Origin of the sequence: Citrobacter sp. Cpo030, assembly GCF_030333005.1 — a bacterium.
GTDB classification, from domain to species: Bacteria; Pseudomonadota; Gammaproteobacteria; order Enterobacterales; family Enterobacteriaceae; genus Citrobacter; species Citrobacter portucalensis.
The window spans coordinates 41,312-125,713 of record NZ_JAOWGT010000073.1 but is presented as its reverse complement, the minus strand read 5'-3'; the positions used below and the strand labels follow the sequence as shown (position 1 = coordinate 125,713).

Below are 84,402 nucleotides of genomic sequence, written 5' to 3'. Positions count from 1 at the left end.
GAAAAAAATCGGCCCAGATCCGCGAAATTTTAATCAGCGAGTCAGCTTGGGAAGAAATGACCTGCTTATTCGCACCTTCCTTAGGGGACTGAGTCAGACCGTTATTGCGGCCTGCCGCGCGGGTAGTTGCATCATCAACATTTTTGCGTCCGGCCTCGGCATTTAAATTCAGGGATGGCAAATAACCACCTTGAGCCGCCCGCAGATCTTGCTCTGAGGAAAAACGGCTATTAATTGCAGCATTAACTTCAGGATGATTGGCTAATGCATCTTTAACGGTATTTTGTAAGTCTTCTGCATTTACTGCATTTATTGAAAAACATGAAAGCAGAAAAACTAAAAGCTTCTTCATGACATGAATGCCCTATATCTCACGGTTATGACATCCAGTTGTCATCGCTATCATCCATTTTTACAAACACGTTATATTAATTAACAAATGTGAATTATCTTAATTGAAGCCTGTAATCAGCTATTCAGCGACATGTTTTGTCACATCGTGTTTTATTTTTGGTTATTTTTTATTATATTCATTTGCCAGTCAAGTCTCATGTAATTGCATTCTATAAAATGTGTTTTTTTCTACATTGAGATATTAATGTTTACATTAATTGAATGTGATATTTGTTCGTTAATATATTAACGAGTTTATAAAAATAATGATGGTAATTAAGTGAGGTTACGGTGAGCAAATTACTCGGTGTGATCAAAGCAATTATTGGACAGGTTTACGTAGTTGATGCCAATGGTGCACAACGACTGGTTCATGAAGGCGACAGGGTATATAGCGGTGAAGAAATTGTGACCGGTGCCAGCGGCGCGGTAAGTATCTCTTTACCAGACGGAAAAACGCTGGATATAGGCCGTAATAGCCATTGGGGTGAGCACGGTCTACAGGCCAGCCATCATCCGGAAAGTAGTGCTCAGGATATTGCCGCCGCACAAAAGGCCATTGCCGATGGCGCTGACCCGACGCAGGTGCTGGAAGCCACCGCGGCGGGTAATGAAGCACCGGTAACATTAGAAGGTGGCGGCGGGGGGCACACTCTGGTTCAGCTTGAATTGACCGGGCAGGTGGTTGATCCGACAGCAGGTTTTAACACCAAAGGTCTGGGAAGCCCGAACTGGGATATCAATCTGCCGATAGGGGGAGTTACCGCAGGTTCCGCGAGTGTTTTCCCGCCTGAGGTACAAATTACCGAGTTTGCCGGCAACGACGGTTTCATTAACAAAAGCGAATTCCATCAGACCCATTTAAGCGGCACCAGTAATCAAAATCACATCACACTCACCTTCACCGATAGCCAAAAAAACACATTCACCGTTACTGTTCCGGTGAGCAACGGGCACTGGAATATTGATACCGATCTGGGGGGACTGGTCCCGGGAAATGTAACAGTGGTGGCAATAGCCACCGATGTGACGGGACGAACGGCAGAAAGTTTTGATCATGCGCTGATTGATATTACCGGGCCAAACATCGACATTACCGTTGATAACGTCACGCCGGATAACCTCATTAACTACGAAGAGTCACGTCAACCGCAAACCCTGATCCACGGGGCGGTCAGCGGCGATGCTAAACCCGGCGATATCGTCACTTTATTGGTTGATGGTAACGAATATACCGGCGTTGTTACCGACCCAGGTAATGGGACTCTGACTTATACCATCCCGGTCCTGACCCAGGGGTTACTGAATGACCCGAACATTCACGCTACATTAACCTCTACTGACGACGCAGGAAACACCACCATTGTTTCCACGGATCATCATGTCGATAACGACCTGTATGCGCAAAATGCCGTGACTATTGAAACGGTGGCGAATGATGATGTCGTCAACGCTAATGAGTCTCGTATGCCGACCACTATTTCTGGCGTTGCCAGCGGTGATGCGAAAGTGGGTGATCCGGTCACGTTGACCATTCAGGGCAAAGCGTTTCAAGGCACGGTTTTCGATGATCATGGCCAGCTACGCTATGAAATCGTTGTGCCTTCCGCAACTCTCAAAGAGGGGGCTAACGATGTGCAGGTGACGCTGGTAAGCCATGACGCAGTAGGTAATGAAGCCACTGCTGTGACGCACCGCACCGTGGTGCTGGACACCCAGGCACATAACGCCCTCACGATTGATGATGTCACGACAGATAACACCCTGAATCGTGCTGAGCTGTATATGCGTAACCAGGTGATTTCCGGAACCGTCAGCGGAGAAGACGCGAAAGCGGGCGACCCGGTACTGGTAGAGATCAATGGCCACCAGTATAACGGTCAGATCATCGATCTCGGCAATAGCACGCTGGGCTATCGTATTGCGGTGAACGCAGCCGATTTTGCCAACAACGTTGCAAAAGTCGATGGTTATATGGACGTGAAGGTAACGGTCACCTCTCACGATGCGGTGGGCAATCTGGCGATTGCCACCGACACCCACAGCGTGCATGTCGACAACTTCGCGGAAAACACGGTACATATCGATACCGTCGCGGGTGATGACCTTATTAATATTAAGGAATTTTTAGCCGACGGCGGGATCATGCAAATTACCGGTACCGTGACCGGCGTGGATGCGAAGGTGGGGGATGCGGTTACCCTGGCGCTGAAGGGCGGCGAGGTGATTCACAGTGTGGTTATCGCGCTGGCGGGCGGTGGACTGGGCTATAGCATCCCGGTAAATAGCCATAAGCTGGTAACTCATCCGGAATTTACGGTTTCTGTTACCTCTACGGATCCGGCAGGGAACAGCGTCACGCATTCTGAAACTAAAACCATCAGCGCCGATCTGTATACACAGTCGTATATCACCATTGATGACGTGACGGCTGATAACTTTATCAACATCAAGGAATCGACGGACAATCACGGCAAGACCACCATCAGTGGCACGGTGAGCGGAGATGCAAAAGAGCATGACACCGTTCAGCTGGTGATTAATGGTCAACACTATTCGGGGGAAGTGGAGAAGCTGGCGAACGGCAATCTGGTCTACCATATCCCGGTGGATACCCAGAACCTGGTCAACAACCCGGTGATTCATGCCAGCATCCATACCACGGACGAGCATGGCAACGAAATGACGGCGGTGACGAAACACCACGTTGGGCTGGATCTGGACGCCAGCGCCATTATCGAGATCGATACCGTTGCAGGCGATGACATTATCAGTAAGGCAGAGTCCGATCTGCATACCACCACCATCACCGGGCCGGTCGGCGGCGACGCGCATAAAGGCAATGACGTCACCTTAACCTTCAATGGCCAAACCTATCATGGCACGGTATTTGAACGGCCTGATGGCTCTCTGGGCTATAGCATTCCTGTCAGCACCGACAACCTGCAGGATGGCAGCGACCAGAAGGTTTATGTCTCCATCTCAACCGTTGACAAACACGGCAACCCAGCAACGGCAACAGCCGAGCATGCGGTGCATATCGATCTGCACGCTGAGGCAACCATTACGGTTGATGATGTGACTGCCGATAACACCCTGAACCATAGCGAACTGAATATGGCTCAGCAAATCATCTCCGGCACCGTCGGCGGGGATGCGAAAGTTCACGATGTTGTCAGGCTTGAGATCAATGGCCGCACGTTTACGGGTGAAGTCATTACGCTGAATAACGGCAAACTGGGATACCAAATCCCGGTCGACCCGTCGGCGTTCAGCGACAACCAGGGCGACCAGGATAAATATGTCAACATCAGGGCGACGGTTGTCTCGTATGATGCGGTAGGCAACGAAGTGACGGCGATCAGCGACCACGACGTGCATATCGACAACTTTGCGGTAAACCAGGTGCATATTGATACCGTCGCGGGTGATGACCTTATTAATATTAAGGAGTTTTCCGCGAACGGCGGCTTTACGCAGATTGCCGGTACCGTAACCGGCGTGGATGCGGCGGCCGGGGATGTGGTGACGTTGCAGCTGGATGGCGTCCCGGTGATGGAAGGCGTTGTTATCACGCTGGCAGGCGGCAAGCTGGGCTATAGCTTCCCGATGAAAACCCATATGCTGATGAGTCATCCGGAAATTGCCATTTCGGTCACCTCCAGCGATGCGGCGGGGAACTGCGTCACACATTCTGTGACGAAAACCATCAGTAGCGATATGTACACGCAATCGCATATCACCATTGATGGTGTGACGGATGATAACTTCATCAACATCAAGGAATCGACGGACAATCACGGCAAGACCACCATCAGCGGCTCGGTGAGCGGCGATGCAAAAGAGCACGATATCGTTGAGCTGGTGATTAATGGTCAACATTATTCGGGGGAAGTGGAGAAGCTGGCAAACGGTGGCCTCGGCTACCATATCCCGGTGGATACCCAGAACCTGGTCAACGACCCGGTGATTCATGCCAGCATTCATACCACGGACGATCATGATAACGAAACCACGGCAACTGCGGAGCGTACCGTGGGGCTGGATCTGAACGCCAGCGCCTCTATCGGCATCGATACCGTCGCAAGTGATGACATTATCAGCAAAGCTGAGTCTCAGTTGCACAAGACGACGATTACAGGGGCAGTCGGCGGCGATGCGCAGAAAGATGATATCGTCACTTTAACCTTCAACGGTAAAACCTATACGGGCAAGGTCTTTGAACTGCCTGACCACTCGCTGGGCTACAGTATTGAAGTCAGCACCGATAACCTGAAAGATGGCAGTGACCAGAAGGTCCATGTCTCTATTTCAACCGTCGACGAACACGGTAACCCGTCAACGGTAACGCACGACCATATGGTGCATATCGATCTGCACGCGGAAGCGACGATTACGATTGATCCGGTGACTGATGACAACGTAATCAACCATTTCGAGTTAGACAAGAGCTGGCAGTTGGTTAGCGGCGTTGTGGGTAAAGATGCACAAATTAATGATGATGTGCGCGTTGAGATTAACGGTCACACGTATACCGGCAAGGTTCTCGTTCTGGGCAACGGCCAGTTGGGGTATCAAATCCCGGTCCCTTCCTCTGAATTTAGCAACAACCAGGGCAACCAGGACAAAGATGTCACCTTCAACGCTACCGTAACGTCACATGATGCGGTGGGGAACGAAGTTGTCGAGTCCACGACGCAGCAAGTACATATTGATAACCACGCTCGGGCTGGGATAACCATTGATACCGTGGCGGGCGACAATATGATTAACGGCACCGAGTCCACAAAACACACCACTGAGGTAATGGGTACCGTTTCTGGCGATGTGCACGTGGGCGATAAAGTGATCGTTACCATCAATGGTCACCACTACGACACAACTGTCCAGAAACTCCCGGAGCACAATAATGCGCTGGGCTATAAGCTGGATGTGCTGACGGGCGATCTGGTGAAAGATCCGCATATTTTTGCGCAGGTAGTTGGAGTAGACCGTGCTGGCAACCAGCAGAGAGCTGAAACCACGCATGATTTGTCGGTGGATTTGCACGCGAAAGCGCTGCTGACTATCGATCCGATTACTGGCGACAATATGATTAACGGTGCGGAGTCGCATGATCAGTTTACGATGGTCACCGGCAAAGTCGGCGGTGATGTGCATGTGAACGACATCGTGTATCTGACCGTCAATGGTCACACTCTGACCGGGAAAGTCATCGATCAGGGTGGGCATCTCGGGTATAGCATCAAAGTCAGTACTGCCGATCTGCTGTCCGACCCGCATTTAACGGCGACTGTTAGCACCACCGATGTTGCGGGTAACCCGGCAACGGCCAATGCTCAGACCACGGTGGTGATCGATACCCTCATCGACGCGACAATTACGATTGATTCCGTTACGCCAGACAACACGCTGAATTATGACGAGCAGCATCAGACCACCACCGTCGTGACCGGCACCGTGACCGGTGAAGTTCACAAGGGTGACCCGCTGGTCATGACGATCAACGGCGTCACTTATAAGGGGTCGGTGGACGATATCGGTGGTCATCTGGGCTACCGTATTATCGTCAATACCGCCGATCTGGTCGCCAGCCCGCATATTGAAGTTTCCATGGACGTTACCGATGCAGCGAAGAACCATGCGCATGTGGTGGCGCACCATGACGTTAATCTGGATGACCGGGCCGTTGCCGCAATCACCATCGATCGCGTGACGGGTGATGACGTTCTGAACGGTACTGAACTGCAGGCGCCGAAAACGATCATCAGCGGTACGGTGGGCGGCGATGCGCAAAAGGGGAATATCGTTCATCTGGTGATTGGCGGCCATGCAGTCGATGCGACGGTTGTTGAACTGCCGAAGCTGGGGGCGCTGGGCTATAGCATCGAGGTTGATACCCAGTGGTTGAAAAACGATCCAAATATTACTGCGACGATTACCACCCATGATGCCGCAGGAAATACCGCGACGACGGATGCGACAAGCACGGTGAAAATTGACGATCGCGCCGAGGCTATCGTCCATATTGACCCGCTGGTGACGGATCATAATGATGATGTTATCAGCTACAAAGATGCGCATAACCCGCTGACCACCGTGACCGGTAGCGTGGGTGGCGATGTACGAGTGGGGGATCTGGTTGAACTGACCATCAACCATCAGACCTACTATGCCCCGGTGCAGGATGGCAGCAACGGTCAGCACGTGTTTAGCACTCAGGTTTCAACGCTCGATCTGCTGATGGATCCGAATATCCATGCCGAGGTGACGGCAAAGGATGCGGCTGGCAACGTTGCGTACGGGCATGATGATAGGCCGGTGGAGATTGATACCGTTGCTCAGATTGGCATCACTATTGACTCAGCTAAAAACTGGGTTCCGCAAGACCTTGCTGCTGGAGCCAGACCTGATTATGTGACGGTTGTGGGACATGTTGATCATGATGCGCAATTCGGCGATCTTATCCATATTGACGTAGGTCATGGAAACAGATTGGACACCACCGTTATCACCTTACCGGATGGGAAGCTGGGATACACACTGAACATTAGCACTGATTATTGGGATGATGACGGCAATATTACTGTAACTGTCATTGGCCACGACAATCATGGCAATGTCGCTATGGCGGTGGCACATCAATATTATGACCTACCTTGGGTAGCACAAATTCCTGTTGCTGGCGGTAGCAGTTTTAATACCAATTTGACGCCAATCACTACATCTACAACCGGCACGGGAACCTCGCTGCCACAGAAACCGCATGTCCACCTCACCGTCGATCCGGTGACGGGCGATGATGTAATCAACCAAGTTGAAGAGGGTAAATCCACTACGCCGATTCGTGGTCTGATAACTGGGGATGTAAGCGTCAATGATACGGTTATTGTCACCATTAACGGCAATCAATACCCTGGCAAAATGATCGCGATTCCTGGCCTGCCGGGTGAATTAGGCTATCAGGTTGATGTTCCTACCGACGTACTTAAGGCGCACCCGACATTTGAGGTATCAATTACCGTCAGTAACTCCGTGGGTAGCGACACCTCGAGCGTGCTGAAAACCATTCAGATCGATATCGATAACCCAGTCCACATCACCATGGACAATGTCGCCGGTGATGACGTTATCAATGGTTCGGAAGCGAAAAGCGGCACAACAACGATCAGCGGTACGGTCAGCGGCGAAGGCATCCATGACGGTAGCGTAGTCTCGCTGCAGGTGAATGGTAATACTTTAACCGCTGTGGTACATGCAGGCACCACGGGATGGGTCTGGTCGCAGGATGTCAGCATCAACGATCTGCGTAATAACCCGGACATTACCGCGTCGGTAAGCGCTACCGATGCTGCCGGAAACACTGGTACTGACTCGACGTCGAAGCACGTTGAGGTCGATCTCAACGCTGATGCGGGCGTTACGATTGATAACATCACAACTGATAACGTACTGAACTCGCAAGAAGTTGGACAAGCAAAGACCACGGTGAGTGGTTCCGTTTCCGGCGATGTTAAACCCGGTGAAAACGTGACCTTGACGGTCAATGGTCATGATTACAATGCCGTTATTAATGCAAGTAATCACTACACAGTTGATGTAAATACGTCAGACCTGGTAGCTGACCATACCATCGACGCTAAAGTGACCGGCCACGACAAGGCTGGCAACGTTCAGGACACCAGTATCATCAAAGCGTTTTCTGTCGATACCACGGCATCGGCAGCGGTAACGGTTAATACCGTGGGCGGTGACGACGTTATCAATGCCGCTGAGATTCAGGCTGGCAAGGTTGAAGTCAGCGGTACCGTGGATGGTGACGTACACAAAAACGACAAGGTCTATATCACCGTTAATGGCAACCAGGTTGAGGCCACTGTCATTGAGCTGCCGCATATGAACGGGCAGTTGGGGTATAAAGCATTCGTGAGTACCACGGATCTTCAGACTGATCCGACTATTCATGTCAGCGTGACGGGTCATGATACGGCAGGCAATATCCAGACTGCGACGTATGACAAAATCGTGATAATTGACGAGCGCGTGGATGCGACAATTGTCCTGGACCCAGTGTCCAATGATGACGTGCTGAATAACGTTGAAGCCGGGAAACCGACCACCATCATCACCGGTTCTGTGACCGGCGACGTTGAGGTCGGCGATCAGGTTACCGTCACCGTCAATGGCAAAGAGCTGCCGGCGATAGTCTCCGACAGCGGCGGTAAGAAGGTGTTCCGCGTTGAAGTCAGTACGGTTGATTTGGTTCATGACCAGCATATTACTGCCCATGTCGTCGCCCATGACGATGCCGGTAACCGCCAGCAGATTGATACCGATAAGACGATCCTCATCGACCGCGTGGCTTCAGGTACCGTCGACATTGACAGCGTCACGGCGGATAACGTCCTCAACCACCAGGAGCTGTCGGGGCAGAAGGTGACCATCACCGGCCATGTCGGCGGTGACGCGCAGCTTTATGATCCGGTTACCTTGACCATCGGCGGGCATAAGTATCAAGGGAGCGTCATCACCCTGAGCGGCGGCGGTCTGGGCTATCAGATTGACGTGGATTCGGCGGTTCTACGTAGTGATGCGCACAAAGTTATTGACGTTGAGCTTACCGGCCATGACGCGCCGGGGAACCCGTTCACCGCAAAATCGACACATACCTATTCCGTTGATGAGCAGGCCAACGGTGCAATTACCATTAATGACCACATCGCAGGCGACAACGTCGTTAACCTGAATGAATCGAAGTCAGACACGGTGATTAAATTTACGGTTTCCGGCGACACTCACCCGACCGATGTCGTTGATGTTAGCGTCAATGGCAACAACATGAAGGCTTCGTTGGTACCTGGCTCCTCGACGGTTTATCAGGTTGCGGTTCCGGGAACGTATCTGAATGAGGGCGATAATAAGATTGAGGTGAAAACGACGTTACACGATGACGCAGGGAATACGTTAGACGTGCACGATCAGAAAAACGTGGTGCTGGATACTCATGCCGATGGTGCGATTACTATCAATGACGGCATCGCAGCAGATAACGTCGTTAACCTGAAAGAATCGCAGTCAGACACAGTGATTCGCTTTACGGTCTCTGGGGATACCCATTCTACCGATGTTGTTGAAGTGAATATCAACGGTCACCTTATGAAGGCTACGCTGGCACCTGGATCATCAACGGTTTATCAGGTTGCTGTCCAGAGCGCATATCTGAAGGAAGGTATCAATGATATTGATGTGAAAACGACGTTACACGACGACGCGGGTAATACAATCGATGTGAGCGATCACAAAACCATCGTCCTTGATACACACGCTGACGCCAGTATCGTGGTAGATAAGATCGCCGGTGATAACCACATCTCGCGTGCCGAATCACACGATACCGTCACGCATATTACCGGCAGCGTAAGCGGTGATGTAAATGATGGCGATCATATTAAAGCGCTGGTAAATGGTCATCAGTACGATGCTATTCTTCATCAGGGCATTAATGGGTTGACCTATGACATTGAGGCCGATACCTCCGCATTCCGTGCCGGTCATAACCGTGTGAACGTATTGGTCGAGGCGCATGATAACCACGGTAATATTACGCCTTATAGCCAAACGTTGAACGTGACGATGGACGAGCCTGCACCAGTGAAAGGGCATACGGTGGATAAAGGGAATCATGCTGCGATGCAGCATGCGCTGCATAACCTGTTCGACGACAACGCATTATCTCTGTCTTATGCGCCAGCAGCGACCGGACACGGCCAGGCGACAGCGGTGCTCAGCGCTGACGATAAAGCGAAGGGCGTACTTGAAAAAGTCGATCTTAGCGATCTGGCGCGTGAACTGCATGAAGGTGTGGATATTGCGAAGTACATTCAAAGCGGCGGCGATCATCACCTGATCGCCAGCCCGGCGAAGGTGGCGCATGGGATTGATACCGCGCTGTCTACTCCGGCAAGCAGCGATCTGCATTCTCCGAGCTACTCGCTGGATCACCTGATTGCTAAACCCGATCAAAACCACACTCACTAACGATTGCCTGCTGCCCTGTGTAAACAGGGCAGCAGCATCGCGCAAAATGAAAAGGCACTGATATGAATTCTGATTCATCTGCTGCAAACGTGCAGGCAGAAGGCGTGGCAAAAAGTCCTGAAAATGACAACCAGCAGGCTTTAGCGATGCTGCAAAAAAGCGACCTGGAGATGGTTCGCGTGCTCGACGATTTGATTTACCTGTTGATCCGTAAAGGCGTGATTGCCATTACCGATCTTCCGCCGATGGCGCAGGTTAAATTAATGAATCGCGCGAACGCGCGCCAGGAACTTGGCGGGTTAGAACAACTGCTTGGCAACGATGATCGTATATTTTAGCTGATGCAGGCAATTTGTAGGCCGGATAAGCGCAGCGCTATCCGGCTATACAAAGGCGTATCAAGACGCCAGTTTTATCACAATGGCGCGGGCTCACCTAATAATTGCCCCATTGCTCCATCAATCCCTAATTCTTGCAGCACCATAAGCTCACCTTCCGTTTCAACACGTTCGGCAATGAGCGGCAAATCAATACTGCGCGTGGCACTGCACAATACTTCAATAAACAAACGCTTATCATTTTCCTCATCAATTTTGCGGATATAGCTGCTGTCGATTTTCAGATAGGCAAGACCCCATTGCGACAGATGACCGATCATATCGAAACGGCTACCGAAGTGTTGCAGTCCCAGCGCGCAGCGATGCTGACCTACGGCTTTAACAAATGCCGCCATCTGATGGGGGCCTGGTAACTGATTTTCATCCAGTTCCAGAATCAGCTTGCTGGCTAATTTCGGTGAGTACCGTAACGGATTGAGCAGGTCTGCAATGGCGGTCGCGCTGGCGACAGAACTGCCAGAAATACTCAACGCTAGTTTTCCAGGCGCGGTTTTCAACTGGTTCAATGTGAGCTTCAACATGACTTTATCGAGTCGATGACTCCAGCCAAAGCGGTGGATCCAGGGCAAGAACCGCCCCGCGGTAATAGCGTTACCCTGCTCATCAATAATGCGCGACAGCACCTTGTAATGCAGGATTTTATCCGGCTGGCGGCAATCGACCACCGGCTGATAAACCAGCTGGAACTGTTGATTTGCCAGCGCATGCTCCAGACGAACAAACCACAAATGCTGATCTTCTGTAGCCGCAGGTATTTCAGTGGTGGGAACGACCTGATGGTTGGTGTGTGTTTCCGCTTCAACCAGCAGGCGATCGGCCTGGATCAGCAATGACTGAGCATTTTCTCCGGCGCTGAATGGCACCATGCTGGTATAGGCAACCGGCTGTTGGTCTGACATTCCGGTGGCGTAAAAGGCCGTGAGTTTTTGGCACAGCGAATTGCATAAATCCAACATCTCACCATGTGTGACGCCAGGGCAGAGTAGGGCGAACTCACCGCCACGAATGCGGGCGAGCGTGCTGTCGAGAGGGGCATACTTTTCTCTGTGCGCGTTCAGCAGGTTGGCGATGTTGAGCAACAGCTTATCAGTATGCGGTCCGCCAAAGCGCTGATTCAGGCCACCTAAATCCTGAACGCGAACCAGCATCAGATATCCTGGTGCCGTATCGGTATCACTCAGTCGCGCCTGGAGCTGCATATCGAATGCCCGGCGGTTGGCAACCCCGGTCTGGCTGTCGAGATAAGCTTCATTGTGCAAGCGTTCGCTGTAGATAGCTTGTTCTTCAAATAACGATTTAAGCTTAGCTGCCATTAAATTCATGGCGCCTACAACGCGGCGTAATTCCGGCGTTTTGGGTAACTCGTGGAGTGTCAGAAACTCGCGACGGGTAATAGCTTCGGATTGTTTTGCCATGTAATTGAGCGGGCGCAGCAGTTTGCGTAGCAGCAAACTGCCGGCGATTAAGCAGGCGAGGCTACAGGACAGCATCCACAGCAGATTACCTAAGGTATTGTCCCACAGACGCTGCACGGCAAAGATAGGATCGCTGGTCACTTCCACGCGAGCAGCCTGCTGCCAACCGCGCATAATCGTTGCTTCACCAGTTTGCGGGGTGACATCCACCAGATCGACGAACCAAGCGGGGACGTTGGGAATTGTCGCTACCGCGCTACGCTCAAGCATTATTTTGCCGTTTGCCAGATCGACGATGCGGATTTTTTTGTAGTAACCACTATCGAAAATGGAGCTGACCATCAGCTCGATCATTGCCGGGTCGTTGACGTTGGGCGTTAGCGAAACGCCTAGCGCCGTTGCGGCATCCTGGGCATGTGAAAGGAGCTGGTTATTGGACTGATTGCGAGAACTCTCCAGCGTCACAATAAAATTGCCGCTGAACACAATCATCATAAAGAGAGAGATTGCCAGAAGTAACTGTTTAAAAAGAGACACGGGCGATTCCTATTTATCCATCGGGAAGCCTTCTTCCCGCATTTTGGTGAAAACTTGCTGCCAGCGAGAAAGCCTCTTGCTGTCCCCAACGCGTTTATTGTTTTGATTGCCGGGGAGCCAAAGGCCGGTGTTGTTAAAGGAGTAGACGGGTAATAAATCCATGCGCTGCGTCGCAGGAGAAATTGTGCTGGTCAGACTGTCGAGAACCAAAGGAATCGCCTCAGGGGTGGCGTACCAGGTCAGCACCATGTGTGCGCGGTTTAAACGCAGGGCTTTAACATAGGTGATGCGAAGTTTGTCTTCGGATACGCCCAACTGGCGGAGGGTGAAATATTTGGCGATCGCGTAGTCTTCACAATCTGCCTCACCTTTGCGCAGCGACTCGATAGGGGTTGCCCAGTAATCGACGTTATGCCAGACATCAATGTCTTCGGTATAGCGGATCTTCTCATTAAAAAATTGATTTACAGCGCGTAATTGCGTTTGCTCGTCAGCATTACGTAACTGGAGCAGAAGCTGTTGCCAGGCGCGGATTCGTTGCTGCGCTTCTGGTGTAGCCGGGCCATAAAGCGCATCGGACTTTTGTTGAATATTGGCAAAATCCCAGGCCGCGCGTAGCGAATGGACTGACAGCAATAGCAGCAGCGCCCCGGGGATTTTCCACAGGCGCAGCAGGCGATGGCGTAAGCAGCGGCGGATAATGTTCAATGGCTATGCTGACAACTGCCCGGAGACGGGTTTTTCAGCTTTTCGCAGGACCAGGGGGACAACCACTTTTTACGTAATTGCACGTTGGCCGGCGAGGCAAAAAAATCTTTCAGCGTACTGTTAACAAACGTCACAAACTGCGGATCGTTTTTCCTCATCATAATGGCATAGTGCATATCATTGCCGATGCTCTCAGAAGAGACGCTGAACAGTTCAGGTTGCTCGCTATGATTAATTAGCGGCCAGGCCAGAATATCATCAACAAAGAAAGCAGCAGATTCATTATGCGCCATCTTCTCAAATGCGCCCTTTATGGTGGTGCTGGTAATCGTTGAAATATTAAGGTGTTGCTCTCTGTTTGCTTTATTAAATTCCAGCAAATCTTTTGAGCTTCCGGTCAGACTCACCGTGCGACCTTTAAGATCGGCAATTGACTGTATATTATTTTTACGTAATGAGATGATGCGCATTTTCGCGGTGTAGTAGTTGAGCGAAAATGAAACGCTGGAGGTCCGCTCCGGTGCGTTAGTATTTACACCACAGTCCATATCTATTTTCCGTGTGTTTAATGCGGAGAAGCGTTCTGCAAAATTCACGGGAATATAATGAATGGTTAAGCTGTTGAGCTTCAAATACTGGCGCAACTTATCGGCAATCATGTTACATACCGCGATGGTATAACCCGTGACTTTGCCATTGTGGTCAGTAAAAGAAAACGGTGGCAGCTGGCGATAACCCACGTTGAGCACGCTGCTGTTCTGAATATGATCGAGCGTCGCAGCGTTCTGTTGCGCCATCAGTGCGGGGGAGATGACGAGGCCTGCCAGTAAAAACAGCCATTGCGCCGTACGCTTCACCCTTGTCATCTCACGATTAATTATATTTTTCATAATCAAAACTGATCTTCTTTTTAGCAGACGTTAATGCTTTCAGGTTCTCTGACATGGGAATGTTTAAATTAATGGCTTTCGGCGGAATCGGTGACTGAAACCATTTTTTGTACAGCGCAGTAAATTCGTTGCTGATCATCAGGGAAGAGAGCGTGTCATCAACAAATTCTTTAAATTCTTTATCGTGTAACGGTAGTAACAAGCCCGCCGGTAGCGGGGTGCTGAGCGCAATATCGGAAAGTTCATAGTCATCAGGATTAGGCGTTTGCGCGATCATCCCTTTGAGTAAAACCGTACTGGAGATCAGTGCAGAATACTCACCATTCTTCAGTTCATTGAAGGCGGTAATGTTGTTGGTATCGAGTTGAATATTAATATCCAGGTCATTGGCGGCATTCACTTTTTGCAGTTGCTCAACGTAAATCGTGCCGCTTTTTACCAGTACGCTATGTCCGGAAAGCTCTGCCAGATTGTCGTTGCTTTCATTTTTACGCATGACGAAGCGGGTGCTTGAAAAATAAAACGGCAGCGAGAAATCGCTAATGCTGTGGCGACTTTTTGAATAAAAGGCCGGGATACACATGATGTCTGCCATGTGATTTTTAATCAGGACAAACTGCGATGCCGAGTTAGCTTTTATCCACTCGACCTTCAGCATTTTAAGCTGAAGTTTTGTCTTGAGCGCGCTGACGATACTGTTGCAAATATCAATGGAATAGCCGGCAGGTACGTTGCCATTCTGCCAGGAGAAAGGAAACGCATCATCCTGATAACCAAGGGTAATGCTTTTCTTGCTGGCGATCTGCTCCAGCGTGTGTATCGGCAGGGGAGAGCCTGCTAAGCATGGCGTTGCTAACGCTATTAACAGGGCAAAAACCGTCAACATGCGCTTTACCGGGTGAAAGAAGTCAGACATTGCACAGTCCTTCTTCAATGACCTCTTTGGCAAATGCGGAAAGCACTTCACGCTCGCGCAGCGGATAGCTAAAGAAATATCCCTGCACATTCTGGCACTCAATGTCGCGCAGAATGTCACGCTGCTGCGCGGTTTCTACTCCTTCAGCGGTGACCGACATATTGTACTTATGGGCAAACTGAATCAGCATCACAATCAAATACTGACTGGCATTATCTTGCTGAAGCTTGTCGACCAGCGTGCGCGCAATCTTGATGCGGGTAAAAGGATAGATCAGCAGATAATCCAGTGCCGCGTAGCCGGTGCCTAAATCATCCATCGCGATTTCAATGCCCAGAGAGCGGATCTCTTGCAGCACGGGTAAGGCAATCGACTTATCCAGCTTTTCGGATTCGGTAATTTCTATTTCAAGGCGCTGGGCTGAAAGTTGACTAATGCGTAACGCATCTTTGATAACGTCAACCAGCCCCGGACTGTGCAGCTGGTAGGCCGAGATATTGACGGCTACCCTGATACGTTCCGGCCATTTGGCAGCGGCTTCACAGGACTGACGAATAATCCATTCGCCCAAACGGACAATCAGACCGGAGTTCTCGGCGATGTTGATAAAATAATCAGGATAAATCAGACCCTTGGTGGGATGATTCCAGCGTATCAGCGATTCGTAGCCATACACGCTTTCATCTTCCAGATTGATGATTGGCTGGTAATGAAGCTCGAATTCCTTGTTATCAATACCATCGATGATTTCCTGATTAATAAACAGGCTGTGGGTATGCTTCATCACCATGCCGTCTTCGAAGAAATGGAAGCAACCGCGGCCATGATGTTTTGAGGCGTACATGGCAAGGTCGGCATTGATCATCAACGTCGAGGTATTATTGCCCTGATACGGCGCGGTGGTGATACCGATACTGCAGCTGATGGAAAAAGTATGCGTGCTCCAGGTAAATGGGGTGCTCAGCGCACGAATAATCCGCTTCGCCAGCCGATTCGCTTCTTTGATGGCGTTATCGCTGACATGTTGCAGAATGGCGAATTCATCACCGCCCAGACGCGCTGTGATATCGTTAGGTCCCAGCAAGAGCTGCAGGCGCTGGGCAACGCTGATTAACAGCTCATCGCCCGCTTTATGACCAAAGGTGTCGTTTACTGGTTTGAAGTTGTCGAGGTCAATCAACAGCAGGTTAAATGGTTTTTCGTCCTGATGGATTTCACTGACGCGTTTATCTAACGCCTGGCCAAACGAAACGCGGTTGGGCAATCCGGTCAGTGAATCATGATGGGCCATATGCTCCATCTTTTGCGACATTTCATGCATTCGTTGCAGATAGCCGCGTTCTTTCATGGCGACGCGCAATTTTTCAATCGCCCCGGCCAGATGTCCAATCTCATCGTCCTGATCAAGATAGGGCGTTATACAGTCCGTCTCTTCATGGGCGATGCGGGTAAGGGAGTTAATCAGCAGCGGAACCGGACGGAATAAACGGCGCATAAACATCGTGACCAGTGCCAGCGTTACCAGCAAAATCAGGACAAAAATGATACTGCTTTTTTTCAGCATCGCATCGTAGGTGGCGTAGAGATCGCTTTTTTTTCCAATGCTGCTAATCAGGCTACCGAGGATCTCACCTGAAGGCGTCAGAATAGGAACGGCGCTGATAAAGCACTCTTCGCCATTAATTTGGGCGAAGCCAACATAGTAGTTACCCAGCACATCGCGCGGCAGACGACCGGGGAAAGAAATGATCCCATCACCCTCTTCTGACTTGTTGTTGATGCCAACAAACCCTTTCTCCGGCGTATACAGAAACAACCAGGTGGGGCTATGGGTCTGTACTGATGCCAGTGCCAGAACGTCAACCGGGTTATAACCGGTTTGCATAATAGAGTCGGTGTCACCAATCTGTCTGTCGGAGACAATGCGGGATATCTGCCCTGCATCGCTAGTTTCGACCGAAACGGTGGTATACACGTTGCGGATGATGTAGGTCATAATCTGTGCATTCGCCTCAGCCCGTTGCACCCACTGCTGATAAGAAAAGTTATCTATCAGGCTCCAGTTGGTAAACGCGCCAGCACTAAACGCAATAACGATACCCGCCAGCAAGAATTGCGTTATTTTGCCAGTGATTGAATGTTGCCACCCTTTTATTGCTTTAAGGGAAAACAGAGACTTTGCCACGGATTATGTTAATTCCTGAAAAGATTATTCGGTGCTAAAATTAATTTCTGTTATTACTTGATGGAATATTATTGTTGCAAATAAGTAGATGAAAGATGTGAAACGTAATGACGTAACAAATAACTAACATTGAACCATGGCGAGTAATGACAAAAATAACGGTATGCGAATATAGATAACGCTGCTCTTTTCGTCAATAGGAAAAAATGTACATAAAAATACATTTTCAGAATGCCCCTTTCAGGATATTAATGTTGACATTCATGGTGCTTGAGAAGATTTTTTATACGTACTGGTTGGATGTGTTGGGAAACTGACAAAGGTTTTTTTGTTTTTTACGAAACATCAATGAATTAGCGGTTTTTTGGATAGGCGTTTTAGTGATTTTATCCCCACAGGATGTCCATTTTTGTCTATAAATGGGTATTTATTTCCTGATTTGATATGAATAATATGCTCTCTTCATTATAGAACCTTATTTTATTTTCTCAGTGCGCGGTCAATGTTGACAATTTTGCTATGGTTTATCGGCTGACCCAAAAGGATTTGTTTGTGACATTCGAGTCTGGATTAAAGTCCTATTGGTATAGTGCATAGCGGATAAATTGATTTGGACGCAATAATAAATTCAAACACGATAAAAAACATTCGGGAATGGTGCCTGCCACTTGTCTTACCTGGCCTTTTTTACCCGCTGGCACAATATCTTAACGGTTACAGCGTTCTCAATAATACTATTTTAACAGTTTACGATCTCAAGCTAGCCGTATTTTCTGCCGCATTGGTCTTGTTTGGTTTTCGGGTGTTGCCGGGATTTCTTCTGTTCCTGACGGTCATGTTTGTGGTCGGTCCGCAAAATGAACGGGTAGATGCGTTGTGCCTGATCATCGCGTCGACCTTAAGTTATGCAGCGTACCGCAAATTCACCGGCAGACGCAGCTGCGTTAGCTTTGGTCGCATCAAAATTAGCTTTAATCGCCTGGTTTGGCTTTGTGGCTACAACGTCCTGCTGTATCTGGTGTTCAGCAAACTCTTTGCAATGTTTGTCGCCCACGGACAACGCCCCGATGTGGATAACATTCCGGCGTTGAGTCTGGGCATGCTGGTACGTATTCAGGGGATCATCAACGGTTGCCTGACGGGGATCCCTTTATTTTACAAGATTTACCGCATCATTCGTCGACCGTCTTTCCTGTTGACCTTTCTGCGGGCCATTGCCGAACAGTGTAAAGGCAATATCGGCGTCTACGGCGTTGCGTCCTGGTGCATCTTGCTGTTTTTTCTGATGTTTTTCTTAACATCACCGGATAATTTGGATGTTTTTTTCTCTATCTATAGCCTGATCCTGTTATTCCCGTTGATGTTATGGGGAGCAATCAAGATTGGCCACTTGTTCACAATGCTGGTGTGGACGATCGTATTAATCATCTTAGGCAAACATAACGACAGCTATATCGCCAGCGATGTTAACTTCATGCTGCATCAGGCGCTGGTTTCGACGTTGATCTTTGTCTTTTCACTCACCATTGTGATCATGGGGGTACTGGCAAAATTTACCCGTCAGCGCTTTAACCAGGCGCTGCTGCTGGGGCTGACTGACCCGATGACAGGCATGGCAAATTTACGGGCGCTGAAGACGGAGCTATTTACCACTGAACGCGCGACCGTATGTCTGATACAGATCCCTGAGCTGGAGCTTTTTTCGCGTCGCTATGGTTTTCATTTCCGCGCCCGCTACCAGAAGATCCTTGCTGAGCATTTGCGCAGACATCTGGTGAAAAGCGAGAAAGTCTATTACCACGCGGGTTATGATCTGCTCATCCGGCTGGAAAATGGCACCTGGGAGCGGCTATGCGATCTGTATCAGGCCGCCAACAGTTTTCGTCTCTTTTACAACAACCATCGATTGGGTTTTCGCAGTGGTTTGGGCTATTGCCTGATTAACGATCTGAGTGATGACATTTATCAGCTGGTGGGGAAACTGGGCATGGTGGCGGGTTTATCACTCACCAACGGCAGGCCGGAAAACCTTGAGGCGCAGCATAGCCGGATCCTTGGCAACCACATTGTTGATAAAACAGAAATTCGCACTGCGCTGCAAAATGCGCTGGATAACAATGCGTTTGTCCTGATGGCACAGCCAATAGTTAGTACCCACGGTGAAGCGCCGTATCATGAAATATTGATCCGTATGCTTAATGAACGGGGTGAATTTATTCCACCGAACAGTTTCCTGCCGGTTGCTCATGATGCGGGGCTGGCACCGGATATCGATCTCTGGGTTATCGAAAATACCCTCAAATTTATGCGTAACCACCCGCAGCATTGTTTTTCTATTAACCTGGCACCGGTGACGGTATGTCGTTCAAATATTGTCATGAAGATCACCCAACTCCTGCACGACTACGCGGTGGAGCCACAGCGGATTATTTTTGAAATAACGGAAGCAGATACGTTATCAGACAAAGAACAAACCGTGGAAACGCTACGTTTAATACGTCAGCTGGGATGTCGGGTGGCAATTGATGACTTTGGCACCGGGTTTGCGAGTCATGCGCGCTTGATGAACATCGAAGCAGATATCCTGAAAATAGATGGCTCGTTTATTCGACGGATCACCGAAAGTGAAATTAGTTACTACATCGTTGAGTCATTTTGCCGCGTTGCTGAAATGAAAAAAATGCAGGTGGTCGCTGAATTTGTCGAGAACGCCACTATTCAGGCCTGTCTGGAAAAAATGAATGTGGGCTGGTTACAGGGATATCACATTGGCAAACCTACGCCGCTGTTCACGCTCGAATCACAGGGCGCTAGCTCCTGATGACCAAAAAAAGAGTAATTTCTTCTCAGGTAGAGAATAAAAATCATGAGTGACATTATTAAAGTAAAAAATCGAACGGCGAATACCACTAGTGAGGGACCGCGCGCTCGACTATTGTCCTGGCTACACAACATCCATCCCGGTGTGGCGATGAAGCTCGGTATGATTTTGGTTGTTTGTATCGCAACGTTGCTGATTGGCGCCTCTTTTATATTATCGTCTTATCTTTCCAGAGAATTGCAGGTCAATGCGCTGGAGATGATTAAAACCAACACGCGGATATTCCACAACAGTATTTCTAACGAGTTTCAGCGTGTGACTCGCGATGCGGAACATTACAGCAATGTTTATATTAATAATTATCAAAACGTTGCCAATAAACCGCTGCGTTATATGGACTCTACTGAATTAAAAGCGGTGCTGAGCAACCCGAATACCAACTCACATTTCACCGAATTAACCAGCGTATTTGCCAGTACGTTTATTCTGCAAGGCGAGCAATTTGTACGTGTCAGCAGTACGTTACTGGCGAGTTCAGGCAATACGGCAACGGCAACAGCACTAGGGCATGATAATCCGGCGTTGCCGCTGCTTTTGAAAAATAAACCCTTTTCCGGTGTGGTCACACTGTTCGGTAAACAGTTTATTAGTCACTACGAACCGATTGCTGACAAATATGGTCAGGTGGTGGGGGCCGTCGCGGTGGGTTTCGACGTCAAACAGAGTTTGCAACCGATCATTCAGCGTTTGTTGAATGTGCATATTGGTAAAGATGGCTACGCCTACGTGCTGGATGCCGGATTTGAACCCGGTCGTATGTTGGTCCATCCCTCGTTGAGCAACCAGCAGGCAATTAATATTACCGATGCCAATGGTTTTAAGCTGTTTGCCGACATGCTCGAACACAAGAATGGCATCACTTACTACAACTGGGTGAGCGGTTATGGCGCATTGCCGAAGACCAAAGTTGCCGTTTATGAATACGTTGAAGGGATTAACTGGATAATCGCCACCACCAACTATGTTGATGATGTCGCCAAGAGCAGCAATCTGGTGCGTAACGGTCTGCTGCTGTTCACCGCGCTGCTGCTGCCCATCATTTTACTGCTGATTGCTGTGGCCAGTCGTTTCCTGATCTCGCGGCGATTAAACCGTGTCCTGGGGATTGCACAAACCATTGCCGAAGGTGACTTAACGGTAGATGTTCAGGTCGATCACCACGATGAGATAGGCGAACTGCTGAGCGCGGTGGAGATGATGCGTCAGCGTCTGCACTCGTTGGTAGGCGGTATGGTTTCTCATGCAAATTCGGTACATCAGGCATCTTTGCATATTACCGAAGCGGTCGATGGGCAGGCATCAACCAGCGTGGAAACCTCATCTTCAGTAGCTGAAATTACCTCCACCATGGAAGAGCTGTCTGCCTCATCGACACAGATAGCCGAACACTCACGGGCGGTTGTGGATATTGCCAACCAGACGCTCGAGGACTGCAATAAAGGCTCCGAGTCGATGTCGCAATTGCTGATGCGTATGACGGATATTGATACCGACAATCAGCAAAACATGCGTGAAATCATGATGCTCGGTAATAAGTCGACGGAAATCAGTCGCGTGATGGTGATCATTAACAGCGTCGCGGATCAGACGAAACTTATCGCCTTTAACGCAGCGCTCGAAGCTGCCAGCGCCGGGGAAGCCGGTAAGCGTTTCTCGGTTGTGGCGGCTGAAATCCGTCGTCTGGCGGATTCGGTGACGGAATCGACGGTTGAAATTGAAAATAAGATCAGCGAGATCCAAAACGCGATTAATCGTCTGGTGCTGAACGCGGAAAAAGGTGGCGAGAGCATTAAAGCGGGCGCAATTGCCTGTAAAGTCAGCGCCGAACACCTGAACGATATTGTTGTGACTGCCGAGCAAACCTCGACGGCAGCGCTGCAAATATCGCTATCAACACAGCAACAGAAAACGGCGAGTAATCAGGTGGTGATGGCGCTGCGTGAGATCGTTGTTGCCAGTAACTATACCTCGCAATCTATCAAAGACATTCTGGTTGTCAGTCAGGATATGACACAACTGTCGAAAGCGCTGAAAGAGGCTTCGTCCTCATTCACACTGACGGAAACAGATGCATGAATAGCAGCAACATTCGGGTGCTGATCCTCGACCTGGGCAGCGCATCGCGTAATGAGCTGGTCAGGCAACTGGAGGATCACCCGCACATTAAGGTGGTGGGGCAAGTAGCCCATCGCAGGCAGGCGATCCGACTGTTGCAACAGCTGATGCCTGACCTGCTGATTCTGACGCTGGATATTTCGAGCGTCGATAACGTCGAGATCGTGGAAACGATCATGGCAACCAGCGCAATCCCGATCCTTGTCATGAGATTTTGTCCAGAGAATCAATGGGATGATGACTACATTTCCCGTGGTGCGTTGGCGGTGTTGCACCATAGCAGTGATTCACCACTCTCAACGGATGCTTTGCATCGTAAAGTAGAATTATTGGTCGGTGTGAAAGTTATTCGACATATCAAGGGATTACGCTATCCAGGCGAACCGGTAATCCCCACTGCACGACCGATGATAGACGTTGTAAAAACGCCACAGGACTGGCCCTTTGTGCTGGCGATTGCCTGTTCGACGGGCGGGCCGCAGGCGCTCAGTAAGCTGTTGCAGGATCTACCCGGTACGTTCCCGTGCCCGGTACTTATTGCCCAACATATTGCCGATGGCTTCGCGAAAAATATGGTGCATTGGCTGGATAGCGTGACCGATCTGAAGGTGCGACTGGCGCAGGAGGACGATCGGGTGGAAGCGGGGTATGTGTATATATTGCCGCCGGAGCAGCACCTGATCGTCAAAAGCAACCAGCGTTTAGCGGCGATCCCAAGACAGGAAAGCGACGTTTACCATCCCAGTTGCAACCTGTTGCTGGAGTCGGTGGCTGAGGTGTTTCGCGAAAAAGCCGTCGGACTGATTATGACCGGCATGGGCAGCGATGGCTGCCGCGGCATTGAGCTTATTGTCCGCCGTGGCGGAACAACGCTGGCGCAGGACGAAGAAAGTTCGGTGGTATTCGGTATGAATAAGAACGCGATCGACAAGCAACTAATACACCGCACGATCCCTCTGGATGGTCTTGCTGCGGTACTGCTTTCGATGGCTTGCCACGGGCATGTTGAGAGTAAATTGCCATGATCCCTAATCTTCCTGACTATGCGCGCCTGATCAAAGAGCGGGTCGGTTTGCATTTCGATAACGCCATGGAAGCATTGCTGAAAACGGCGCTGGGTCGGCGAATGGCCGAGCGAAAAATCAATGATTACTATGAATACTATGAACAACTGCGTAGCTCGCAGAATGAGTTTGATAGTTTCATCACGCTGATTACGATTAACGAAACCTATTTTTTCCGTGAAAGCGATACGCTGGATTTAATCTGCGATAAATGGATCCCGCGTCTGTTGCAACAGCGCAGCGGCCCGGTGCGTATTCTGAGTGCCGGATGCTCTTCCGGAGAGGAAGCCTACTCGTTGGCGATCAAGCTGCATGAGAAATACCTCGGCGGGATGGCCCAGCGCATCGAAATTTACGGCTGTGATATTGACCCGGCAATCCTGGCAAAAGCCCGCAACGCCTGCTATTCAAGCTACTCGTTTCGTGGCGTCGACCCGAGTATTCAGCAACGCTACTTCACCCGCTCGGGAAACCTCTACCGGCTGCATGATGAGATCCGTGAGAAGGTCTCCTTCCATCGCACCAACATTATAAAAGAACAGTTACTGCCGGAAGTGGACATCATTTTGCTGCGCAATGTATCCATCTATTTTGATACGCCAACGCGTCGCGAGCTGCACAGTAATTTGCTGAAGATGTTGCAACCGCAGGGAGCCTTATTTTTTGGCAATGCGGAAACGCTGGCTAACAATTTCGACATTCTGAAGCTGGAGCAGGAAGAGGGGATTTTCTATTTTTGCCACCATAGTGAAGCGGCAAGGGTTGTGCCTGTACCCAGAGTTGCGGTGCGCATTCCGCAGCCGAGAACGGTGGTTGAACAGGTTCCTCTGGTGCCCACGGCGCAGCAGAGTAATGACTGGCTGAAGAAAGCACGCGCCAGCCTCGATGAAAAATGTTTTTCTGAAGCTGAAAAGTGTATCGCCTGTGTATTACGTGACGATCCCCGTAATCAGGATGCGCTGCTGATCCAGGGGGTTATTGCCCTCGAGCAGCGTGAATTTTCTCAAACAGCCGGAAACGCACAGCAGATCCTCGCCCAGGATGAGTGGTCGGCAGAGGCCAAAATGCTGCTCGGCCTGGCGATGATGTGGCAACACCAGACCCAGCAGGCCATCGCCTGGTTCAAGCAGGTGGTTTATCAGGAACCCGGCTACTGGCCTGCACACTATTATCTGGCTGAAATGTACCGGCAAAGCGAGTTATACCAGCCTGCTCAACGGACTTATCGTGTGGTGATGCAGTTACTGAACGACGAGATAAACAATCCGTCATCGGTTTGTCGTCTGCGTTTGCCAATGGTATTTCCTGGCAATACGTTTCGTTTCCTGTGTGAACATCAACTGGCGCAATTCGCCCATCAAAGTGGCTAATAAGAGCGATTATGGCTATCGATCTGAAAAAATTCGTTCTGCGCTTTATTGATGAAGGGAGAGGTCATTTGCAGACGATCAGCGAAGGGGCGTTTCTCCTCTCCGCTGATGAACATACCGACGCCTGGATAGGTGAGATGTTTCGCGCTGCGCATACCCTGAAAGGGGGCGCGCGGATGCTGAAGCTGCAAAGCATTGCCGATGTCACGCATCATCTTGAAGATGTATTGAGTGAACTACGTGATAACAAACTGACGCCGGACAGGGCGCTGGGCAATCTGATCCATGAGTCTGTGGAGTACCTTTCTGGTCAGCTTACCCAGCTTTTTGTCAGCGAAGGGGATAATCAGTTGCCACCGGCGGATGCCGGGCTGTGCGAACGCCTTGCCCGCGCCAGTCGGGGAGAGGATATCACGCTGACTGTCGAAACTGCCGGGGCAACAGAAAAACCGGTAGTCCCAGCGCCTGCAACACCTTCCAGCATGGATGCCGGTATTAAGCAGGCGGATTTCGTTCGGGTAAAGCTGAATAAGCTCGATGGCCTGATCGACATTCTGGGGGAGGTGCTCGCCGGACATGATCGCCTGGAACAGCAAATACAAAACCTGAGCCAACTGGTACCACGGTTACCGGGATTAAGCGCTGAACAGCTTCGCCAGCAGATCCACGACTTTAGCGCCCAGTTAAAAGAAAGCGTTCAGCTCCAGCATTTGCAGATGTTTGAACTATACGATGTGGCGGCGCGGATCCGTATGCTGCCACTTTCAACGTTGTTTGAACCCATTTCACTGCAGGTCAGCGAACTGGCTTCCACACTGAACAAGCAGGTGGTGTGCCGCTTTGTTGGCGGAGAAGTGGAAATCGACCGCCAGCTCATTGATCGGCTTTCGGAGTCGCTGACGCATCTACTGCGTAATGCCGTCGATCACGGGATTGGTGAGATCGACGAACGTCTGGCGCTCGGTAAATCCACTCGCGGCACGATTACCATCACTACTCAGCAGGACGGCAGCGGGATATTACTGCGTATCGAAGATGATGGCCGTGGTCTGAACTATGAGGCCATCAGCGCGAAGGCGGTCAGTAAAGGTCTGGTTCCTGCTTCAATGGCCGGGCAGCTCTCCGAGCAGGAATGTAATGAGCTGATTTTTCATCCCGGCTTTTCGACCAGCAAGATAGTCTCCGAGCTTTCTGGTCGCGGCGTTGGTCTTGATGTGGTGCGCAAAACGGTGGTGACCGACCTGCAAGGCGATTTGCAGGTTTATAGCCGTCCGGGAGTCGGAACCAGCTTTAACCTGCGGTTGCCTGTTTCGTTAACCATGATGCGGATTTTGCAATTTGAAGAGCAGGGGCACCTTTTTGGACTGGCTGCGCAGTATGTGGTTGAGGTGGTGGAATGCACGCCACAGGGGATCAGCGATATCGCCGGACGTCCTGCCATTATCTTGCATAACGAGTTTATCCCGGTGGTTTGCGTAGGCAGCTTACTGGGCATTCATGAACGCCAGAGCAGCTTTTCAACGCCCGGACAGCGATTAATCGTGGTGCAGAACCAGTACAGCAAAATGGCGCTGCAAGTGGATAAGCTCCTCGATGAACGCAAGATGATGATTAAACCGTTACCGAAGCATATGCAACAGCAGTCGCTGGTCTCCGGGATGGTACAAACACCGGATAACCAACTGGTCAGCATCCTGCACGTTCCCGCGCTGATGGCGATGGCGCAACAATCACGGCAAACCAGTACACCAGCGCCCGCCACGAATGTAACGCAGGATGCCTGGCATGTGCTGGTGGTTGATGACTCACTGAATACCCGTGAGATAGAAAAGAACGTGCTGGAAGCGCACGGCTATCAGGTGACTCTGGCAGAAGACGGGCTGTCGGGGCTGCAAAAAGCGAAACTGACCCAGTTTGATGCCGTACTGACGGATGTCGAAATGCCGTTTATGGATGGTTTCACCTTCACCAAATCGTTGCGTGGGGAGAAAAACTACCAGCATACGCCAATCATCATCGTGACGTCCCGCGCGAAGGAAGAGGACCGGCGACGGGGGATTCAGGTGGGCGCGGATGCCTACATCGCCAAGGGCGATTTCGAGCAGGACAGTTTGATAAAAACATTAAAAATGCTTTTGTGCTGATGGCGCAAAATCGAGAGAGAAAATGCGAATTTTATTAGTTGATGATGATCTTTTTGCGGCTGAACTGGCATCCATATTTTTGCAAATGGACGGCTACGATGTGGTGATTGTGGAAAGCGCGATTTCCGCCCTGGCGTGCCTGGACTCGGATAACAACATCGACCTGGTGATTAGCGATCTGCATATGCCAGAGATCAGTGGGTTGGATTTGCTGGCGCTGTTACGCGCTCAGGATTGGGCTAAGCCTTTTATTTTACTGAGTGCCAATGAAGTAACGGGCAGCGACGCTCTGTACGACCGTTGGGTGAAAAAAGATGAAAACCTCGCGGAAAATCTGGGGGCTGCTGTCAATGCGCTACTGCAACCATCTGCGATTAACTGAATAAGCCTACGTGTTTGATGAAACAAGAAAATAAGCATATAGCGATGGCGGCAGCGCAGGAAAAAATAGCGCGTTTACGGCAGGGGTTTCTACGCCGAATTCCCGACATGCTGGCACAAGCGGAAAGATTACTCGTTCAACTGGTCGCAGAGCCTAGCGAAGCCTGTCGCAAACAGCTACATATCCTGCTGCACAGTATTCACGGTTCGGCAGGGTCCTTTGGCTTTAGCCCGCTGGCGAATGCCTCAGCAGAAGGTGAGCGTTTACTAACAGAGCCGGAAACAGAGCAAAGCACATTGCATTACGATGAGCTGCGTCGAATCATCAGGTGGCTGTACACCCTGACCCAGGAGCAGCTCAATCTTGAACATCGTATCAGCGATACGGAGTTCACATTACCGATCGCCGCACAGCGCCCGGAAGAGGGATATGTTCGGCGGGCCAGTAAGCCTATCTACCTGTGTGATGATGATATTGACCAGGTCGAGCTGCTCGCGACCCAACTGCGCTGTTTCGGCTTTACCTGCCATGTGTTCGCGAACACGCAGGATTTTACTCAGGCCGTATTGTCGCAACCGCCTGCCGTGGTGATTATGGATGTCAGCTTTCCGGACAATGCCTACGGTGGGCCGCTGGCGATGTCGGATCTGAAACGAAAAGTTGGCAAACCTTTCCCGGTGCTGTTCCTCTCGTGCCATAGCGATTTCAATGCCCGCGTCAACGCCATCAAATCCGGCTGTGATGGCTACTACGTAAAACCTGCGTCTATCACCGATTTAGTCCAGGAACTTCATCGCCTGACTCAACCGTCGCTGAAAAAGCCTTACCAGGTATTGTTGATCGATGACGAACCCGCGGTGGCGGAATACAACGCGGAGATGCTGCGCTTGGCGGGTATGGAAGTGCATGTGCTGGAAAAACCTCACTATCTACTGCATGTACTGAATGCGCAGCCGATCGATCTGGTGTTGATGGATTATCACATGCCAGAGTTCAGCGGTGAGGAACTGACAAAACTGATTCGCCAAATACCGCAGCATATTGGCCTGCCTATCGCCTATCTCTCCAGCGAGACCAACAAGCATGCGCAGTTGGGAGCAATGAGCATCGGCGCGGAGGATTTTATCCTCAAACAGAGCGACCCTGAGGAGCTGATCCGCGCCGTATCGATTCGCGCGGAAAGAATGCGCGTCCTGCGTGCCCGCATGTCGCAGGACAGTCTGAGCGGGTTATATAACCACTCAACGACCACCCATTTTCTCAAAAGCGCGATTGCCGAGTCGAACTACAGCGGCAACCCGTTTTGTATGGTGATGGTGGACCTGGATCGCTTTAAAAGTATTAACGATACCTACGGCCATGCGGTCGGTGACCAGGTAATTGTCGGTATTTCGCAGTTGTTCTCCCATCGATTACGCAGCACCGATATCGTTGGCCGTTACGGTGGTGAAGAGTTTGTCATCATTATGCCCAACACCAGCAGTGACAAGGCTGCGCGCGTGGTCGAACGATTGCGCAGGGATTACGAGCAGGTCACGTTTTCCGTTAACGACGCCAGTTTTCACAGTACCTTCAGCGCGGGCATTGCCCAGTGGCAATTTGGCGATCGGATTGAAACGCTGCGCGAGCGTGCCGATCAGGCGCTGTATGCCGCGAAGCAAAATGGCCGTAACACTTTCTGCATTGCCGAGTAAAAGGAGTCAATATGAGCCAACAGCTGGAGCAGATGCTTGCGCTGAACCATGGTGAAAAACCGGAGTGTGAAAACGTTGATGAACCCCAGCGCACGCTGGTGTTATTTCAACTGGCGGGTAAAAATTTTGCCTTCTATGGGGCGCAAATTAAAGAGATCCTTGCTGAGCGCCCGATCTCCTGGGTTCCCTGTTGCGCGCCAATGCTTGAAGGGGTCATCAACTATCGTGGACGGGTGGAATCGGTGATGAGACTGGACAGCCTGATCGATAAACCTACCGTTAATTCGGCAGGTAAGCGCACTATTCTGATTGGATGCGCCGAGAAAATGCAAAGTGGGATCCTGATAGATAAATTGATTGATGTGTTGGAAGTCGCCGAAAGCCAAATTCATTTGCCAGGAGATTCGTTGCCCCCGGCGTTACAAAGCATCGCTGTGGGGGTGGTTAACGTGATGGAAACCTGGTACACGCTGCTCGATCTGAATCTGGTCTTTGAGCGTTATCAGGAGACCAGCGGTTATGACGGCTCCCACTAATTTGGCGGCGGTACGTATTACTTTGGGAGCGCTAACGTTGTATATACCGGCAAACCAGGTTGGTGTGTGCTCGTTAGTGACTCAGGTTGTGCCTGAAATCCCCCGATTTAGCCAATGGCTGGGGATTGCGGATGAGCCGCAGGAGGGATGGCATTTGCATTTGCGCGTCCCTGACAGTGGCGTTGAAACCGGCTGGTACCTATGGGGACAACTTGAGAATGTGATGCTCTCCGGCGACATTATTTTTGCCGTACCTCCGCTTCTGGCGCGTAACTGTCATCTACCTGCGCTTCGTGCCCTGGTGGGCCGCGAGGCGTTTAGCCCGCTATTAAGCTGGCGCTGACACGCTGCGGGAGCTTTAACGGTCCCGCAGCATGAGAAGGCTGGAGTGCTATATCCCGTTACTGGATATAAGCATCAACAGCCCGACTGACCAGCTTAGTCATAAAGTTGTCAATCTTATCAATGGTCTGCTTGTCCTGAAGATCGTAGGTTTTTGCTACGTCATCCAGGTTTTCATAACCGACCCAAACTCGCCCGATCTTATCCTGCCATACGGAGACACGTAACGGCAGATCCAGCGCGACACCCTGTTTATCCTGCATCAGTTTTGTGCCGACTTTAGGGTTACCAAATACCAGGACTTTCGTTGGCCTCAGGTTCATTCCCGCGCCCTCGGCATTTTTCTCGTGATCAATTTCAGTGAATACCGGAACGCCTTCGCTTTTCAGAATGGCTTTCAGTCGGGAGACCGTTTCATCGACAGAGAATTTACTTTCCTGGTTTTTGATCTTCTCTGAATTTAACCCAGAACCCAGCCCGATTTTATAGGCTTCAGCGATATCACGAGCCACCTGAGTCATGTCTACGCCTTCTTTGTTGGTCAGCATTGTCACGCAAACCAGTTCATCACCGGCGGTAAAACGACTCAGATAGGCACTAAATCCACCTGTGGTTCCTTTGATTTCCAGAAAACCAGGATGGCGGGTAAATTCCCAGCCGGCCATGGCAGGCACGACTTTGCCATTTTTCAGTTTTGCCGGGCTATAGATAATGTCGCGCAGCTTTTTGTCTTTAACCAGCGTGCTGCCGGCAAGACCGATATCCCACTTACTGATGTCTTCCGCTGACGACCACAGACCACCATAGGCGTACAGATTATCAGTGGCGATCGCACTGACAGGCGCCAGTTTGTCACCCGCTGCGACGTAACCTGTTGCAGGCTCAACAGGGTTGATCCAGTCAATTTCTGACTTAAATTTCGAATGCTGATTATGTTGCTTATCAGGCGTCGGGCGATCAAGGAATGCTTTCGTTGGCATGTCTTTTGCGAACATGGTGCTTTGCAGACCTAACGGCGCAATTTGGTATTTGTTGACGAAGTCTACGTAACTCATTCCGCTGACTTTCTCGATAGCCATACCTAGCAGGATAAAGTCAGTTGCGCTGGAGTTGATATCCGTGCCGTTTTTAAATTCGAGCGGTTTATCTTTAACAAGATCAACCAGCTGCGCAGGTGTATATTTTTGCTCTTGTTTATAGCCGAAAGATCTGAAATCAGGGATCCCGGATGAGTGCTGCATTAATTCCAGAATCGTAATGTTATGCCAGCTTTCCGGTAGGCCAGGCAAATAAACACTCACAGGAGTATTCAGATCCAATTTGCCTTGCTCTACAAGTTGCATTACTGCGACTGCAGTAAAAGCTTGCGTGATAGGGCCAATTCCCCACATGGTTTTGGTGGAAGCAAGCTCATCATTGGCTGCTGTTGCCAGACCGTATCCCGCTGAGCGCGGAATATAAGGCGCCTGAACAATCGCCATGGATAAACCCGGCAGATTATTTTTCGCCATTACCTCGGCAATGATCTGATCGATATATTTGCCGTTGACCTTTAATTGTGGATCACCACGGTTAACTAAGTAAGTTGTCTCATTTGTATTGGCAGCGGCCAATACCTGAGTAGCTGAAACTGACATGGAAAGTAAAATACATGCCGAAATAACCTTTAACTTAAGATTCATGGAAAAGCTCCGCGCTTAATGAAATTTATTTTGATGGCTAATGGATAAGCGATGTTGTACATACAATTACCCTCGGTAACCGTACTCATAGCTATTACTTAGCTGCTGCCTTTACCTTTTCAACCGTGGTATCGGTGTCCCATAAATCATTGGCAATGATGCGGTAGTTGGTTAGAGCGGCGAGATAACCGTCACCTTCCGGAATGCGCGGACCCGCTGTCGCATCTTTAACGACGACAACTTCAAAACCTTGCTCAATCAATTCACGCATATGGGATTCAATACACAGATTGGCAGCCATACCGGCGAGAATAACCTGTGAGACACCGCGTTTTCTTAATTGCAGTACCAGGTCGTTGGTTTCTGGTCCGAAAATCTTATGCGGTGAGGCAATGACCGTTTCGCCATCATAAATATATGGCTTAAACTGCGGTAAAAAGTCTGCGCCGGAATTTTCAAAATTTTCCATTGTCAGTGGACCTTTACGATTGAACATTCCAGTGCCGTGCATAAATGTTTCTCCCGGTGCGGTAGATTGCCATTTATGGTCGTGCGGAAAGTAATAATGCGGAGAGATAAAAACAGGCATTTGTGCTTCTTTTGCCATTTTGAACAACGTCTCGAGATTTTCTACGGTATTATTTTCAATAATGCTGTCTTTGAAAACCTCCCAGCCAATACCCTGAGGGCTTAAAAAATCGATCTGTGGATCGACTACCACCAACGCAGCTTCCTTATTATTAAGTGTTATACCTTTGCGTGGTAAGCCATAGGCCTCTGGTTCAGAATAGATTTCTGACATGCTCATCTTGCTCATAAAATTTACCTGTATTTTTATCTAATGTGATAGTGACTATCTGATTATTAAATAGCGCTGGTAAATATGGCATGGTTTCAGAACGGGGCATTTGTTCAGGACGCTGGGAATATTGTCATTACGTATTCTAAAAACGATAGCGGGCATATCACTGCCCACTCCATCAGAGGTCGTATTGCTGGCGTCGCCGTTCTAAACGACGATCGCGCAGGGTGGAATAAATAAAGGTCATCACAAACAGTAGCGAAAATAGTACGACGATGGTGGGGGCCGGTGCACTGTCGATGAAAAAAGACAGGTACACGCCCATAAACGAGGTAACGACCGACATAATCACCGCCAGCCACAAGGCGTGGGAAAATTTCCGCGTCATTAAAATCGCAATGGCGCCAGGCGCAATCAGTAAGGAGATCGACAAAATAATCCCTACTGATTTTAGCGTGGCGACAATCGTCAGGGCGATCATGCACAGCAGGCCGTAATGTAGCAGCGCAGTATTAAGCCCACTGGCCTTTGCCTGATGCGGGTCGAACGCATGCAGCAGCAGATCTTTCCACTTAAGCCCAATAATAAGCGCTATCCCAAGCGTAATAACCGCGGTTTGTATGATGTCGCTGAACGATACGCCCAGCATGTCGCCGAACAGAATATGATCGAGATGGACCTCTGACTGGATAGAGACGTAGAGCACCAGTCCTGCACCAAACATGCCGGAAAAGACGATTCCCATCAGGGTATCGCGTTTGATGCGGCTGTTATCGTCGAGATAACCCGTCGCCACCGCACAGAACAGCCCGGCGATAAATGCGCCAATTGCCAGTGGGATGCCCGCAATCCACGCCAGTACAATTCCCGGGAAAACCGCGTGGCTCATTGCATCGCCCATCAGAGCCCAGCCTTTGAGTACTAAAAATACAGACAGCAGCGCGCAGGGCACGGCGACAATGGTGGAGATGACCAGCGCATTGACCATAAAACCAAACTGAAAGGGTTCCAGCAGCGTTGTTAAGATCATACTGACTCCTTGTTCACCAGACGGGTGCGGCGGCGATTCGCCAGCAGACCGTGTTTTGGCGCGAAGACAAATGCCAGCAGGAACAGCAGCGTTTGCAGAACGACAATAATTCCGCCGGTTGCACCGTCCAGCCAGTAGCTCAGCCAGGCGCCGAAAAAGCTGGTCAGGCTGCCAATAGCTACGGCGATAGTGAGCAGGCGTGGAAAACGATCGGTCAGCAGCCAGGCCGTTGCACCTGGCGTAACCACCAGGCAAATCACCAGAAACGCGCCGACGGTTTGCAGCGCGGCGACTGTGGAAACGGAGAGCAGCGTAAAAAATAACAGCTTCAACCGGCCCGGATTCAGACCGATAGAGCGCGCGTGGTTTTCATCAAAAAAAACCACCATCAGATCTTTCCACTTCAAAAACAGGATGGTTAGCGAAATAACCCCGATGATGGCCAGTTGTAGAATATCTTCTGGCGCAATCGCCAGCACGTTGCCGAGAATAATGGTCTGAATGTTCACCGACATCGGATTGAGCGACACCATAAACAGCCCGATACCGAAAAAAGACGAAAAAATCAGTCCGATAATCGCATCTTCCTTCAGGCGCGAACGTTGATTAAGAAACAGCATACTGCCCGCCGCCAGTCCGCCGGAAAGGAATGCGCCAAGCGCGAAGGGAAGCCCTAACATATAAGCGCCTGCCACGCCCGGAACGATAGAATGCGACAGCGCATCGCCAATCAGCGACCAGCCTTTGAGCATCAGATAGCAGGAGAGAAACGCGCACAGGCCGCCGACCATCGCCGAGACCCACATGGCGTTGAGCATGTACTGGTAGCCAAACGGCTCCGTTAGCCAGTTCATGGTTATTCCCCCTCGTTTGCCGTGCGTCGAGAAATAAACGGGCGTTCATCATCGGTAATCACGTGCTGTTCACCGCCGCTCAGCGCAACGTGACGCAGTACGCCGCTGAATGCCAGTTCAAGATTCTCGGGGGTAAAGGTGGTTTCGGTGGGGCCACTTGCCAGCACCGTGCCCTTAATCATCACCGTGTAATCACAAAACTCAGTGACGGATCCCAAATTATGGGTAGAGACCAGCATGGTTCGACCCTCATCACGCAGTTCACGCAGCAGGTCGATGATCCGGGCCTCGGTTTTTACATCCACACCGGTAAAGGGTTCATCCAGTAAAATAACCTGTCCGTCCTGTGCGATGGCCCTTGCCAGAAAAACACGCTTTTTCTGCCCACCGGACAGTTCACCTATCTGACGATGGCGATAATCCAGCATATCAACCCGCGCCAGCGCCGCATCCACGCAGGCGTGGTCAATTTGTTTTGGTCGACGCAGCCAGCCCATATGGCCAAAGCGTCCCATCATCACCACATCTTCCACCAGTACCGGAAACGACCAGTCCACCTCTTCTGACTGGGGGACATAGGCGATCAGATTCTGTTTGAGCGCCTTATTTACCGGCTGTTGCAGAATTGAGATTTCCCCCTGCGCCAGGCGGACAAAACCCATCAGCGCTTTAAAAAGCGTTGATTTTCCTGAACCGTTTACGCCGACCAGAGCGGCAATTGAGCCGCCCGGAACCTGAAAAGTGGCGTCCCGCAATGCGGTATGACCATTGCGATACGTCACCGTAACCTGATTTACGGTAATCGCAGAGTGACTCATGGTTGGCTCTCCAGACCCTTGTTGATGCCGTTAACAATGGTTTGCGTGGTGACGCGCAGTAAATCCAGATAGGTCGGTACCGGACCGTCGGCTGCACTGAGCGAATCGACATACAGCACGCCGCCGTAATGTGCGCCAGACTCACGGGCAACCTGACGCGCAGGTTTGTCGGACACGGTGCTTTCGCTAAATACCGTTGGGATATGATGCGCTCTGATGGCATCGATAACCTTGCGTACCTGCTTGGGCGTACCTTGCTGATCGGCGTTGATCGGCCACAGATACAGCTCCTTGAGATTGTTATCACGAGCTAAATAAGAGAATGCGCCTTCGCTGGTGACCAGCCAGCGTTTATCAGCAGGGAGCTTTGCCAGTTCTGTGTGCAGTGGCGCCAGGGTCTGCTGGATTTTCGCTTTATAATTCTGCGCATTATTCTTGTAGGTTGCGGCATTGTCCGGATCGTATTTGATCAGCGCATCACGAATGTTATCCACGTAGATAAGCGCGTTCTCCGCTGACATCCAGGCGTGCGGGTTTGGTTTACCGTTGTACGGCCCTTCGCTGATGCCCATTGGTTGCACGCCGTGTGAGACCATCACTTCCGGTACGCCGGACAAATTTTGGTAGAAGCGGGCAAACCATAGTTCGAGGTTAAGACCGTTGGAGAGAATAAGCTGCGCGCCTTGTGCCCGTTTAATATCGCCTGGGGTTGGTTGATATTCGTGAATTTCAGCACCCGGTTTGGTGATAGAACTAACGTCCGCCACGTCGCCTGCCACATTGCTTGCCATATCGGCAATCACCGTAAAGGTGGTTACCACTTTGAATTTTTCTTTCGCCCAGGCGGGTGACAGCGTCAGCGCTGTTAACACGCTGGCAAGGAGAAATGACTTCAGATGGGGCAGATGCGGCATAGTATCCCTCGCAACAAAATGGTTAATTTATCATCGAATATAGCCTTTGCTATGTTATATAGCACATGGCATAAATAAATGAAAATAATTCTTATTTGCGTAGGTTGCTAAGGAATAGACGGGGGATAATGTATTTTACGCCGGCACGATTGCCGGCGTGTTGGGGATGAATAACCCGGTGATTATGACTTTTGGAACTCAGTAACGGTTTCCCATGCTACCTGTTGTAACGCTTTGGCGGTGGCAGGGGTCATGTCCGTATCAACAGGAAGCGCGCCGCCGACTGGAGACTGGTTATACAGGGTAGCGAAGAATACACAGGCAGCGAGATACGTACCAGAAATAGAAGGGTGGACACCATCATGATAATACAGGTTGATTTCCGGATGGGTCTTGCGCGCTTTCTCGAAAGCCAGACCTACCGGAGCCACATATCCCCCCGTTTTTTGCGCAATCGAGATATAAGCGTCCGCCAGTTTTTGGCTGTCTTCGGGTTTAGCTTTCTTCGGCCAGGTCATGAAATAGACAACTTTTGCACCTGCTTTATGCGCCATTTCAGCCATTTGGATGGCAGAGTCAATGAAGTTTTGTCGGGTACTTTCTTTCTTTGAAATCGTTTCTGTGGAGTTTCCCTGTAGCACCACCACATCCCATTTCTGTAGTGTGTTCTGGTAGCGCATATTCTCAATTTGCCAGCCTAAATGACCGCTGGAAATCGTGATCCCCCGATATTTATAGCCTTTGGCATGATCAGGCAGTAAAGACTGCGTCAAATCCCGTAATCGGGTATTGATATTATTGTTATAGAACGTGAACGAGTTACCATAAAGCGCGACGATTTTATTCTCGCCATCCATTTTTGCATGTGCGGAAGGCGCTAACAACGTATCCGCGTGAGCGCAGATACTGCTCAGTGCCAGGGCCGTTGCTGTGGCAAGCAAAGTTATCTTTTTCATCGGTTATCTCTTAGAAATCATAACGAAGTCCAACGATGAGCGCATCATCATTGGTTTTTTTGTTCTTACTGGCGAATTCTTTATCGTAAGTAAATGATAACCACGTATCTTCAGCCAATGTTAATTGTGCTTCAGCACGCCAGTCTTCTTTTTCCGCAATATCTTTACCATCTTCATTTAAAAAACTATATCCGGTGAGAACTTTGACGGTGCCAAAATTGTAGGAAATAAGTGAATCCATCCCTTTATAATTATTATCGCTTTTGTTATCGCGAGAAATAGAAGTACGCAATGCGGTTACCGCGACTTCATAGGCTTTATAGCTGAGTTGTAATCCTCCCATAATTTGATCGTTTTGATTACGCCCATCGGTGGTCACTACGCCATCCTGTCGTTTGTAGCGACTGGCCGCGAGTGCTGGTGTAATTCTAAAATCACCAAATTTGAAAGACTTGCGATAGCTGGCCATCGCGCCGTAATCCAGGGCTTCGTTATCGCTGTTGCCATTACCGGAAACCCATGCCAACTGAATTTCATTGCCAGCAAATTTGGCGTTCCACTGTACGGTGCCGTCCTGTCGGTTGAACTGGTACGAATCATCAATGGTTGTAATGCCATAGCTGTAGATATTAGGGGTGAAATTTTTGTACTTATCGGTCATTTTCATTACCTGATACAACGGGTTTTTGGTTCTCCCGGTGATCAGTTCACCCCATGTTTTATTTGACAGACCGACATAGGAATAGCGGGCCTCCATATCGCTTTCACCGGTATTGTTATCATTTTTTTCGGTACGCACCTGCCATTCCAGGCGACCCACGATTTTGGTATCTGGCAAAAGATCCAGATCTCGGGTGAGGTAAATACCTACACGACCACCCAGATCGCTTCGGCTTTCACTGCCAGCAAATGAATTCTGGCCACTCGCAATTTTACCCTCAACGCGGCCATAGATATCCAGCGTATTTCCATCCTTATTATAGACGTTTAAGGCGAACGCCGAGGAACTCATACCCATTAGTAATATTAGTGAATAGTTTTTTAGCTTCATGTCATCCCTCAAACCAGCATTAGTTTCCTGACCATAAAATAAAGTTCACAGCGGGGTGATTGTTTGTGAAAAAGGAATGACAGCGGTATGGGAATTATTTTTTCTCGTAGTGAAATGTGATTATTCACGCATAAATATCACTAATTTTATTATTGTATTAATGGTTCTTATATTTAATGCGCGTTTTTGTTGAAATATTACACCTGTTTGGAATGTAATTCGCAAATTACTGTGAAGTACATCGCATTTCTACTTGATGGAAAAAATGAAAATGGGAATATTGTATTCTCATAGCCGTTTTTGGGGTGGGAATACTATTTTCCCCTATAATCTGGAAAACAGATCCTGCAAAATTGATTAATCACATTTCGATTATGACGCATTCATTGGCCGGAGAGGCGCTGTATGTTCGGTAAGCAAACAACGGTATTTGATTCTGATCTTTATTCTTCATTGTTCACCCAGGGGCGGATGCGGGAAATATGGTCTGACGACAATCTGCTGCGGTGTTGGTTGCGGTTTGAGGCAACAGTCGCTCGCGTGCAAGGCGAGCTGGGCATTATCCCTGAGCAAGCCGCCGTCGAAATTGAAAAAACGTGCAGGGAAATACAGATAGATTGGCCGGCCCTTGCACAGGAAACACAGACGGTTGGTATGGCGATAAAACCGCTGATCGATCAGATTTCTGCTTGCGGTACACCGTTAGTAAGTCAGTTTCTGCACTGGGGATGTACTACCCAGGACCTGCTGGACTCTGGCATGGCGATGAGACTGCAACAAACGTTGCAGCTGCTGCGCGAGCAATTGCTCGATGTTGGCGAAGCGATGAAAGCGATGGCAATACGTCATACCAGAACGGTGATGGTTGCGCGCACCAATTCGGTGGATGCCTCTGCGACAACATGGGGGCTGCATGTTTGCAGTTATCTGGCAGAGATTAACCGCCATCTGATAAGACTTCAGCAGCTGTACCCGCGTGCGGTCACCGGGCTTTTTGGCGGCGCGGTAGGTAATCTGGCCTCCGTAGGCGAGCAGGGAATGGAAACGCGTGAACGGCTGATGCGAGCGCTGGGTCTGAACGTACCCTGCGGTATTAATAATGCCAGCCAGGATGCGGTTGTTGAAGTTGTGCAGTTTTTTGCCCTTGTTCACGGCACGCTATGTCGTCTGGCCAACGATGTCGAAACAATGGGACGCACGCCGATTGCTGAAGTGCTTGAGGGCGAAGGTGGTGGAGGGTCGAGCACGATGCCGCACAAAGTTAATCCGCGTGCCAGTAACATGATGCAAACACTGGCAAGGATGGGATGGATGTATGCGTCTGGCGCCCCGGCAATGCTGGATCAACAGGATGTGCGAGCCGCCTCAATGAGGGTTTTAAACTGGACAATCCTCCCGGAGGCCTCAAATGCTTTATCGACCAGCCTGACACGCGCAAAGAATCTGCTTTCGCATCTCATCATTAATGAAGAGAAGATGCGTGCTAATTTCGATTGCTCAAAGCACTTTATTATGTCGGAATCACTGACGATGAAACTTGCCGCCAAAATTGGCAGAGAGTCCGCCTATAACGTAGTGAAAAACCTGCTAAAGCATGCAACTGGAGAGCACAGCTTCATGGAGATCGTGCAGGCTAGCCCGGAAATCCGCGCATCATTGTCTGTAGAGGAAATTACCGCTGCCTGCGAGCCGCTGTCATATATCGGGGCTAACGACGCGCTAATCGCTGAAACTATAGCTGAGTTCGATCGCGTGAAAACCGCAGAGATAGCTTGATTCGTCATGTTGCCAGGAGTGAGAATACTTCTGGCGGCTGGCGGAGCTAAGTGTTGTGTGCTGATGCAGAAAACGTTTCGAAAAAGACAAATAATTCCTCCAGTTGGGCAAAATTCCCCTCGTTATCTCCTTTCTCGTAAGCCAAATGCAATATGAGTTCGATAAAAAAGAAGCCGAGTATACGGCTTTGAAAAATGGACTGTACGTCGCTGGGAAGAACAAACTGCAGATCGCAGAACTTGCCGTAAGGGTTCGCTTCTGAATTGGTAACCAGTACCACGACGGCATTCTTTTTTCTGAACCACTTTGCAATATTGAGGGCAACCCGATTAAATCGATAGTAGGAGAACACAATCAGGACATCCTCTTCCTCAATATTGATGAGACATTTGGGGAGTTCGCTGATGTCCGTCGGTAACAGGGTGATGTCACTGCGAAAGTACTTTAGCAGTGTACAAAAATGCGTTGCCATTGCATGAGATGATGACGGGCCGACGACATAAATATGACGTTGATTGTTCAGTACCAGATCGATAAACGCATTAAGGCTTTCAATATCGATATTATTTTTAAATTGATTAAATAATTCTGATACTTTATGGGTGAAATCAGTAACGATACTTTCAGTGGTAATGCTGGGATTGTTACGTAGTTTGATGTTTTTCTCAAAAGGTGCGGATATTTTATTTTTTGACAGCGTAATGTCTAATGCTTTGCGAAAAGCGGCGTAACCCGTAAACCCAATCTTATTTAAAAATCGGCCAATGGTTGCTTTGCTTACCATCGCATTTTGCGAGAGGTCAACAATGCCATGATAGGGAAGTTCATTGAAGTGTTTATTAATGTACTCATTGAGTCGGCACTCAGATTCAGTTAGATCACCCATATTAAGAGTAAGTAAGTTATACTCATCCAGACTTAACGTGTTTTTTTTGTACATGGATAACACCCGATGACTATTGTATATCAACGTTGTTATAGGGTAATACACTTTCGACGTCAATCATAGAATGAATATGTTGGAAACCCGCACCCAGCCTTTTCTGAGGTCTGCGACTACATTCAGATGTAGTTGCGATCTTACTCACAAAAAGAGGTGGGAAAACACCTTTCCCGTATTTTACAACCACACAACCCATTACAATTAAATCTCAATATTTGAGTATGTAATACGATAGATTTACGTACATATTATAGCTGCTTATATATGGGGGTGATTTTTTACTATCCTATATAAGCTATGATGATATGACAGGTAACCCTACCCGATTTGTATGGCATAGGAATTGTTATTATGACGGCGTTTATTATAGCAATAGTGATAACAGTTATTGCTGCATGGTTAATTGTGAAAAATTATCAGCCGCAAACTGTTTTATTACTCGCAGGACTGGCATTATTGACCATTACCGTACTGTTTTATCCTGAAAACAGCATTCTCTACGATAAAGCAAAATCCACGGGGTCAACCTGGTTGGATATCTTTAGCTTTGCAAAAGAATCGCTCACCACACAAATTGCAGGTATTGGTCTTATCATCATGGCTGCGGGTGGATTTGCCAGCTATATGGATCACATTAAAGCGTCGAATGCGATGGTCAATATGTGCATTCGACCGCTGCAGGTGATTAAAGCGCCTTACCTGATCCTTGCGCTGGGGTATATCTGCGCACAGCTTCTGCATGTGGCAATTTCAAGTGCGGCGGGGCTGGCGATGTTGCTGTTGGTGACATTCTTCCCGGTTCTGGTTCGTCTGGGGGTCAGTAAAGCCTCTGCGGCCGCGATGATTGGTCTGTGCGCGTTTATGGATCTAGGGCCCGCGGTAGGTACTGCGAATCTGGCGGCTAAACATGCTGGCATGGAAAGCGCGATCTACTTTGCGCATTACCAGATGCCGGTGGCGGTGGTGGTGATGCTGGCCGTTGCGGTGGTGATTTACTTTACCGCGAAGTATTTCGACAAAAAAGATGGCTTCGTACCGGGAGCGCAAAGCGTGGCGCAAGCGGAAGAAGAAGGCCGAAAGGTACCCGCTATTTACGCGCTGTTACCCGTCCTGCCTGTCGTACTGGTGCTGGTCTTTAGCCCTTTGGTTATCAAGTCCATCAAAATAGACGTGGTCACGGCGATGATCCTTGGCGCTGTCGTCGCATTTTTCTTTGAACTGGTGGCTACTCGGGATTTCAAAAGCTGTTGCAAAGGAATACAGGTCTTTTTCAAAGGGATGGGCAGCATGTTTACCAGCATCGTTTCCTTGCTGGTGTGTGCGGATATCTATGCCCAGGGGCTGCAGAAAATTGGCGCGGTGGACTACCTGTTACAGTCAGTGCAAAACGCAGGACTGGGCTTTACCAGTATGACGCTGGTGATGACCGCGCTGGTGGGCGTCACCGCCGTCCTGACAGGCTCTGGTGTTGCCGCCTTTTTCTCCTTCTCCGGCCTGGCCCCCTCCATTGCGGCAAAATTTGGTGAGAGCGCCGTTAATATGATCCTGCCTATGCAGTTAATGGCGGGAATGGGGCGCTCAATGTCTCCGGTGGCTGGAATCATTATTGCGGTGAGTAAAGCAGGAGAATGTTCGCCGTTTATGATCGTCAGAAGAACGCTGCTTCCAGCGCTGGCCGGTATCGCGGCGATGCTGGTTGCCAACTATGTCCTGATTTGAATCCCGGGAGCCTGCTAATGCAGGCTCTTATTTTTTATCTGGTTGTAATTTATGGATGGCAACGTGACAAACGATGTTTTATACGTCCCGTTTACGGGGAAGTTACTGCTTGAATCTCCGTTATTAAACAAGGGAAGCAGCTTCACGCAGCAAGAAAGGCATGACTTTAACCTGAGTGGGCTACTGCCTTGTGCCATTGAGAATATTGATGAACAAGCCGAACGGGCGTATCAACAATATCTTGAGGCTGAATCCCACAACGCTCGACATATTTACCTGCGTAATATCCAGGATACTAACGAAACGTTATTTTATTACCTGTTGAAAAAGCATCTTCCAGAGATGCTACCCATCGTTTATACCCCGGTAGTCGGGGCCGCCTGTGAAAAATTCTCGTGGATATATCGTCGTGCACGCGGTGTCTTTATCTCCTGGCCCGATCGTGATCGTATTGACGATATTTTGCATGATATTCCACGGCACGATATCAAGGTCATCGTCGTCACCGATGGTGAGCGCATTCTGGGGCTAGGTGACCAGGGCGTTGGCGGTATGGGGATTCCTATCGGGAAACTGTCGCTCTATACCGTCTGTGGCGGGGTAAATCCGGCGAATACGCTACCTATTCTACTGGATGTCGGTACGAACAATACGCGACTGCTTGACGATCCGCGCTATATCGGCTGGCGACATCCGCGCATAACTGGTGAAGACTACTTCGCATTTATAGGAATGTTTATTGCTGCCGTAAAACGGCGCTGGCCTAACGTTCTGCTGCAGTTTGAAGATTTTGCCCAGCATACTGCGGTGCCGCTGCTGGACCGTTATCGCGATGAGATGTGCTGTTTTAACGATGACATTCAGGGCACGGCGTCGGTGGCTCTGGCGACTCTGGTTGCGGCCTGCCGAGGCAGCGGTCGTGACTTCCGTCAGCAATCAATCGTAATTGTGGGGGCGGGTGCTGCGGGATGCGGGATTGCCCGGCATATTATTGCCTGTCGCATCAGTGAAGGAATGAGCGAGGCCGAAGCCAGACGGACCATTTTTATGGTGGATCGCGACGGTCTGGTGATGACCACCAATAATGCCTTAGCTGATTTCCAGCAACCGCTGGCGCAGTCTCCCGAGGCTGTATCTGACTGGCAGTATGAGGGGCTGGCACCGTCGCTACTGGAGGTTATCCACAATGCCAAGCCCACGGTGATGCTGGGGGTGTCGGGTCAGGCTGGATTGTTCTCGCAGGAAGTCATTAGCACGATGTACCAATACTGCGGCCGCCCGATCGTTATGCCGTTGTCGAATCCCACTTCGAGAATGGAAGCGCGACCAGAAGATATCATTCGCTGGACCGAAGGGCAGGCCATCATCGCGACCGGCAGTCCCTGCGATGCGGTTGAATTTAATGGACGCTCCATTCCGGTGGCGCAGTGCAATAACGTGTATGTTTTCCCGGCCATCGGTCTGGGGGCCATCGCCAGTGGCGCGACACGCGTAACAGAGGCTATGCTGATGGCGGCAAGCCGTGCGCTGGCCGATGCTTCCCCGTTAGTGCGTATCGGGGAAGGCGCTCTGTTGCCGGAGATTGGGACAATCGGTGAGGTGACCCGCAGCATTGCCTTTGAGGTCGGTAAGGCGGCACAGCAGTCGGGCGTGGCAGAGAAGATGAGCGACGACGCGCTGTTGCAAAGCATCAAAGATAACTTTTGGTTACCACACTACCGTCCTTATAAACGTAGGGCAATTTAGCCGCTGTGACGAGTAAGCGGTACTCGGGTCTTGGTTGCCTTCATGATTAAGGTGTATTATTTATGCAACTTAACTATGGAGGCATCATGTCCGGCAAACGTATTGCACGTGAAAAAATGACGATCCAGAGAATGATTTCGCTCTACGAGAGCCAGTGCCCGCAGGCTTCAGACGAACCGGGGCATTATGATGCGTTGTTTGCCTATGCGCAAAAGCGCCTCGACAAGTGCGTATTTGGTGAGGAAAAACCAGCCTGCAAACAGTGTCCGGTACACTGTTATCAGCCTGCTAAACGCGAAGAGATGAAGCAAATTATGCGTTGGGCTGGACCTAGAATGCTCTGGCGTCACCCGATCCTGACAGTGCGTCATCTGATTGATGACAAACGTCCGGTTCCGGAATTACCTGAGAAATATCAGCGCAAGAAGTAATCTGGTAATTTTGTGCCGGATGGCGGCGATGCCTTATCCGGCCTACAAGAGCAAGTGCATTGTCGCGTAGGCCCGATAAGCGTAGCGCCATCGGGCATTAACTATCCGGTACCGAATGGCGATTACGCTTTGGTGGCAATCAGAATAGCTGAGGCTTTGATCAGCGCAACAACGCGGCTTCCCTGGCTCAGTTTCATCTCTTGCTGACTTTCGTTGGTGACGACAGCAACAATTTCAAAGCCTGCGTCAGTTTTGATATGTACCGTGGCGTTGACTGCGCCTTCGGTGACCTGGGAAACACTGCCAGCAAACTGGTTGCGGGCAGAGAACTTCAGACCGCAGTCTTCAGTTGCCAGCGTCACCCATGGCGCTTTAATCAGGGCAATAGCTTCTTTCCCTTTCGCCAGACCCAGCGCCTGCTGGCTGCTATGGGTTACAATCGCGACCAGTTTCGCGCCGCCATCCAGCGTCAGTTCAACTTCATCATTCACTGCGCCTGTAGCGACTGCGCTCACCGTACCGGTTAATTGATTACGTGCTGATACCGCCATACTGCCTCCTTTCGTTGAGATATCACCCAGTATAGCCACACTAGCTAAACCAGTGCATCCTTATCAATACCCAATCTCTTCATGCGTGAGAGTAACGTGGTACGTTTCAGCCCCAGCCTTTGTGCCGCGCCTTTGGGACCGGCAACCACCCCGTTGGTTTCTTTCAGTACGCGCATAATCAACTGGTATTCATCTTCACCGTCCTGTGCAACTTCGGTTGCCACCGGAGGCGTAGACGGCGTCAAAGGGGCAATATCCGGAAGGGACAGTTGCAGTACGTTGCCCCGGGTAAGCAGAACCGCACGTTCCACCACGTTTTCCAGCTCACGCACGTTACCCGGCCATTCCATACAGCTCAGCGTGCGCAGAGCCTCGGCGGGAATACTGTCGATATTGCGTCCCATCCGACGAGCAATTTTAAAGGTGAAGGCTTTTACCAGCAGCGGAATATCTTCCGGGCGCTCACGCAGCGGCGGCAGATGGATCGGGAAGACGTTCAGTCGGTAATACAGATCGTTACGAAATTCGCGATCGGCAACCATCTTCTTCAGATCGCGGTTGGTCGCGGCGATCAAGCGCACGTCGGTCTGGATCAGCTTATTACTGCCCAGGCGTTCAAATTCCTGCTCTTGCAGAACCCGCAGTAGCTTAGGTTGAAGCTCCAGCGGCATATCGCCAACTTCATCGAGGAACAGCGAACTTTTATCTGCCAGCTCGAAACGACCAATCCGCTGCGTGCTGGCACCGGTAAACGCGCCACGCTCGTGACCAAACAGATCGCTTTCCAGTAATCCGGCAGGCATTGCCGCGCAGTTCATCTTCACCATCCGACGGGCGTTACGTCCGCTCAGGTTGTGAATGGCTCGTGCGATCAGCTCTTTACCCGTTCCGGTCTCACCCAGAATCAAGACGGTGCTGTCGCTTTGCGCCACCATTTCGACCTGCTTGAGTACGCTGTACATCGCTTCGCTGCGACCAATGATTTCGCCGAACTCACTCTCTACGTTGTTGAGTTGTTCAGTCAACGCCAGGTTTTCATCGACCAGACGTTCCTTCAGGCGGTGGATCTCCTGATAGGCGAGGGCGTTATCCACGGCAATTGCCACACGCTCGGCAATCTGGCGCAATAGCTTGAGGTTGGCGGTAGTGAAAACTTTCTCTTCGCACTGTGCCAGTTTGAGTACGCCGAGCATAGTATTGCCGGACATCAGCGGTAGCAGACACAGGGTTTGTAGCTGGTTGCCCCAGGTTTCGAACAGCATCCGTTCGTAAGGGGCAAGGATGTCACGTTCGCTCAGGTTAATCAGCAGCATCTCTTTGCTTTTGAAGACCCGTTCAGAGAGCGTGCCCGCTTCGTCCACTTCACTCTGTTCGTGTGCCGGATGATGTTCATCCAGATAGTGGGTGGAATAGATACTGAGTTTATTTTTGCGATCGCTGCGTAACACGATGCTGATGGCATCGATGTCGAAGTAGTGGTGGATCTCTTTGGCGACTTCGCTGACCAGCTCATCAATATCCAGTCGGGAGAGCACGGCATTGGTGATGGCGACCAGGATGCGAAAGTTGTCACGCTCACGACACAGCAGATCGTAATCGACGTTGTTGCTGACTCTGCTTTGAATTTGTTCAGCAACGACGCCGACTATCTGAGTGAAGGTCTGTAGACGGTTATATTCTTTTTCACTCCACGGACGGTCTTCGTTACGGATGAATTCGCAACCGCCAAAGATGCGCCCATCTGCCGCCAGCGGCAGCAGGCAGTAGTGGCCAAATTCAGAATACAGTCCACCTGAAGCCAATTGTGGCCATGTTTCCGTAAACTCATGATAGTTGCAGTGCAACGCATCAGGGCGAGACAAAATACGGCGTACCGGACCATGTGCCAGCACCGTTTCGTCTTCATAATCGATGGGTTTACCATTTTCACGCGTTGCAAAATAACGCGCACGTTGCGTTTGTGCCTGCCATAAGACAATAGCCGCGCAGTCGGCCAGCGCTGAACGCTTGACCAGCTGCGAAAGCGCCTCGCTAAGAGACGGGAGATCGGGCTGCTGTAATAATGTACGAGTAATATCGAACAGGCCTTGCTGTCCGAGGTCACTCATCGGTGTATACGACATATTGCTTTTCCAGGGAAAGCACCGCAGAACGGTGCGAAAACGGTAAATGAATTATAGGTATAAGTCGTAAATTATTGCCGGATGGCCTGCCACTGAACTGGCCAGGATATACAATCCGTTGGCCCGATCAGCAAAGCGGTATCAGGCATAATGCAGCATTAACGCCGGATGTTGACGCTAATGCGTCTTATCCGGCCTACAGCATGCTGCCAACCGGCTGCTAGCATATACGAGGTAATGGTTCGGCGTGTGGTAAATCGAGGGTTCGTTTCACGCCGTAGAGTCCGGCAAGACGAACACCTTTGCGTTCGACCACTTCACCAATCATTGCAGCATCGCACCCTAAAGGATGCGCGCGCAGCGCGGCAAGTACGGTTTCAGCAGCCTGGCGTTCAACGGCAATCACCAGTTTGCCTTCGTTAGCAAAGTTGAGCGCATCCAGACCCAGCAGCTCGCAAACGCCACGCACCGCAGGCTTCACGGGCAGGGCAGCTTCAGACAGCTCAATACCAAATCCGCATGCAGCGGCAAATTCATGCGTGACCGCATTCACGCCGCCACGGGTGGCGTCACGTAGCGCCTTCACGCCAGGAATATCACGCAGCGTCTGGATAAGCGGCGTTAATACCGCGCAATCGCTGACCAGTTCGCCATCCAGACCTAGCTGTTCACGTAGGTTAAGGATAGTTGCGCCGTGATCGCCAAGAGAGCCACTTACCAGCAGCACATCACCCACGCTGAGAGTCTGTGCACCCCAGTGAATGTTGGCGGGAATTGCCCCCATTCCGGCAGTGTTAATGAACAGCTTGTCTGCTGCACCACGCTGCACGACTTTGGTATCGCCAGTCACGATGGCGATACCTGCTTCGCGTGCGGTTGCTGCCATGCTGTTAACAACGGTTTTCAGTGTCTCCATCGGCAGGCCCTCTTCGAGGATAAAACCGCAGGAGAGGTAGCGTGGAATAGCTCCGCTGACCGCCACGTCGTTAGCCGTACCGCAGATGGCCAGCTTGCCGATATTGCCGCCGGGGAAGAACAATGGATCGATAACGTAGCTGTCAGTTGAAAACGCCAGACGGTCGCCTTCTGCCACCAGTTGTGCCAGTTCCAGACGCGCTTGATCTTCTTGTTCCGCCAGCCACGGATTCGCGAAAGCCTCCATAAACAGACTGTTGATCAACTGCTGCATAGCCTGACCGCCGCTACCGTGGGCGAGTTGTACGCTGTTCATGCTTCACACTCCTGCTGACGATACTGATACCAGGCGGCACATGCGCCTTCTGAGGAGACCATCAGGGCGCCAAACGCGGTCTCCGGGTTACACGTTTTGCCAAATAACGGGCACTGATGTGGTTTACATCTGCCCGTCAGCACTTCCCCACAACGCGCGCGCGGATCGTCATACACCTGCTGCGGCGCTGGCTGGAAATGTGCTTCGGCATCAAAGCGCTGATAGTCCGGCGTCAGGTGAACGCCAGAGGATTCGATAACGCCCAGACCGCGCCATTCGCTGTCACCATTGACGCAGAACACCTCGGCAATGGCCTGTTGCGCTAACGCGTTACCGGCATCCGGTACCACGCGGCGGTACTGGTTTTCTACTTGGCTTTGGGCTGCAATTTTCTGCTCAATTAACATCACTACGCCTTGCAGGAGATCAAGCGGTTCGAAACCGGCGACCACCAGCGGGCGATGGAAATCTGAAGCAATGAAGTTGTAGGCGTCGGTGCCAATCACCATGCTGACGTGGCCCGGTGCTAAAAAGGCGTCGATACCGTTGTCCGGCTGTTCCAGCAGGCTACGCAGCGTAGGGATAAGCGTGATGTGCTGGCAGAAAAAGTAAAAGTTCTGCACGTCACGCTGCTTTGCCTGTTGCAGGGTGATAGCGGTCGTTGGCATTGTGGTTTCAAAACCCAGGCCAAAGAACACCACTTTACGCGTTGGGTTTTCCTGCGCCAGCTTCAGTGCATCCATCGGTGAATAGACAATACGGATATCCGCACCGCGCGCCTTGGCTTGCAGCAGAGAGCCTTGCTTACCCGGGACGCGCATAGCGTCGCCAAAGGTGCAGAAAATCACTTCTGGATGGCTGGCAATTTCTACACAGCTGTCGATTCTGCCCATCGGCAGAACGCAAACCGGGCAACCCGGACCATGAATAAACTCCACGTTTTCCGGTAACAACTGGTCGAGCCCGAATTTGAAGATAGCGTGGGTATGACCACCACAAACTTCCATGATTCGCAGCGGGCGTTCAGCCGTGTAGGAGAGGTGGGCGGCACGTTCACACAGGTGCTCTATCAACTGCATCACCTGCTCTGGTGCGCGGTATTCGTCAACAAAACGCATTTATTTTTCCTCGCCGTACAGCAACGCGCCGACATCCGGCTCAACGTCAAACATGTTTTGCAGCGCGTCGAGCGTATCGCGCGCTTCAGCTTCATTAATGATGCTCATGGCAAAACCGACGTGGACCAGCACCCACTGGCCGAGGCGCGGTTGGCCATGTTCATCACAGCTACCGACCAGCGTCAGGTCAACGTCGCGCTGAATACCGCAAACGTCGACTTTGGCCTGGTTGCCATCAATGGTGCGGATTTGACCCGGAACACCTATGCACATCGCTGCGTCTCCAGCCAGGAGAGCCATTGATCCATCCCTTCACCACTGGTGGCGGAAATTAGGATAATCTCAATCCCCGGGTTCACTTCCCGGGCGCTGGCGATGCATTTTTCAACGTCAAAATTGAGGTACGGCAGTAGATCCACTTTGTTGAGCAGCATCAGCGATGCGGCGGCAAACATATGCGGGTATTTCAGCGGTTTGTCTTCACCTTCGGTTACTGAAAGCACGGCCACTTTATGGCGCTCGCCGAGGTCGAAGCTGGCCGGGCAGACCAGGTTGCCGACGTTTTCAATGAACAGAATACCGTTATCGTCAAGCGGCAAACGCGGCGCGGCGTCGGCAATCATTTGTGCGTCAAGGTGGCAACCTTTACCGGTGTTGACCTGAATGGCGGGTGTGCCAGTGGCGCGAATACGGGCGGCATCGTTCACCGTCTGCTGGTCACCTTCAATAACGGCGCACGGCACGCTATCTTTCAGCTTCATCAGCGTTTCGGTCAGCAGGGTGGTTTTACCAGAGCCCGGGCTTGAAACAAGGTTCAGTACCAGATGCTGACGGGCCGCAAAGCGGGCACGGTTGCGCTCGGCGAGGCGGTTGTTTTTGTCCAGTACGTCAATTTCCACTTCCAGCATACGGCGTTGGCTCATACCTGGTGCGTGGGTTCCTGCCTCACCGTGACCGTAGTGCAAATCGCCTTCTTCGGTCTGGCTCGGTGTGAAATTTGAGGTCTTCACACCGGTAATATTCAGCGCCGGACGAGCCGCTGGGGCAAATGGCGCGCTGCGAAACGCCGAGTGGGGATTATGCTCATCACCCTCTATATACAGGTTGCCTTCAGCGCAACCACATGTCGTACACATCGCTCACTCCTGATCTTTTTACTTGCGATACATCTGTTGCCGGATGGCTGCGTTGCCTTATCCGGCCTACAAACGAGCTCTTTCTGTAGGCTGGATAAGACGCTTAGGCGTCGCCATCCGGCGCTGGAGTTTCATCTATTTCAATACGTCGAATCTGTAAGCCGTCATCGGCCACAATTCTCAGCATATCGCTGTTGCATTGCGGACATCGGCGCACGCGTTGCGTCAGTAACGTGACGTATTGCTGACAAGATTCGCACCAACATTCGGCTTCTTGTTCTTCGAGGTGGAGTTTACAACCTTCTGCAAGGGTCCCGCGGCATACCAGATCAAAACAAAAGGAGAGAGCGCTGGTTTCTACGCAAGAAAATGCGCCAATTTTGAGCCAGACCCCAGTTACTCGCTGAGCACCGTGTTGCGTGGCCTGTTGTTCAATCAATTCCAGTGCCCGTTGGCAGAGGGTTATTTCGTGCATACCGCCTCCTGTGAAGTTGCCGTATTAAAAGCAATAAGCATGCCAGGTTGATTTTTTTCATTTGTGACAATGACGACGATGACGAAATGACATGTCGTCACCCGCCTTTGATTTTTTATCTATATGAAAATTAATTGATTTAATTTTGGCATGAAATGTGCTTAAGGCTGTTCATCTCTGCTAAACGGGTAACCTGACATGACTATTTGGGAAATAAGCGAAAAAGCCGATTACATCGCTGAACGGCATCGTCGCCTACAGGACCAGTGGCGTATTTACTGCAACTCGCTGGTTCAGGGGATCACCCTGTCAAAAGCGCGTTTGCATCATGCGATGAGCTGCGCGCCGGACAAGGATCTCTGCTTCGTCCTTTTTGAACACTTCACTATCTACGTCACGCTGGCGGACGGCTTTAACAGCCATACCATCGAATACTACGTCGAAACGAAAGACGGTGATGATAAACAGCTGATTGCACAGGCAGAATTGACTATCGACGGTAAGGTCGATGAGCGTATTAGCAACCGCGATCGCGAGCAGGTGCTGGATCACTATCTCGAAAAAATCGCCACCGTCTACGACAGCCTGTACACCGCGGTTGAGAACAATATGCCGGTGAATTTAAGCCAGCTGGTTGAGGGACATAGCCCGGCTTAAGCCTCGGGTGCTGCCCACTTTGTCATGGTGCGGTCTACATACTGCATCACGACGTTTTAGGGAATGGGCATGTCGAAAAATGTCGAAATGACATTTGGTAGACATGTTTTCGTCAAAAATGACTATCACCTGAGGAATGCCTGGTGAATCGTTTTGTAATTGCTGACTCCACTCTTTGTATTGGCTGCCACACCTGTGAAGCCGCCTGCTCAGAGACACATCGCCAGCATGGCCTGCAGTCAATGCCGCGCCTGAAAGTGATGTTAAATGAAAAAGAATCCGCGCCGCAGCTTTGCCACCAGTGTGAAGATGCGCCTTGCGCCACCGTGTGTCCGGTTAATGCCATTAACCGCGTTGATGGCGCCGTACAGCTGAATGAAAGCCTGTGCGTAAGCTGCAAACTGTGCGGGATCGCTTGTCCGTTTGGCGCGATAGAGTTTTCCGGTAGCCGTCCGCTACACATTCCGGCAAACGCCAATACGCCAAAAGCGCCTCCGGCTCCGCCAGCGCCTGCTCGCGTGAGTTCGCTGTTGGACTGGGTTCCCGGCATTCGTGCCATCGCGGTGAAATGCGATCTGTGTAGTTTTGACGAGCAAGGTCCGGCCTGCGTGCGCATGTGTCCGACCAAAGCCCTGCACCTGGTGAGCAACATGGATATCGCCCGCGCCAGCAAACGTAAGCGTGAGCTGACTTTCAATACCGATTTCGGCGATCTCACCTTGTTTCAGCAGGCTCAGAGTGGGGATGCAAAATGAGCGCAATTTCACTGATTAACAGCGGCGTGGCCTGGTTTACAGCGGCTGCGGTTCTGGCATTTCTGTTTTCATTTCATAAATCGCTGAGCGGCTGGATTGCTGGCGTTGGCGGTGCGGTCGGCAGCCTGTGTACGGCAGCCGCTGGTTTTACCGTTCTGACTAATGTGCTGGCGGTGAGCGGCGTGATGCCGTTTATCGGCCACAGTCTGCAAGTGACGCCGCTGAATGCTATCTGGCTGATTACGCTGGGCCTGTGTGGCCTGTTTGTCAGCCTGTACAACATTGACTGGCATCGTCATCCGCAGGTGAAAGCTAACGGCCTGCTGGTGAATCTGCTGATGGCCGCGGCGGTATGTGCGGTGGTCGCCAGCAACCTCGGTACGCTGGTGGTGATGGCGGAAATCATGGCGCTATGTGCCGTGTTCCTCACCGGATGCAGTAAAGAAGGCAAACTGTGGTTTGCACTGGGGCGTATTGGTACGCTACTGCTGGCGGTCGCCTGCTACCTGGTGTGGCAACGTTACGGCACTCTGGAGCTGCGTCTTCTTGACCTGCGCACCCAGGAGCTGCCGCTCCGGTCTGACATCTGGCTGCTGGGCGTGGCAGGTTTTGGCCTGCTGGCCGGCATTATTCCGCTGCACGGTTGGGTGCCACAGGCACACGCCAATGCCAGCGCACCGGCTGCGGCGCTGTTCTCTACCGTCGTCATGAAGGTTGGTCTGCTGGGTATTCTCTCCCTGTCGCTGCTGGGCGGTAATGCGCCGCTGTGGTGGGGTGTTACGCTGCTGGTGCTGGGCATGATCACCGCGTTTGTTGGCGGTCTGTATGCGCTGATGGAGCACAACATCCAGCGTTTGCTGGCGTACCACACGCTGGAAAACATCGGCATTATTCTGCTGGGTCTGGGTGCTGGCGTGACCGGAATTTCCCTGAATCAACCGGCGCTGATTGCGCTGGGTTTGACCGGCGGTCTGTATCATCTGGTTAACCACAGCCTGTTCAAAAGCGTTCTGTTCCTGGGTGCTGGTAGTATCTGGTTCCGTACCGGTCATCGTGATATCGAAAAACTGGGCGGTATCGGTAAACGTATGCCGGTTATCTCGCTGGCGATGCTGGTTGGTCTGATGGCGATGGCCGCGCTGCCGCCGCTGAACGGTTTTGCCGGTGAGTGGGTTATCTACCAATCCTTCTTTAAGCTCGGCAATAGCGGCGCATTTGTCGGTAGCCTGTTAGGACCGTTGCTGGCGGTAGGGCTGGCAATTACCGGCGCGCTGGCGGTGATGTGTATGGCGAAAGTCTATGGCGTTACGTTCCTTGGCGCACCGCGCACGAAGGAAGCTGAAAATGCCTGCTGCGCGCCAATCCTGATGGGGGGGAGCGTCGTCGCGCTGGCTATCTGCTGCGTGATTGGCGGCGTTGCTGCGCCGTGGCTGCTGCCGATGATCTCCTCTGCCGTTCCGCTGCCGTTGGAAACCGCGAACACCACCGTTTCTCAGCCAATGATCACGCTGCTGCTGATCGCGTGTCCGCTGCTGCCGTTCATCATCATGGCCATTTTCAAAGGCAACCGTCTGCCGTCGCGTTCACGCGGTGCGGCGTGGGTGTGTGGTTACGATCACGAGCAGTCAATGGTGATTACCGCGCACGGTTTTGCCATGCCGGTGAAAGAAGCCTTTGCCCCGGTACTCAAACTGCGTAAATGGCTGAACCCGGTATCACTGGTTCCGGGCTGGCAGAATGCGGCTGCACCGGTGCTGTTCCGTCGCCTGGCGCTGATTGAGCTGGCGGTGCTGGTGGTGATTGTGGTTTCACGAGGAGCCTGAGAATGAGTGTTTTATATCCGTTAATTCAGGCGCTGGTGCTGTTTGCCGTTGCGCCGCTGCTGTCCGGTGTTACCCGCGTGGCGCGTGCGCGTTTGCACAATCGCCGCGGTCCGGGCGTTTTGCAGGAATACCGCGACATTATCAAACTGCTGGGCCGTCAGAGCATTGCGCCTGCGGATTCCAGCTGGGTTTTCCGCCTGACGCCGTTTGTGATGGTGGGCGTGATGCTGACTATCGCCACTGCGTTGCCGGTAGTGACCGTTGGCTCGCCGCTGCCACAACTGGGCGATCTGATCACCTTAATTTACCTGTTCGCCATCGCCCGTTTCTTCTTCTCTATCGCGGGACTGGATACCGGTAGCCCGTTTACCGCCATTGGCGCCAGCCGTGAAGCGATGCTCGGCGTGCTGGTTGAACCTATTTTGCTGCTGGGACTGTGGGTAGCGGCACAGGTTGCGGGTTCAACCCATATCAGCAATATCGCCGATACCATTTACCACTGGCCTGCTGCGCGCAGCATCCCGCTGATTCTGGCACTGTGCGCCTGTGCTTTCGCCACCTTTATCGAAATGGGCAAACTGCCGTTCGATCTGGCGGAAGCAGAGCAGGAGTTGCAGGAAGGTCCATTGACTGAATACAGCGGCAGCGGTTTTGCCGTGCTGAAATGGGGCATTAGCCTCAAACAGCTGGTCGTTCTGCAAATGTTCGTTGGCGTGTTCCTGCCGTGGGGACAGATGGAAACCTTCACCGCCGGTGGGCTGCTGCTGGCGCTGGTGATTGCCGTCGTCAAGCTGGTCCTCGGCGTGCTAGTCATCGCCCTGTTCGAAAACAGCATGGCGCGTCTGCGTTTTTGCGCCACTTCACGCGTGACCTGGGCCGGTTTTGGGTTTGCGTTTTTAGCGTTCGTCTCCTTGCTGGTGGCGTGATTTAAGAGAGTTTGAGCATGTCTGAAGAAAAATTAGGTCAACAATATCTCGCTGCGCTGCACCAGGCCTTTCCGGGCGTGGTGCTGGATGAAGCCTGGCAGACCAAAGATCAGCTGACGATCACCGTCAAGGTGAACTACCTGCCGGAAGTGGTTGAGTTCCTGTACTACAAACAGGGCGGCTGGTTATCCGTGCTGTTTGGTAACGACGAACGTCAGCTGTGCGGTCATTACGCCGTTTATTACGTGATGTCGATGGAGCAAGGCACCAAGTGCTGGATAACCGTCCGCGTTGAAGTCGATGCCAATAAACTGGAGTTCCCGTCCGTCACGCCGCGCGTTCCAGCAGCGGTCTGGGGCGAGCGTGAAGTGCGCGACATGTACGGTTTGATCCCGGTTGGTTTACCGGATGAGCGCCGTCTGGTGTTACCGGATGACTGGCCGGATGAACTCTATCCGCTGCGTAAAGACAGTATGGATTATCGTCAGCGCCCGGCGCCGACTACCGATGCTGAAACTTACGAGTTCATCAACGAACTGGGCGACAAGAAAAACAACGTGGTGCCGATTGGTCCGTTGCACGTCACCTCCGATGAACCCGGTCACTTCCGCCTGTTCGTTGACGGCGAGAACATTATCGACGCCGATTACCGTCTGTTCTATGTCCACCGCGGCATGGAGAAACTGGCGGAAACCCGTATGGGTTATAACGAAGTGACGTTCCTGTCGGATCGCGTGTGCGGCATCTGCGGCTTTGCGCATAGCACCGCTTATACCACCTCCGTTGAGAATGCGATGGGCATCGTGGTGCCGGAACGTGCGCAGATGATACGCGCCATTCTGCTGGAAGTTGAGCGTCTGCACTCGCACCTGCTCAACCTCGGCCTGGCCTGTCACTTCACCGGTTTTGACTCCGGCTTTATGCAGTTCTTCCGCGTGCGTGAAACGTCGATGAAGATGGCGGAGATCCTCACTGGGGCACGTAAAACCTACGGTTTGAACCTGATCGGCGGTATTCGTCGTGACCTGCTGAAAGAAGATATGATCCAGACCCGTCAACTAGCGCAGCAGATGCGTCGTGACGTGCAGGAACTGGTCGATATGCTGCTCAGCACGCCGAACATGGAACAGCGTACGGTTGGTATTGGTCGTCTGGATCCGGAAATTGCCCGTGACTTCAGTAACGTCGGCCCGATGGTTCGCGCCAGCGGCCACGCACGTGACACCCGCGCCGATCACCCGTTTGTCGGTTATGGTCTGCTGCCGATGGAAGTTCACAGCGAGCAGGGCTGCGACGTTATTTCTCGCCTGAAAGTCCGTATCAATGAAGTCTACACCGCGCTGAATATGATCGACTTTGGTCTGGATAACCTGCCGGGCGGCCCGCTGATGGTGGAAGGCTTTACCTATATTCCTCACCGTTTCGCACTGGGCTTTGCTGAAGCGCCGCGTGGAGATGACATCCACTGGAGCATGACCGGCGACAACCAGAAACTGTATCGCTGGCGCTGCCGTGCGGCGACTTACGCCAACTGGCCGACGCTGCGCTACATGCTGCGTGGCAATACCGTTTCCGATGCCCCGCTGATTATCGGTAGCCTCGATCCTTGCTACTCCTGTACTGACCGTATGACTGTGGTCGATGTGCGTAAGAAGAAGAGCAAAGTCGTGCCGTACAAAGAACTTGAGCGCTACAGCATCGAGCGTAAAAACTCGCCGCTGAAATAAGGAATCGCCATGTTTACCTTTATCAAAAAAGTCATCAAAACCGGGGCGCCGACGTCGTCGTATCCGCTGGAGCCGATTGCGGTCGATAAAAACTTCCGTGGCAAACCGGAACATAATCCGCAGCAGTGCATCGGCTGTGCGGCCTGTGTGAATGCGTGCCCGTCGAACGCGCTGACGGTAGAAACCGATCTGGTCACCAATGAGCTGGCGTGGCAGTTCAACCTTGGGCGCTGCATTTTCTGCGCCCGCTGCGAAGAAGTCTGCCCGACAGCGGCAATCAAGCTGTCGCAGGAGTATGAGCTGGCGGTGTGGAAGAAAGATGATTTCCTGCAGCAGTCTCGTTTTGGGCTGTGCAATTGCCGCGTATGTAACCGTCCGTTTGCGGTGCAAAAAGAGATTGATTACGCCATTGCGCTGCTTAAGCACAACGGTGATACCCGCGCGGAAAATCACCGTGAGAGCTTTGAGACCTGCCCGGACTGTAAGCGCCAGAAATGTCTGGTGCCGTCTGACCGTATTGAACTGACTCGCCATATGAAAGAGGCCAGCTGATGAGCAATTTATTAGGCCCACGTGACGCCAACGGTATTCCGGTACCGATGACGGTGGATGAATCCATTGCCAGCATGAAAGCGTCGCTGCTGAAAAGCATTAAGCGTTCAGCGTATGTTTACCGCGTGGACTGCGGCGGCTGCAACGGTTGCGAAATCGAAATCTTTGCCACGCTTTCTCCGCTGTTTGATGCCGAACGTTTTGGCATCAAAGTCGTACCGTCACCGCGCCATGCGGATATTCTGCTGTTTACCGGCGCGGTAACTCGTGCCATGCGCTCTCCGGCGCTGCGTGCCTGGCAGTCTGCGCCAGATCCGAAAATTTGTATCTCTTACGGTGCCTGCGGTAACAGCGGCGGTATCTTCCACGACTTATACTGCGTATGGGGCGGCACGGACAAAATCGTACCGGTGGACGTGTATATTCCTGGCTGTCCGCCGACGCCTGCGGCAACGCTGTACGGTTTTGCCATGGCGCTGGGTCTGCTGGAGCAAAAAATTCACGCGCGTGCGCCGGGTGAACTGGACGAACAGCCGGCGGAAATTCTGCATCCGGACATGGTTCAGCCGCTGCGCGTGAAAGTGGATCGCGAGGCTCGCCGTCTGGCGGGATACCGCTATGGTCGCCAGATTGCTGATGACTATATGACGCAGTTAGGGCAGGGCGAGCATCAGGTGGCGCGTTGGCTGGAAGCGGAAAACGATCCGCGTCTGACCGAGATCGTCACGCATCTTAACCATGTTGTCGAAGAGGCGCGTATCCGATGAGTGAAACGGTGGTGTTCAGTCAACTGAGCCGTAAGTTTATTGATGAGAACGATGCGACGCCCGCTGAGGCGCAGCAGGTTGTCTATTACAGCCTGGCGATTGGTCACCACCTTGGGATCATCGATTGCCTGGAAGCGGCGTTAACTTGTCCATGGGACGAATATCTGGCATGGATTGCTACCCTTGCTGAGGGAAGCGAAGCCCGCCGGAAAATGGAAGGCGTGCCAAAATACGGCGAGATCGTTATCGATTTCAACCATGTGCAAATGCTGGCGCGTGCGTTCGATGATGCGCGTGCCGTGCAGACCCCGCAGCAGCAGGAGTGGAGCAAGCTGATGCTTAGCATGCTGCACGACATACACCAGGAAAGCGCCATCTATTTGATGGTGAGGAGACACCGTGACTGACGTTTTATTATGTGTGGGTAACAGCATGATGGGCGATGACGGCGCGGGCCCGCTACTGGCTGAAATGTGTGCTGCAAATCCTCAAGGCAACTGGGTTGTCATCGACGGCGGTAGCGCGCCGGAGAACGATATTGTCGCCATCCGCGAGCTGCGCCCGCAACGTTTGTTGATTGTTGATGCCACCGATATGGGGCTGAACCCAGGCGAAATCCGCATTATCGATCCCGATGATATTGCCGAGATGTTCATGATGACCACCCACAACATGCCGCTGAACTACCTGGTAGATCAGCTGAAAGACGATGTTGGTGAGGTAATTTTCCTCGGCATTCAACCGGACATCGTCGGTTTTTACTACCCGATGACACAGCCGATCAAAGATGCGGTTGATACCGTCTATCAGCGATTAGCCGGTTGGGAAGGACACGGTGGATTCTCCGAGCTGGAAGCGCCAGAAGAGTAAGCTGTATCAGTGCCGGATGTGAACGACATCCGGCCTGTTTCCCCTGCGTTCCTCGTCATTCAATTGCCTGCTCAATAATTAATTTCCCCTGCATCACTGATACATTCACTGCCGTACCGGTCGGAAATCCAGCTTGTTCCAGCCAGTCGCCGTTCAGCGTGAGCGAGGCGTGGCGACTGATTCGTCGCGTGTAACCCGTTTTTGGATCTTCATGGCGTTTCCTGACATAGCTGACTTTCAAGCGACGTACCGGTTTGGTGATTACCTCTGCTGATTTGCCCTTTTTATCAAACATGCACGCTTCCTTGTGGTGAACGGCCAGGATTAAAAACTACTGAATAAAATGCCAGTAAAAAAGGATGAGGGCAAACCTGAAACTGGAAGGACGATTCCACATCTGGAATGTAATAAATGAAATGAAAAAATGTACTTCTGCCGGAAGGCTGTAACCCCCTCCGGCAGAGCTTTCATGCCAGATCTGCGCCGTTGCTGGCGATGACTTTTTTGTACCACCAGAATGATTTCTTACGGGTGCGCGCCAGCGTGCCGTTGCCCGCGTCATCGCGGTCCACATACACAAAACCGTAGCGTTTGCTCATCTCACCGGTTGAGGCAGAAACCAGATCGATACAGCCCCAGGTGGTGTAACCCATCAGCGGCACGCCATCTTCAATCGCGTCTGCCATGGCGCGAATATGTTCGCGTAAATAGCTGATGCGATAGTCGTCATTGATCTCACCGTTAGCGTCAATTTCATCCTTCGCCCCCAGCCCGTTTTCAACCAGAAACAGCGGCTTCTGGTAGCGGTCATACATCATATTCATGGTGATGCGCAGGCCGAGCGGATCGATTCCCCAGCCCCATTCGCTGGCGGCAATGTACGGATTCCGCAGCGACTTCACCACGTTGGCAGCACTGGTATTGCCCGTGTTCATTTCAGCGGAGGCGCAGCGCGATGCGTAATAACTGAACGAGACGAAATCGACGGTGTTTTTCAGGATGTCGTCGTCTTCCGGGGCTTTTTCGATTACCACGCCTTTTTCGCGAAACACGCGGGCAGAGTAAGCCGGGTAGGCCCCGCGCGCCTGCACATCAATAAAGAACAGGTTTTCGCGGTCTTTTTCCAGCGCGGTCCACACATCTTCCGGCTTACATGAATAAGGATAAAAATTACCGCCAGCCAGCATACAACCGACCTGGTTTTGCGGATTAATTTCATGGGCTATTTTAGTCGCCAGGGCGCTGGCTATCAGTTCGTGGTGAGCGGCCTGATATTTCACCTGATCCTGATTTTCTCCTTCTTCAAATACCAGCCCGGCGCCTGAAAAGGGGCTGTGCAGCATAATGTTGATTTCGTTGAACGTCAGCCAGTACTTCACCAGACCGTCAAAGGCCTCGAAGCAGGTACGGGCGTAGCGGGTAAAGAACTCCACCATTTTGCGGTTACGCCAGGAGCCGTACTCGGTGACCAGATGCATAGGCACATCGAAGTGACACAGCGTGACTAATGGCTCAATACCGTATTTTTTACACTCGGCAAACACGGCTCGATAAAACGCTATGCCCTCTTCATTCGGCGTCAGCTCATCGCCGTTAGGGTAGAGGCGACTCCAGGCAATGGAAGTACGAAAAACCGTAAACCCCATTTCCGCCATCAGCGCAATATCTTCTTTATAGCGATGATAAAAGTCGATCGCCTGATGGCTGGGATAAAATTCGTCATCCCGCAGTGCAAAGCGCTTTTCCTGACCCAGCTTGACGGGCATGCGGTGTGTGCCGTGGGGGATCATATCGACGGTAGTCAGCCCTTTGCCGCCTTCCCGGTATGCCCCTTCAGACTGGTTGGCGGCCAGTGCGCCGCCCCATAAAAATCCTTGCGGAAAAACAGACATAATTAACCTCAGTTCATACCAGTCAAATGCTGGCTCCATTGATATTGCCCGGCTGTGCGGCCTGGTTTTTTCTGGCCTGCGCGGCTGCATCTTCGACAGGAATATCTTCAAAGCCGAGAATCAGTGTTAATACAAAGGAAAGCACTACCGCCAGCGCCATCACGCCAAATACCCAAACGATGGTCATCGGATTGGCCGGATCGAAAAACTGGACGCTGGTGAACAGGCCTGGAGCCGCCATGGAGTGGCTTGCAAGCCCGGCCATTCCGGCAACGGCACCGCAGATAAAACCGCTGATAAGGCTCGCAATCAGCGGACGTTTCAGGCGGATTGCCACGCCATACAGCGCGGGTTCGGAAATGCCCGCCATGATGGCTGAGGCGGCTGCCGCTAACGCAGTCTGGCGCAGCTCCGGGTTTTTGGTTTTCCATGCCACTGCCAACGATGAACCACCTAACGACAAATTGGCGCCGATTTCCGACGGCATCACCATGCCTTCTTTTCCGGTTTCTGCAATGGTCTGAATAATGGTTGGCGTAAAGACGCGGTGCATACCGGTCATTACCAGCAGCGGCCACAGCGCGCCCATAATGGCCACCGACAGCCAGCCGAGATAGCCGTGAATGGTATAGACCAGCGCTGAAATCGCGCTACCGATCCAGATACCGATCGGGCCAATGATGACGATGGCTAGCGGGGCGGCGATCAGCACGATCAGCATCGGTTTGAGGAAGTTTTTGGTCACCGCCGGAGTTATACGATCGACCCAACGTTCGATGTATGACAAGCACCAGGTCATGACCAGCGCCGGGATCACCGTGTAGGTGTATTTCACCGCCGTCACCGGGATCAGGGCAAACTCAACGTGCTCACCCTGCGCGGCCTTCGCCATCAGGTCGATAAAGCTGGGATGCACCAGTACGCCCGCGATGGCGATAGCCAGCGACATGTTGGTTTTGAATTTGATAGCGGCCGACGCGGCGACCATCAGCGGCAGGAAGAAGAATGCGCCGTCACCGATAACGGTCAGAATGGTGAGCGTGGACGATCCTTTCACCAGCACGCCAGTCATTTCCAGAACCATCGCCAGCAGCTTGAGCATTGATCCGCCGATAATCGCCGGGATCAACGGCGACATAGTGCCGATCAGCGCATCAAGGATCCCCGCGCCAATCCGCTTCAGCGTCAGTTGGGGTTTGATTTGCGGCTCAGCAGGCTGCATGTTGGCAGGCAACAGGCTGACCACTTCACGATACGCCTGCGAAACGGTGTTGCCGATAATCACCTGACACTGGTTCTCGTTACGCACCACGCCGAGCACGCCAGTGAGGGTTTTCAGCGTAGCACTGTCGACCAGCGAGTCATCTTTGAGAACGAAACGCAAACGGGTCATACAGTGGGTCACTGCTGTGATGTTGTCAACGCCTCCCAGAGCCGTCACAACGGAGCGCGCCAGCGCTGCATAATTCTTGGACATCGGATTTAATCCTGTTTTATCAGTAGAGTACGTTATGTTTTATCCGTTTACGTGGGTCGCTTTTCTGAGTTGATGAAACGCAGATAGGAAACCGGTTCCACAAAATCATGTTTAAATTGAATTAAATGATCAAGATTTAATCTTGATCATTTTTTGTAATTGTGACTCCGATCACCAGATGTCAGCGTCTGCGATTTAGCAGCAAGGACAGCGGCAAAACGGTGAAGTACACTGCGTCACATTGAGAGAAAAGGGATGAGTAATATGACCACGATGCTGGAGGTGGCGAAGCGTGCTGGGGTGTCGAAAGCGACGGTTTCCCGGGTGCTTTCCGGGAACGGCTATGTCAGCCAGGAAACCAAAGACCGCGTGTTTCAGGCCATTGAAGAGAGTGGTTACCGCCCAAATTTGCTGGCGCGCAGTCTGGCGGCGAAAACCACGCAGACGCTGGGTCTGGTGGTAACGAATACCCTTTATCACGGCGTCTATTTCAGCGAGCTGCTGTTTCATACCGCGCGGATGGCGGAAGATAAAGGACGCCAGCTGTTACTGGCTGACGGTAAGCACAGCGCAGAGGAAGAGCGCCAGGCGATCCAGTACCTGCTCGACCTGCGCTGTGACGCGATTATGATTTATCCGCGTTTTCTCAGCGTGGATGAGATAGACGATATCATCGATGCCCACAGCCAGCCGATTATGGTGCTTAATCGACGCCTGCGGAAAAACAGTAGCCACAGCGTATGGTGCGATCAAAAGCAGACCAGCTTCAACGCCGTTACTCAGCTCATTGCCGCCGGGCATAAAGAGATTGGTTTTATTACCGGCTCGATGGATTCTCCAACCGGCGTGGAGCGACTTTCAGGCTATAAAGACGCGCTGGCACACCATGGTCTCGCGCTAAATAATGATCTGATTGTTAAAGGGAAATGGACGCCAGCCTGCGGCGCCGCGGGTGTGGATACTTTGCTTTCGCGCAAGGTCAATTTTACCGCATTGGTGGCCAGCAATGACGATATGGCGATCGGCGCGATGAAGCAGTTGCATGAGCATGGCGTGAGCGTTCCCGCACAGGTGTCGGTGATTGGCTTTGATGATATCGCCCTCGCGCCATACACTATTCCGGCGCTTTCCAGCGTTAAAATTCCGGTAACCGAAATGATTCAGGAAACGATTGGGCGCCTGATCTTTATGTTAGGTGACGGGGCGTTTACGCCGCCAAAGACCTTCACCGGTGAACTCATTGCGCGCGACTCAGTTGCGCCGCCCGTTTCGCGCTGACGGCTGTCATGTGTCATCGTCACTAGTGACGATGACACGCTCTTCTTGCGTTCTTCAAAATAAAACTCTTTTAATAACAATAAATTAAATTCTGGCACGATTTGTGTATGTTTCGGCAGATATTCTGTCATTGCTGGAGAAATTGATGAACCGTTTCATCATTGCAGACGCCAATAAATGCATTGGTTGCCGTACCTGTGAAGTGGCCTGCGTGGTATCCCATCAGGATAACCAGGACTGCGCATCGCTGACCCCTGAAACCTTTTTACCCCGCATTCACGTCATCAAAGGCGTTAATGTCTCCACGGCGACGCTGTGCCGCCAGTGTGAAGACGCGCCGTGCGCTAACGTCTGCCCGAACGGTGCGATCAGCCGTGATAAAGGCTTTGTCCACGTAATGCAGGAACGCTGCATTGGCTGTAAAACCTGCGTTGTGGCTTGCCCTTATGGTGCAATGGAAGTGGTTGTGCGTCCGGTTGTGCGTAACAGCGGCGCGGGTCTGAACGTCCGTGCTGAAAAAGCTGAAGCCAATAAGTGCGACCTGTGCCACCATCGTGAGGCCGGTCCTGCCTGTATGGAAGTGTGCCCGACTCACGCGCTGATATATGTGGATCGCAATAAGCTTGAGCAACTTAGCGCGGAAAAACGCCGTCGCGCCGCGCTGGATTCCACCGCATCTTTGCTGTTCTGATATCTGAAAATCCGCGTAAAATACGGTAGTACTTATGCCGGATGGCGACTTCGCCTTATCCGGCCTACTGTTCGCATCCACGTAGGCCTGATAAGCGTAGCGCCATCAGGCAAACCGGGATAAATGACTGCGGGAACGACTTAATGACAATAAACAACCACTCCGGCGTACAGCTGCGTATTCGCGGCAAGGTACAGGGCGTCGGATTTCGCCCCTACGTCTGGCAACTGGCGCAGCGGTTACAACTGCATGGCGATGTGTGTAACGACGGTGACGGTGTGGTTGTGCGCTTACAGGAAGATCCAGCGGAATTTATTGCGCAGTTGCATCAACACTGCCCCCCGCTGGCGCGCATTGACAGCGTTGAGAGCGAACCATTCGCCTGGACGCAGCAGCCTGCCGATTTCTCGATTCGTCAAAGTGCTGGCGGCACGATGAATACGCAAATTGTTCCGGACGCCGCGACCTGTCCCGAATGCCTTGTTGAAATGAACACCCCCGGCGAACGTCGTTACCGATACCCCTTTATCAACTGCACCCACTGTGGTCCGCGTTTTACGATTATCCGCGCCATGCCCTACGATCGTCCGTTTACCGTAATGGCCTCATTCCCTCTCTGCGCGCAATGTGACAAAGAGTATCGCGATCCGTACGACCGTCGCTTCCACGCCCAGCCAGTGGCTTGTCCGGCATGCGGCCCTCATCTGGAGTGGTTCTGTGCGGGTGAGCGGGCGGAGAAAGAAGAGGCGCTGCAGGCGGCGGTATCGCGGCTGAAAGCTGGCGGTATTGTGGCGGTTAAAGGCATTGGTGGGTTTCATCTGGTGTGCGATGCGCGAAATGATAACGCCGTAGCGCTACTCAGACTGCGCAAACATCGTCCGGCGAAACCTCTGGCAGTGATGCTGCCTGGCGATGACGGACTACCTGAACCCGCTCGTTGTTTGCTGACTACCCCTGCTGCGCCGATCGTGCTGGTGCAGAAACGCTATGTCGCTGCATTGAGCGAGAGCATTGCGCCGGGGTTAACGGAGGTTGGCGTCATGCTGCCAGCGAATCCGTTACAGCATTTACTCTTACAAGAGATGAATTGTCCGCTGGTGATGACCTCTGGCAACCTCAGCGGCAGGCCTCCGGCCATTACCAACGCCCAGGCGCTGGAAGATTTACACGACATTGCCGACGGTTTCCTGCTGCATAATCGCGAAATTGTGCAGCGGATGGATGACTCCGTGGTGCGCGACAGTGGGGAAATGCTGCGTCGTTCCCGGGGTTATGTGCCGGATGCGGTTGCACTACCACCAGGATTTCGCGACGTGCCGCCGATGCTGTGCTTAGGGGCGGATCTGAAAAATACTTTCTGTCTGGTCCGTGGTGAACAGGCGGTTATCAGCCAGCATTTGGGCGATCTCAGCGATGACGGCATTCAGCAACAGTGGCGTGATGCGCTACGCCTGATCCAGAACATTTATGACTTTACGCCGCAGCGTATCGTACATGACGCGCATCCTGGCTATGTTTCCAGCCAGTGGGCCAGTGAAATGGAGCTGCCAACTGAAACGGTGCTGCATCACCATGCGCATGCCGCTGCGTGTCTTGCGGAGCACGGCTGGCCGCTCAATGGCGGTGATGTGATTGCTCTGACGCTAGACGGTATCGGTATGGGGGAAAACGGTGCGCTGTGGGGTGGGGAGTGTTTGCGGGTTAACTATCGTGAATGTGAACACCTTGGCGGCTTACCGGCGGTAGCGCTGGCGGGCGGCGATCTGGCGGCAAAACAGCCGTGGCGTAACCTGCTCGCGCAGTGCCTGCGTTTTGTTCCTGACTGGCAGCGTTATCCGGAAACATCAGCGCTGCAACATCAAAACTGGAACGTGCTGGCGCGCGCTATTGAACGGGGAATTAACGCTCCGTTGGCTTCATCGTGCGGACGACTGTTTGATGCCGTTGCCGCCGCGTTGCAATGTGCACCGGAATCGTTGAGTTATGAGGGTGAAGCGGCCTGCGCGCTTGAGGCGATGGCATCGCAATGTGATGGTGTTGATCACCCAGTCACGGTGCCGCTTGATGACACTCAGCTGGACTTAGCGGTTTTTTGGCAACAATGGCTGAACTGGCAGGCCAAACCAGCAGAAAGGGCATGGGCGTTTCACGACGCGCTGGCGTGTGGGTTTGCCACTCTGATGCGAAAGCAGGCCGAAGCGCGCGGGATTAAGACGCTAGTATTCAGTGGTGGCGTGATGCATAACCGCTTATTGTCGGCCCGTCTGGCGTTTTATCTGCGTGATTTTACCTTACTGTTCCCGCAGCGTTTACCGGCGGGCGACGGCGGGTTGTCATTGGGGCAGGGCGTGATTGCCGCGGCGCGAGCGTTGGCGCAAAAATAAAAAAAGCCCCGGGACTGGCGGGGCAAGAAAAACATGTCGGGGCATACCGACAAGTGGCAACGCACATCCATGTACGTGAGGTTAATAAATCAGTAGCAGCGTTGCCGGGCAGGTCGTAGGCCGGATAAAACGCGAAGCGGCGCCATCCGGCATCACAGACTTACACGGGCAACGTTTTCAGTAGTGCAAAGGCCTCTTTCATGCGGTCTTCACTGACGACAAACGCACACAGCTGGCCTTCGTCGTTCATCCCTCTGGCGACCATTCCCTGCGCTTCGGCGGCGATGTGCCAGTTCAGATCGCGGCGCTGGGTTTCCCCGGCCAAATGCAAAGGCAGTTCTGGCGTTTTGACTTTTACCAGCATGGCTGGCAGTTTCAATGGTGCATTGCCGCCGAGCAGATTTTTCGCCAGATACATGGCGCTCAGCTGAATCGGCTGCAGGAACGGGAGCACCTGACCGTTAATCTCCGCACAGTCGCCGAGAGCATAAATGTCCGGGTGGCTGGTTTGCAGGTAGCTATCGACGCAGACACCACGATTGATGTTCAATCCGGCGCGACGCGCCAGCGCGGTCTCCGGGCGTAAGCCGGTTGCAGCGATCACCGCATCGACTTCTACGCTGCGGCTACGATCGAGCGTGGCACGAATACCTGACGCCGTTTTCTCCAGCCCCTGAAGCTGTGATTTCAGCAGCAGGTGTACGCCCATATCGGTCAGACGATGCTGTAAGCGACTGCTGACTTCCGGCGGCATCAGCGAAGCCAGAATGCTGGCGGCGTTGTCGATAAGCGTTACCGCTTTACCGGCACGACAAAAATCCATCGCTAATTCACTGCCAATCAAGCCGCCGCCGACAATCAGCACCCGCTGGGCGTCACGCAGCTGCGTTTCACAAGCGCGATACTCTTGTTGGCTGTTCAACGTGAGCATTAACTCACGTCCGGTAACCGGCGGTACAAAGGCTGAAGCGCCCGTCGCCAGCACCAGCTTGTCGTACTGCCACTGCTGATCCTGGCTTTTCACTACGTGGGCATCAGCATCGATGTCGGTTACCCAGGTGTGCGGGAACAGGCGCAAATTAAACTGTTCGGCAAACTCCCCCGCCGACTGGCGGGTGAGGTCGTCTGCACGCTGTGACTGACTGATAACATGGCTGAGATCGGGCTTGTTGTACTCATCCATGCTGTCCGCAGCAATCAAGGTCAGCGGGACATTTGCATCCTGCTTACGGATATTTTTGACTAACTGGCGGGCGGCGAAGCCCGAACCAATAATGACAATTCCGCGGCTCATTTTGCCTCCGTTGCCAGTACGTCGAAGACGTCTTTACCTAATGAACATTCTGGACACAGGAAGTTATCCGGCACGTCGCTCCACGGTGTACCCGGCGCGACATCCTGCAGCGGTTCACCTTTTGCCGGGTCGTAAATCCACTGGCACACGCTGCACTGCATGCTAGGGCCAAGATCGGCGGCAGCCGCAGCGGCGCAAGCGCACTCTTCTTCTTTGGATGCGGCTTTCACGGTTGTTTCCGGCAGTGGAGCAAGCGCCCACTGACGCGCGATTTCACGGCCGTGCTGGCGGCACAGTTCCAGTGCATCCAGGTCCGGACGCCATTTCGCCTTCAGGCTCAGTGACATTTCGAAACCAGCATCTTGCAAACGCGTGGACAAACGGTCTACTGCACCGCCGCTCCAGCCGTGTGAGCCAAAGGCGCTGGCGCGTTTGTTACGAAAACGCAGGCCGGTCATCTCTTCCACCAAACCGGCGATTTTTGGCATCATCACGTTGTTCATCGTCGAAGTACCGACCAGCACGCCTTTAGAGCGGAATACGTTAGTCAGAACTTCGTTCTTATCGCTACGGGCGACGTTAAAGATTTTCACCGCCACGTTCGGGTCAACTTCGTTGATGCCCTGGGCAATGGCGTCGGCCATCATGCGAGTGTTGTTGGACATGGTGTCGTAGAAAATGGTGATGCGGTCTTCCTGGTAATCCGCTGCCCATTTCAGGTACATTTCCACGATTTGCGTCGGGTTGTCGCGCCATACCACGCCGTGGGAAGTCGCAATCATATCGACAGGCAGGTTAAAGCCGAGGATCTCAGTAATTTTCGGTGTAACCAGACGGCTGAACGGCGTCAGAATATTGGCGTAGTAACGCTGGCACTGTTCGAACAGTTCGGTTTGGTCAACTTCATCGTTAAACAGACGTTCGTCGCAGTAGTGCTGACCGAAGGCGTCGTTACTGAACAGTACCGCGTCGCCGGTCATGTAGGTCATCATGCTGTCAGGCCAGTGCAGCATTGGCGTTTCAACGAAGATCAGCTGTTTGCCGTTACCAATGTCCAGTGAATCACCGGTTTTCACCACGTTGAAATTCCACTCCGGGTGATGGTGATGCCCGTTGATAGAGTCAATGGCGTTGGCTGTGCAGTAAATCGGCGTATCCGGGATGCAGGACATCAGCTCGGTCAGCGCCCCGGCATGGTCTTCTTCCGCGTGGTTAATGATGATGTAGTCGATATCCGCGAGGTCAATTTCACTGCGCAGGTTCTGTACGAATTCACGGCTAAACTTGTGGTCTACTGTATCGATCAGGACATTTTTTTCTTCACGGATGAGATAGCTGTTGTAGCTGCTGCCGCGCAGCGTTTTGTATTCAGTCCCGTGGAAATCACGAACTTCCCAGTCACGTTGGCCAACCCAATGAATGTTATTTTTAACCAGAATAGACATAGCAACCTCAGTAATTAATTCAGAGTTTTTCTAAAAAAGATGTTTTGCTTATTGCAGGTTGCGTGCCAACTTTTTATTTTATTGATTTTAATTGGTTTATTGTTTTCTGCTTATAAAGTGGTAGTCAAAATGACTATTCATTTTATTGTCAATATGACAATATGAATTGTCAAAATGACAATGAGGTAGTCATGAGCTTTTCCGTAGACGTGCTGGCGGGCATCGCCATTGAATTACAAAGCGGTATTGGGCATCAGGACCGTTTTCAACGCCTGATAACCACCTTGCGTCAGGTGCTGGAGTGCGATGCGTCGGCATTGCTGCGCTATGAGTCGCGACAGTTTATTCCGCTGGCGATCGATGGGCTGGCGCAGGATGTTCTCGGCAGGCGCTTTACTCTGGAAGGGCATCCGCGTCTGGAGGCGATTGCCCGCGCCGGAGACGTGGTTCGTTTCCCTGCCGACAGCGATTTGCCAGACCCGTATGATGGTCTGATTCCGGGGCAGGAGAGTCTGAAGGTGCATGCCTGTATTGGGCTACCGTTGTTCGCCGGTCAAAATTTGATTGGTGCGTTAACTCTGGATGGCATGGAGCCCGATCAGTTCGATGTTTTCAGCGATGAGGAGCTTAGGCTGATTGCCGCGCTGGCGGCGGGCGCGCTGAGCAATGCGCTGCTGATTGAACAACTGGAAAGCCAGAATATGCTGCCAGGCTCATCAACGGCTTTTGAGCAGGTGACGGAAGCCCAGATGATTGGCCTGTCGCCCAATATGATGCAGTTGAAAAAAGAAATTGAGATTGTGGCGGGGTCCGATCTCAACGTGCTGATTAGCGGCGAAACAGGGACCGGGAAGGAGCTGGTGGCTAAAGCTATCCATGAAGGTTCGCCGCGCGCGGTGAATCCACTGGTGTATCTGAACTGTGCGGCGTTGCCGGAAACCGTAGCCGAAAGTGAGCTGTTTGGTCACGTAAAAGGCGCATTTACCGGGGCTATCAGCAATCGTAGCGGTAAGTTTGAAATGGCCGACAATGGGACGCTGTTTCTCGACGAGATAGGCGAACTCTCGCTGGCGCTACAGGCTAAGCTGCTGCGCGTATTGCAGTACGGCGATATTCAGCGCGTGGGTGACGATCGCAGCCTGCGCGTGGATGTGCGGGTGCTGGCGGCGACGAACCGTGATTTACGCGAAGAGGTGCTGGCCGGGAATTTCCGCGCGGATTTGTTCCACCGTCTGAGCGTCTTCCCCCTTTCTGTACCGCCTCTTCGCGAGCGCGGCGAAGATGTGGTGCTGCTGGCCGGCTATTTTTGCGAGCAATGCCGACTGCGGCTGGGTCTTTCCCGCGTGGTGCTAAGCCCCGGCGCGCGTAGTCATCTGCTGAATTACGGCTGGCCCGGAAATGTGCGCGAGCTGGAACATGCCATTCACCGGGCGGTTGTTCTGGCAAGGGCTACCAGGGCAGGTGATGAAGTGGTGCTGGAGACGCAGCATTTTGCCCTGCAGGACGAAGGTCCGGCTTCGCAGGCGGCGGAAGTTGTTGCGGAGATCCCGCAACATCACAATCTGCGTGAAGCAACAGAGTCGTTCCAGCGGGAGATGATCCGCCGGGCATTGGTGCAAAATAATCACAGTTGGGCGGCAAGTGCGCGGGCGCTGGAAACAGACGTCGCCAACCTGCACCGGCTGGCGAAACGTCTGGGTCTGAAGGATTAGATAATACCGGCCTGATAAAAATCCTGCAGGTTGATAGCACCGGTGAGTTTACCGTTTTCATCGACCACCGGTGCGGCAGTGATTTTACGCTTCATCAGGATCTCTTTGGCGTCAATCGCGCGGCTCTGCGCCTGTAGCGTAATGCCATTCTGAGTCATAGCTTCGCTAACCTGGGTGGTAAGCGCTCCGCCGCCAACCAGCCAGCGGCGCAGGTCGCCGTCGGTAAAGACCCCTTTCACCAGTGACTGATCGTCGCAGACCGCGACCAGGCCAAGACCCGTGCGGCTGAGTTCCAGCATCGCGTCCATCACGCTGGTGGTGAGCTTCACCTGAGGTATGGCATCGTCACGGCGCATCAGATGATGCACTTTATTCAACAGACGAGCGCCCAGCGCACCTGCCGGATGTGAGCGGGCAAAATCTTCTTCGTTAAAGCCGCGCGCCTGCATTACGGCGATCGCCAGCGCGTCGCCCATCATCAACGTATTTACGGTGCTGGACGTCGGTGCCAGGCGCATCGGACAGGCTTCGCGCTCAACGGAAATATCCAGCACGGCTTTGGCTGCCAGACCCAACGGTGAGGTCGGTTTTCCGGTCATTGCCAGCAGTGCGACGGATTTGTCTTCCAGGCGTGGGATGATGAGGTCCAGCTCTTTCGCACCGCCGGAGTAGGAGATAAACAGCATGACATCACGGCTTTCGATCATCCCTAAGTCGCCGTGCAGCGCTTCCGCCGGATGCACAAAAAAGGCGGGTGTGCCGGTACTGGCGAGGGTCGCCGCAATTTTTTTGCCAATATGACCTGATTTACCAATACCGGAGACAATGACTTTGCCTTCACAGTGGATAATCGTATTGGCGGCGCGGACAAAATCATCGCCCAGGCGTTCTGGCAGTCGGCTGGCTTCCTGTAGTTCCAGCATTAACGTCTGACGGCCCGCGTTCAGTAGTGCATCACTCATTGGTTTCTCCGGTTATGATCACTTCAATCCCTTTTGCTTCCAGCGCCTGACGAAACGCAGGGTCGATGCCCGCATCGGTAATCAGCTTGTCGACGCTTTCCAGACTGCATACAACATTAGGGCTTTTGCGCCCAAATTTTGACGAGTCAGCCATCAGAATCACTTCGCGAGCGGCATTGCACATCGCTTTACTGACGCTAAACACCTCATTAAAGGTGGTCACGCCGGCATTGAGGTCAATGCCGTCGGTGCCCATGAAGAGTTTATCAAAGCTGAACTGCTCAAAGGCGTTTTCTGCCAGCTGACCGTGAAATGACGCAGATTTTTTGCGAAAGGTCCCGCCGGGCATCAGGATAGTTTGCTCGTTGTCCAGCTCCGAAAGGGCGTTAACAATGTGCAGACTGTTGGTCATGACGGTGATGTTGCTAAAGCGCGTGAGCATCGGCACCATCTGCAGTACGGTGCTACCCGCATCCAGAATAATAGAGTCGCCATCGTGTATAAAACGGACGGCGGCTTCGGCAATCTGCTCTTTTTTATGCGTATTGATTAGCGTTTTGTGATCGATTGGCGGGTCGGATTCGTCTTTATTTAATACTACGCCGCCATAGGTACGAATGACGGTTCCGGCATTTTCCAGAATGACCAGGTCTTTGCGAATGGTCGTGCCGGTCGTGTCAAAGTAGTGGGCCAGTTCTTCAACCGAGCATTTTCCCTGCTTTTGCAGATGCTCCAGTATGGCAGCCTGACGCTGACGAGGTTTCATAGGCGTGATTACCCTGACTTAATAAGTTGCAAAATGATAATTTCGCAAGCTATTAGCATTCACAACGAAATTACCCATGTTTCAGTTTAAGCGCCAATGATAGTGCATTCTGCGCTAACGGATCATGGGGAAAGATCACATCAGGCTGTAAATCATCAAGATGTTTGCCGGTTATCGTGGCAATTTTGCCGGGTCTGGCGAATACCGTAACACCTTTCATAAACAACGTATCGGTCACCCGCTGCTGCTCATCCAGCGCGATAGCTACCACCACGCGCGGTTTAAAACGCCCACCGGAGCGACCAACACCAACCCGACCTTGCTGGCAGAGTTGATCAAATGCCCGGTTAAAGCGGGATATTTGCCAGCCACCAAGCGCCAGTTGCAGGCACCAGGCGATAGCGGCGACGGTAATCAGTGCGGAAACCATTATGTACTCCTTTGATTTTGCCGGATAAGCGCAGCCGCCATCCGGCAATTCAACATTAAAACATCACCTGACCGCCGGTCACGTTGATGGACTGCCCGGTGCAGTAAGAGGCTTTTGGACTGGCGTAAAACAGCAGCATGTTCAGTACGTCCTGATAATCGCAGCCGCGCTTGAGCGGAACCTTATCAATGTAATACTGCTCAACTTCGTCTGGCTTAAGGCCAAGCTTGGTCGCATATTGCGGCAATAACGACTGAAACATCGGTGATTTCAGCAGATTACCGAGCATCAGAGAATGTACGGTGATCCCGTATTCCGCCAGATCCAGCGCCAGCGACTGGGTTAGGCCCACGCCGCCAAATTTTGCCGCGCTATAACCTGAGTTGTGTTTACTGCCCACTTTCCCTGATTTGGAGTTGATCTGGATAATGCGTCCCTGCACGCCATCGCGGATCATCAGGCGTGAAAATTCACGTGCACAGAGGAAGTAGCCGACCAGATTGACCTGCAGCGAGCGGTCGAAATCCCCAAGCTGAAAGTCGCTGATAAACGCGGCTTTAGCGATACCCGCGCTGTAAACCAGAAGATCGACACGACCGAATATTTCATCCACTCCGCGCGACAGCGCCAGCACGCTCTGTTCGCTGGTGGCATCTGCGCCAAAACCGTACGCGGTACCTTCGCCAAACTCGGCGTTAATTTCTTGCGCGACGTTGGCAGCTTTATCGCTTTGAATATCCACTACCGCGACGCGGTATCCTTCTGTCGCAAGCCCACGGCAAAGGAATGCCCCCAGGGTCTGGCCTCCACCAATGACAACGGCAACCTGATTCATTTTTATCTCCTTCAATCTTAAGCAACAAACTTCAAAATACAGCCCGGGGCGATACCGTCCGGGACGGGGCCCGCAACGTGTACAGTGCCGGGGAATTCCGCTTCGCTCTGCCCGTCAAAGCGCAGGGTTATATGCCCGAGTTCACGTAAGTTTTGTTCCGCAACGCTGCCAACGGCGGTGACCGGGTAGTGGTGCTGGCCCAGTTCAAACTGGATCCCGGCTTGCAAAGAGCCGTTCAGCTCCCCGTGGCAATGGATGAAACAAAACTCTTCGATATCCGCTGGTGCACCTTCACGAAAGGTAATCAGCATCTGGTCGCACAGTGCATCCGGGGCGCTCTGGCCGATACGGGTAATGGTGGTTTGATAAATTACGGTCATTTTTGAGTGCCCCTTATTGGTAAATAAAGCCAGAAACAAACCAGGCGATGAGAACGGTAGGCGCGCCGGTCAGAAAACGGCTCACCAGTACGGATGGCACGCCGACGCGGACCGTGTCCTGACGCGCTTCGGCCAGCGACAACCCAACCGGAATAAAGTCACATGCAGCCTGGGCGTTAATGGCGAACAGGGCAGGTAGCGCCAGATGCGGAGGAATGTTCCCCAGACCAATCTGTACACCGATCAGCACGCCGATAACCTGGGCGATAACCGCACCGGGGCCGAGGAAAGGCGACAGCAGCGGGAAAGAGCAGATCAGCGCCAGAGTAACCAGTCCCAACGGATGGCTGGCCAGCGGCGCGAGTCCATGGGCAATCCAGTCTCCCAGACCCGAAGCCATAATGATGCCGATCAGTGCCGAGACGAACGCCATAAATGGCAGAATAGTTTTCAGGACGGTATCGATGGTGTCGCGCCCGGACTGGAACAGAACCGCAACGGCTGAACCCATGCCCATTCCCACTTTTGCCAACAGGCCGTCGCTTTGTTCGGTAATCTTTTTACTGGTGTCGTAATCGCGACCGATAGTGCTGCTTGCAGGTTGCGGCGCAGCGGATGCCTCGCCGACAACGGTAATGTTTTCTTCTTTCACGCCAGAGACATAGATATCTTCGACAATGTACTGAGCCAGCGGGCCGGATTTACCAGTAGCGTGAATATTCACCGTCGGTATACGGCGTTTGGGATAGATCCCACAGCGCAGCGTGCCGCCGCAGTCGATGATCGCCACACCAATTTCGTTCTCCGGCGGCTCGCCTTCTTTGAAGCCATCAATAGCCTGCCAACCGGTCAGGCTTGCTATCCTGTCGACTATTGCGGGGCGAGTTCCGGCGGTGATATAGACAATGTTCTTGCCCGGTTCGGCATCTAGTTCAAGCGGGCCGCCCCAGCCGCCGGTGCCTTTTTCAATACGAATACGCGTCATGATGTTGCTCCCGCCAGATGCACTTTCTGCTCAAGTTGAATGCCCATTTTTTTCTCAAAGATGGCGGTGGTGAAATCAGTCACCCAGCCGCGGAAGAAGTTGGTCACCAGACCGACCAGCAAATAGCTCACCGCTAGCGGGCCAAGCGGAAGCCCCAGCGTGGTCAGTCCGCTGGCGATCCCCAGATAGACGAACAGTTCACCAGGGTTGATGTGTGGGAATAAGCCGTTCATGGAATGGCAACTGTATGAGGCGGCGGCGTAGTAGCTGGGCTTGTACTTTTCTGGCATAAAGCGGCCCAGGCTCAGCGTCATTGGGTTACAAAACACAAATGTGCCGATGCACGGCAGCAGCAGATAGCGGGACAGCGGGTTTCCGGCGCAGCGCTGGGCAAAACGTTCAATGCGCTGCTGACCGATAAAGTTAATTAGCGCATTCATGATGACCAGCAGACTGATCAGCAGAGGCAGAATACCGGTTACCATGCCGGTAAAGACCTCTCCGCCTTTCTGGAACAACCCGATAAACCACTCAGCACCGAGTGTGATGGTGTCGATCATTATTCTCTCCTGTAGGGTTTTTAGTTATCTTGCCAAACGGTAACTAATTTTAATCAGATCGAAAGATTTAAAAGTGTTATTTTGATCTCAAAATGAAAGATAAATATTTTAATTTGAAAGATTGTGCGTAAGAGATCGCAAATGTGCCGGCCGGGGGGGCAAGAGGGGGGAAATTCTGTGAAGGAGAGTGACTACTACTTCCTTGTATGGAGGAGGATGCTTTACCATACTTCTCCCAGGCTGAATTTGTTTAATGGATGTCTCATGTTCAAGCGTCGTTATGTAGCGTTACTCCCCCTTTTCGTACTGCTCGCTGCCTGTAGCAGCAAACCTAAACCTTCAGAGACTCAAACGACTACGGGGGCGCCATCCGGCGGCTTCCTGCTTGAGCCACAGCACAACGTCATGCAAACGGGCGGTGATTTTGCCAATAATCCGAACGCGCAGCAGTTCATCGAGAAAATGGTGAACAAGCACGGCTTTGACCGCCAGCAGTTGCAGGAGATCCTGTCGCAGGCCAAGCGTCTGGACTCGGTATTGCGTTTGATGGACCGCCAGGCACCGACGACTCAACCGCCAGCCGGTCCTAACGGCGCATGGCTGCGCTACCGCAAACAGTTCATCACGCCTGACAACGTGCAAAATGGCGTAGCCTTCTGGAATCAATATGAAGATGCGCTGAACCGTGCGTGGCAGGTATATGGTGTTCCGCCGGAAATTATCGTTGGCATTATCGGCGTTGAAACGCGTTGGGGCCGCGTGATGGGCAAAACCCGTATTCTGGATGCGCTGGCGACGCTGTCGTTTAACTATCCTCGTCGTGCGGAATACTTCTCTGGTGAACTGGAAACCTTCCTGCTGATGGCGCGAGATGAAAGCGACGATCCGCTCGATTTGAAAGGTTCTTTTGCCGGCGCGATGGGTTACGGCCAGTTTATGCCGTCTTCCTATAAACAATATGCCGTTGATTTTAATGGTGATGGCCACATTAACCTGTGGGATCCGGTTGATGCCATCGGTAGCGTGGCGAACTATTTCAAGGGCCACGGCTGGGTGAAAGGCGATACGGTCGCGGTTCCGGCAAATGGTCAGGCACCAGGGCTGGCGAACGGCTTTAAAACCCAGTACAGCATTTCTCAGCTTGCTGCCGCGGGTCTGACGCCACAGCAGTCGTTGGGTAATCATCAGCAGGCCAGCCTGCTGCGCCTGGATATTGGTACCGGCTATCAGTACTGGTATGGATTGCCGAACTTCTACACCATCACCCGCTACAACCACAGTACCCACTACGCGATGGCCGTGTGGCAACTGGGTCAGGCGGTCGCGCTGGCGCGCGTGCAGTAACCGCTCCACCGGCCTACAGGACGATATCGCTTGTAGGCCGGATAAGATGCCCTGACATCGTCATCCGGCAGGTCTTATTTCTGCAACGGAGCAATTTTTGGAATCCCCCTCGTAAAACGTTCTCTCCATCCCCACATTGGTTATGAAAGTGCTATCTTGTCCGGCATATTTTTTAACTGACAGAGGCTGAAATGACTGACAGTGAACTGATGCAGTTAAGCGAGCAGGTTGGCCTGGCGCTGAAAGCGCGTGGGGCGACCGTTACGACGGCGGAATCCTGCACCGGCGGCTGGGTGGCTAAAGCGATTACGGATATTGCCGGAAGCTCCGCCTGGTTTGAACGTGGGTTTGTGACCTACAGCAACGAAGCTAAAGCACAGATGATTGGCGTGCGCGAAGAGACGCTGGCCCAGCATGGGGCGGTGAGCGAGCCTGTAGTGGTGGAGATGGCGATTGGCGCGCTAAAAGCTGCCCGCGCGCATTTCGCTGTTTCGATAAGCGGTATTGCGGGACCGGATGGTGGCAGTGAAGAAAAGCCCGTGGGTACCGTATGGTTCGCCTTTGCCAGCGCGAACGGCGAGGGGATTACGCGTCGGGAATGCTTCAGCGGCGATCGCGACGCGGTACGTCGGCAGGCGACCGTCTACGCGTTACAAACCCTGTGGCAACAATTTCTACAAAATACTTGATACTGTATGAGCATACAGTATAATTGCCTCAACAGAACATTATCTATCACGTTTCGCGGTTTAACCCGAAAGCGGCATGACAGGAGTAATTAATGGCTATCGACGAAAACAAACAGAAAGCGTTGGCGGCAGCGCTGGGTCAGATCGAAAAGCAATTCGGTAAAGGCTCCATCATGCGCCTGGGTGAAGACCGTTCCATGGATGTGGAAACTATCTCCACCGGTTCGCTTTCTCTGGATATCGCATTGGGCGCGGGCGGTTTGCCAATGGGCCGTATCGTCGAAATCTACGGGCCTGAATCCTCCGGTAAAACAACGCTGACCCTGCAGGTTATTGCCGCTGCGCAGCGTGAAGGTAAAACCTGTGCATTTATCGATGCGGAACACGCGCTGGATCCGGTCTATGCCCGTAAGCTTGGCGTTGATATCGACAACCTGCTGTGTTCTCAGCCGGATACCGGTGAACAAGCGCTGGAAATCTGTGATGCGCTGGCGCGCTCCGGTGCGGTTGACGTTATCGTTGTCGACTCCGTTGCCGCATTGACGCCGAAGGCAGAAATCGAAGGCGAGATTGGCGACTCTCACATGGGCCTTGCGGCGCGTATGATGAGCCAGGCGATGCGTAAGCTGGCCGGTAACCTGAAGCAGTCCAACACGCTGCTGATTTTCATCAACCAGATCCGTATGAAGATTGGCGTTATGTTCGGTAACCCGGAAACCACCACCGGTGGTAACGCCCTGAAATTCTATGCGTCTGTTCGTCTGGATATCCGTCGTATTGGCGCGGTGAAAGAAGGCGACAACGTGGTCGGCAGCGAAACTCGCGTTAAGGTTGTGAAAAACAAAATTGCAGCGCCGTTCAAACAGGCTGAATTCCAGATCCTTTACGGTGAAGGCATCAACTTCTACGGCGAACTGGTTGACCTGGGCGTGAAAGAGAAGCTGATTGAAAAAGCCGGTGCATGGTACAGCTATAACGGTGAGAAAATCGGTCAGGGTAAAGCGAATGCGACCAACTGGCTGAAAGAGAACCCGGCAACTGCGAAAGAAATTGAGAAGAAATTACGTGAGTTACTGCTCAATAACCAGGATTCAACGCCTGATTTCTCCGTTGATGACAGCGGCGAAGACGTAAAAGAAACGAACGAAGATTTCTGATAATCTGTTTTGAATCGCATGTTGTGAATCACATATAGTAAAGGGCTGCATATCATGCAGCCCTTTTTCATTTCTGAAGGCTTACTATGACAGAAGCAACTTCCCGCCGTTCTGCTTATTCCCGACTGCTTGACCGCGCCGTACGTATTCTGGCGATGCGCGACCACAGCGAGCAGGAACTGCGGCGCAAGCTGGCCGCTCCGGTGATGGGGAAAAATGGACCAGAAGAAATTGATGCCACGCCGGAGGATTACGACAAGGTCATCGCCTGGTGTATTGAAAGCCGTTATCTGGATGATGATCGTTTCGTGCGGCAGTTTATCGCCAGCCGTAGCCGCAAAGGTTATGGACCAGCCCGAGTGCGCCAGGAATTAAACCAAAAAGGGATCGCACGTGAAGCTATCGAGCGGGCCATGCGTGAGTGCGAAGTTGACTGGGCAGTGCTTGCACGCGAGCAGGCCATTCGGAAGTACGGTGAACCTTTACCTGTCGATTTTTCAGATAAGATAAAGGTCCAGCGTTTTTTGCTCTATCGCGGCTATCTGATGGAAGATATTCAGGCAATATGGCGAAATTTTGACGATTGACCGCATACGGGATTTTACTTCCCAGTAAAGAAAACTTATCTTATTCCCACTTTTCGATTGCCAGAGGCGCAGTTTGCGTGCCGATGCTGGTAATGACATTTCGTTAGCTTGATTTCTTCAGGATAATTATGAGCAAGAGCACCGCTGAGATCCGTCAGGCGTTTCTCGATTTTTTCCATAGTAAAGGACACCAGGTAGTTGCCAGCAGCTCCCTGGTACCGAACAATGACCCTACTTTGTTGTTTACCAACGCCGGGATGAACCAGTTCAAGGATGTTTTCCTTGGCCTCGACAAGCGTAATTATTCCCGCGCAACCACCTCGCAGCGTTGTGTACGTGCGGGCGGTAAGCACAATGACCTGGAAAACGTCGGTTACACTGCACGTCACCACACTTTCTTCGAAATGCTGGGCAACTTCAGCTTCGGCGATTACTTCAAACACGACGCTATTCAATATGCATGGGAACTACTGACCGGTGAAAACTGGTTTGCCCTGCCAAAAGAGCGTCTGTGGGTAACCGTCTATGAAACTGACGATGAAGCCTATGAAATCTGGGAAAAAGAAGTCGGTATTCCGCGCGAACGTATCATCCGTATCGGTGATAACAAAGGTGCGGCTTATGCTTCAGACAACTTCTGGCAGATGGGTGATACCGGTCCTTGCGGTCCATGCACAGAAATTTTCTACGACCACGGCGACCATATCTGGGGTGGACCTCCGGGAAGCGCAGAAGAAGATGGGGATCGCTACATTGAGATCTGGAACATCGTCTTCATGCAGTTCAACCGTCAGGCTGACGGCACCATGGAACCGCTGCCGAAACCGTCCGTGGATACCGGTATGGGTCTGGAGCGTATTGCGGCCGTGCTGCAACACGTTAACTCCAACTATGAAATCGACCTGTTCCGCTCATTGATCGAATCCGTGGCGAAAGTCACTGGCGCAACCGATCTGAGCAACAAGTCTCTGCGTGTTATCGCCGACCATATCCGTTCTTGTGCATTCCTGATTGCCGATGGCGTTGTGCCGTCGAATGAAAACCGTGGCTATGTGCTGCGCCGTATCATTCGTCGCGCGGTACGTCATGGCAACATGCTGGGCGCGAAGGATACCTTCTTCTACAAGCTGGTTGGTCCGTTGGTGGACGTCATGGGCTCTGCAGGTGAAGAACTGAAGCGTCAGCAGGCTATGGTTGAACAGGTTCTGAAAACCGAAGAAGAGCAGTTTGCGCGTACTCTGGAGCGTGGTCTGGCGCTGCTGGACGAAGAACTGGCAAAACTGTCTGGCGATACGCTGGATGGCGAAACCGCATTCCGTTTGTATGACACCTACGGTTTCCCGGTTGACCTGACGGCAGACGTTTGCCGCGAGCGTAACATCAAGGTTGACGAAGCGGGCTTTGAAGCTGCAATGGAAGAACAGCGCCGTCGTGCGCGTGAAGCCAGCGGTTTTGGCGCAGACTACAATGCAATGATTCGCGTTGATGGCGCCTCAGAATTTAAAGGCTACGAGCACCTGGAACTGAACGGCAAAGTGACCGCGCTGTTTGTTGATGGTAAAGCGGTAGACGCAATTAACGCAGGTCAGGATGCCGTTGTCGTACTGGATCAGACTCCGTTCTATGCGGAATCTGGTGGTCAGGTTGGCGACAAGGGTGAGCTGAAAGGCGCAGGCTTCGCGTTTGCCGTTAGCGACACGCAGAAATATGGCCAGGCCATTGGTCACATCGGCAAGTTGTCTGCGGGTTCTCTGAAAATTGGTGATGCGGTACAGGCTGATGTGGATGAAGCCCGTCGTGCGCGTATTCGTTTGAACCACTCCGCAACGCACCTGATGCACGCGGCGCTGCGCCAGGTTCTGGGCACACATGTGGCACAGAAAGGTTCGTTGGTTAACGATAAACTGCTGCGCTTCGACTTCTCTCATACCGAAGCAATGAAGCCTGCTGAAATCCGTGCCGTTGAAGATCTGGTGAACGCGCAAATCCGTCGCAACTTGCCGATTGAAACGAACATCATGGATCTCGAAGCGGCAAAAGCCAAAGGCGCAATGGCACTGTTTGGCGAGAAATATGACGACCATGTGCGCGTTCTGAGCATGGGTGATTTCTCTACCGAACTGTGTGGCGGTACTCACGCCAGCCGTACAGGTGATATCGGTCTGTTCCGCATTGTGTCCGAGTCAGGTACTGCGGCAGGCGTTCGTCGTATTGAAGCCGTAACCGGTGAAGGTGCTATCCAAACCGTGCATGCTGAGAGCGATCGCTTAAGCGATATTGCGCAGCTGCTGAAAGGCGATAGCCAGAATATCGGTGACAAAGTTCGTTCCGTGCTGGAGCGTACACGTCAACTGGAAAAAGAATTGCAGCAATTGAAGGAACAGGCTGCGGCGCAGGAGAGTGCAAATCTTTCCAGCAAAGCGGTTGATATCAACGGCGTGAAGCTGCTGGTCAGCGAACTCGCGGACGTTGAGCCGAAAATGTTGCGTACCATGGTTGATGATCTGAAAAATCAGCTGGGGTCTACCGTTATCGTTCTGGCAACGGTAGTGGAAGGTAAGGTTTCTCTGATTGCGGGGGTGTCTAAGGACGTGACAGATCGCGTGAAAGCAGGGGAACTGGTTGGAATGGTCGCTCAGCAGGTCGGCGGCAAGGGTGGCGGTCGTCCGGACATGGCGCAAGCCGGTGGTACGGATGCAGCGGCTCTGCCTGCAGCGTTAGCCAGTGTGAAAGGCTGGGTCAGCGCAAAACTGTAATAATTATAAGCGTAAGTCGACGCTGCGGACTTCAATCCGCAGCGTTTGTATCAACGCTATCGACAACGATAAAGTCAGGTTGAAGTTGTGTATATCGGCTAAACTTAGGTTTAACAGAATGTGATGCCGTGACTGCTTACACTTAGGTGTTTGTCATCGCTTACTTTTTGGCGTTATATGATGGATAATGCCGGGATACAGAGAGACCCGACTCTTTTAATCTTTCAAGGAGCAAAGAATGCTGATTCTGACTCGTCGAGTTGGTGAGACCCTCATGATAGGCGATGAGGTCACCGTGACAGTTTTAGGGGTGAAGGGCAACCAGGTGCGCATTGGCGTAAACGCCCCGAAAGAAGTATCTGTCCATCGTGAAGAGATCTACCAGCGTATCCAGGCTGAAAAATCCCAGCAGTCCAGTTACTAAGGTTTTCGCGTCTCACCTTTCTGGTGAGGCGCAACCTGATTGAGTGACCCTTTTTCTTCTCTTTTCTTCTTCGTCTTCCCCATTTTTTCGATTCCACTGCGCGTAATGCCTTTTCCTGCGAAGTTTCCGTTTGTTCACTGCTCCAGGAAATTGCCAATTTATCTGTTGATAAAACACTCTTTTTGCCGTTTTTGCAGACTAATTGCGCGTGAAATGTGCAAACGATAAAAGCTCTGGAAAAATTGTTTGACTTATAAGTCCCAGAAAGTAATATGTGCGCCACGCAGCGACGATGAGCAGAAACAAGTTCTTCGAAGCACTCGCAAGAGGCGTGTTGGTGAGGTGGCCGAGAGGCTGAAGGCGCTCCCCTGCTAAGGGAGTATGCGGTCAAAAGCTGCATCCGGGGTTCGAATCCCCGCCTCACCGCCATTTGCATCCGTAGCTCAGCTGGATAGAGTACTCGGCTACGAACCGAGCGGTCGGAGGTTCGAATCCTCCCGGATGCACCATATTAATTGATAGCGCTTTAGCAGCGACATCAAATCTGCAGTAAAGTAAGTTTCCCTGATGCATCCGTAGCTCAGCTGGATAGAGTACTCGGCTACGAACCGAGCGGTCGGAGGTTCGAATCCTCCCGGATGCACCATCTTCTCCGAGATAACAGCAAAACTGTTGTTTCATGGTCTGCGAGATAATCGCGAGCACCAGGGAGGATAACGTTGCTTTAGCAACGGCCCGCAGGGCGAGGCGCAGCCGAGTAATCCTCCCGGATGCACCATCTCTTACTTGATATCGCTTGTCATGATATCAATATCGGCAGTAAAGCAAGTTTTCCGATGCATCCGTAGCTCAGCTGGATAGAGTACTCGGCTACGAACCGAGCGGTCGGAGGTTCGAATCCTCCCGGATGCAC

The 84,402-nt window shown here is 52.0% G+C and carries 67 protein-coding genes, 4 tRNA genes and 1 pseudogene; 38 read left to right on the top strand and 34 right to left on the bottom strand.

Features of this window, described 5'->3' with window-relative positions; translation table 11 throughout:
• Nucleotides 1–352, bottom strand: a pseudogene (locus tag OGY37_RS23525) (TolC family protein); the annotation flags it as partial.
• 332 nt (nt 353–684) lie between these two features.
• Between OGY37_RS23525 and OGY37_RS19335 the strand changes: the two are divergent.
• Together OGY37_RS19335 and OGY37_RS19330 are read left to right on the top strand one after the other, a co-directional pair.
• On the top strand, nt 685–10,431 hold the full coding sequence (locus OGY37_RS19335; protein WP_286621596.1) for a retention module-containing protein: 9,747 nt from the start codon (nt 685–687) through the stop codon (nt 10,429–10,431).
• 62 nt (nt 10,432–10,493) lie between these two features.
• Complete coding sequence (locus OGY37_RS19330) at nt 10,494–10,769, top strand: hypothetical protein (protein ID WP_003825832.1); 276 nt, start codon at nt 10,494–10,496, stop codon at nt 10,767–10,769.
• A gap of 77 nt (nt 10,770–10,846) precedes the next feature.
• Here the strand turns inward: OGY37_RS19330 and lapD are convergent, their stop codons facing one another.
• Genes lapD through OGY37_RS19305 form a run of 5 tightly spaced genes read right to left on the bottom strand, consistent with a single transcriptional unit; the run spans nt 10,847 to nt 17,480 of the window.
• Entirely contained in the window at nt 10,847–12,781 is a 1,935-nt protein-coding gene (gene lapD, locus OGY37_RS19325) for a cyclic di-GMP receptor LapD (protein WP_286554180.1), read from the bottom strand.
• Between the two features lie 9 nt (nt 12,782–12,790).
• Nucleotides 12,791–13,483: a cysteine protease LapG gene (lapG, locus tag OGY37_RS19320; RefSeq protein WP_032934107.1), complete on the bottom strand. Its 693-nt coding sequence runs from the start codon at nt 13,481–13,483 to the stop codon at nt 12,791–12,793.
• Between the two features lie 2 nt (nt 13,484–13,485).
• Nucleotides 13,486–14,379, bottom strand: coding sequence for a transporter substrate-binding domain-containing protein (locus tag OGY37_RS19315; RefSeq protein ID WP_286621594.1), 894 nt, complete (start codon nt 14,377–14,379; stop codon nt 13,486–13,488).
• Complete coding sequence (locus tag OGY37_RS19310) at nt 14,363–15,295, bottom strand: amino acid ABC transporter substrate-binding protein (protein ID WP_286621591.1); 933 nt, start codon at nt 15,293–15,295, stop codon at nt 14,363–14,365. Before OGY37_RS19310 ends, OGY37_RS19315 begins: the two co-directional genes overlap by 17 nt.
• Entirely contained in the window at nt 15,288–17,480 is a 2,193-nt protein-coding gene (locus OGY37_RS19305) for a putative bifunctional diguanylate cyclase/phosphodiesterase (protein ID WP_149281311.1), read from the bottom strand. The genes OGY37_RS19310 and OGY37_RS19305 overlap by 8 nt, the downstream gene beginning before the upstream one ends.
• Nucleotides 17,481–18,090: 610 nt before the next feature.
• Here OGY37_RS19305 and OGY37_RS19300 point away from each other — a divergent pair.
• From OGY37_RS19300 to OGY37_RS19260, 9 genes are read left to right on the top strand one after another with little or no spacing between them, the layout of a single operon-like run.
• Nucleotides 18,091–20,301, top strand: coding sequence for a sensor domain-containing phosphodiesterase (locus OGY37_RS19300; RefSeq protein WP_063940963.1), 2,211 nt, complete (start codon nt 18,091–18,093; stop codon nt 20,299–20,301).
• Between the two features lie 45 nt (nt 20,302–20,346).
• Nucleotides 20,347–22,437: a methyl-accepting chemotaxis protein gene (locus tag OGY37_RS19295; RefSeq protein WP_063940964.1), complete on the top strand. Its 2,091-nt coding sequence runs from the start codon at nt 20,347–20,349 to the stop codon at nt 22,435–22,437.
• Nucleotides 22,434–23,501: a chemotaxis protein CheB gene (locus tag OGY37_RS19290; RefSeq protein WP_003825849.1), complete on the top strand. Its 1,068-nt coding sequence runs from the start codon at nt 22,434–22,436 to the stop codon at nt 23,499–23,501. Before OGY37_RS19295 ends, OGY37_RS19290 begins: the two co-directional genes overlap by 4 nt.
• A complete protein-coding gene (locus tag OGY37_RS19285; RefSeq protein WP_286621589.1) occupies nt 23,498–24,910 on the top strand; it encodes a CheR family methyltransferase in 1,413 nt (470 codons plus the stop codon). Before OGY37_RS19290 ends, OGY37_RS19285 begins: the two co-directional genes overlap by 4 nt.
• Nucleotides 24,911–24,921: 11 nt before the next feature.
• Nucleotides 24,922–27,054 carry a hybrid sensor histidine kinase/response regulator gene (locus OGY37_RS19280; RefSeq protein WP_286621587.1) on the top strand — a complete coding sequence of 711 codons (2,133 nt, stop codon included), beginning with the start codon at nt 24,922–24,924 and terminating at the stop codon, nt 27,052–27,054.
• Nucleotides 27,055–27,076: 22 nt separating this feature from the next.
• Entirely contained in the window at nt 27,077–27,436 is a 360-nt protein-coding gene (locus OGY37_RS19275; RefSeq protein ID WP_008785648.1) for a response regulator, read from the top strand.
• 17 nt (nt 27,437–27,453) lie between these two features.
• Nucleotides 27,454–29,130, top strand: coding sequence for a diguanylate cyclase (locus tag OGY37_RS19270; RefSeq protein ID WP_286621585.1), 1,677 nt, complete (start codon nt 27,454–27,456; stop codon nt 29,128–29,130).
• Nucleotides 29,131–29,141: 11 nt separating this feature from the next.
• On the top strand, nt 29,142–29,666 hold the full coding sequence (locus OGY37_RS19265) for a chemotaxis protein CheW (protein ID WP_003825859.1): 525 nt from the start codon (nt 29,142–29,144) through the stop codon (nt 29,664–29,666).
• The gene (locus OGY37_RS19260; protein ID WP_003825861.1) at nt 29,650–30,009 is read left to right on the top strand and encodes a hypothetical protein; all 360 of its coding nucleotides are present in this window, start codon (nt 29,650–29,652) and stop codon (nt 30,007–30,009) included. The genes OGY37_RS19265 and OGY37_RS19260 overlap by 17 nt, the downstream gene beginning before the upstream one ends.
• 58 nt (nt 30,010–30,067) lie before the next feature.
• Here OGY37_RS19260 and OGY37_RS19255 read toward each other — a convergent pair whose 3' ends face one another.
• The 8 genes from OGY37_RS19255 to OGY37_RS19220 form a co-directional block, all read right to left on the bottom strand.
• Entirely contained in the window at nt 30,068–31,690 is a 1,623-nt protein-coding gene (locus OGY37_RS19255) for a serine hydrolase (protein ID WP_003825862.1), read from the bottom strand.
• 94 nt (nt 31,691–31,784) lie between these two features.
• A complete protein-coding gene (locus OGY37_RS19250; RefSeq protein ID WP_103014827.1) occupies nt 31,785–32,507 on the bottom strand; it encodes a cysteine hydrolase family protein in 723 nt (240 codons plus the stop codon).
• Between the two features lie 163 nt (nt 32,508–32,670).
• Nucleotides 32,671–33,522, bottom strand: coding sequence for an iron/manganese ABC transporter permease subunit SitD (gene sitD, locus OGY37_RS19245; protein WP_032944764.1), 852 nt, complete (start codon nt 33,520–33,522; stop codon nt 32,671–32,673).
• Entirely contained in the window at nt 33,519–34,376 is an 858-nt protein-coding gene (sitC, locus tag OGY37_RS19240) for an iron/manganese ABC transporter permease subunit SitC (RefSeq protein ID WP_286621582.1), read from the bottom strand. The genes sitD and sitC overlap by 4 nt, the downstream gene beginning before the upstream one ends.
• Nucleotides 34,377–34,378: 2 nt before the next feature.
• Nucleotides 34,379–35,194 (bottom strand): iron/manganese ABC transporter ATP-binding protein SitB, encoded by an 816-nt coding sequence (gene sitB / locus OGY37_RS19235; protein ID WP_003825870.1) that lies wholly within the window; start codon nt 35,192–35,194, stop codon nt 34,379–34,381.
• Nucleotides 35,191–36,108 (bottom strand): metal ABC transporter substrate-binding protein, encoded by a 918-nt coding sequence (locus OGY37_RS19230; RefSeq protein ID WP_286621578.1) that lies wholly within the window; start codon nt 36,106–36,108, stop codon nt 35,191–35,193. The genes sitB and OGY37_RS19230 overlap by 4 nt, the downstream gene beginning before the upstream one ends.
• Nucleotides 36,109–36,290: 182 nt before the next feature.
• On the bottom strand, nt 36,291–37,064 hold the full coding sequence (locus tag OGY37_RS19225; protein WP_286621576.1) for an SGNH/GDSL hydrolase family protein: 774 nt from the start codon (nt 37,062–37,064) through the stop codon (nt 36,291–36,293).
• Between the two features lie 10 nt (nt 37,065–37,074).
• The gene (locus OGY37_RS19220) at nt 37,075–38,115 is read right to left on the bottom strand and encodes a porin (RefSeq protein WP_032944758.1); all 1,041 of its coding nucleotides are present in this window, start codon (nt 38,113–38,115) and stop codon (nt 37,075–37,077) included.
• Between the two features lie 405 nt (nt 38,116–38,520).
• Between OGY37_RS19220 and OGY37_RS19215 the strand changes: the two genes are divergently transcribed.
• Complete coding sequence (locus OGY37_RS19215; RefSeq protein WP_286621574.1) at nt 38,521–39,891, top strand: class-II fumarase/aspartase family protein; 1,371 nt, start codon at nt 38,521–38,523, stop codon at nt 39,889–39,891.
• Nucleotides 39,892–39,937: 46 nt separating this feature from the next.
• On the opposite strand, the gene OGY37_RS19210 is transcribed toward OGY37_RS19215, so the two are convergent.
• Nucleotides 39,938–40,831, bottom strand: coding sequence for a MurR/RpiR family transcriptional regulator (locus OGY37_RS19210; protein ID WP_003825882.1), 894 nt, complete (start codon nt 40,829–40,831; stop codon nt 39,938–39,940).
• Nucleotides 40,832–41,185: 354 nt separating this feature from the next.
• On the opposite strand from OGY37_RS19210, the gene dcuC reads away from it, so the two are divergent.
• The 3 genes from dcuC to OGY37_RS19195 all read left to right on the top strand — a co-directional run bounded on the left by dcuC (nt 41,186) and on the right by OGY37_RS19195 (nt 44,730).
• Complete coding sequence (gene dcuC / locus OGY37_RS19205) at nt 41,186–42,553, top strand: C4-dicarboxylate transporter DcuC (RefSeq protein WP_003825883.1); 1,368 nt, start codon at nt 41,186–41,188, stop codon at nt 42,551–42,553.
• Nucleotides 42,554–42,604: 51 nt separating this feature from the next.
• Nucleotides 42,605–44,299, top strand: coding sequence for an NAD-dependent malic enzyme (locus tag OGY37_RS19200; RefSeq protein ID WP_198579482.1), 1,695 nt, complete (start codon nt 42,605–42,607; stop codon nt 44,297–44,299).
• 86 nt (nt 44,300–44,385) lie between these two features.
• A complete protein-coding gene (locus OGY37_RS19195; RefSeq protein WP_003825888.1) occupies nt 44,386–44,730 on the top strand; it encodes a nitrous oxide-stimulated promoter family protein in 345 nt (114 codons plus the stop codon).
• A gap of 122 nt (nt 44,731–44,852) precedes the next feature.
• On the opposite strand, the gene OGY37_RS19190 is transcribed toward OGY37_RS19195, so the two are convergent.
• The 7 genes from OGY37_RS19190 to hypA form a co-directional block, all read right to left on the bottom strand.
• The gene (locus OGY37_RS19190) at nt 44,853–45,281 is read right to left on the bottom strand and encodes a TOBE domain-containing protein (protein WP_148361555.1); all 429 of its coding nucleotides are present in this window, start codon (nt 45,279–45,281) and stop codon (nt 44,853–44,855) included.
• Between the two features lie 44 nt (nt 45,282–45,325).
• Complete coding sequence (gene flhA, locus OGY37_RS19185) at nt 45,326–47,404, bottom strand: formate hydrogenlyase transcriptional activator FlhA (protein ID WP_032944751.1); 2,079 nt, start codon at nt 47,402–47,404, stop codon at nt 45,326–45,328.
• Between the two features lie 220 nt (nt 47,405–47,624).
• Nucleotides 47,625–48,635 (bottom strand): hydrogenase maturation carbamoyl dehydratase HypE, encoded by a 1,011-nt coding sequence (gene hypE, locus OGY37_RS19180; protein WP_003825897.1) that lies wholly within the window; start codon nt 48,633–48,635, stop codon nt 47,625–47,627.
• Nucleotides 48,632–49,753, bottom strand: coding sequence for a hydrogenase formation protein HypD (gene hypD, locus OGY37_RS19175; RefSeq protein ID WP_003825899.1), 1,122 nt, complete (start codon nt 49,751–49,753; stop codon nt 48,632–48,634). The genes hypE and hypD overlap by 4 nt, the downstream gene beginning before the upstream one ends.
• Nucleotides 49,754–50,026, bottom strand: a complete 273-nt coding sequence (hypC, locus tag OGY37_RS19170; protein ID WP_003037411.1) for a hydrogenase 3 maturation protein HypC — start codon at nt 50,024–50,026, stop codon at nt 49,754–49,756.
• Nucleotides 50,017–50,889: a hydrogenase nickel incorporation protein HypB gene (gene hypB / locus OGY37_RS19165; RefSeq protein WP_003037409.1), complete on the bottom strand. Its 873-nt coding sequence runs from the start codon at nt 50,887–50,889 to the stop codon at nt 50,017–50,019. Before hypB ends, hypC begins: the two co-directional genes overlap by 10 nt.
• 103 nt (nt 50,890–50,992) lie before the next feature.
• Nucleotides 50,993–51,364 (bottom strand): hydrogenase maturation nickel metallochaperone HypA, encoded by a 372-nt coding sequence (gene hypA / locus OGY37_RS19160; RefSeq protein ID WP_003825904.1) that lies wholly within the window; start codon nt 51,362–51,364, stop codon nt 50,993–50,995.
• Nucleotides 51,365–51,562: 198 nt separating this feature from the next.
• On the opposite strand from hypA, the gene hycA reads away from it, so the two are divergent.
• From hycA to hycI, 9 genes are all read left to right on the top strand, one after another.
• Nucleotides 51,563–52,021 (top strand): formate hydrogenlyase regulator HycA, encoded by a 459-nt coding sequence (gene hycA, locus OGY37_RS19155; RefSeq protein ID WP_003825906.1) that lies wholly within the window; start codon nt 51,563–51,565, stop codon nt 52,019–52,021.
• A gap of 143 nt (nt 52,022–52,164) precedes the next feature.
• Nucleotides 52,165–52,776: a formate hydrogenlyase subunit HycB gene (gene hycB / locus OGY37_RS19150; RefSeq protein ID WP_137376250.1), complete on the top strand. Its 612-nt coding sequence runs from the start codon at nt 52,165–52,167 to the stop codon at nt 52,774–52,776.
• Entirely contained in the window at nt 52,773–54,599 is a 1,827-nt protein-coding gene (gene hycC, locus OGY37_RS19145) for a formate hydrogenlyase subunit 3 (protein ID WP_286621570.1), read from the top strand. Before hycB ends, hycC begins: the two co-directional genes overlap by 4 nt.
• A 2-nt stretch (nt 54,600–54,601) precedes the next feature.
• Nucleotides 54,602–55,525 carry a respiratory chain complex I subunit 1 family protein gene (locus OGY37_RS19140; protein WP_003825914.1) on the top strand — a complete coding sequence of 308 codons (924 nt, stop codon included), beginning with the start codon at nt 54,602–54,604 and terminating at the stop codon, nt 55,523–55,525.
• 17 nt (nt 55,526–55,542) lie between these two features.
• Nucleotides 55,543–57,252 carry a formate hydrogenlyase subunit HycE gene (hycE, locus tag OGY37_RS19135; RefSeq protein ID WP_003037393.1) on the top strand — a complete coding sequence of 570 codons (1,710 nt, stop codon included), beginning with the start codon at nt 55,543–55,545 and terminating at the stop codon, nt 57,250–57,252.
• 9 nt (nt 57,253–57,261) lie between these two features.
• Nucleotides 57,262–57,804 (top strand): formate hydrogenlyase complex iron-sulfur subunit, encoded by a 543-nt coding sequence (locus OGY37_RS19130; protein ID WP_003825918.1) that lies wholly within the window; start codon nt 57,262–57,264, stop codon nt 57,802–57,804.
• Complete coding sequence (gene hycG, locus OGY37_RS19125) at nt 57,804–58,571, top strand: formate hydrogenlyase subunit HycG (RefSeq protein ID WP_003037388.1); 768 nt, start codon at nt 57,804–57,806, stop codon at nt 58,569–58,571. The genes OGY37_RS19130 and hycG overlap by 1 nt, the downstream gene beginning before the upstream one ends.
• Nucleotides 58,568–58,978, top strand: coding sequence for a formate hydrogenlyase maturation HycH family protein (locus OGY37_RS19120; protein WP_003037385.1), 411 nt, complete (start codon nt 58,568–58,570; stop codon nt 58,976–58,978). The genes hycG and OGY37_RS19120 overlap by 4 nt, the downstream gene beginning before the upstream one ends.
• Nucleotides 58,971–59,441, top strand: a complete 471-nt coding sequence (gene hycI, locus OGY37_RS19115) for a hydrogenase maturation peptidase HycI (protein WP_003037382.1) — start codon at nt 58,971–58,973, stop codon at nt 59,439–59,441. Before OGY37_RS19120 ends, hycI begins: the two co-directional genes overlap by 8 nt.
• A gap of 55 nt (nt 59,442–59,496) precedes the next feature.
• On the opposite strand, the gene OGY37_RS19110 is transcribed toward hycI, so the two are convergent.
• The 3 genes from OGY37_RS19110 to ascF form a co-directional block, all read right to left on the bottom strand.
• A complete protein-coding gene (locus tag OGY37_RS19110; RefSeq protein ID WP_003037379.1) occupies nt 59,497–59,736 on the bottom strand; it encodes a SymE family type I addiction module toxin in 240 nt (79 codons plus the stop codon).
• A gap of 172 nt (nt 59,737–59,908) precedes the next feature.
• Entirely contained in the window at nt 59,909–61,333 is a 1,425-nt protein-coding gene (locus OGY37_RS19105) for a 6-phospho-beta-glucosidase (RefSeq protein WP_149281322.1), read from the bottom strand.
• Between the two features lie 22 nt (nt 61,334–61,355).
• Nucleotides 61,356–62,810, bottom strand: coding sequence for a PTS cellobiose/arbutin/salicin transporter subunit IIBC (gene ascF, locus OGY37_RS19100; RefSeq protein WP_148361558.1), 1,455 nt, complete (start codon nt 62,808–62,810; stop codon nt 61,356–61,358).
• Between the two features lie 264 nt (nt 62,811–63,074).
• Here ascF and OGY37_RS19095 point away from each other — a divergent pair, with 264 nt between their 5' ends.
• The 3 genes from OGY37_RS19095 (at nt 63,075) to hypF (ending at nt 67,163) form a co-directional block, all read left to right on the top strand.
• Entirely contained in the window at nt 63,075–64,088 is a 1,014-nt protein-coding gene (locus tag OGY37_RS19095) for a LacI family DNA-binding transcriptional regulator (protein WP_286621566.1), read from the top strand.
• Between the two features lie 145 nt (nt 64,089–64,233).
• Nucleotides 64,234–64,779: an electron transport protein HydN gene (gene hydN / locus OGY37_RS19090; RefSeq protein WP_003037366.1), complete on the top strand. Its 546-nt coding sequence runs from the start codon at nt 64,234–64,236 to the stop codon at nt 64,777–64,779.
• Between the two features lie 143 nt (nt 64,780–64,922).
• Nucleotides 64,923–67,163 carry a carbamoyltransferase HypF gene (gene hypF, locus OGY37_RS19085; protein ID WP_286621563.1) on the top strand — a complete coding sequence of 747 codons (2,241 nt, stop codon included), beginning with the start codon at nt 64,923–64,925 and terminating at the stop codon, nt 67,161–67,163.
• A gap of 160 nt (nt 67,164–67,323) precedes the next feature.
• Here hypF and norW read toward each other — a convergent pair whose 3' ends face one another.
• Both norW and norV read right to left on the bottom strand, forming a co-directional pair.
• Nucleotides 67,324–68,457: an NADH:flavorubredoxin reductase NorW gene (gene norW, locus OGY37_RS19080; protein ID WP_048215690.1), complete on the bottom strand. Its 1,134-nt coding sequence runs from the start codon at nt 68,455–68,457 to the stop codon at nt 67,324–67,326.
• Nucleotides 68,454–69,902, bottom strand: coding sequence for an anaerobic nitric oxide reductase flavorubredoxin (norV, locus tag OGY37_RS19075; protein WP_008785624.1), 1,449 nt, complete (start codon nt 69,900–69,902; stop codon nt 68,454–68,456). Before norV ends, norW begins: the two co-directional genes overlap by 4 nt.
• Nucleotides 69,903–70,093: 191 nt before the next feature.
• Between norV and norR the strand changes: the two genes are divergently transcribed.
• On the top strand, nt 70,094–71,614 hold the full coding sequence (gene norR / locus OGY37_RS19070) for a nitric oxide reductase transcriptional regulator NorR (RefSeq protein ID WP_286621561.1): 1,521 nt from the start codon (nt 70,094–70,096) through the stop codon (nt 71,612–71,614).
• Here the strand turns inward: norR and gutQ are convergent.
• From gutQ to srlA, 7 genes are all read right to left on the bottom strand, one after another.
• A complete protein-coding gene (gene gutQ, locus OGY37_RS19065) occupies nt 71,611–72,576 on the bottom strand; it encodes an arabinose-5-phosphate isomerase GutQ (RefSeq protein ID WP_003825938.1) in 966 nt (321 codons plus the stop codon). The two genes, norR and gutQ, sit on opposite strands and share 4 nt — an antisense overlap.
• Nucleotides 72,569–73,342, bottom strand: a complete 774-nt coding sequence (srlR, locus tag OGY37_RS19060; protein ID WP_003037350.1) for a glucitol operon DNA-binding transcriptional repressor SrlR — start codon at nt 73,340–73,342, stop codon at nt 72,569–72,571. The genes gutQ and srlR overlap by 8 nt, the downstream gene beginning before the upstream one ends.
• A gap of 70 nt (nt 73,343–73,412) precedes the next feature.
• On the bottom strand, nt 73,413–73,772 hold the full coding sequence (gene gutM, locus OGY37_RS19055; RefSeq protein WP_286621559.1) for a transcriptional regulator GutM: 360 nt from the start codon (nt 73,770–73,772) through the stop codon (nt 73,413–73,415).
• A 55-nt stretch (nt 73,773–73,827) separates the two neighbouring features.
• Nucleotides 73,828–74,607 (bottom strand): sorbitol-6-phosphate dehydrogenase, encoded by a 780-nt coding sequence (gene srlD / locus OGY37_RS19050; protein WP_003037345.1) that lies wholly within the window; start codon nt 74,605–74,607, stop codon nt 73,828–73,830.
• A 17-nt stretch (nt 74,608–74,624) separates the two neighbouring features.
• Nucleotides 74,625–74,987 (bottom strand): PTS glucitol/sorbitol transporter subunit IIA, encoded by a 363-nt coding sequence (gene srlB, locus OGY37_RS19045; RefSeq protein ID WP_063940974.1) that lies wholly within the window; start codon nt 74,985–74,987, stop codon nt 74,625–74,627.
• Nucleotides 74,988–75,000: 13 nt separating this feature from the next.
• On the bottom strand, nt 75,001–75,972 hold the full coding sequence (gene srlE, locus OGY37_RS19040) for a PTS glucitol/sorbitol transporter subunit IIB (RefSeq protein WP_286621557.1): 972 nt from the start codon (nt 75,970–75,972) through the stop codon (nt 75,001–75,003).
• The gene (gene srlA / locus OGY37_RS19035; RefSeq protein WP_003825953.1) at nt 75,969–76,532 is read right to left on the bottom strand and encodes a PTS glucitol/sorbitol transporter subunit IIC; all 564 of its coding nucleotides are present in this window, start codon (nt 76,530–76,532) and stop codon (nt 75,969–75,971) included. Before srlA ends, srlE begins: the two co-directional genes overlap by 4 nt.
• Before the next feature lie 264 nt (nt 76,533–76,796).
• On the opposite strand from srlA, the gene mltB reads away from it, so the two are divergent.
• The 10 genes from mltB (at nt 76,797) to OGY37_RS18985 (ending at nt 84,401) form a co-directional block, all read left to right on the top strand.
• Nucleotides 76,797–77,876 (top strand): lytic murein transglycosylase B, encoded by a 1,080-nt coding sequence (mltB, locus tag OGY37_RS19030; protein WP_003037336.1) that lies wholly within the window; start codon nt 76,797–76,799, stop codon nt 77,874–77,876.
• A 191-nt stretch (nt 77,877–78,067) separates the two neighbouring features.
• Nucleotides 78,068–78,565 carry a nicotinamide-nucleotide amidase gene (gene pncC / locus OGY37_RS19025; RefSeq protein WP_148361563.1) on the top strand — a complete coding sequence of 166 codons (498 nt, stop codon included), beginning with the start codon at nt 78,068–78,070 and terminating at the stop codon, nt 78,563–78,565.
• Nucleotides 78,566–78,657: 92 nt separating this feature from the next.
• Nucleotides 78,658–79,722, top strand: coding sequence for a recombinase RecA (gene recA / locus OGY37_RS19020; protein WP_003037330.1), 1,065 nt, complete (start codon nt 78,658–78,660; stop codon nt 79,720–79,722).
• Nucleotides 79,723–79,808: 86 nt separating this feature from the next.
• Nucleotides 79,809–80,309: a recombination regulator RecX gene (recX, locus tag OGY37_RS19015; RefSeq protein ID WP_003825957.1), complete on the top strand. Its 501-nt coding sequence runs from the start codon at nt 79,809–79,811 to the stop codon at nt 80,307–80,309.
• Between the two features lie 128 nt (nt 80,310–80,437).
• Nucleotides 80,438–83,065 (top strand): alanine--tRNA ligase, encoded by a 2,628-nt coding sequence (alaS, locus tag OGY37_RS19010; RefSeq protein WP_003825959.1) that lies wholly within the window; start codon nt 80,438–80,440, stop codon nt 83,063–83,065.
• A 238-nt stretch (nt 83,066–83,303) separates the two neighbouring features.
• Complete coding sequence (gene csrA / locus OGY37_RS19005) at nt 83,304–83,489, top strand: carbon storage regulator CsrA (protein WP_000906486.1); 186 nt, start codon at nt 83,304–83,306, stop codon at nt 83,487–83,489.
• Between the two features lie 336 nt (nt 83,490–83,825).
• Nucleotides 83,826–83,918, top strand: a tRNA-Ser gene (locus OGY37_RS19000).
• Between the two features lie 3 nt (nt 83,919–83,921).
• Nucleotides 83,922–83,998: transfer RNA gene (locus OGY37_RS18995), tRNA-Arg, on the top strand.
• 60 nt (nt 83,999–84,058) lie between these two features.
• Nucleotides 84,059–84,135: transfer RNA gene (locus OGY37_RS18990), tRNA-Arg, on the top strand.
• A gap of 192 nt (nt 84,136–84,327) precedes the next feature.
• Nucleotides 84,328–84,401 (top strand) — tRNA-Arg (locus OGY37_RS18985).
• Nucleotide 84,402: the final 1 nt, after the last annotated feature.

Coding starts and splice junctions, on each gene's coding strand:
- hycC (WP_286621570.1), top strand. CDS start 52,773: ATGAGCGCAATTTCACTGATTAACAGCGGCGTGGCCTGGTTTACAGCG.
- OGY37_RS19095 (WP_286621566.1), top strand. CDS start 63,075: ATGACCACGATGCTGGAGGTGGCGAAGCGTGCTGGGGTGTCGAAAGCG.
- OGY37_RS19200 (WP_198579482.1), top strand. CDS start 42,605: ATGGATGGCAACGTGACAAACGATGTTTTATACGTCCCGTTTACGGGG.
- OGY37_RS19140 (WP_003825914.1), top strand. CDS start 54,602: ATGAGTGTTTTATATCCGTTAATTCAGGCGCTGGTGCTGTTTGCCGTT.
- OGY37_RS19225 (WP_286621576.1), bottom strand. CDS start 37,064: ATGAAAAAGATAACTTTGCTTGCCACAGCAACGGCCCTGGCACTGAGC.
- recX (WP_003825957.1), top strand. CDS start 79,809: ATGACAGAAGCAACTTCCCGCCGTTCTGCTTATTCCCGACTGCTTGAC.
- OGY37_RS19130 (WP_003825918.1), top strand. CDS start 57,262: ATGTTTACCTTTATCAAAAAAGTCATCAAAACCGGGGCGCCGACGTCG.
- OGY37_RS19255 (WP_003825862.1), bottom strand. CDS start 31,690: ATGAATCTTAAGTTAAAGGTTATTTCGGCATGTATTTTACTTTCCATG.
- pncC (WP_148361563.1), top strand. CDS start 78,068: ATGACTGACAGTGAACTGATGCAGTTAAGCGAGCAGGTTGGCCTGGCG.
- gutQ (WP_003825938.1), bottom strand. CDS start 72,576: ATGAGTGATGCACTACTGAACGCGGGCCGTCAGACGTTAATGCTGGAA.
- OGY37_RS19120 (WP_003037385.1), top strand. CDS start 58,568: ATGAGTGAAACGGTGGTGTTCAGTCAACTGAGCCGTAAGTTTATTGAT.
- dcuC (WP_003825883.1), top strand. CDS start 41,186: ATGACGGCGTTTATTATAGCAATAGTGATAACAGTTATTGCTGCATGG.
- srlR (WP_003037350.1), bottom strand. CDS start 73,342: ATGAAACCTCGTCAGCGTCAGGCTGCCATACTGGAGCATCTGCAAAAG.
- OGY37_RS19310 (WP_286621591.1), bottom strand. CDS start 15,295: ATGTCTGACTTCTTTCACCCGGTAAAGCGCATGTTGACGGTTTTTGCC.
- sitC (WP_286621582.1), bottom strand. CDS start 34,376: ATGAACTGGCTAACGGAGCCGTTTGGCTACCAGTACATGCTCAACGCC.
- flhA (WP_032944751.1), bottom strand. CDS start 47,404: ATGTCGTATACACCGATGAGTGACCTCGGACAGCAAGGCCTGTTCGAT.
- srlD (WP_003037345.1), bottom strand. CDS start 74,607: ATGAATCAGGTTGCCGTTGTCATTGGTGGAGGCCAGACCCTGGGGGCA.
- hypB (WP_003037409.1), bottom strand. CDS start 50,889: ATGTGTACGACATGTGGTTGCGCTGAAGGCAACCTGTATATAGAGGGT.
- OGY37_RS19195 (WP_003825888.1), top strand. CDS start 44,386: ATGTCCGGCAAACGTATTGCACGTGAAAAAATGACGATCCAGAGAATG.
- OGY37_RS19270 (WP_286621585.1), top strand. CDS start 27,454: ATGAAACAAGAAAATAAGCATATAGCGATGGCGGCAGCGCAGGAAAAA.
- norV (WP_008785624.1), bottom strand. CDS start 69,902: ATGTCTATTCTGGTTAAAAATAACATTCATTGGGTTGGCCAACGTGAC.
- OGY37_RS19295 (WP_063940964.1), top strand. CDS start 20,347: ATGAGTGACATTATTAAAGTAAAAAATCGAACGGCGAATACCACTAGT.
- OGY37_RS19250 (WP_103014827.1), bottom strand. CDS start 32,507: ATGAGCAAGATGAGCATGTCAGAAATCTATTCTGAACCAGAGGCCTAT.
- srlE (WP_286621557.1), bottom strand. CDS start 75,972: ATGACGCGTATTCGTATTGAAAAAGGCACCGGCGGCTGGGGCGGCCCG.
- OGY37_RS19265 (WP_003825859.1), top strand. CDS start 29,142: ATGAGCCAACAGCTGGAGCAGATGCTTGCGCTGAACCATGGTGAAAAA.
- sitD (WP_032944764.1), bottom strand. CDS start 33,522: ATGATCTTAACAACGCTGCTGGAACCCTTTCAGTTTGGTTTTATGGTC.
- hycG (WP_003037388.1), top strand. CDS start 57,804: ATGAGCAATTTATTAGGCCCACGTGACGCCAACGGTATTCCGGTACCG.
- OGY37_RS19290 (WP_003825849.1), top strand. CDS start 22,434: ATGAATAGCAGCAACATTCGGGTGCTGATCCTCGACCTGGGCAGCGCA.
- hypC (WP_003037411.1), bottom strand. CDS start 50,026: ATGTGCATAGGTGTTCCGGGTCAAATCCGCACCATTGATGGCAACCAG.
- OGY37_RS19260 (WP_003825861.1), top strand. CDS start 29,650: ATGACGGCTCCCACTAATTTGGCGGCGGTACGTATTACTTTGGGAGCG.
- hydN (WP_003037366.1), top strand. CDS start 64,234: ATGAACCGTTTCATCATTGCAGACGCCAATAAATGCATTGGTTGCCGT.
- OGY37_RS19220 (WP_032944758.1), bottom strand. CDS start 38,115: ATGAAGCTAAAAAACTATTCACTAATATTACTAATGGGTATGAGTTCC.
- hypA (WP_003825904.1), bottom strand. CDS start 51,364: ATGCACGAAATAACCCTCTGCCAACGGGCACTGGAATTGATTGAACAA.
- mltB (WP_003037336.1), top strand. CDS start 76,797: ATGTTCAAGCGTCGTTATGTAGCGTTACTCCCCCTTTTCGTACTGCTC.
- hypD (WP_003825899.1), bottom strand. CDS start 49,753: ATGCGTTTTGTTGACGAATACCGCGCACCAGAGCAGGTGATGCAGTTG.
- recA (WP_003037330.1), top strand. CDS start 78,658: ATGGCTATCGACGAAAACAAACAGAAAGCGTTGGCGGCAGCGCTGGGT.
- OGY37_RS19275 (WP_008785648.1), top strand. CDS start 27,077: ATGCGAATTTTATTAGTTGATGATGATCTTTTTGCGGCTGAACTGGCA.
- hypF (WP_286621563.1), top strand. CDS start 64,923: ATGACAATAAACAACCACTCCGGCGTACAGCTGCGTATTCGCGGCAAG.
- OGY37_RS19280 (WP_286621587.1), top strand. CDS start 24,922: ATGGCTATCGATCTGAAAAAATTCGTTCTGCGCTTTATTGATGAAGGG.
- hycA (WP_003825906.1), top strand. CDS start 51,563: ATGACTATTTGGGAAATAAGCGAAAAAGCCGATTACATCGCTGAACGG.
- OGY37_RS19215 (WP_286621574.1), top strand. CDS start 38,521: ATGTTCGGTAAGCAAACAACGGTATTTGATTCTGATCTTTATTCTTCA.
- norW (WP_048215690.1), bottom strand. CDS start 68,457: ATGAGCCGCGGAATTGTCATTATTGGTTCGGGCTTCGCCGCCCGCCAG.
- OGY37_RS19315 (WP_286621594.1), bottom strand. CDS start 14,379: ATGAAAAATATAATTAATCGTGAGATGACAAGGGTGAAGCGTACGGCG.
- srlB (WP_063940974.1), bottom strand. CDS start 74,987: ATGACCGTAATTTATCAAACCACCATTACCCGTATCGGCCAGAGCGCC.
- OGY37_RS19210 (WP_003825882.1), bottom strand. CDS start 40,831: ATGTACAAAAAAAACACGTTAAGTCTGGATGAGTATAACTTACTTACT.
- hycE (WP_003037393.1), top strand. CDS start 55,543: ATGTCTGAAGAAAAATTAGGTCAACAATATCTCGCTGCGCTGCACCAG.
- OGY37_RS19230 (WP_286621578.1), bottom strand. CDS start 36,108: ATGCCGCATCTGCCCCATCTGAAGTCATTTCTCCTTGCCAGCGTGTTA.
- ascF (WP_148361558.1), bottom strand. CDS start 62,810: ATGTCCAAGAATTATGCAGCGCTGGCGCGCTCCGTTGTGACGGCTCTG.
- gutM (WP_286621559.1), bottom strand. CDS start 73,772: ATGGTTTCCGCACTGATTACCGTCGCCGCTATCGCCTGGTGCCTGCAA.
- OGY37_RS19330 (WP_003825832.1), top strand. CDS start 10,494: ATGAATTCTGATTCATCTGCTGCAAACGTGCAGGCAGAAGGCGTGGCA.
- norR (WP_286621561.1), top strand. CDS start 70,094: ATGAGCTTTTCCGTAGACGTGCTGGCGGGCATCGCCATTGAATTACAA.
- OGY37_RS19285 (WP_286621589.1), top strand. CDS start 23,498: ATGATCCCTAATCTTCCTGACTATGCGCGCCTGATCAAAGAGCGGGTC.
- srlA (WP_003825953.1), bottom strand. CDS start 76,532: ATGATCGACACCATCACACTCGGTGCTGAGTGGTTTATCGGGTTGTTC.
- OGY37_RS19190 (WP_148361555.1), bottom strand. CDS start 45,281: ATGGCGGTATCAGCACGTAATCAATTAACCGGTACGGTGAGCGCAGTC.
- OGY37_RS19105 (WP_149281322.1), bottom strand. CDS start 61,333: ATGTCTGTTTTTCCGCAAGGATTTTTATGGGGCGGCGCACTGGCCGCC.
- csrA (WP_000906486.1), top strand. CDS start 83,304: ATGCTGATTCTGACTCGTCGAGTTGGTGAGACCCTCATGATAGGCGAT.
- OGY37_RS19110 (WP_003037379.1), bottom strand. CDS start 59,736: ATGTTTGATAAAAAGGGCAAATCAGCAGAGGTAATCACCAAACCGGTA.
- alaS (WP_003825959.1), top strand. CDS start 80,438: ATGAGCAAGAGCACCGCTGAGATCCGTCAGGCGTTTCTCGATTTTTTC.
- hypE (WP_003825897.1), bottom strand. CDS start 48,635: ATGAACAGCGTACAACTCGCCCACGGTAGCGGCGGTCAGGCTATGCAG.
- sitB (WP_003825870.1), bottom strand. CDS start 35,194: ATGAGTCACTCTGCGATTACCGTAAATCAGGTTACGGTGACGTATCGC.